This is a genomic window from Rhodococcus sp. NPDC058639 (genome assembly GCF_042717545.1).
Classification (GTDB): Bacteria; Actinomycetota; Actinomycetes; order Mycobacteriales; family Mycobacteriaceae; genus Rhodococcus.
In genome coordinates, this window is record NZ_JBHXRF010000001.1 from 1 (window position 1) to 115,343 (window position 115,343).

The 115,343-nt window shown below is 67.1% G+C and carries 96 protein-coding genes, 3 tRNA genes and 1 pseudogene (1 of these 100 running past the window's edge); 44 read left to right on the forward strand and 56 right to left on the reverse strand.

Annotated elements, in window-relative coordinates; genetic code table 11:
- Positions 1-618: 618 nt before the first annotated feature.
- From ACFWU2_RS00005 to ACFWU2_RS00015, 3 genes are read left to right on the forward strand one after another with little or no spacing between them, the layout of a single operon-like run.
- A complete protein-coding gene (locus ACFWU2_RS00005) occupies positions 619-1,764 on the forward strand; it encodes a DNA cytosine methyltransferase (protein ID WP_378600120.1) in 1,146 nt (381 codons plus the stop codon).
- A gap of 9 nt (positions 1,765-1,773) precedes the next feature.
- A complete protein-coding gene (locus ACFWU2_RS00010) occupies positions 1,774-2,265 on the forward strand; it encodes a very short patch repair endonuclease (protein WP_378598412.1) in 492 nt (163 codons plus the stop codon).
- Between the two features lie 48 nt (positions 2,266-2,313).
- On the forward strand, positions 2,314-2,448 hold the full coding sequence (locus ACFWU2_RS00015; protein WP_378598415.1) for a hypothetical protein: 135 nt from the start codon (positions 2,314-2,316) through the stop codon (positions 2,446-2,448).
- Between the two features lie 24 nt (positions 2,449-2,472).
- On the opposite strand, the gene ACFWU2_RS00020 is transcribed toward ACFWU2_RS00015, so the two are convergent.
- Positions 2,473-3,621 carry an acyl-CoA dehydrogenase family protein gene (locus ACFWU2_RS00020; protein WP_378598419.1) on the reverse strand — a complete coding sequence of 383 codons (1,149 nt, stop codon included), beginning with the start codon at positions 3,619-3,621 and terminating at the stop codon, positions 2,473-2,475.
- The gene (locus ACFWU2_RS00025; protein WP_378598422.1) at positions 3,621-4,853 is read right to left on the reverse strand and encodes an acyl-CoA dehydrogenase family protein; all 1,233 of its coding nucleotides are present in this window, start codon (positions 4,851-4,853) and stop codon (positions 3,621-3,623) included. Before ACFWU2_RS00025 ends, ACFWU2_RS00020 begins: the two co-directional genes overlap by 1 nt.
- A gap of 356 nt (positions 4,854-5,209) precedes the next feature.
- Here ACFWU2_RS00025 and ACFWU2_RS00030 point away from each other — a divergent pair, with 356 nt between their 5' ends.
- Complete coding sequence (locus ACFWU2_RS00030; RefSeq protein ID WP_378598425.1) at positions 5,210-6,103, forward strand: TIGR03619 family F420-dependent LLM class oxidoreductase; 894 nt, start codon at positions 5,210-5,212, stop codon at positions 6,101-6,103.
- Between the two features lie 57 nt (positions 6,104-6,160).
- Here the strand turns inward: ACFWU2_RS00030 and ACFWU2_RS00035 are convergent.
- From ACFWU2_RS00035 to ACFWU2_RS00045, 3 genes are all read right to left on the reverse strand, one after another.
- Positions 6,161-6,233 (reverse strand) — tRNA-Arg (locus ACFWU2_RS00035).
- 36 nt (positions 6,234-6,269) lie between these two features.
- Positions 6,270-6,361 (reverse strand) — tRNA-Ser (locus ACFWU2_RS00040).
- A 74-nt stretch (positions 6,362-6,435) separates the two neighbouring features.
- A complete protein-coding gene (locus tag ACFWU2_RS00045) occupies positions 6,436-7,146 on the reverse strand; it encodes a dienelactone hydrolase family protein (protein WP_378598429.1) in 711 nt (236 codons plus the stop codon).
- A 62-nt stretch (positions 7,147-7,208) separates the two neighbouring features.
- Here ACFWU2_RS00045 and hisC point away from each other — a divergent pair, with 62 nt between their 5' ends.
- Positions 7,209-8,288, forward strand: a complete 1,080-nt coding sequence (gene hisC, locus ACFWU2_RS00050; RefSeq protein WP_378598432.1) for a histidinol-phosphate transaminase — start codon at positions 7,209-7,211, stop codon at positions 8,286-8,288.
- 98 nt (positions 8,289-8,386) lie between these two features.
- Positions 8,387-10,072 (forward strand): bifunctional metallophosphatase/5'-nucleotidase, encoded by a 1,686-nt coding sequence (locus ACFWU2_RS00055; protein WP_378598435.1) that lies wholly within the window; start codon positions 8,387-8,389, stop codon positions 10,070-10,072.
- 8 nt (positions 10,073-10,080) lie between these two features.
- Here ACFWU2_RS00055 and ACFWU2_RS00060 read toward each other — a convergent pair whose 3' ends face one another.
- Complete coding sequence (locus ACFWU2_RS00060; RefSeq protein ID WP_378598439.1) at positions 10,081-11,049, reverse strand: alpha/beta hydrolase; 969 nt, start codon at positions 11,047-11,049, stop codon at positions 10,081-10,083.
- Between the two features lie 190 nt (positions 11,050-11,239).
- Here ACFWU2_RS00060 and ACFWU2_RS00065 point away from each other — a divergent pair, with 190 nt between their 5' ends.
- From ACFWU2_RS00065 to ACFWU2_RS00080, 4 genes are all read left to right on the forward strand, one after another.
- A complete protein-coding gene (locus ACFWU2_RS00065; RefSeq protein WP_378598442.1) occupies positions 11,240-11,653 on the forward strand; it encodes a flavodoxin domain-containing protein in 414 nt (137 codons plus the stop codon).
- Positions 11,654-12,003: 350 nt separating this feature from the next.
- Positions 12,004-12,237 carry an AbrB/MazE/SpoVT family DNA-binding domain-containing protein gene (locus ACFWU2_RS00070; protein ID WP_378598445.1) on the forward strand — a complete coding sequence of 78 codons (234 nt, stop codon included), beginning with the start codon at positions 12,004-12,006 and terminating at the stop codon, positions 12,235-12,237.
- Entirely contained in the window at positions 12,237-13,151 is a 915-nt protein-coding gene (locus tag ACFWU2_RS00075; protein WP_378598448.1) for an ABC transporter ATP-binding protein, read from the forward strand. The genes ACFWU2_RS00070 and ACFWU2_RS00075 overlap by 1 nt, the downstream gene beginning before the upstream one ends.
- Before the next feature lies 1 nt (position 13,152).
- Entirely contained in the window at positions 13,153-13,899 is a 747-nt protein-coding gene (locus tag ACFWU2_RS00080) for an ABC transporter permease (protein WP_378598451.1), read from the forward strand.
- A gap of 347 nt (positions 13,900-14,246) precedes the next feature.
- On the opposite strand, the gene ACFWU2_RS00085 is transcribed toward ACFWU2_RS00080, so the two are convergent.
- Both ACFWU2_RS00085 and ACFWU2_RS00090 read right to left on the reverse strand, forming a co-directional pair.
- Positions 14,247-14,331 (reverse strand) — tRNA-Ser (locus tag ACFWU2_RS00085).
- Positions 14,332-14,358: 27 nt separating this feature from the next.
- Positions 14,359-14,826 (reverse strand): MarR family winged helix-turn-helix transcriptional regulator, encoded by a 468-nt coding sequence (locus ACFWU2_RS00090; protein ID WP_378598454.1) that lies wholly within the window; start codon positions 14,824-14,826, stop codon positions 14,359-14,361.
- Between the two features lie 110 nt (positions 14,827-14,936).
- Between ACFWU2_RS00090 and ACFWU2_RS00095 the strand changes: the two genes are divergently transcribed.
- Entirely contained in the window at positions 14,937-15,923 is a 987-nt protein-coding gene (locus tag ACFWU2_RS00095) for an NAD(P)H-quinone oxidoreductase (RefSeq protein WP_378598457.1), read from the forward strand.
- 4 nt (positions 15,924-15,927) lie between these two features.
- On the opposite strand, the gene ACFWU2_RS00100 is transcribed toward ACFWU2_RS00095, so the two are convergent.
- Entirely contained in the window at positions 15,928-17,127 is a 1,200-nt protein-coding gene (locus ACFWU2_RS00100; RefSeq protein WP_378598460.1) for a cysteine desulfurase-like protein, read from the reverse strand.
- Positions 17,128-17,302: 175 nt separating this feature from the next.
- Between ACFWU2_RS00100 and ACFWU2_RS00105 the strand changes: the two genes are divergently transcribed.
- Genes ACFWU2_RS00105 through ACFWU2_RS00115 form a run of 3 tightly spaced genes read left to right on the forward strand, consistent with a single transcriptional unit; the run spans position 17,303 to position 19,678 of the window.
- On the forward strand, positions 17,303-17,890 hold the full coding sequence (locus tag ACFWU2_RS00105; RefSeq protein WP_378598463.1) for a bacterial proteasome activator family protein: 588 nt from the start codon (positions 17,303-17,305) through the stop codon (positions 17,888-17,890).
- Positions 17,891-17,934: 44 nt separating this feature from the next.
- Positions 17,935-18,795 carry an ABC transporter ATP-binding protein gene (locus ACFWU2_RS00110; RefSeq protein ID WP_378600125.1) on the forward strand — a complete coding sequence of 287 codons (861 nt, stop codon included), beginning with the start codon at positions 17,935-17,937 and terminating at the stop codon, positions 18,793-18,795.
- On the forward strand, positions 18,788-19,678 hold the full coding sequence (locus ACFWU2_RS00115) for a glycosyltransferase (protein ID WP_378598466.1): 891 nt from the start codon (positions 18,788-18,790) through the stop codon (positions 19,676-19,678). The genes ACFWU2_RS00110 and ACFWU2_RS00115 overlap by 8 nt, the downstream gene beginning before the upstream one ends.
- A gap of 86 nt (positions 19,679-19,764) precedes the next feature.
- On the opposite strand, the gene ACFWU2_RS00120 is transcribed toward ACFWU2_RS00115, so the two are convergent.
- Positions 19,765-20,184, reverse strand: coding sequence for a hypothetical protein (locus tag ACFWU2_RS00120; protein ID WP_378598469.1), 420 nt, complete (start codon positions 20,182-20,184; stop codon positions 19,765-19,767).
- Between the two features lie 551 nt (positions 20,185-20,735).
- Between ACFWU2_RS00120 and ACFWU2_RS00125 the strand changes: the two genes are divergently transcribed.
- The gene (locus ACFWU2_RS00125; RefSeq protein ID WP_378598472.1) at positions 20,736-22,517 is read left to right on the forward strand and encodes an AMP-dependent synthetase/ligase; all 1,782 of its coding nucleotides are present in this window, start codon (positions 20,736-20,738) and stop codon (positions 22,515-22,517) included.
- Positions 22,518-22,610: 93 nt separating this feature from the next.
- Here ACFWU2_RS00125 and ACFWU2_RS00130 read toward each other — a convergent pair whose 3' ends face one another.
- Positions 22,611-23,189: a hypothetical protein gene (locus ACFWU2_RS00130; protein WP_378598475.1), complete on the reverse strand. Its 579-nt coding sequence runs from the start codon at positions 23,187-23,189 to the stop codon at positions 22,611-22,613.
- Between the two features lie 151 nt (positions 23,190-23,340).
- Here ACFWU2_RS00130 and ACFWU2_RS00135 point away from each other — a divergent pair, with 151 nt between their 5' ends.
- Entirely contained in the window at positions 23,341-24,186 is an 846-nt protein-coding gene (locus tag ACFWU2_RS00135; RefSeq protein WP_378598478.1) for an ABC transporter permease, read from the forward strand.
- On the opposite strand, the gene ACFWU2_RS00140 is transcribed toward ACFWU2_RS00135, so the two are convergent.
- The 3 genes from ACFWU2_RS00140 to rfbB form a co-directional block, all read right to left on the reverse strand.
- Entirely contained in the window at positions 24,174-25,700 is a 1,527-nt protein-coding gene (locus ACFWU2_RS00140) for a glycosyltransferase family 39 protein (RefSeq protein ID WP_378598481.1), read from the reverse strand. The genes ACFWU2_RS00135 and ACFWU2_RS00140 overlap by 13 nt on opposite strands.
- A 3-nt stretch (positions 25,701-25,703) precedes the next feature.
- Entirely contained in the window at positions 25,704-27,608 is a 1,905-nt protein-coding gene (locus ACFWU2_RS00145; RefSeq protein WP_378598483.1) for a glycosyltransferase, read from the reverse strand.
- Between the two features lie 142 nt (positions 27,609-27,750).
- Positions 27,751-28,758, reverse strand: a complete 1,008-nt coding sequence (gene rfbB / locus ACFWU2_RS00150; RefSeq protein WP_378598485.1) for a dTDP-glucose 4,6-dehydratase — start codon at positions 28,756-28,758, stop codon at positions 27,751-27,753.
- A 59-nt stretch (positions 28,759-28,817) separates the two neighbouring features.
- On the opposite strand from rfbB, the gene rfbA reads away from it, so the two are divergent.
- From rfbA to ACFWU2_RS00165, 3 genes are all read left to right on the forward strand, one after another.
- Positions 28,818-29,693 carry a glucose-1-phosphate thymidylyltransferase RfbA gene (gene rfbA / locus ACFWU2_RS00155; RefSeq protein WP_378598487.1) on the forward strand — a complete coding sequence of 292 codons (876 nt, stop codon included), beginning with the start codon at positions 28,818-28,820 and terminating at the stop codon, positions 29,691-29,693.
- 3 nt (positions 29,694-29,696) lie between these two features.
- Entirely contained in the window at positions 29,697-30,278 is a 582-nt protein-coding gene (gene rfbC, locus ACFWU2_RS00160; protein ID WP_378598491.1) for a dTDP-4-dehydrorhamnose 3,5-epimerase, read from the forward strand.
- A gap of 94 nt (positions 30,279-30,372) precedes the next feature.
- Complete coding sequence (locus ACFWU2_RS00165) at positions 30,373-31,248, forward strand: DUF559 domain-containing protein (protein ID WP_378598494.1); 876 nt, start codon at positions 30,373-30,375, stop codon at positions 31,246-31,248.
- Between the two features lie 48 nt (positions 31,249-31,296).
- Here the strand turns inward: ACFWU2_RS00165 and ACFWU2_RS00170 are convergent, their stop codons facing one another.
- Entirely contained in the window at positions 31,297-31,776 is a 480-nt protein-coding gene (locus ACFWU2_RS00170; RefSeq protein ID WP_378598497.1) for a GtrA family protein, read from the reverse strand.
- 73 nt (positions 31,777-31,849) lie between these two features.
- Here ACFWU2_RS00170 and ACFWU2_RS00175 point away from each other — a divergent pair, with 73 nt between their 5' ends.
- From ACFWU2_RS00175 to ACFWU2_RS00190, 4 genes are all read left to right on the forward strand, one after another.
- On the forward strand, positions 31,850-32,227 hold the full coding sequence (locus tag ACFWU2_RS00175) for a VOC family protein (RefSeq protein ID WP_378598500.1): 378 nt from the start codon (positions 31,850-31,852) through the stop codon (positions 32,225-32,227).
- 47 nt (positions 32,228-32,274) lie between these two features.
- Complete coding sequence (locus ACFWU2_RS00180; RefSeq protein WP_378598503.1) at positions 32,275-33,699, forward strand: FAD-binding protein; 1,425 nt, start codon at positions 32,275-32,277, stop codon at positions 33,697-33,699.
- The gene (locus ACFWU2_RS00185; RefSeq protein WP_378598507.1) at positions 33,699-34,460 is read left to right on the forward strand and encodes a decaprenylphospho-beta-D-erythro-pentofuranosid-2-ulose 2-reductase; all 762 of its coding nucleotides are present in this window, start codon (positions 33,699-33,701) and stop codon (positions 34,458-34,460) included. Before ACFWU2_RS00180 ends, ACFWU2_RS00185 begins: the two co-directional genes overlap by 1 nt.
- Positions 34,461-34,605: 145 nt before the next feature.
- Entirely contained in the window at positions 34,606-36,486 is a 1,881-nt protein-coding gene (locus tag ACFWU2_RS00190) for a galactan 5-O-arabinofuranosyltransferase (RefSeq protein ID WP_378600129.1), read from the forward strand.
- Here ACFWU2_RS00190 and ACFWU2_RS00195 read toward each other — a convergent pair.
- Positions 36,464-36,661 (reverse strand): annotated as a pseudogene (locus ACFWU2_RS00195) (DoxX family protein); the annotation flags it as partial. The gene ACFWU2_RS00190 and the pseudogene ACFWU2_RS00195 sit on opposite strands and share 23 nt — an antisense overlap.
- The gene (locus tag ACFWU2_RS00200; protein ID WP_378598512.1) at positions 36,625-39,435 is read right to left on the reverse strand and encodes an FAD-binding and (Fe-S)-binding domain-containing protein; all 2,811 of its coding nucleotides are present in this window, start codon (positions 39,433-39,435) and stop codon (positions 36,625-36,627) included. The gene ACFWU2_RS00200 and the pseudogene ACFWU2_RS00195, both read right to left, overlap by 37 nt.
- A gap of 121 nt (positions 39,436-39,556) precedes the next feature.
- On the opposite strand from ACFWU2_RS00200, the gene ACFWU2_RS00205 reads away from it, so the two are divergent.
- From ACFWU2_RS00205 to ACFWU2_RS00215, 3 genes are all read left to right on the forward strand, one after another.
- Entirely contained in the window at positions 39,557-42,844 is a 3,288-nt protein-coding gene (locus ACFWU2_RS00205; protein ID WP_378598515.1) for an arabinosyltransferase domain-containing protein, read from the forward strand.
- A gap of 44 nt (positions 42,845-42,888) precedes the next feature.
- A complete protein-coding gene (locus ACFWU2_RS00210) occupies positions 42,889-46,197 on the forward strand; it encodes an arabinosyltransferase domain-containing protein (protein WP_378598519.1) in 3,309 nt (1,102 codons plus the stop codon).
- A 138-nt stretch (positions 46,198-46,335) separates the two neighbouring features.
- Positions 46,336-46,977, forward strand: coding sequence for a TetR/AcrR family transcriptional regulator (locus tag ACFWU2_RS00215; protein ID WP_378598523.1), 642 nt, complete (start codon positions 46,336-46,338; stop codon positions 46,975-46,977).
- Between the two features lie 77 nt (positions 46,978-47,054).
- On the opposite strand, the gene ACFWU2_RS00220 is transcribed toward ACFWU2_RS00215, so the two are convergent.
- The 14 genes from ACFWU2_RS00220 to ACFWU2_RS00285 form a co-directional block, all read right to left on the reverse strand.
- The gene (locus ACFWU2_RS00220) at positions 47,055-48,599 is read right to left on the reverse strand and encodes an acyl-CoA carboxylase subunit beta (RefSeq protein WP_378598526.1); all 1,545 of its coding nucleotides are present in this window, start codon (positions 48,597-48,599) and stop codon (positions 47,055-47,057) included.
- 7 nt (positions 48,600-48,606) lie between these two features.
- Entirely contained in the window at positions 48,607-53,553 is a 4,947-nt protein-coding gene (gene pks13 / locus ACFWU2_RS00225; protein ID WP_378600133.1) for a polyketide synthase Pks13, read from the reverse strand.
- Positions 53,554-53,604: 51 nt separating this feature from the next.
- A complete protein-coding gene (gene fadD32, locus ACFWU2_RS00230; protein ID WP_378598529.1) occupies positions 53,605-55,494 on the reverse strand; it encodes a long-chain-fatty-acid--AMP ligase FadD32 in 1,890 nt (629 codons plus the stop codon).
- 659 nt (positions 55,495-56,153) lie between these two features.
- On the reverse strand, positions 56,154-57,113 hold the full coding sequence (locus tag ACFWU2_RS00235) for a cutinase family protein (RefSeq protein ID WP_378598532.1): 960 nt from the start codon (positions 57,111-57,113) through the stop codon (positions 56,154-56,156).
- 14 nt (positions 57,114-57,127) lie between these two features.
- Entirely contained in the window at positions 57,128-57,673 is a 546-nt protein-coding gene (locus ACFWU2_RS00240; RefSeq protein WP_378598535.1) for a DUF732 domain-containing protein, read from the reverse strand.
- A gap of 135 nt (positions 57,674-57,808) precedes the next feature.
- Positions 57,809-59,737, reverse strand: coding sequence for an alpha/beta hydrolase-fold protein (locus ACFWU2_RS00245; RefSeq protein WP_378598538.1), 1,929 nt, complete (start codon positions 59,735-59,737; stop codon positions 57,809-57,811).
- A gap of 216 nt (positions 59,738-59,953) precedes the next feature.
- Positions 59,954-60,964 carry an alpha/beta hydrolase gene (locus ACFWU2_RS00250; RefSeq protein WP_378598541.1) on the reverse strand — a complete coding sequence of 337 codons (1,011 nt, stop codon included), beginning with the start codon at positions 60,962-60,964 and terminating at the stop codon, positions 59,954-59,956.
- A gap of 255 nt (positions 60,965-61,219) precedes the next feature.
- Entirely contained in the window at positions 61,220-63,064 is a 1,845-nt protein-coding gene (zomB, locus tag ACFWU2_RS00255; protein ID WP_378600137.1) for a flagellar motor control protein ZomB, read from the reverse strand.
- A 118-nt stretch (positions 63,065-63,182) separates the two neighbouring features.
- A complete protein-coding gene (locus tag ACFWU2_RS00260; RefSeq protein ID WP_378598546.1) occupies positions 63,183-64,088 on the reverse strand; it encodes a decaprenyl-phosphate phosphoribosyltransferase in 906 nt (301 codons plus the stop codon).
- Positions 64,085-64,582 (reverse strand): phosphatase PAP2 family protein, encoded by a 498-nt coding sequence (locus ACFWU2_RS00265; protein WP_378600141.1) that lies wholly within the window; start codon positions 64,580-64,582, stop codon positions 64,085-64,087. The genes ACFWU2_RS00260 and ACFWU2_RS00265 overlap by 4 nt, the downstream gene beginning before the upstream one ends.
- A gap of 58 nt (positions 64,583-64,640) precedes the next feature.
- Positions 64,641-66,530, reverse strand: a complete 1,890-nt coding sequence (locus ACFWU2_RS00270; protein WP_378598549.1) for a glycosyltransferase — start codon at positions 66,528-66,530, stop codon at positions 64,641-64,643.
- On the reverse strand, positions 66,527-67,750 hold the full coding sequence (gene glf / locus ACFWU2_RS00275; RefSeq protein ID WP_378598552.1) for a UDP-galactopyranose mutase: 1,224 nt from the start codon (positions 67,748-67,750) through the stop codon (positions 66,527-66,529). The genes ACFWU2_RS00270 and glf overlap by 4 nt, the downstream gene beginning before the upstream one ends.
- A gap of 73 nt (positions 67,751-67,823) precedes the next feature.
- Entirely contained in the window at positions 67,824-68,579 is a 756-nt protein-coding gene (locus ACFWU2_RS00280) for a MerR family transcriptional regulator (RefSeq protein WP_378598556.1), read from the reverse strand.
- Between the two features lie 125 nt (positions 68,580-68,704).
- The gene (locus ACFWU2_RS00285) at positions 68,705-70,264 is read right to left on the reverse strand and encodes a SpoIID/LytB domain-containing protein (protein WP_378598559.1); all 1,560 of its coding nucleotides are present in this window, start codon (positions 70,262-70,264) and stop codon (positions 68,705-68,707) included.
- A 291-nt stretch (positions 70,265-70,555) separates the two neighbouring features.
- Between ACFWU2_RS00285 and ACFWU2_RS00290 the strand changes: the two genes are divergently transcribed.
- Positions 70,556-72,589, forward strand: a complete 2,034-nt coding sequence (locus ACFWU2_RS00290) for an N-acetylmuramoyl-L-alanine amidase (RefSeq protein WP_378598562.1) — start codon at positions 70,556-70,558, stop codon at positions 72,587-72,589.
- Positions 72,590-72,616: 27 nt separating this feature from the next.
- On the opposite strand, the gene ACFWU2_RS00295 is transcribed toward ACFWU2_RS00290, so the two are convergent.
- Both ACFWU2_RS00295 and ACFWU2_RS00300 read right to left on the reverse strand, forming a co-directional pair.
- Positions 72,617-73,438, reverse strand: a complete 822-nt coding sequence (locus ACFWU2_RS00295) for an HAD family hydrolase (RefSeq protein WP_378598565.1) — start codon at positions 73,436-73,438, stop codon at positions 72,617-72,619.
- 4 nt (positions 73,439-73,442) lie between these two features.
- The gene (locus ACFWU2_RS00300; RefSeq protein ID WP_378598568.1) at positions 73,443-74,237 is read right to left on the reverse strand and encodes a lysophospholipid acyltransferase family protein; all 795 of its coding nucleotides are present in this window, start codon (positions 74,235-74,237) and stop codon (positions 73,443-73,445) included.
- A gap of 125 nt (positions 74,238-74,362) precedes the next feature.
- Here ACFWU2_RS00300 and ACFWU2_RS00305 point away from each other — a divergent pair, with 125 nt between their 5' ends.
- On the forward strand, positions 74,363-75,946 hold the full coding sequence (locus ACFWU2_RS00305; protein ID WP_378598571.1) for a Rieske 2Fe-2S domain-containing protein: 1,584 nt from the start codon (positions 74,363-74,365) through the stop codon (positions 75,944-75,946).
- A gap of 19 nt (positions 75,947-75,965) precedes the next feature.
- Here ACFWU2_RS00305 and ACFWU2_RS00310 read toward each other — a convergent pair whose 3' ends face one another.
- Complete coding sequence (locus tag ACFWU2_RS00310) at positions 75,966-76,979, reverse strand: hypothetical protein (protein ID WP_378598574.1); 1,014 nt, start codon at positions 76,977-76,979, stop codon at positions 75,966-75,968.
- A 23-nt stretch (positions 76,980-77,002) separates the two neighbouring features.
- A complete protein-coding gene (locus tag ACFWU2_RS00315) occupies positions 77,003-78,181 on the reverse strand; it encodes an MFS transporter (RefSeq protein ID WP_378598577.1) in 1,179 nt (392 codons plus the stop codon).
- Between the two features lie 230 nt (positions 78,182-78,411).
- Here ACFWU2_RS00315 and ACFWU2_RS00320 point away from each other — a divergent pair, with 230 nt between their 5' ends.
- Positions 78,412-78,831, forward strand: a complete 420-nt coding sequence (locus ACFWU2_RS00320) for a PaaI family thioesterase (RefSeq protein WP_378600146.1) — start codon at positions 78,412-78,414, stop codon at positions 78,829-78,831.
- A gap of 58 nt (positions 78,832-78,889) precedes the next feature.
- Here ACFWU2_RS00320 and ACFWU2_RS00325 read toward each other — a convergent pair whose 3' ends face one another.
- The 4 genes from ACFWU2_RS00325 to ACFWU2_RS00340 all read right to left on the reverse strand — a co-directional run bounded on the left by ACFWU2_RS00325 (position 78,890) and on the right by ACFWU2_RS00340 (position 83,541).
- Positions 78,890-80,263, reverse strand: a complete 1,374-nt coding sequence (locus tag ACFWU2_RS00325) for a glutamate-1-semialdehyde 2,1-aminomutase (RefSeq protein WP_378598580.1) — start codon at positions 80,261-80,263, stop codon at positions 78,890-78,892.
- Positions 80,214-81,548 carry a GNAT family N-acetyltransferase gene (locus ACFWU2_RS00330; RefSeq protein WP_378598584.1) on the reverse strand — a complete coding sequence of 445 codons (1,335 nt, stop codon included), beginning with the start codon at positions 81,546-81,548 and terminating at the stop codon, positions 80,214-80,216. The genes ACFWU2_RS00325 and ACFWU2_RS00330 overlap by 50 nt, the downstream gene beginning before the upstream one ends.
- 89 nt (positions 81,549-81,637) lie before the next feature.
- On the reverse strand, positions 81,638-83,251 hold the full coding sequence (locus ACFWU2_RS00335; RefSeq protein WP_378598587.1) for an oligosaccharide flippase family protein: 1,614 nt from the start codon (positions 83,249-83,251) through the stop codon (positions 81,638-81,640).
- Positions 83,248-83,541, reverse strand: a complete 294-nt coding sequence (locus ACFWU2_RS00340) for a hypothetical protein (RefSeq protein ID WP_378598590.1) — start codon at positions 83,539-83,541, stop codon at positions 83,248-83,250. The genes ACFWU2_RS00335 and ACFWU2_RS00340 overlap by 4 nt, the downstream gene beginning before the upstream one ends.
- A 165-nt stretch (positions 83,542-83,706) precedes the next feature.
- Between ACFWU2_RS00340 and ACFWU2_RS00345 the strand changes: the two genes are divergently transcribed.
- From ACFWU2_RS00345 to ACFWU2_RS00360, 4 genes are read left to right on the forward strand one after another with little or no spacing between them, the layout of a single operon-like run.
- Positions 83,707-85,239, forward strand: coding sequence for a hypothetical protein (locus ACFWU2_RS00345; RefSeq protein WP_378598593.1), 1,533 nt, complete (start codon positions 83,707-83,709; stop codon positions 85,237-85,239).
- Positions 85,236-86,603, forward strand: coding sequence for an O-antigen ligase family protein (locus ACFWU2_RS00350; RefSeq protein WP_378598596.1), 1,368 nt, complete (start codon positions 85,236-85,238; stop codon positions 86,601-86,603). Before ACFWU2_RS00345 ends, ACFWU2_RS00350 begins: the two co-directional genes overlap by 4 nt.
- Positions 86,600-87,694: a glycosyltransferase family 4 protein gene (locus ACFWU2_RS00355; RefSeq protein WP_378598599.1), complete on the forward strand. Its 1,095-nt coding sequence runs from the start codon at positions 86,600-86,602 to the stop codon at positions 87,692-87,694. Before ACFWU2_RS00350 ends, ACFWU2_RS00355 begins: the two co-directional genes overlap by 4 nt.
- Complete coding sequence (locus ACFWU2_RS00360) at positions 87,667-89,931, forward strand: glycosyltransferase (protein ID WP_378598602.1); 2,265 nt, start codon at positions 87,667-87,669, stop codon at positions 89,929-89,931. Before ACFWU2_RS00355 ends, ACFWU2_RS00360 begins: the two co-directional genes overlap by 28 nt.
- A gap of 7 nt (positions 89,932-89,938) precedes the next feature.
- Here ACFWU2_RS00360 and ACFWU2_RS00365 read toward each other — a convergent pair whose 3' ends face one another.
- Together ACFWU2_RS00365 and ACFWU2_RS00370 are read right to left on the reverse strand one after the other, a co-directional pair.
- The gene (locus ACFWU2_RS00365; RefSeq protein WP_378598605.1) at positions 89,939-91,363 is read right to left on the reverse strand and encodes a putative glycoside hydrolase; all 1,425 of its coding nucleotides are present in this window, start codon (positions 91,361-91,363) and stop codon (positions 89,939-89,941) included.
- On the reverse strand, positions 91,360-92,703 hold the full coding sequence (locus ACFWU2_RS00370; protein ID WP_378598608.1) for a phenylacetate--CoA ligase family protein: 1,344 nt from the start codon (positions 92,701-92,703) through the stop codon (positions 91,360-91,362). Before ACFWU2_RS00370 ends, ACFWU2_RS00365 begins: the two co-directional genes overlap by 4 nt.
- Positions 92,704-92,861: 158 nt before the next feature.
- On the opposite strand from ACFWU2_RS00370, the gene ACFWU2_RS00375 reads away from it, so the two are divergent.
- Both ACFWU2_RS00375 and ACFWU2_RS00380 read left to right on the forward strand, forming a co-directional pair.
- Positions 92,862-95,027 carry a heparinase II/III family protein gene (locus ACFWU2_RS00375; protein WP_378598611.1) on the forward strand — a complete coding sequence of 722 codons (2,166 nt, stop codon included), beginning with the start codon at positions 92,862-92,864 and terminating at the stop codon, positions 95,025-95,027.
- A 5-nt stretch (positions 95,028-95,032) separates the two neighbouring features.
- The gene (locus ACFWU2_RS00380; RefSeq protein WP_378598614.1) at positions 95,033-96,064 is read left to right on the forward strand and encodes a glycosyltransferase family A protein; all 1,032 of its coding nucleotides are present in this window, start codon (positions 95,033-95,035) and stop codon (positions 96,062-96,064) included.
- On the opposite strand, the gene ACFWU2_RS00385 is transcribed toward ACFWU2_RS00380, so the two are convergent.
- Positions 96,052-96,405, reverse strand: a complete 354-nt coding sequence (locus ACFWU2_RS00385; protein ID WP_378598617.1) for a glyoxalase superfamily protein — start codon at positions 96,403-96,405, stop codon at positions 96,052-96,054. The two genes, ACFWU2_RS00380 and ACFWU2_RS00385, sit on opposite strands and share 13 nt — an antisense overlap.
- 31 nt (positions 96,406-96,436) lie before the next feature.
- The gene (locus ACFWU2_RS00390) at positions 96,437-97,579 is read right to left on the reverse strand and encodes a transferase (RefSeq protein ID WP_378598620.1); all 1,143 of its coding nucleotides are present in this window, start codon (positions 97,577-97,579) and stop codon (positions 96,437-96,439) included.
- Between the two features lie 62 nt (positions 97,580-97,641).
- Between ACFWU2_RS00390 and ACFWU2_RS00395 the strand changes: the two genes are divergently transcribed.
- Complete coding sequence (locus tag ACFWU2_RS00395; RefSeq protein WP_378598623.1) at positions 97,642-98,208, forward strand: dTDP-4-dehydrorhamnose 3,5-epimerase family protein; 567 nt, start codon at positions 97,642-97,644, stop codon at positions 98,206-98,208.
- Positions 98,209-98,233: 25 nt separating this feature from the next.
- Here ACFWU2_RS00395 and ACFWU2_RS00400 read toward each other — a convergent pair whose 3' ends face one another.
- From ACFWU2_RS00400 to ACFWU2_RS00415, 4 genes are read right to left on the reverse strand one after another with little or no spacing between them, the layout of a single operon-like run.
- Complete coding sequence (locus ACFWU2_RS00400; protein WP_378598626.1) at positions 98,234-99,283, reverse strand: NAD-dependent epimerase/dehydratase family protein; 1,050 nt, start codon at positions 99,281-99,283, stop codon at positions 98,234-98,236.
- Position 99,284: 1 nt separating this feature from the next.
- A complete protein-coding gene (locus ACFWU2_RS00405) occupies positions 99,285-99,935 on the reverse strand; it encodes a PIG-L deacetylase family protein (RefSeq protein ID WP_378598629.1) in 651 nt (216 codons plus the stop codon).
- A complete protein-coding gene (locus tag ACFWU2_RS00410) occupies positions 99,932-100,726 on the reverse strand; it encodes a glucose-1-phosphate cytidylyltransferase (protein WP_378598631.1) in 795 nt (264 codons plus the stop codon). The genes ACFWU2_RS00405 and ACFWU2_RS00410 overlap by 4 nt, the downstream gene beginning before the upstream one ends.
- Positions 100,723-102,000 (reverse strand): methyltransferase domain-containing protein, encoded by a 1,278-nt coding sequence (locus tag ACFWU2_RS00415; protein WP_378598634.1) that lies wholly within the window; start codon positions 101,998-102,000, stop codon positions 100,723-100,725. The genes ACFWU2_RS00410 and ACFWU2_RS00415 overlap by 4 nt, the downstream gene beginning before the upstream one ends.
- Positions 102,001-102,247: 247 nt before the next feature.
- Between ACFWU2_RS00415 and ACFWU2_RS00420 the strand changes: the two genes are divergently transcribed.
- The 3 genes from ACFWU2_RS00420 to wecC are packed head-to-tail and all read left to right on the forward strand — an operon-like array spanning position 102,248 to position 105,540.
- Positions 102,248-103,483: a hypothetical protein gene (locus ACFWU2_RS00420; RefSeq protein WP_378598637.1), complete on the forward strand. Its 1,236-nt coding sequence runs from the start codon at positions 102,248-102,250 to the stop codon at positions 103,481-103,483.
- Entirely contained in the window at positions 103,476-104,294 is an 819-nt protein-coding gene (locus ACFWU2_RS00425) for a WecB/TagA/CpsF family glycosyltransferase (RefSeq protein ID WP_378598640.1), read from the forward strand. The genes ACFWU2_RS00420 and ACFWU2_RS00425 overlap by 8 nt, the downstream gene beginning before the upstream one ends.
- Positions 104,287-105,540, forward strand: coding sequence for a UDP-N-acetyl-D-mannosamine dehydrogenase (gene wecC / locus ACFWU2_RS00430; protein WP_378598643.1), 1,254 nt, complete (start codon positions 104,287-104,289; stop codon positions 105,538-105,540). Before ACFWU2_RS00425 ends, wecC begins: the two co-directional genes overlap by 8 nt.
- 32 nt (positions 105,541-105,572) lie before the next feature.
- Here the strand turns inward: wecC and wecB are convergent, their stop codons facing one another.
- The 3 genes from wecB to ACFWU2_RS00445 form a co-directional block, all read right to left on the reverse strand.
- The gene (gene wecB, locus ACFWU2_RS00435; protein WP_378598646.1) at positions 105,573-106,736 is read right to left on the reverse strand and encodes a non-hydrolyzing UDP-N-acetylglucosamine 2-epimerase; all 1,164 of its coding nucleotides are present in this window, start codon (positions 106,734-106,736) and stop codon (positions 105,573-105,575) included.
- A 93-nt stretch (positions 106,737-106,829) separates the two neighbouring features.
- Positions 106,830-108,089, reverse strand: a complete 1,260-nt coding sequence (gene serS / locus ACFWU2_RS00440) for a serine--tRNA ligase (protein ID WP_169620791.1) — start codon at positions 108,087-108,089, stop codon at positions 106,830-106,832.
- Between the two features lie 10 nt (positions 108,090-108,099).
- Entirely contained in the window at positions 108,100-108,492 is a 393-nt protein-coding gene (locus ACFWU2_RS00445; protein ID WP_378598650.1) for an ankyrin repeat domain-containing protein, read from the reverse strand.
- A gap of 46 nt (positions 108,493-108,538) precedes the next feature.
- On the opposite strand from ACFWU2_RS00445, the gene ACFWU2_RS00450 reads away from it, so the two are divergent.
- Positions 108,539-109,588 (forward strand): septum formation family protein, encoded by a 1,050-nt coding sequence (locus ACFWU2_RS00450; RefSeq protein WP_378598653.1) that lies wholly within the window; start codon positions 108,539-108,541, stop codon positions 109,586-109,588.
- Between the two features lie 11 nt (positions 109,589-109,599).
- The gene (locus ACFWU2_RS00455; protein ID WP_378598656.1) at positions 109,600-109,938 is read left to right on the forward strand and encodes a metallopeptidase family protein; all 339 of its coding nucleotides are present in this window, start codon (positions 109,600-109,602) and stop codon (positions 109,936-109,938) included.
- A gap of 28 nt (positions 109,939-109,966) precedes the next feature.
- On the opposite strand, the gene ACFWU2_RS00460 is transcribed toward ACFWU2_RS00455, so the two are convergent.
- Complete coding sequence (locus ACFWU2_RS00460; protein WP_169620795.1) at positions 109,967-110,128, reverse strand: hypothetical protein; 162 nt, start codon at positions 110,126-110,128, stop codon at positions 109,967-109,969.
- A 198-nt stretch (positions 110,129-110,326) separates the two neighbouring features.
- On the opposite strand from ACFWU2_RS00460, the gene ACFWU2_RS00465 reads away from it, so the two are divergent.
- Positions 110,327-110,728: a nuclear transport factor 2 family protein gene (locus ACFWU2_RS00465; RefSeq protein WP_378598659.1), complete on the forward strand. Its 402-nt coding sequence runs from the start codon at positions 110,327-110,329 to the stop codon at positions 110,726-110,728.
- A 26-nt stretch (positions 110,729-110,754) separates the two neighbouring features.
- On the forward strand, positions 110,755-111,726 hold the full coding sequence (locus ACFWU2_RS00470; protein WP_378598662.1) for an NAD(P)H-dependent flavin oxidoreductase: 972 nt from the start codon (positions 110,755-110,757) through the stop codon (positions 111,724-111,726).
- Between the two features lie 79 nt (positions 111,727-111,805).
- Here ACFWU2_RS00470 and ACFWU2_RS00475 read toward each other — a convergent pair whose 3' ends face one another.
- The 3 genes from ACFWU2_RS00475 to ACFWU2_RS00485 form a co-directional block, all read right to left on the reverse strand.
- Complete coding sequence (locus ACFWU2_RS00475) at positions 111,806-112,093, reverse strand: putative quinol monooxygenase (protein WP_169620798.1); 288 nt, start codon at positions 112,091-112,093, stop codon at positions 111,806-111,808.
- Between the two features lie 120 nt (positions 112,094-112,213).
- Positions 112,214-112,624: an NUDIX domain-containing protein gene (locus tag ACFWU2_RS00480; protein ID WP_378598667.1), complete on the reverse strand. Its 411-nt coding sequence runs from the start codon at positions 112,622-112,624 to the stop codon at positions 112,214-112,216.
- 267 nt (positions 112,625-112,891) lie between these two features.
- Positions 112,892-113,290, reverse strand: a complete 399-nt coding sequence (locus ACFWU2_RS00485) for a hypothetical protein (RefSeq protein WP_378598670.1) — start codon at positions 113,288-113,290, stop codon at positions 112,892-112,894.
- Positions 113,291-113,644: 354 nt separating this feature from the next.
- Here ACFWU2_RS00485 and ACFWU2_RS00490 point away from each other — a divergent pair, with 354 nt between their 5' ends.
- Positions 113,645-114,505, forward strand: a complete 861-nt coding sequence (locus ACFWU2_RS00490; RefSeq protein ID WP_378598673.1) for an alpha/beta fold hydrolase — start codon at positions 113,645-113,647, stop codon at positions 114,503-114,505.
- Here ACFWU2_RS00490 and ACFWU2_RS00495 read toward each other — a convergent pair.
- Together ACFWU2_RS00495 and ACFWU2_RS00500 are read right to left on the reverse strand one after the other, a co-directional pair.
- Positions 114,491-114,892 (reverse strand): TIGR03668 family PPOX class F420-dependent oxidoreductase, encoded by a 402-nt coding sequence (locus ACFWU2_RS00495; protein WP_378598676.1) that lies wholly within the window; start codon positions 114,890-114,892, stop codon positions 114,491-114,493. The genes ACFWU2_RS00490 and ACFWU2_RS00495 overlap by 15 nt on opposite strands.
- A 65-nt stretch (positions 114,893-114,957) precedes the next feature.
- On the reverse strand, positions 114,958-115,343 hold the 3' portion of the coding sequence (locus tag ACFWU2_RS00500) for an SDR family NAD(P)-dependent oxidoreductase (RefSeq protein WP_378598679.1). It continues 373 nt past the right edge of the window; the window shows 386 of its 759 coding nt (coding positions 374-759); the start codon falls outside the window, past its right edge; the stop codon is at positions 114,958-114,960.

The window sequence follows — 115,343 nt, forward strand, 5'->3', positions numbered from 1 at the left end:
GACCATCCACCAAAAGCGGATGATCGCACCAAAATAATTGGCACTGACATTCATCGGCACACTGTTGAGTTCTCAAAGAACACGCACACACCATCACTCACGAATTTCACAACTCGCTCGTTCCGGGGCAACTGTTCCAGCCTAGATCCATCACCACACAGACGCAAATCCGTGCCGCTTCCGAACCCAGGGGCAGTACGAAACCTTACCAGAAGATTTCGAACCAGATATTCAGGCGCTCTCGTCCAACCTCGTTTTCCCAGTCCCTGTCGGTCCGGGTCGGTGTCCGTGTCGCTCTGACCTGGATTAAGTTACGCGAGCACCCCCGCAAACACCAAATCGCCAGGTCAACGCCGATTTCAGAGGAAGGACCGGCAAGTCGGTGGGGACGGCGGGCCGGCCACGCCGCCACGGGCCCCTATAGAGAGGCCGATCTGTAGAGAAGGTGTCTATCTATAGGGAGACAGGTACAGCGCCTCCCCCGGATTCCGGGATACAGGGAGCAAGATGCCGAACTCCGGGGCGTGATCCTGCGTCGGGTCACGGATGCCCTTACTACTCGAGTAACGTTCTCGCTTGAGTTGAGCGAGGAAGGGTGCCGTGACGTCGTCGGGGAACATGGTGGGGCTGTTCGCCGGAATCGGCGGCCTCGAGCTGGGGCTCGGGGAGAACGGGTGGAATACCGAACTCCTGTGTGAGGTCGACCCCGGCGCGCAAGCGGTGCTGCGTGCCCGCTTCCCCGATGTTCCCCTCCATCCGGATGTCACCCAACTGCGTTCCTTGCCGCAGGGGACCGAACTGGTCGCGGCGGGCTTTCCCTGCCAGGACCTGTCCCAGGCCGGCCGCACCGCCGGGATCACCGGAACCAAGTCGAGCCTCGTGGACGAGGTGTTCCGTCTCGTCCGGCGCAAGAACGGGCCGCGCTGGCTCGTCATCGAGAATGTTCCGTTCATGCTCCAACTCAGCCGCGGTGCTGCGATGCGCCACATCACCGATGCGCTCGAAGACCTCGGGTACACGTGGGCCTACCGGGTCGTGGACGCTCGAGCCTTCGGCCTTCCCCAGCGCCGGCAGCGCGTGCTCATGGTGGCCTCGCGCACGGACGATCCACGCGCCGTCCTGTTCGGGCAGGATGCCGGCATGCCCGTCGACGGGAACCCCGACCTGTTCCCGTGCGGCTTCTACTGGACGGAAGGTGTGCGCGGTTTGGGTTGGGCGGTCAATGCCGTGCCCACCCTCAAGGGCGGTTCGACTCTCGGTATCGCGAGCCCACCGGCCGTGCGGTTGCCCTCCGGCGAGATCGTGACCCCGGGGTTGACCGATGCCGAACGACTCCAAGGATTCGACCCCGACTGGACCGCACCTGCCACTCAGGCGGTGGGCGTCCGGACCGGGCACCGCTGGCGCCTCGTCGGCAACGCCGTCAGTGTCCGGATGGCGACCTGGGTGGGTCATCGCGTGAACAATCAGATCGACTACACCGCCGATCACGAAACTCCCCTCGAACCCGGCGATCCGTGGCCCACCGCGGCGTGGGGTGCTCACCGCAAGGCGTTCCGCGTGCACGAATCGCAGTGGCCCGTCCACGACCCCTACGAGGACCTCGGCGGTTTCCTCGACGATTCGCGGTTGTTGTCCGCCCGCGCGACCGCCGGATTCCTCCGCCGGGCGCGATCGGGCAGCCTCCGCTTTCTCCCCGGCTTTCTCGACGACGTCGAGAACCACCTCGACCGCATGGGCGGCTTCCCGCAGGCCGCCGCGTAGGAGGTCGCGATGCCTCCGTCCGATGAACTCCGGCCTGCGCGACCGCAGACGGACGCGCGTACCAGCGCACGGATGAGCCGGCAACGTCGGCGGGACACCGCTCCGGAAGTGGCGTTGCGACGCGAACTGCATCGCCGCGGGCTGCGCTTCTACGTGGACAGGGCGCCATTGCCCGGCGTGCGACGGCGCGCCGACGTGGTGTTTCCCCGCCGCCGCGTCGCGGTGTACGTCGACGGCTGCTTCTGGCATCGGTGCCCGCTGCACGCGACCGATCCGAAGAACAACGCCGAGTGGTGGGCCGACAAACTCGCAGGCAACGTCAAGCGCGACCGCGACACGGATTCTCGCCTGATCGCTGCGGGGTGGACGGTGATCCGGGTGTGGGAGCACGAAGACCCGATGACGGCGGCCACGCGGGTCACGGATGCGCTCCGGCCCCCGGCCGCACCCCCACCGGAGTCACCTGCCGATTCTCCGCTGGACGATTCCGATACAGATTGAGTAATTCTTCCGATGCGCGCGCCGGCACGACCGCGCTTCACTGGAGTCATGGTCGAGCAGAAACAACGGACCCAGCGAGGTACCCGGCCGCTGTTCAACGATTCGATGACCGGCAAGTCGGACCTCGTTCTCGTCACCGCCTTCGCTGCGCTCGCTGCAACGACGTGGTGGCTCCTGTTCTGAAGTCGTGCGCCGGCGTCGTCCGCGTCAGGCCTTGGTGAGTTCCGCGTACCGCGCGATGTGGTGGTCCGCGGTACCGAACTCGTACTCGATCGCCGTCAGACGCTTGAAGTAGTGCCCGACCGCAAGTTCCTCGGTCATGCCCATTCCCCCGTGCAACTGGACGGCGTTCTGCCCGATAAAGCGCGCCGCACGGCTGATGGTCGCCTTCGCCGCCGAGATGGACCGTGCGCGGGCGAGATCGTCGGCCTCGAGGTGCATGACGGCCAGGTACACGGCCGATATCGCCTGCTCGAGTTCCATGTACATGTCGACCATGCGGTGCTGCAACGCCTGGAAGCTACCGATCGGGTGACCGAACTGCCGGCGTTGTTTCGTGTACTCAACCGTGTCGGCCAGGACCTTCCGCATGAGGCCCACCGCTTCTGCCGCCACCGCGGTGGTGGCCTCGTCGACCCCGCGGGACACGGACGGCCACGCGCCGCCCTCGTCACCGAGCAGGGCGTCCGCAGGGACACGCAAACCGGAGAAGACGAGATCCGAGGCACGGCGATCGTCGATGGTCCGATACGAGTGCATCTCCACTCCGGCCGGAGGGTTCGCGGGATCGAACTCGACGAGGAAGAGCGACACCCCCGCGGTGTCGCGGCGGTCACCGGCCGTACGGGCGGTCACGAGCAGGTGTGTTGCCAGCGGAGCGCTCGTGACGACAATCTTGGCACCGTCGATCACCCACTCGCCGCCGTCCCGGCGCGCGGTGGTCGTCACGTCGTGGAAGACGTAGCCGCTCGTCGGTTCCGTTGCCGCGAACGCGGTGACCGCCTCCCCCGACGCGATCGCTTCGAGTACCGCGTGTGCCCGAGGTCCACCGGCGCGATGGAGCATCCCGCCCCCGAGCACGACGGTGTCCACATAGGGCTCGACGACGAGGGCATGCCCCAGAGCTTCGGCCACGACCATCAATTCCACCGGGCCGCCGTTCATTCCTCCGACGTCTTCCGGAAGTGTGGCGCCGAGGATGCCGAGTTCTTCGGACAGGGCGCGCCACACGTCGGGCTGCCACCCCGCGCCGGTGGTCGCTGCCTTTCGGCTCCGGGCCAGGTCGTACCGGTGTGCAAGAAACCCGGTGACCGAATCGCGGAGTAGTTCTTGCTCTTTGCTCAAACCGAAGTCCATCAGAGCCCCAATGCTGCTTTGGCGAGGATATTTCGCTGAATTTCGTTGCTACCGGCGTAGATCGAGCCTGCGCGGTCGTTGAAATAGCGCAGCGGCGCTACCGCTTGCCAGTCTTCGCCACTGACGTAACAGTCGGCGGGCGGTGCGTAGTCGGCGATCGGGCCACCAGGCGCAGTGACGTGCGGTTGGTACACGCGCCCCCGTGGTCCAGCGGCCTCGAGAGCCAATTGCGTCAGCGTCTGGCTGAGTTCGGTGCCGAGCACTTTGAGCATGGACGACGCCGGGCCCGGGTCCTTGCCCGCGGACAGCGCTGCGAGCGTGCGGTATTCGAGGATCTCCAGTACGTCGGTACGAATACGGGCGTCGGCGAGTTTGGCAGCGAATGCGGGATCGTCGACGAGCGCGCGACCGGCGGGGCCGGGTTGCCCGGCTGCCGCGACCGCGATGCGCTCTGCGAGGACCTGGAGTGCGGGCGCCGCAGCTGCTCCACCTCGCTCGAACACCAGCAGGTACTTCGCGACGGACCAGCCGTGGTCGATCTCGCCCAGCACGTTCTTCTTGGGGACCCGCACGCCGTCGAAGAACACCTGGTTCTGGACCTCTTCGCCGGAAGTCATCACCAGGGGCCGGATCTCGATGCCCGGGGAGGTCATGTCGATGAGCAGGAACGTGATGCCCTGCTGCTTTCGTTCGGTTCTGGTGGTTCGCACGAGCGCGAACATCCAGTTCGCCTCCGTCGCGTGGGTCGTCCAGATCTTGCTTCCGGTCACGACGAGATCGTCACCGTCGTGCACAGCCGCCATGTTCAGGGAGGCGAGGTCGGAACCGGCTTCGGGTTCCGAGTAGCCCTGGCAGAAGAAGACGTCACCGGTGAGGATTCCGGGCAGGAAGAACTCCTTCTGTGCCTGTGTGCCGTACGCGATGATCGCATGGGCAACCATCCGGATGCCCATCGGAGACAAGGACGGCGCACCGGCGAGGATCGATTCGCGACCGAAGATGTAGTGCTGCGTCTGCGTCCAGTCGCATCCTCCGTACTCCACCGGCCAGGCCGGCGCGGCCCATCCCCGCTCGTGGAGGATGCGCTGCCACTCCATGCTCGCCTCGTGGTCGGAGTACACGCTGGTGGCCAGCCTGCCGGCACGTCTCAGGTCGGGCGTGAGCTTCTCGTCGAGAAAGGCGCGGACCTCGTCTCGGAAGGCGGCGTCGGCGTCGGACCACGCAAGTTCCATGTCTTCTCCTCCGCAGAGCGCGACCGCCAGACGTCGGCTGATCGTGCGAATCGTCGTTAACTTCTCGGCACCGTCCCGGAATCTACTGTCGTTCGCACAACCTCGTCAACACATCCTTTTCTCCCGGTACCGGCGTCGTTCCGCTCTCCCGTCGAGCCCGACCAGCCTCGAGCAGGCGGCCGCCCCGGGGTGAGAGGCCGGATTCACTCGCGGGTCGGTCGGCGCCGCACCGCAGCTGGCCAGTGGTGACTGTCGTCACAACATCGGGTAGAACAGTCTTCTGACAATGGAATAATTGCACTCTCCGATTGGATCATCATGACTCTTGAAGAGTGCCGGCGCACGGAGGTAGTCCGTTGAAGTTCTGGACCGGGACCGCATTCATGAAAACGACGGAAATGCCGGCGGTGGCGACCATGCTCGACCAGGCAGGCTTCCACGGCGTGCTCGTCTCGGACCACCTGATCTATCCGAAAGAGATGAAGACCGTCTATCCGGGACACGAGAGCGGAAAGATGTTCTGGCACCCGGAGACGGACTGGCCGGACGCGTGGGTCCTCATCGGAGCCATGGCAGCCGTCACCGAGAACCTGCACTTCGGCAACAACGTCTACATCGCGCCGTCGCGCCCCCTTCTCGAGGTCGTGAAACAGGTGGGCACCGCAGCGGCGATCTCACACGGCCGCGTGTCCATCGGCCTCTCCGCCGGTTGGATGCGCGAGGAATTCGAGTTGCTGGGCCAGGACTTCGACAACCGCGGCCCGCGCCTCAACGAGATGATCGAGGCGCTGCGCGCACTATGGAAGGGCGGATGGGTGTCCTTCAAGGGCGAGTACTACGACATCCCCGAGATGACGATCGAGCCGCACCCGCCCGCTCCCGTACCGATTCTGTGCGGTGGAGAATCCACAGCCGCACTCAAGCGAGCCGCCCGCTACTGCGACGGCTGGGTCGGCACGGCGTACACCATCGACGACGCCGAGAAGTGGATCGAGCGGATCAACGGTTACCGACGCGAATTCGGACGTGAGAACGAACCGTTCGACATCATCCTCGGTCTGCGCGACCAGCCGTCCACCGAGCTGTACAAGCGGGCCGAGAAGATCGGGATCACGGGCGTGATGTGCTCGCCGTGGGCCAACTGGGAAGCCACCCATTCCGGCGACCACGATCACCTCCTCGGGACTGCGGAGCGCTACCGCGAGCCCATCGAGCGGTTCGCGGAGGAGATCATCACGAAGCTGGTGTGACACGACCCGCAATGCAAGAACACCCCGCCGGCAATGCCGGCGGGGTGTTCTTGTGCGTGCGCCCGAAGGGATTCGAACCCCTAACCTTCTGATCCGTAGTCAGATGCTCTATCCGTTGAGCTACGGGCGCATGTTATTCAATTGTCGTCAGTGACGGTACACCAACTGGCGGAGGCGAGAGGATTTGAACCTCCGGTCCCCGGTAAGGGGGACAACTCATTAGCAGTGAGTCCCATTCGGCCGCTCTGGCACGCCTCCTCGGGGATTCGAAGCTCTCGAACCGCCGGGACGAAAGATTACACATGCACCGCACCGAAACGCAAAACGGCTGGTCAACGCAGGTGAGTGTCGAACCAATCGTAGATGCGGCGTCGCGCGTCGACGATCGCCGCTTCCGCATGGTCGGTCGCGGGATCGGCCGACTCGTGCACGACCGGCGGTTCATCCGGCCGATGGGCGAGCCCGTCGTAACTGACCACAAGCGCCGGTGCATCCGACCGGCCCGCAGCCTCACGCAACGCGGCGACCTCCGACGGCGGGGTCTTCGGGTCGTCGTCGCCGTACAGGCCGAGCCATGGCGCCCGGAGCGACCCGACGATGTCGACGAGCGACCGCGCACCGTGCTGCGTGGCCTGCACGATGCCGGGCGAGGCAACGCTCACGACGGCACCGACGACCCGCTCCGCGGCAACATAGAGCGCGGCGGTGCCCGCATCGTCGAACCCGAGCACCCCGATCATGTCGGGGCTGATCCCTTGCCCGGCGATCCACCGGAAGGTCGCGTCCACGTTCGCGTAGAACTCGTCCCCGAATTGTTCGGCGTTTTCCGGACCACGAGCATCCTGTGTGGGCTCGGGCGCGACGACGAGCCACCGATCGGCGGCGAGCGTCTCGATGAAGTCGCGGAGGGCCGGCGAGAGTCCGTGGGAGCGGCGTAACACCACGATGCTCCCGCGCGGCCTCGAATCCGGACGAACCACTGTCAGCGGTACGTCCCCGGTACCACCGATCCGTGGCGCAGCATCATTGCTGGTTTCCGGCATGGTGTCCACGATGACACGCCCACCGGGTACCCGCACGGAATCGTCGGGAGCATAATCGGCTGGTGACCCCTCGGACCCGACCCGACCTCGCCTCGATCCCGGCCTACGTTCCCGGGCGCACGTTTCCCGGCGCTGTGAAGCTCGCCAGCAACGAGACGACCGCCGGCCCGTTGCCCTCCGTGCGCAAGGCCATTCTCGAAGCCGCCGCCGACGTGAACCGGTATCCGGACAACGGTGCCACGGCGTTGCTCGCAGCGCTGTCGGAGCGGCTGCAGGTCCCCGTCGAGAACATCGCGGTCGGCTGCGGATCGGTGAGCCTGTGCCAGGAACTCGTGCAGGTCACCTGCGAGCCCGGCGACGAGGTGATCTTCCCGTGGCGATCGTTCGAGGCGTACCCGGTGGTCGTGGCCGTCGCCGCCGCAACCGCGGTACCCGTGGCGAACACCCCGGAGCACGGCCACGAGCTGAAGGCGATGCTCGCGGCGATCACCGACCGGACCCGCCTGATCTTCATCTGCAATCCCAACAATCCGACCGGCTCACTCCTCGGGAAGAAGGACCTCGAGCAGTTCCTCGACGAAGTCCCGTCCGACGTCGTCGTCGCGCTCGACGAGGCGTACTTCGAATATGTGCGGCCCACCTCGGATGACGACTTCGCAGACGGTCTCGACCTGGCGAAGAACCGCCACAACGTGGTCGTGCTGCGGACGTTCTCCAAGGCGTACGGACTTGCGGGCCTGCGGGTCGGGTACGCGGTCGCCGCTCCCGAACTCACCGCGGCCATGAGCAAGGTGCACACCCCGTTCTCGGTCAACGCGATCGCGCAGAAGGCGGCCATCGCGTCGCTCGAGGCCGCCGACGAACTGCTCGCGCGCACCGAGCATGTCGTCGCCGAGCGACGCCGCGTGCGCGACGCGCTGCTCGAAGCCGGCTACGACGTGCCCGAGAGCGGTGCGAATTTCCTCTGGCTGCCTCTCGGCGACCGGTCTGCGGCCTTCGCCGAGGCGGCGGCAGAGGCAGGCGTGATCCTGCGGAACTTCACCGGCGACGGCACGCGCGTGACGATCGGCGACCCGCACGAGAACGATCGGTTCCTCGCCTTCGCGACAGGTCAGGGCCGGGCACTCGCAGGACTCGCCTGACCTGTGACGAGACCCAACCGTTATCCCTAGGTATCGGTGACGTGACCCTGCGCTGACACACTCGGGCGGTTGATACGGATCCGACTCGGAGGCGCTGCATGGATGGAGGCAAGGCACGCCGTGCCCTGTCCGCCTGTGCACTCGCCGCGGTCGTGTGTGCAGGCACCGGTGTCGCACCCGCTGCTGCGGAGCCCCCGAACGTGGTGCCGGTGCGCCTGATCGCCTTCGGTGATCTCCACGGCAACCTCCTGCCGCCGCAGGGACCGCGCAGCGAAGTTGTCAGGTCCGACGGCACCTCCGTCGCCGCAGGTGGGGTGGCACATCTCGCGGCCTACGTGCGTCAGCTCCGTGCACAAGCAGACCATTCGATGTTGTACGCGGTAGGCGACACGTGGGGGTCGTCCCCGCTCGAATCGGCGATGTTCCACGACGAGCCCACCGTCGAGTTGCTGAACGATCTCGACGTCACGGCCGCCGCACTGGGCAACCACGAACTCGACCAGGGATACGCGGAGCTGACCCGTCTGCGCGACGGAGGATGTCACCCCGAGGACGGGTGTCGTTACGGCGAGACGTTCGAGGGTGCTCGCTTCCCCTTGCTCGCCGCGAATCTCACGACCGAGGACGGGACGCCCGCCGCGCTGCCCTTCAGCATCAGTTATGTCGACGGAATCCCGGTAGGCACCATCGGTGTGCTTCCCAGCAACACGCCGGACTTCATCCGGTCCGACTCCATCGCGGGCCTTCGGTTCGGCGACGAGATCGAGGCGGTAAACCGAACCGCCGACCTACTCGATTCGCTGGGGGTCCGCGCCGTCGTCCTTCTCTACAAGGGCGATATCGGCACCGGCGGGGAGAACGACCCCTGCCATCCCGTCGACGGTCCGGCGAACTTCGTCGCCACTGCCGTGTCCCCGAAAGTCGATCTGATCGTCACATCGGACGGTGACAAGCACTTCAACTGCACGTATCCCGATCCGCTGGGCCGGCCACGTACCGTCGTGCAGGGCGCCTCGCACGGGCGCATCATCTCCGTGGCAGATCTGATGATCGACCGCGAAACCCGCGACGTATTGCGGGATCACACGCTGGCTTTCACCCAAGTCATCACCCATGACATCGAACCCGACCCACAGACCCAGCAGTTCGTCGAGCGCGCGGTCGAAATGTCCGACGCGGTCGCCGGTCGTCGCGTGGGTTCCGCCTCGGCGGACATCACCCGCGAAGCGGGTCCCAGCGGCGAATCCGCGCTCGGCAACCTCGTTGCCGATGCCCAGCTCGCAGCAGCCCGATCGGTGGGAGCACAAGTGGCACTGACGAATCCAGGTGGCCTTCGCAGCGACCTCATCTGCGGAGAAAACGGAATGGTCACGTACGGGCAAACATACGCGGCGCAGCCTTTCGGCAATCGCCTCCAGGTGCTCGAACTCACCGGCGCCCAACTCGACGAACTTCTCGAGCAACAATTCCAGAAGACGGCGAACGGCAACGCGCTCGAATGGATTCTCGCGCCGTCACACAACTTTCGATACACGCTCGACCGGATCGCTCCCCCGGGCGATCGAATCCGGGATCTCACGATCGACGGGGAGTCGGTGGATCCCGAACAGAACTACCGCGTGGTGGTCAACGACTTCCTCGCGGAAGGTGGTGACGGCTTCGACGTCTTCACCCACGCCCGGCACCGAACCGGCGCCGGAGAGGAACTCGACGCTCTCAACTCCTATTTCGCGGCCCACGATCCCGTCGTCCCGCCCACAACAGACCGCATCCACATGCACTAGCCGCGAACCTACAGTTGGAGAGCAGCTTTCAGCGTCGGCCACGCGGTCTTGATGTCGTCCTGCCAGTACGCCCACGAGTGGGTACCCCACGGCCGGTATACGACCCGCGCCGGAATATCCAGTTGCCGCAGGCGACGGTCGAAGGTCACCGTGCACGCCAGCGTGCCGAGTTCGAGCGGCGTACCGCCGGTCAACACTTCTTCGCCCGAACCGAAGTCGTAGGGGCCCACGAGACCGTTGCCCGTACTGAGGAAGATCTCCTTGCCGCGCAGCCGCTCGGCGAGCAGGTACGAATCGTGTTCCTCCCAGACCGGGTCACCCGGAGGTCCCCACATATTGTCCGGATTCCCGCCCTTGTAGGCGACGGTTCCGCGCACCGAGTCGCGGGACGACTCACGCGAGGTATCGAAGCATCCGCTCAGCGCCGCAACGCCTCGATACAGATCGGGGTGCCGCGTGATGAGGCCCATCGCCCCGGTCGCCCCCATCGACAATCCGGCGACCGCGTTGACCCCGTTGCCGTGGAACCGTGCGTCGATGAGCTGCGGCAGTTCCTGCGTCAGGAAGGTTTCCCATTTGTTGACGCCGAGTACGGGGTCGGGGTTCCGCCAATCCGTGTAGTAACTCGCCGTGCCGCCGATCGGGAGCACGACGTTGACGTTCTTGTCGGCGACGAATTCCTCGATGTCGGTGCGCTGAGTCCACGTGCTCTCGCGGAACTCGGACTCCTCGCCCGCACTGACCCCGTCGAGCAGGTACAACGTCGGTCGTGGGCCGTCACCGGCGGGATGGAGCACCTGTACCCGGAGCACGCGCTGCATCGCGGGCGAGAACACCTCGACGTCCGTCCGCTGTTCGGTGACCGTTACCGTGCGCTCGATCGCCGCGACAGGCGCCGGCTGGGCGTGCGAGAGCGACGGAATTCCCACTATCGACATCACAACCACGCTGAGCGCGGTGATGAACCTTTTCGGCATCGAGCTCCCCGTCCCCCGACGACATGGATCATGATCCCAACTCGGCCGCGCGTGCGCGGTCAAGCTCACTGGTAGCGGCCCTAGTCCCCTTCACCGAGATCGTGACCGGTCCTGGGCAGCGCGCAGCACCGGCGGCGCCGGCTGGTACATCCATGTTTCCCCGGATCGCGTGCGGGGAAACCCCTGGAACATGACCGTACTCGTCGTAGCCGGGAGCAACCGAGGAGTGACTCACCAGGTCGCGCAAGTGATCGCAGAGTCCCTCGGAACACGCGATATCGAGGTCACGTTGGGCGAGAGCAGCGATCTCGACCGCGTGGCGGAGTTCGAGGCGATCATCATCGGCAGCGAAGCCGAGAGCGGGAAATGGCCCGCTGCCACCGGAGACCTGTGCCGCCGTTACGCGGACGCCTTGATTCAGCAGCAGGTGTGGTTGTTCTCCGCACCCGTGGAGGAGAACAGCGCCATCCGCGGTGAGGTCGAAGTGCCCGAACTCCTCGCGGCTCTCGCCGCGCGCGACCACAAATATTTTCCGACTTCCGACCCCGACGAAGTCATGACGTGGACGTCGCTCATCGCGGACGAACTCGAAGGAAACAGCTGACACGTCCCCGGGACGACAAGTCCTTCGCCGGGTCGGAGAAGTACCGGCGGACATGCCTGTTCGACGCCTGTGTCGCCGCCGTCGAGGCCGGTCATGTGACGTAGATGGTTGCCACGACCAACGATCTGGCGCGCCAAACTCACCGAAAGGCCGGGATCCGGAGCATTACCTGGTGACGGCGTCCGCTCGCGTCGGCGGCCACGGACTGCGCGGCCAGGACGAGATCCTCGACTTCTGGCTCGGTGGTTCTCGACTACCTCGGCGTCACCCCCTGAAAGTGCTCGTGTGGGGCTCTCTCAGCGCTCCGCGAGTTATACTTTTCCTACTAGTTAGACTTTTAGGAGAAGTTTATGGGAAGCGCACCGCGGACTCCGCCGGCACAGTACGCCGCGACACTCACAATCGGACCGAAGGGCCAGATCGTCATCCCCAAGGGGGCACGTGACCTCTTCGGCTACAAGCCAGGCGACCAGGTCCTACTGCTCGCCGACGTCGAACGCGGCATCGCGATCATGCCCGCCAGCGCACTCGCCGACCTCATGGGAGGGGTCCCGTTGCCCTCGGATCCGCCAGAGGTGGATTGATGCCCGCCATCATCTGTCACGAGGTCCGCAGGGATTTCGGGGACGTGCACGCCGTCGACGGAGTGAACCTCACGATCGACGAACATCAGATCTTCGGCCTACTCGGACCGAACGGCTCCGGGAAGACCACCCTGCTCAACCTGTTGCAGGGGATCGATCGGCCGACCGCCGGTGAGGTCAGCGTCCTCGGACTGGATCCCATCCGGGACTGGAGTCTGCTCGCGCCGCGCATGGGAACCCAACTGCAGGAGGCGACGCTCATTCCGCGACTCACCGTGCGGGAGGCGCTGAGCACCTTCGCGTCCTTTTACCCGCACGCGCGGGACGTGGACGAGGTTCTCGGCGAACTGGGGTTGACGGACAAGGCGACCTCCCGCGTCGAGAAGCTCTCCGGAGGCCAGCGGCAGCGGGTGTTCATCGCCCTCGCCCTGCTCCACGATCCAGAGCTGCTCTTCTTCGACGAACTGACCTCGTCCGTGGATCCCCGCGCCCGCCACGCGATCTGGGACATCCTGCGGAACCTCGCACGCCAGGGGCGCACCATCGTGTTGACCACCCACTCGATGGAGGAGGCCCAGGCGCTCTGCGACCGGATCGCGATCATCGACGCAGGACGGATCATCGCGGAGGGGGCACCTTCCGACCTCATCGCTGAGCACGCCGGCGGCTCCCGGCTCCTGCTCCGTGCCGACGGCGTAGTGGACGAGGACGCTCTCCTCGATGTCGACGGGGTCAGCTCCGTCGGCCACGACCGCGACCACCTCGTCGTCACCGGAACGGGTCAGTTCGCCGCCCGGGTGATGGCCGACCTCTCCGCCCAAGGGGCGGTGGTCACAGACATGTCGATGCAGGAGGCGACTTTCGAGGACGTCTTTCTAGCACTGACCGGGCGAACGATGCGAGAAGGCGAGTGACATGCGTGGCTACGGCAATTTGACGACGGCGTTCTTCAAGTCCCAGCTCAGGGAACCGGTCGGGTTCTTCTTCCTCCTTGTCTTCTCTCCCGTGTTGTTGCTCATCCTCGGTCTCATCTTCGGCAACGAGCCCGCACCGGAATTCGGGATGCGCGGCTTCGTCGACAGCATGCTCCCCGGGATCGCGGTGATCTCGATTCTGATCGTCGGTGTCGTCTCCGTCCCCCAGAACCAGCTCATCCTCCGTGCTAGCGGAGCCTTGACGCGGCTACGCGTGACGCCGCTACGACCACGGACCTATGTCGCCGCCGATCTCACCGTCCACTTCGTCCTCGGCATCGTCGGTTCGCTGCTCACCCTGGTGATCGGTCTCGCGGTGTTCGGCGTCGACCCACCCGATCACCTGGTGATGGTGATACTGGCGCTGGTGCTCGGCCTGGTCGCGATGCTGGCGATCGGCTACACGCTCGCCTCGATCTACCCGAGCGTGGCGGCCGCGACGGGCGTCGGCAACGTACTCATGATCGTTCTCATGTTGAGTTCTGGCGCGTTGTTCCCCGCTGACGGGCTCAATGACGGGGTCCGCACCGTGATGACCTTTTCGCCGGTGTACCACCTAGCGGAACTCGTGAGGGCCTCGTGGACTGGGGAACCGTGGCCGTGGGTGTCCGTAGCGGTGCTTCTCGGTGTGGCCGTGGTGTTCGGCATTCTCAGCACCGTGCTTTTCCGCTGGGACAAGGGACGGTAGTTCGTCAGCTGGGGGCGGTACAGGTACTCGGCTTTATGGGGCAACAGGCGGGAACGGTGACTCCCTGGGGTCCAAGCTGGGGCCGAGAGCCTTCATCGGACCCATAGGCCTCCGGATCGGAGACCACGTACTGTTCGTGCCCGCCGAGGAAGCCTTGAAGGCAGAGATCGAGCACTTATGGACCTATTCGACAACGATCTCGAGGCCGTGGGCAACGCCCTCGATGAGGCACGATCCGCGGCGAATGTGCGCAATGTGTGGGCAAGAGCCGACTGATCACCACGACACGCGACCGCAAAAAGGCCCTGAACTGGCGGCTTACACCAGATCAGGGCCTTTCCCTACGGCGGAAGCGGAGGGATTTGAACCCCCGTTGGTTTTACCCAAGCTCGCTTTCAAGGCGAGTGCATTCGGCCGCTCTGCCACGCTTCCGTCGCAAATCCTAACCGCATCCGTGCCCTAGTGGTCGGCGAGGGCTTCGTCGATCCGGCCGAAGATCTGCGCGAGTGCTTTGACCTGGCTCTTGGAGAGCCGATCGATGAGGTTGCTGCGGACGTCGCGGACGTGGGTGGGCGCCGCTTCGGCGAGCCGTTGCCGTCCTTCGTCGGTCACCGACGCCAGAACCCCGCGACCGTCCTCGGGGCACGACCCGCGCACGACCAGCTTCTGCTCCTCCATGCGACGGATCTGATGGGTGAGACGGCTGCGCGACGAGAGGACACCGTCGGCGAGTTCACTCATACGCAGCGAGCCGTGTTCGGACTCGGACAGCAGCACCAGGATCCGGTACTCCGCCAACGACAATCCGTGTCGCTCCTGCAGATTTCGGTTGAGCACATCCATCAGGCGGGCGTTGCCGTCCATATAGTTGCGCCAAGCGGTCTGCTCTTCCGCGGTCAACCAGTTCGGCTCGTCCTGTTCGCTCATCACCCGGAAAGTCTAAGGCGGACTCGGGTGCGAAGGTTCTCCCGGCGAAGCGACATGCGCGCCGAGATGGGATAACCACACTGCGGGCCGCACACGCTAGCGTCGGGGTCATGCACGCAATCGTCGTTACCGAACCCGGTGGTCCCGAAGTTCTCCGGTGGGCAGAGTGTCCCGATCCCACAGTCGGCCCCGGACAGGTCCTCCTCGATGTCGCAGCGACCGCCGTCAACCGTGCGGACCTTCTGCAGCGCCGCGGGCTCTATCCCCCGCCGCCCGGCGCGAGTGAAATTCTCGGACTCGAATGTTCTGGCGTCATCGCCGAACTCGGTGAAGGCGTCAGCGGATGGAACATCGGCGATCGTGTGTGTGCGCTCCTGACCGGCGGTGGCTACGCCGAGCAGGTCGTAGTGCCCTCAGCCCAGTTGCTGCCTGTGCCGGTCGGAATCGACATCGCCGTGGCTGCGTCGCTCCCGGAGATCGCCTGCACGGTGTGGTCGAACGTGGTGATGACCGCGGGACTCGAACGCGGTGACGTGCTGCTCGTCCACGGTGGAGGCGGGGGTATCGGCACGCACGCGATCCAGGTGGGTAAGGCGCTCGGCGCCAAGGTCGCGGTCACCGCGTCGGCCGGCAAGCTCGATCGGTGCCGGGAACTCGGCGCCGATCTGGCAATCGACTACCGCAGCCAGGATTTCGTGGCCGAGGTGCGCAACGCGTTCGGTGGTGCCGACGTGGTGCTCGACAACATGGGTGCGGCGTATCTGTCCCGCAACATCGACGTGCTCGCACCCGACGGACGGCTCGTCGTCATCGGGATGCAGGGCGGCACCAAGGGCGAGATGAACTTCGGCAAGCTCCTCGCCAAGCGCGGACATGTCATCGCCACCGGTCTGCGCGGCCGTCCGGACACCGGCAAGTCGGGTAAGAGTGCAATCGTCGCCGCGGTGCGTGAACACCTGTGGCCGCTGATCGAGGAGGCAAAGGTGCAGCCGGTGGTGCACGCGGAGTTGCCCATCACGGAAGCTGCGCGGGCGCACGAGATGCTCGACAGTCCCGAGACTGTCGGCAAGGTGGTGCTGCGGGTCGATCGGACCTGACCGGTCAGAGGTTGCGTAGCTCGCGGACGAGCTGGTCGATGTCGAAGCTGGTGGTGTACGGCGCGAGACCGATGCTCACGGCACCGCCTTCGTCGCTCACCCCCAGGGAGTCGAGCAGCCGGCTCGTTCCGCGAGTACTCGCCACCGTTTCGATTCGCCGGTCGGCCAGGTGTGCCGCGACCTTCTCCGCCGGTATGCCTTCGACGGTGAAACTCAAGGTGGGCACCCGGCTGGGCGCCTTGCCCAGCACCATGACACCGGTGAGGCTGTCGAGCTGCCGGAGCAGCCGGTCGAACAAGCCGTCCTGATAGTCCTGCATCGAGCTGATCGACGTCTCCAGGCGGTTCCGGCGGCTGCCGGAGGCAGAGTCGTCCAGCGACGCGAGGAAGTCGATGGACGCGGGCAGACCGGCCAGCAGGCCGAACTGGTGTCCGCCGACCTCGAGCCGCTCGGGCCCGCGGGCATGAGGATCGAGCGACATCGCCGGCACGCGATCGAGGTGGGAGGGGTCGCGGAAGACGAGGGCACCGATTTGTGGTCCGCCCCATGCTGCGGCATCGATGCTGAGGATGTCGGCTCCGAGATCCTCCATGTCGATATGGGCGTACGGGGCCGCTGCGGCCGCGTCGACGACCATGAGCCCGCCGACATCGTGGACGAGGTCTGCGACGACTCGCACGTCCGGTGCCGAGCCGACGATCGACGACGCTGCGGTCAGTGCGACCAGCCGGGTCGTGGGCGTGATGAGTTCCTCGTATTGCCAGGTGGGCAGATCACAGGTGTCGATCTCGATCTCGGCCCAGCGCACCTGGGCGCCGTACCGGCTCGCGACGCGCAACCACGGTGCGATGTTGGCTTCGTCGTCGAGTCGGGAGAGCACCATTCCGGTGCCCAGGCCGAGCCGGGAACTGAGCGCTTCCGCGAGCCATGCCAAGAGCACCGAATGGCTCGGGCCCAGCACCACACCTGCGGGATCGCCACCCACGAGGTCGGCAACGGCCACGCGTGCGGCCTCGAGGATCGCGGCGCTGCGGCGGGACGACGAGTGCCGCCCGACAGCCGAGGACGACGCGTTCCGGAAGGCCGTCGACACCATGCGCGACACCGCGTCGGGGATCTGCATTCCCGCCCGCGGATCGAGGTGAACCCAGCCGTCGCCGAGCGAGGGGATGAGCCCCCGGATCCGGGCAACGTCGTAAGCCATGGCTGACACTCTAAAACCCTGTGTCAATTGTGGTCGCCGGCGCCGGGGTGTAGCGGACTCGCACGCCCGGAATCCTGCCCCGGCTCACCGATGTCCTCCCACGCGGCGGCGAACTTTCCCGCCGGGAAAGGGCGTGCCCGCGACGGTTGTCGGCGTGAGGGGACAGAATGGAGCCATGACGAATCCGGACAGCGACCAGGTTCTTGTGATCGGCCCCGACGGCCAGCCCGTCCGCGTCCCCCGGCGGGAAGCCGACCGGGTGGAGGCCGGCGCAGAGAAGGGCCGCGGGAACGATGCGGAAGGAAACGGCGAGAGCCTCGCCGACATGGTCGAACAACCGGCCAAGGTCATGCGGATCGGCACGATGATCAAGCAGCTTCTGGAAGAGGTCAGGGCCGCACCTCTCGACGACGCCAGCCGTACCCGGCTCAAGGAGATCCACCGGTCCTCGATCAGTGAGCTCGAACAGGGGCTCGCGCCGGAACTGCGCGACGAACTCGAGCGCCTCGCGTTGCCCTTCACCGAGGACTCGGTGCCCTCCGACGCCGAGCTCCGCATCGCCCAGGCCCAGCTGGTGGGCTGGCTGGAAGGGTTGTTCCACGGCATCCAGACGGCGCTGTTCGCCCAGCAGATGGCTGCCCGCGCACAACTCGAGCAGATGCGGCAGGGCGCGCTTCCGCCCGGGCTGGGCGGGGCGGTCTCCCGCGGCGGCGAGCAGCCGGGCCACGGCCCCGGACACCCCGGCACCGGGCAGTACCTGTAGGTGCGCGGGGTACCCTCGGTACCCGTGTCAGCCTCTGGAGCCGCATCGTGACCCGTGTCAGCATCGAAACGCGCGACGCGTGCGTCGACTTCCCGATCTTCGACGCCAAGACGCGGTCGCTGAAGAAGGCGTTCCTCGGTAAAGCGGGCGGTTCGATCGGCCGGAACAACTCGGACGTCGTGGTGGTCGAGGCCTTGCGCGACATCACGATGTCGCTGAAGGAAGGTGACCGCGTCGGACTCGTCGGCCACAACGGTGCCGGCAAGTCCACGCTGTTGCGCCTGCTGTCCGGCATCTACGAGCCGACCCGCGGATTCGCGCAGGTCAACGGCCGGGTGGCGCCCGTGTTCGACCTCGGTGTCGGGATGGACCCGGAGATCTCCGGCTACGAGAACATCATCATCCGCGGCATGTTCCTGGGCATGAGCCGCAAGAAGATGCTCCAGAAGGTCGACGAGATCGCCGACTTCACCGAGCTCGGCGACTACCTCAACATGCCGCTGCGCACGTACTCGACGGGTATGCGCGTGCGCGTCGCACTCGGCGTGGTCACCAGCATCGATCCGGAGATCCTGCTCCTCGACGAAGGCATCGGCGCGGTCGATGCGGAATTCATGAAGAAGGCCCGGGTCCGATTGCAGGACCTCGTCGCGCGGTCGGGCATCCTCGTCTTCGCGAGCCACTCGAACGAGTTCCTGGCGCAGCTGTGCGACCAGGCGATGTGGATCGATCACGGGCAGATCCGTGAGCGCGGCGACATCGAGCACGTCGTGCGGGCGTACGAAGGCGACGAGGCCGGCGACCACGTGCGCACGGTTCTGCACGACCTCGAACTCGAACGTCAACGCACCGCCCTGCGCAACGGCTCCGACGCGACGGCCACGTCAGGCACCACGAGTGTCTGACGAACGCATCATCGGGGTCGTCGTCACCCATCGGCGCCGGGAACTGCTTGCCGCGTCGCTGAAGGTTCTGTCCACCCAGACCCGCCCGCTCGACCATCTCGTCGTGGTCGACAACGCCGATGAGGACGCCGTGCGCGAACTCGTCGAAGGGGCCGACGTGCCCACGACCTACCTGGGCTCCCAGCACAACCTCGGCGGTGCGGGTGGTTTTGCGCTGGGCATTCTGTACGCACTGTCGCTCGGGGCCGACCGGGTGTGGCTTGCGGACGACGACGGTCGCCCCGAAGGGCCCGAGGTCCTCGCGACACTCCTCGAGTGCGCGCAACGCAACGGCCTGGCCGAGGTGTCGCCGGTGGTGTGCGACATCGCCGAACCCGATCGCCTGGCATTCCCGTTGCGTCGCGGGGTCGTATGGCGGCGCTGGCGTCACGAACTCGGCGACGAAGACCTGCTTCCCGGTATCGCGTCGCTGTTCAACGGTGCGCTGTTCACCGCCGCCGCGATCGACGCCGTGGGCGTACCCGATCTGCGGCTGTTCGTACGCGGCGACGAGGTGGAGGTGCATCGTCGCCTCGTCAGATCGGGGTTACCGTTCGGTACCTGCCTGCAGACCGCGTACCTGCATCCCGACGGCGCCGACGAATTCAAGCCGATCCTCGGCGGCCGCATGCACACCCAGTATCCCGACAACGAGACCAAGCGGTACTTCACGTATCGCAACAGGGGTTACCTGCTGTCACAGCCCGGGCTCCGGAAGCTGTTGCCCCAGGAGTGGATTCGTTTCGGTTGGTACTTCCTGGTGACGCGCCGCGACCCGGCCGGATTGCGCGAGTGGGTGCGGCTGCGCAAGCTCGGGCGCGAAGAGAAGTTCGAGCGCCCGTGACGACCGATCAATCGGTCGGCAGGGCGTGCGCTCGACCCGCCGATGAAACACGTAGGCACGGGCGGGCCGACTCGCCGCTTTTCGTTCTAGTTCTTGATGGCGACGATGATCGCATGGATGATCCACACCGGTAGCCACGCCCCGCACGTGACCAACGTGAGAATCAGATGCATGGTGTGCGGAAATGCCGATTGGTTCTGAACACTGTTATTGACGATGACCTGCTGAACAGGTGCGAATTGCTGGGGCGGCGGACCCGGATACATCTGACGATGCTGTTCAGCCATACGCTGCTGCTGGTAGAGCTGATGCTGCTGTTCCGCGAGCCTCCGCTGCTGCTCCTCCAGGGCCTGAGCCTGATGGTGCTCCTGCAGCTGTCGTTCGTGAGCTTCGCGCTGCTGGTGTTCCTGCCACGCTCGCAACCGGTTCAATTCTTCGAGCTCACCCGGCTCGAGAGCCCGCTGAAACTTTGCGGGCGGTTCCAAGTGGGGCGTCGGTTCGGTCATCGGTCATCCTTTGTGTCCCAGGGCGAAGCGACGCTGGCGCTCCCCTGCCTGATCGGGTGGTGCGAACGGAACTCCGCGCGGTCGGCATCTTCCGACTCACCGAAATCTCTGTGTTTCTTCGCGTGGGAGACGAGGGCCGATCCAGAACTCGGCCGAATCGAATTGCGTGGACCGGTGACAGAACTCCGCAGAATCACCGGAATGAACATGGTCCCAAGTAATGCGAATCCCAGTTACCGAATTCAGAGCGGCGCCGACAGCGCCGACCGCTGTCGTCACCGCGCTGCCCACAAGTGAGGCGATACGAGCATCGACGCAGTGAAGCGAAAAGTCGTCATCTATGTTTTCGGCCCTGTCCTGATTGCACGTTTCTCGCGAACTCATCAACTCAGGATCGACGAAATGCTCCGGGGTGTTACACCACACCGCTGCCGACCGTCGGCAGCAAGCGCATCTACGGCACCGCGCTCGTCCCGCAAACAATCAGGCAAATCCGCCCACAACGGGGTGCCCCGACCTACACTCACCCCCACCGTCTCTGGGAGCCTGCGATGACATCTCGTCTCGACTCACCGTCAACACTCTGTGCTGCTTTTCAATCCACTGCCGCCGCGTATCCCGACCACGTTGCGCTGCGAACTCCGGACGATTCCGTTCACTACACGTGGCGGGAGTATTCGGAGAAGGTTCGCGCCCTGGCCGCCGGTCTCGCCGGTCTCGGCGTCCGGCACGGCGACACCGTCGGCATCATGCTGACGAACCGCCCCGAATTCCATCTCGTCGACACCGCCGCCTTCCATCTCGGCGCGGTACCGTTCTCGATCTACAACTCGCTGACCGCCGAGCAGATCACTTACGTGCTCGGCAACGCCGGCAACCGGGTGATGATCTGCGAGGAGCAGTTCGTTCCCGTGCTGCAACAGGCGATCGGCGACACGCAGGTCGAGCACCTGGTGTGTATCGACGCGAAACCCGACGGCACCCTCTCGCTCGAGGACGTCGAGGCCGCCGCCGCCGAGTCGTTCGACTTCGAGGCCGCATGGAAGGCCGTTCAGCCCTCCGACCTGCTCACGCTCATCTACACGTCGGGCACCACCGGGCCCCCGAAGGGCGTGGAACTCACCCACGCCAACCTTCTCGCCGAACTCGCTGCGACCACGACTTTCCTCCCCACCGGACCCGACGACCGCATCGTGTCGTACCTGCCCGACGCGCACATCGCGAACCGCTGGGGCTCGCACTACTCGAGCATCTACAGCGGCATGCAGATCACCACGCTCGACGACCTGAAGAAGGCCATCGCGGTGCTGCCGAGCGTGCGGCCGACGCTGTTCGGTGCGGTCCCCCAGGTCTGGTACAAGGTCAAAGCAGCCATCGACAAGACCCTCGCCGAAGAATCCAGCCCGGTGAAGAAGAGGCTCGCGTTCTGGGCGATCGACGTGGGGCGGAAGGTCGCTCGATTGCAGTCCGGCGGCAAGCCCGTGCCGAAAGCCCTCGAGTTGCAGCACGCGCTCGCCGACAAACTGGTGCTGTCGGCCGTACGCAAGAAACTCGGTCTCGACCAGGTACGCGCTGCCGTGACGGGCGCCGCCGCGATCTCGCCCGAGGTACTCGAGTTCGTGCTGGCGCTCGGCATCCCGTGCTCCGAAGTGTGGGGCATGTCGGAGACATCCTGCGTGGTGACCATGAACCGGCCCGGAAAAATCCGGATCGGCACCGTCGGCCAAGCTGTCCCCGGCGTCGAGATCAAGACCGCCGACGACGGAGAGCTCCTTGTCCGCGGCCCGCTCATCATGCGTGGATACCGCAACGACCCGGTCAAGACCGCGGAAGCCGTCGATTCCGACGGCTGGCTGCACACCGGCGACATCGCGACGATCGACGAAGACGGTTACGTGACGCTCATCGACCGCAAGAAGGAACTCATCGTCAACGCAGCGGGCAAGAACATGTCCCCCACCAACATCGAAGGGGCGCTGCGGGCCGCGTGCCCGATGCTCGGCGGCGCCGTCGTCATCGGCAACGATCGTCCGTACATCGTCGCGCTGCTCGCCCTCGATCCCGACGCACTCCCCCTCTTCGCGGAGCAGCACGGGCTCAGCGGGTCGCACGAAGAACTCGCGCAGCACCCCGCCGTCCTCGCCGAAATCGAGCAGTCGGTGAAAGCGGCGAACACCAAACTGTCGCGTGTCGAGCAGATCAAGAAGTACACCGTGCTGTCGACGGTGTGGGAGCCGTCGGGCGACGAACTGACGCCCACGATGAAGCTCAAGCGCAAGCCGATCGACGCCAAGTATGCGGAGGAGATCGACGCGCTGTACGTGACCGCGTGACGTGAACGCCATGTGATCGGCGCGGCGAACGGGGATCGACGCGTGTAGTTTCGCGCGCTGATCCCCGTTCACCGCGTGGATGCCGCCCGGAGGTCAGACCGCGTCGTCGGCCGGAGCACTCGCGATGCGGTCGAGGGCGGCCCGCGCGAGCCACGTGTTGTGGTGCTCGTCCGTTTCCATCCCCTCGAGTTGGTCCGCCAGCCGGCGAATCGGGCGGCCGCTTGCGGAGAGTTCTTCGAATGCACCGAGAGACGAGTCGTCGAAGAGATCCACGACCACGACGACGGCGTCCGATGCGTCGGACTCATCGGGAAGGAAGCGCACGGCGGGAAGAGCCTTTTTCAAGGCGCCGAGCGACCTGCCTGCTTCATCCTCGAGCGCCGAGCGTGAGACGGCGACGGACGCGAGGCAGGTCACCGATCCGTCGGCGCCCCCTGTGGGTTTGTCGAGTCGGAGGACTTCGGTCGATCCGACAGCCAGCGAGAACAGCGGCGCGGCATCACCGGAACCGGGAAGACAACTGACCGTCCATCGCTCGACCTCCCCGGCTGCCGCATCCTCGAACGCTGTGTCCAGGTAATAGGCGAGCAGGTCGAGGGACATCTCGTACAGGTCCTCGTCGCGCCGAAGCTCCTCGAAGTTCTCTTCCGATGCTGCCGGGTTCGTTGCCATCATTCTCCTGCTCGTACGAAACGATCCGTGTCGAGCCTACGAGTTCCCCACGTCGTGAGGGACGGCACGCTCGTGCCGCATGGAGTCCGGGACGACGAATCCGGCCCACACGTGGTCGGGGCGGATTTCCGCGCGGGTAGGCTCGGGCCTTGTGTCTGCTCCCACCCATGTCGACGAACCGCTGGGAAAGTCCTCTCGGACGTTCCGGCGCGCGTTCCAGGATCTGCGCGATGGCTTCACCCATCGCGAGTTGTGGCTGCTGCTCGGCTGGCAGGACATCAAGCAGCGGTACCGGCGGTCCGTGCTCGGGCCGTTCTGGATCACCATCGCGACCGGCGTCTCGACGATCGCCATGGGTTTGCTGTACGGAACGCTGTTCAACCTCGACATCGCCGAGTTCCTGCCGTACGTCGCGCTCGGTTTCATCATCTGGAACCTGATCCAGGGATCGATCCTCGAAGGCGCAGACGTCTTCATGGCCAACGAAGGCCTGATCAAACAGCTACCGACACCACTGAGCGTGCACGTCTACCGCCTGGTGTGGCGTCAGATGATCTTGTTTGCCCACAACATCGTCATCTACATCGGCATCTTCATCGTCTTCCCGCAGCACCTGAGCTGGACTGCGCTCGCCGCGATCCCGGCCCTCGCACTGATCGCGATCAACGCGGTATGGATCTCGCTCGTGTTCGGCATCCTCTCCACCCGCTACCGCGACATCGCACCGCTGCTCGGCAGCCTCGTGCAGTTGCTGTTCTTCATGACGCCGATCATCTGGACGGAGAAATCCCTCGCGGGCACCGGCAACGAAGATCGGGCGCGGATCGCGGAGATCAATCCGCTGTACCACTTCCTCGACATCGTGCGGACGCCTCTCCTCGGCGGCGACCAGCAGCTCTACCACTGGGTGATCGTGCTGATCATCACGGTGCTCGGGTGGGGACTCGCTCTGGTCACCATGCGCAACTACCGGTCGCGCGTCGCCTACTGGGTCTGAGCCGGCTCGAGTTCGATGAGCTGCAACCGGTTGACGAATTCCTGGTCGGTGATCGTGAACCCGGCGTCGGCGAGCGCGCGGTACGTGTCGGTGTCGGTGAACCGGTAGCGGTCGAACCGCCACCACACGTCGTTGGGATGCCACACCGTGAACGCCGTGCCGCGGTCCCGGTCCGCGATCACCCACAACCTAGTGCACCGCGTGGCTGCCCGCTCGGCCAGCACCGGCGGCGGCACGTCGGTCGACCACAGCCTCGCGCGCTCGGCAGCGGTCTGATCCAGCCCCACGTCCACGAGGTGCTCGAGCGCATCGGGACGTGCGTCGGCTACCGCGCGCGGGGAGGTCGGCTGCCACGACACCTTCGGCTCGAACGCGACACAGTCGCCGGGCTGGGACACCTCCTTCAGCCGGTCCGCGACCACGCTGTAGTCCATCCCCCCGGCCTTGCCGAACGGCTGTCGTTGCGTCATGTAAGCGGGTGCCACCGCAAGTCCCACGGCGACGAGCACAGCGAGCAACGACCACCATCGCGTCGCGGCGCGGCTGACCGCCCACCCCAGGAACAACGTCACCGCGGGCACCGTGAAGGAGAGATACCGGTCCAGATACATGTTGCTCGCCAGTACCGAATACGCCAGCAACAACGCCATGGGCACGAGAAAGCCCGGTAGCGCGAGCCACAGCAATGTCCGCTCGTCCGGTTCGACGCCCCGCACTGCCGCACCGATCGTCCCCACCAGCGCGACGGTCCAGCACAGCAGCACCGCCCACGGCGCCTCCGGAAACCACTGCTCGACGAGGATCGTTCTGATCACCGTCTCGTCGAGCGCCGGGATCCACGACACCTGACGCACCTGTGAATAGGCCAGCACGAGGAAGGGCAGCAACAACGCGGTTCCGGCGGTGGCGGCGAGCACGAAACCGACCCGGTCCCGTCGACGGGATTCGAGGCCGCGGGTGACGGCCCACATCGTTACCGCGTGTGCGACCAGAAGAGTCGCGGTATAGACGAAGATCATCGTCGCGAGGGCCGCCACGATCGCGTACAGCACCCACCAGCGTGCCCGGTGGGTGCGCAGCGCCAGCACGAGGACCAGCGACAACACTGCCGCACATCCGACGGCGAACGCGTAGGAGCGGGCTTCGGTGGCTGCCCAGGTCACCCGCGGAAGGATCGCGAACAGCACCCCGGCCGCCACCGCGGCACGCCGTCCCGCCAGCATCTGCGCGGTCGCCGTGACGGCTGCGGCCCCGACACCGAGAGCGAGCACGCCGGGTACCCGCGCTGCGAATTCCCCGGTGCCCACGAGCGCGAACCAGCCGTGCAACAGGATGTAGTGCAGTCCGTGGACGGCGTCCCAATCGGCGAGCAACTCGAGCAGGTCACCGAAGGGCCGATCGGCGGCCGAGATCGTTGCTGCCTCGTCCCACCAGAACGACGGAACCCAGGAAAAAGCGGCGCCGACGAGCACGGTCACCCCCCCGATCAGCAGGGGAAGCGGCCACGCTTTCATCGGTCAGTCGTCGATGCCGTACAGCCGCGCCCAGTTCTCGCGGCTCGTGAGCTTCGGCATTGCTTCCTGCCACACCGTCTTCATCCGGGGAGCTTCCTTGCGAAGCTGCCAGCACACCTTCGCGGCACGCTTGGCGAGCTCGACGGCAGTGTCCTTGTCGCGACGACGCACCCGTACGGCGTTCTGCGAGGCATCGGTGACCACGGCGCCGTCGAACAGAGCGACGTGCCACCAGTCCGCGTAATCGGCGGGAACGGTGACGGGACGACGGTCCACCTTGCCCGCGAGTTGCTGCACCGCGCGCTTGAGGAGGACGAGCCCCTCACGCTTCTTGTCGGGCTCGAACTCCCACACCGACATCTGCGTATGCGGATCGGATTCCTTGCCCACCTGCGACGCGGGCAGCGGCTTGGTTTCCGGGTAGCGGTCGCGCAGTTCGCGCAGTTCCTTCAGGACCGACTGACCACCGTCGTACAGGAAATCGGGGCCGGCGAGGAAGTCCTCCGCCGCCTTGATGAACGTGGCGGCCAGACCGTACTGCATCGAAACGATGAGCTCACCGATCTTGCGGAACAGGTACTTGGAGATGTCGGGTCCGTCGAAACGCCCGTAGATCGCCGAGACGACGAGACCGTTGCGGATGCTGAAGTAGCGCGCCCAGTCGTCGTAGTCCTTGAGGTAGAAGTCGGCGTGCCACACGCCGGCGTTCGGCAGCGTGACCGTGGGGTGCCCGGCGAAACGCGCGCGGATGCCGTACTCGATGTCGTCCCACTGGAAGAACAGCGGAATCGGCAGCCCGCAGTCGGCGATGATCTCGGCGGGGAGCAGACACGTCCACCAGCCGTTCCAGCCGGCGTCGAACCGCGGATCCTGCTTCTTCTTGATCAGGTCGACGCCCATCTTGGCGCCCGGGGTCAGCTCACCGGCCTTGATCTCGTCGAGCACCTCCCGTTCGGCGCTGACGTGGAGGACCTGGGGGTTGCTCAGGGACAACATCTGGGCACCGACGATCGTCGGCTGCACCGTCATGTTCGCGAACGCGTTCAGGCGCAGCACCGACTCCGGCTCGCACAGGATGTCGTCGTCCATGACGATGACGTTGGCGTGCGCCGAGTTGGGTGACCCGGTGATCTCGTACATGCCCCGGGAGAAACCGCCGGCGCCGCCGAGATTGGGCTGGGTCAGGTAGATGAGCTTGTCGCCGAGTTTCTCGGCGACCTCACCGAACGCGGGACGCGACCGCACCTGGTCGGTGCCCTGGTCGACGATGCACACCGCGTCGATGTCTGCCATTGCCCCGTCGTCGGAGGCGAGAGTACCCACGGTGACGGTGCAGTCGTCCGCGCGATTGAACGTGCAGATCACGACCGCGGCCGGGCGCAGGTGCTCGGGTGCCGCAACCGTCCAGCGGGCGTCGGAGACGAGCAGTGAGCCGTTACTGGCCTCGGCGGAGAACCAGATCGCGCCGCCGTCGACGAAGCGCTCGATCGGCACCTCGAGGTCGAGTTCTCCCGATCCGGAGACCGTCTCGACCGAGACGATCCGTTCACGGCCCCGGGCGTCGGAGGCGTGGACGACGAATCGTGCGCTACCCGAGCAGCCGTACGTCAGTTGCAGGTTCACCGTTTTCACGTCGGTCCAGCGCTGCCAGAAGCTGGCGGGGAACCTGCCGAAATACGTGTTGGTGTGGGCTGTCGAGCCGTCGGCCAGTTGGAGACCGTAACGGTCGGCCGCGGCGTCACCCTTCGTGACGACGTACATCTTTCCGGGCACTCGAGGCGACAGCGACGCAAAGACGCCGCGCTGCGCAATCAGCCGATCCCGGCGTACGGGTTCGGTGAGGGCGCTGTCGAGCGCGTCCGCGTTGCTGTCGATCGCTGTCGTGTCGCCGGCAGTTGCCTGCTCCATCGAGCTACTCCCCGCTGTGGTCGATCCTGTTTCGGATGCGACAGTAGCAGCGCAAATAGCTGTCTCGACGGCACGCGGGCGGAGGGAGCGTGTTTCGTCGTGATCACACTGTTTGCCGGAATGTGCAAGAACCGCAGGTCGCTCAACCGCCGAGGATTCGTTCGCTCCGTCCGTACGCGGCTTCGGTGGCGGTTTTCTGTGGCATCCACCACGTCTCGTGGCTGCGGTACCACTCGATCGTCGCCGCCAGGCCCGAGCGGAAATCCCGGTACCGCGGCTCCCACCCCAACTCCGTGCGCAACCTCGTCGCATCGATCGCATAGCGCAGGTCGTGCCCCGGTCGGTCGGTGACGAAATCGAACGCCTCCGGGTCCATGCCGCACAGTTCGAGCACGGTCTCGACGACCGTGCGGTTGTCGGTTTCGCCGTCGGCCCCGATCAGATACGTCTCCCCGATCCGGCCCTTGTCGATGACGGTCCACACCGCGCTGTTGTGGTCGTCGACGTGAATCCAGTCGCGCACGTTGGCACCGGTGCCGTACAACTTCGGCCGCACCCCGGTCAGGACATTGGTGATCTGCCGCGGAATGAACTTCTCCACATGCTGATACGGCCCGTAGTTGTTCGAGCAGTTCGAGATCGTCGCCCGCAGGCCGAACGAGCGCACCCACGCGCGCACCAGCAGGTCGGAGCCTGCCTTGGTCGACGAATACGGGCTCGACGGGTTGTAGGGGGTTGCCTCGGTGAACTTCGCCGGGTCGTCGAGCGCGAGATCGCCGTAGACCTCGTCGGTGGAGATGTGGTGATAGCGCACGTCGTATCGGCGCACGGCTTCGAGCAGCGTGAACGTGCCGACGAGGTTGGTGTGCACGAACGGGGTCGGGTCGGCCAGCGAGTTGTCGTTGTGCGACTCGGCGGCGAAGTGCACCACCAGATCGGCGTTCGCGACGAGACGGTCGACAAGTTCGGGATCGGCGATATCGCCGTGCACGAAGGTGATCTTCCCGGCGACAGGGTCGAGTGACGCCCGGTTGCCGGCGTAGGTGAGTTTGTCCAGGACCGTCAGTTCGACGTCCGGGCGGTCGGCGACGGTCCGGTGGACGAAGTTCGCGCCGATGAATCCGGCGCCGCCGGTGACGAGCAGCCTCATGACGCCAAACCCTACCGACATCTGCCTGGTATCTCCGCGGACGTGGAACACTTGCCCGCATGCGCGGAATCATCCTGGCCGGCGGGACCGGTTCGCGACTGCATCCCATCACCTTGGGCATCAGCAAGCAGCTCACGCCCGTCTACGACAAGCCGATGATCTACTACCCCCTCTCGACGCTGATGCTGGCGGGCATCCGGGAGGTCCTCGTCATCACGACTCCGCACGACCTCGACCAGTTCCGGCGACTGCTCGGCGACGGGTCGCGGTTCGGGATCGAGTTGACCTACGCCGTGCAGGAACACCCCGACGGTCTGGCGCAGGCCTTCGTGCTCGGCGCCGATCACATCGGTACCGAATCGGTGGCATTGGTCCTGGGGGACAACATCTTCTACGGTCCCGGTCTGGGCAGCCAGCTCACCCGATTCGCCGACATCGACGGAGGCGCGGTGTTCGCCTACCGGGTGTCCGATCCCTCCGCCTACGGGGTGATCGAGTTCGATTCCGCGGGACGCGCGCTGTCGCTCGAGGAGAAACCCGTCGACCCGAAGTCGCCGTACGCGGTGCCGGGACTGTACTTCTACGACAACGACGTCGTCGAGATCGCGCGCGGCTTGAGACCGTCCGCGCGCGGGGAATACGAGATCACCGACGTCAACCGCATGTACCTCGAGGCCGGGAAGTTGCAGGTCGAGGTGTTACCGCGCGGCACGGCGTGGCTCGACACCGGCACGTTCGATTCGCTGCTCGACGCGTCGAACTACGTTCGCACGATCGAGCAACGGCAGGGTCTGAAGATCGGCGCTCCCGAAGAAGTGGCGTGGCGGCGCGGATTCCTCACCGACGACGAATTGCGTGCCCTGGCCCAGCCCTTGGCGAAATCCGGGTACGGGAGATATCTGCTCGACCTGCTGGAACAAGGAAGGGATTTCTAGGGGATGCAGTATCGCGAACTGAAGATCGCCGGGGCGTGGGAGATCACGCCGGCCACGTTCGGTGACGAACGGGGACTGTTCCTCGAATGGTTCAAGCAGTCCACCTTCCGTGAGGCGACCGGGCGGTCGCTGGAGTTGGCGCAGGCGAACTGCTCGGTCTCGGCGGCGGGGGTATTGCGGGGTATCCACTACGCGGATGTGCCACCGGGACAAGCGAAGTACGTCACGTGCGTGTCGGGTTCGGTGCTCGATGTCGTGGTGGACCTTCGTGTCGGGTCGCCGACGTTCGGGCAGTGGGATTCGGTACTGCTCGACACGACCGACCGTCGGGCGATCTTCCTGTCCGAGGGATTGGGGCACGGTTTTCTTGCCCTGGAAGACAACTCGACCGTGGTGTACCTGTGCTCGACGCCGTACACCCCGGAGCGGGAGCACGAGGTGCATCCGCTCGACCCGGAGATCGGTATCGACTGGCCGGCCGTGGGCAGGGACGGTGCCGCGCTCGAGTACGAGTTGTCGGCCAAGGATCGCGCCGCCCCCACGCTTGCCGACGCACGGTCGGCCGGCCTGCTCCCCGAGTTCTGAAAACCTCGGTGGGACAGTGCCCGCTAGCCGGGCACTGTCCCACCAAAGATGGGGGTGCGGGAACCTCCCACCGGCACGCCGCGTCGAACGAGACATGAACCGCACAGAGGTCCACGCCGTCATGGCCCAGCAGGACGGCGTGATCACCCGCACCCAGGCACTCCGATGCGGCATGAGTTCGACGGCGGTAAGCCGGACCGTCGGAACAGGTGAATGGGTCACCCTCGCACCCGGGGTCTACCTGCGTTCCGACCGCGAGCGCACCGCGGGAGTCGAACTGCGCGCGGCGGTGTACGGAGCCGGGGCCGAGGCGGTCGCGTGGGGTCCGAGCGCCGCCTGGTGGCACGGACTGCTCGATCGCCCACCGGCCCGCCACTACGTGACCGTGCCCCACCACCGGATACGGTCCTGCACCCGAACGACCCGCGTACGACGACGGGACCTGCACTGGAAGGACACCGTGGTGATCCGGAGCCTGCCGGTGACGGCGTTGCCGCTCACCGTGCTCGAAGCCGCAACCGAGATGCCGAGCGGGTCGGTGCTCATGGATCGCGCGTTGCAGCGGCACACGTCGCTCGACGTTCTCCAGCGGGCCCACCGCAGAAACTCCGGGCGGCACGGCGCTCGCGCCGCGTCACGCCTGCTGTGCTCGGCAGGCGACGGCGGGCATTCGGAAGCCGAACGCATCCTGCATCGGCTCCTGCGCGACGCGGGTCTGACGGGCTGGCGCGCGCACGCGTGGAGCTGTGGGTTCGAGATCGACGTGGTCTTCGAGGCGGGGCGCGTCGCCATCGAAGTGGACGGGTGGGCATGGCACCGCGACGCGCATCGTCAACGCCGGGATGCCGAGCGGCAGAACGTTCTGGTCAACGCCGGGTGGCACGTCCTGCGCTTCACCTGGCACACGCTGGTCGAGGATCCGGACGGGGTCCTCCGGCAGATACGGGCGGCTCTGGATCGCCGCCGTTGAAAGCTTGGTCGGAAAGTGCCCGCTCAGCGGGCAACAATTCACCCGAGTTCACCGGATGCGGAAGATCACCAGTCGCTGCACCACGAAGTTGATGACGGTCGCGGTGCCCTGCGCGACGACAAACGCGAACGGGGTGACCCACCACTGGTCACCCAGCGAGTCGTTGAGCACTCCGTTGATACCGACCTGCGCGGCGAACGTCACGGCGTACAGAGCCACGACCGCGGCGAAGCGCACCCTGCTCGGTTCGGCCTTGAACGTCCACCGTCGGTTGATGAGGTACGCGGTGGTGGTGCCGGCGACGAACGACAGCGCCTTCGCGCCGTCGCGGGTGACGCCGAGCGCCATGAGCAGCACATAGAGGCCGTAGTCGACGATCGCCGACAGACCGCCGGTCAGCACGAACCGCACGAGTTGCGTCTTGAGATCCAGCGCGTCGTCGGCCGTGGAATCGGTCAGCGGCAGTTCCGGAGCGAGCGGCGCGTGATGTTCCGGCAACGGCTGCACGTGGTCATGGGATTCGGGCACGCAGACGAGGGTAACGCCCCCGACCGAAGCGACTGTTGACCTCGAGTCCGCTCGAGGTTGCACCCTCGGGTGTATGAGCATCGCGCTGAACCACACCATCGTCCACGCGACCGACCCGAAGGGATCTGCCGTCTTGCTGTCGGAGATCCTCGGTGTCGGATCGCCGACCCCGTACGGACCGTTCTTCGTTGTGCAGGTGGACAACGACGTCTCCCTGGACTTCATGGCCGACGCACACCCCGTCCGATCGCAGCACTACGCCTTCCTTGTCGGGGAACAGGAGTTCGACGAGATCCTCGGCCGCATCCGGTCACGTGACCTGGAGTATTGGGCCGATCCCGCGCATCGACGGAGCGGGGAGATCAACACCCGCGACGGGGGCCGCGGCGTGTACTGGTCAGATCCCGACGGTCACAACCTGGAGATCCTCACAAAACCGTACGGAGGGTAACCCTGCTCTTGCAGTGCCGTGCGGTCACGCGGGTAGCCTTTGTCCTGATGTCCACGACAGCTGCAGAGCAGGCAAGTGAGCCTCTCCCCACCCAGACCCGCACCCTGACCGGCTGGGGGCGCACCGCGCCGACCACCGCAGAGGTGCTCACCACACCCGATGTCGAACTGATCGCGCAGGCAGTCGCGCGAGTCGCCGAAGACAACGAGTCCAAGCCGGCGCATCTGCGCCGTGGCGTCATCGCGCGCGGTCTCGGCCGCTCGTACGGCGACCCGGCCCAGAACGCGGGCGGGCTCGTCATCGACATGACGGCACTGAACAAGATCCACAGCATCGACCGCGAATCGCGGCGTGTCGTGGTGGACGGCGGTGTCGACCTCGATCAGCTGATGCGGGCGGCTCTGCCGTTCGGCCTGTGGGTACCGGTCCTGCCGGGAACGCGCCAGGTCACCGTCGGTGGGGCCATCGGCTCCGACATCCACGGCAAGAACCACCACAGCGCGGGCAGCTTCGGCAACCATGTGCGCTCCCTCGAGCTGCTCACCGCCGACGGGCAGATCCGCACCTGCACCCCCACCGGGCGCAACTCCAAGTTGTTCTGGGCGACCGTCGGTGGCATGGGCCTGACCGGCATCATCCTCCGCGCGACCATCGAGATGACGCCCACCGAGACGGCGTACTTCGTCGCCGACAGTGTGCGCACCGAGAGCCTCGACGAGACCATCGCGCTGCACAGCGACGGCTCCGAGGAGAACTACGACTACTCGAGCGCCTGGTTCGACGCGATCTCCGCGCCGCCCAAGCTCGGACGCGCCGCGGTGTCGCGCGGTTCCCTCGCCACGCTCGACCAGTTGCCGAAGAAATTGCAGAAGGATCCGCTGCGCTTCTCGGGGTCGACACTGCTGACGTTCCCCGACGTCTTCCCGAACGGGCTGGCGAACAAGTTCGACTTCTCGATCGTCGGCGAGCTGTACTACCGCAAGACCAAGAACGCGACCGGCCAGATCCAGAATCTGACGCAGTTCTATCACCCACTCGACCTGTTCGGTGAGTGGAACCGGGCCTACGGTCCCAAGGGATTCCTGCAGTACCAGTTCGTGGTGCCGCCCGAGGCCGTCGAGGAATTCAAGAAGATCATCCGCGACATCCAGCAGTCGGGGCACTACTCGTTCCTCAACGTGTTCAAGCTTTTCGGTGAGGGCAACAAGGCGCCGCTGAGTTTCCCCATGAAGGGGTGGAACGTCTGCGTGGACTTCCCGATCAAGGACGGCCTCAACGAGTTCGTTCGCGAACTCGACAAGCGAGTCCTCGAATTCGGCGGCCGCCTCTACACCGCGAAAGATTCGCGCACGTCTGCCGAGACGTTCCACGCGATGTACCCGCGTATCGACGAGTGGCTCAAGGTGCGCCGCTCGGTCGACCCCACCAATGTCTTCGCTTCCGATATGTCCAGAAGGTTGGAACTGCACTGATGATCAACGCCGTGGGTAACCCCCAGACCCTGCTGCTGCTCGGTGGCACCTCCGAGATCGGCCTGGCCATCGTCGAGGAGTACCTGCGCAAGGCTCCGGCCCGCGTGATCCTCGCGGCGCTGCCCGGTGACTCCCGCCGTGAGGACGCCGTCAGCCAGGCGAAGGCCGCCGGTGCCACATCGGTCGACCTCATCGATTTCGATGCGCTCGATACCGCGAGCCACCCCGCGGTCATCGACCGGGCATGGAGCGGCGGCGACGTCGACGTGGCGATCGTCGCGTTCGGCCTCGACGCGGATGCCGAGACGCTCTGGCAGGACCAGCGCAAAGCCGTGCAGGTCGTGGGTGTCAACTACACCGCCGCCGTCTCGGTGGGCGTGCTGCTCGGCCAGAAGATGAAGGCACAGGGCTTCGGGCGCATCATCGCGATGTCGTCGGTGGCCGGTGAACGCGTCAAGCGCGCGAACTTCGTCTACGGCTCCACGAAGGCCGGACTCGACGGCTTCTACCTCGGCCTCGGCGAAGCGCTGGCGAAGTTCGGACCCCGCGTCACGGTGGTGCGCCCCGGTCAGGTGCGCACCCAGTTCAGCGCCCACGTCGACGAGGCACCGCTGACCGTGAACAAGGAGGACGTCGCGAAGCTTGCGGTCGCCGCGTCCGACAAGGGCAAGGAGATCGTCTGGGCACCGGGCACCTTCCGGTTCGTGATGATGGTGCTGCGTCACGTCCCGCGCGCGATCTTCCGCAAGCTGCCGATCTAGGAGTTGTAGGAGAGCACCGGGACCTGCACCCGTCCGGTATGTACGAGCGGGTTCACTAAGCTCGACAATCGTGACCGACGCGCCCGTGAGCTCTCCAGCCCTTTCCGTCGCTCCGTTCCGTCGGATCGCGGCCACCGCCGGCGCAATGGTCGCCGCGGTGGTCGTGGCGGTGCTCGTGTCGTCCGTCGGGTTGTTCGCCTTCGGCCGGGTGCAGTGGCCGGCGTTCAACTCGTCGAACGTCACCCAGGCGGTGACGACCGTCATGCAGGTCGCGGCGCTGGCAGCACTGGGCCTGTCGATCTTCCTGCTGCGTCGCCGCAAGTTCGTGCGGGGCGCACGGGTCCTGTCCTGGGCCGCACTGTCCGGCCTGGTCACCGCGACCCTCGGCATGCCGCTCGCCGCGACCCGTCTCTATCTGCACGGCATCTCCGTCGATCAGGAGTTCCGTACCGAGTTCCTCACGCGCCTGACCGACAGTCCGGCCCTGCGCGACATGACGTATGCGGACCTGCCGCCGTTCTACCCCGCGGGGTGGTTCTGGATCGGTGGACGCGTGGCGAACGTTCTGGGGATGGACGGCTGGGAGGCGTTCAAGCCGTACGCGATCGCGTCGATCGCCGTCGCGGCGGTGCTCGCCCTGGTCCTGTGGTCCGAACTCGTCCGCTCCGACCTGGCCGTGCTCGCCGCGACGGCCACGACCGCCATCGTGCTGGCCTACGGATCTCCGGAGCCGTACGGCGCGGTGATCGCGCTGCTGCTCCCGCCCGCTCTCGTTCTCGCGTGGGGTGCCTTGTCGCCGGTACGCAGCCCCGGCGACACCGGACCCCGAAAAAACAGCCGGCAGGGATGGGGCGCGGCCATCGGAACGGGCGTGTTCCTCGGTGTCGCCGCCACGTTCTACACGCTCTATCTGGGGCTGGCGGCGTTCGCGGTGACGGTGATGGCGGTCGCCGCCGCAATCCTGGCGCGACGCTCCGGCGGGTCGTGGCGAGCCGCCCTCCCCGTGTTGACGAAGTTCGTCGTGATCGCCGCCATCGCGATGCTGATCGCGTTGATCGTGTGGGCACCGTTCCTCGCCGAGGTCCTCGGCGGCAACTCCCCATCCGGTTCCGGCACCGCGACGCACTATCTGCCCGAAGCCGGTGCGCGACTGCCGCTGCCGATGTTCCACGCCTCGCTGGTCGGATTGCTGTGCCTGCTGGGCACCGTGTGGCTGATCGGCAGGGCGACGTCGTCGCGTCGCGCGCAGGCGCTCGGGCTCGGCGTGATCGCCGTCTACCTCTGGTACCTCGCATCGATGGCCTTCACGGTTCTCGGCAATACGCTGCTGGCGTTCCGGCTCGAGGTGATCCTGCTGGTGCTGCTCGGAGCCGCCGGTGCGTTCGCGTTCGTCGACTTTTCCCGCTGGATCAGCTTGGCCACCAGTGACAATCCGCGGGTGCGGCGGGTTCTGGTCGCGGTGGGCGCGCTGGGAGCCCTCGCCTTCGCGCAGAACATCCCGCAGGTGCTGACGAACGAGATCAACCTCGCCTACAGCGACACCGACGGCAACGGCGAGCGTGCCGAACAACGCCCGCCGGGCGCGGCGTCGTACTTCGGGGAGGTCGACGAGGTGCTCACCTCCCAGCTCGGGCCGGACCGCAGCGACTGGGTCGTTCTCACCGCCGACACCTCGTTCCTCGCCTACTACCCGTATTTCGGGTTCCAGGCTTTGACGTCGCACTACGCGAATCCGTTGGCGGACTTCGCCGCTCGTGCGGACGCGATCGAGAGCTGGGCCGAGCTCGAGTCCGCCGACGAACTGATCGCCGCCTGGGACGAGTTGCCGTGGCGAGCCCCCGACGCCATCGTGTTCCGGCAGAGCGCCGAGGGCTACACGCTGCGTCTGGCCGAGGACGTGTATCCGAACGACCCGAACGTGCGTCGCTACACGGTGACCTTCCCCGAGGAACTGTTCGACGACCCGCGCTTCACGGTCACCGAGGTCGGTCCGTTCGTGGTGGTCACGCGCGCCGCAGGGGCATGACGGCCAGGACACCGGCGTCGCGCGGGTACAGGCCTCCCCAGACGAAGATTCCGACGTAGATCGGGAACAGGGTCGTGCTGAGGATCGGCTGTTCCGTGAGCATATTGGTCGCGACCGCGCCGCCGAGGTACCCGGTGATCAGCACTGCCCCGAGGGGCGACGTGACCGGCACGACGGCAGACGCGACGCCAGAAGTTCTGCGAGATGAGTGCCGCGGCGTGAGGTGAGATCGCCGATCTGGGTGCGACACGAGTATCCGTCGGCGAGGACGACGGTGTCGTCCGACGCGGCCTCGACGGCCGGGAGAAGTTGAGCACCCGCCACCGCGACGGAGACGTCGTAGTGCCCACGTTCGACGCCGAAGTTCCCTGCGAGGCCGCAGCACCCGCCGAGCCGCTGCACGTGCGCGCCTGCGGTCCGCAGCAGTGCGGCGTCGGCGCCCCACCCCATGACCGCATGATGGTGGCAGTGCGGCTGGGCGACGACCGTGGTGCCGTCGAGCGACGGCGGCGTCCACTCCCCCAGGAATTCGGCGAGCGTGGAGGTACTGTCGGCGACGATCCGGGCAGGTTCGGAGCCGAGCATCTCGACCGCGTCCGAACGCAACACCGCGGTGCACGACGGTTCGATCCCGACGATCGGCGTTCCGATACGGAACAACTCGGAGATGGTGCGCCCCAATATTTTTCGAGCAGTTCCGAGCTGACCTGTGGTGATCCACGTCAGGGCGCAGCACTGCTGCTCCTCGGTGATCATCACGCGGTGCCCGGCAGCTTCGAGTACCCGCACCGCGGCTACCCCGACTTCGGGGGTGAAGTACTCGGTGAAGGTGTCGACGAACAACACCACCGGGCGCCCGCTCCGGGACCGCTGCGCAGCGGTGTCGGCGAACCAGCGCCGAAACGTGCGGGGCGCGAGGGCGGGGACGGTGCGGCGCCGGTCCATGCCCGCGAGCGTGAGTCCCGTCGCGGCGACTCCCGGTACCCGCGTCAGGTTGTTGACCAACCGGGGTGCGCGGGACGCGAGGGCGGCCCAGCGCGGTAGCCGGCCGAGACTGTAGTGCGCGACAGGACGGAGCCTGCCCCGGTAGGTCTGATGCAGCACTTCGGATTTCCACGTGGCCATGTCCACGCCGGTGGGACAGTCCGACAGACAGCCCTTGCACGACAGGCACAGATCGAGCGCGTCGTGCACTTCCTTCGACCGCCACGAATCGGTGACGAGCGTGCCGTTGAGCATCTCCTGTAGCGCCCTGGCCCGTCCGCGGGTGGAATCCTTCTCCTCTCGGGTTGCCTGGTAGGACGGGCACATCACCCCGCCGACACCGGTGGTGTCGGCACGGCACTTGCCGACACCGGTACAGCGGTGGACCGCCTGCGTGAAGTTCCCGCCGTCCCCCGAATACCGGAAACCCAAGTCGACGTCCACTTTTCGCGCGACAGGCACTCGCAGATCGAGGTCGACGGGATGCGGATCGACGAGCACCCCGGGATTGAGGACGTTGTCGGGGTCGAACACCGACTTCACGGCGCCGAACAATCGAATCGCAGCCGGGGAGTACATCAACGGGAGCAGTTCGCTGCGGGCCCGGCCGTCACCGTGCTCGCCCGACATCGACCCGCCGTAGTCGGCGACGAGGCTGCCCGCCGCGAAGAGGAACTCGCGGAACAGACCGGGAACCTCGAGCGGCACATCGAGGCGGATGTGGATGCACCCGTCGGCGAAATGCCCGTAGGGATAACCGGTGATGCCGTAACTGTCCGTCAGTTCCTGGAAGTCGCGCAGATAACCCCCGATGCGCTCCGGCGGCACGGCGGCGTCCTCCCACCCCGCGTGCGCGGGCAGACCCTGCGGGCTCCGCGCGGACAACCCCGATCCGTCCTCACGGATCCGCCACAGCGCGTCCGCCCGCACCTGATCGTCGACCTGCAGCGTGTCCACCGCCCCCGATGCCGTCGCGAGCCCCCGCGCGCGCTCGCGGACCTCGTCGGGATCGTCGCCCGCCAACTCGACGAACAACCATGCCGCACCGCGCGGCAACGGCGGCACCGCCTGCGGTCCACGACGGGAACGGACGACATCGACAATTCGCGAGTCGAGTCCTTCGCACGCCGTCGGGCGGAAACACAGCAACGTGTGGGCCGCATTACCAGCCGCAACGATGTCCGGATAGCCGAGCACCACCATCGTGCGCACCGGAGGATCCTCGACGAGGCGAATTGTCGCCTCGGTGGTGATGCCGAGCGTGCCCTCGCTGCCGATCAGCAGTCCGCGCACGTCGAACCGATTCTCGGGCAGCAGGCATTCGAGCGCATAGCCAGACACCTGGCGGCCGAATCGGCCGAACTCGGTGCGGACCGTGGCGAGGTCACGGGCGACGATCTCGCGCAGCGGTTCGAGGATCCCGTCGGTGCCGGGCAGCGACAGCGGGTGCCCGGTTCCGGTGAGCACCTCGAGCGCCACCACGTTGTCGGAGGTTCGGCCGTACCCGAGTGCCCGGGCACCACACGCGTTGTTGCCGATCATCCCGCCGACGGTGCATCGGTTGTGGGTGGACGGATCGGGACCGAACCGGAGTCCGTACGGCGCGCCGGCCCGTTGCACGTCGGTCTGCACGACACCCGGTTGCACGCGGGCGGTACGCGCGTCGGGATCGACCTCGAGCACCCGGCCGAGATGGCGGGAGAAATCGAGCACCACACCCGGCCCGACGGCGTTGCCCGCGAGCGAGGTGCCGGCACCGCGCGAGGTGAGGGGCACGCCCTCCCGGCGGCAGACGTCGAGAACGGCCGCGACCTCGTCGACCGATCGTGGACGGACGACGGCCTGCGGCGGCACGCGGTACAGCGAGGCATCGGACGAGTACATGGCTCGTGCGGCGGTGTCGTCACAGACCTCGGCGATCCCGGCCGTCCGCAGCGCGCGTCCGATCGGCGTCGCTGTATCCATGGTGTCCGATGCTAGTGGGGGTCGATGGTGCACCGGACGGGGTCGGAAGAACCCGCCACGCCGAACGCACAGACCGGTGTAGCGGCGAACACAGCGGCACCCTCGCATAGCATCGGGCCTTGTGCCTGCCGATACTCGAGCGCCCGAAAACGCCCCTTCACCCGATCCGACGTCGCAGTTCCGCACCGCGCGCGTAGTCGCGATCGTGACGGGTCTGCTCGCTTTCGTCCTGGCTCTGAGTGTCCCGTTCCTCCCGGTCCGGCAGGAAGCGACCACGCTCGCGTGGCCGCAGAACAACTCGCTCGACAACATCGAGGCGCCGCTGGTCTCGTACACGCCGCTGTCGCTGCGTGTCAGTGTTCCGTGTTCGGCAGCAGAGTTGCTCGGGGAAGACGGCGGGACGCTCGTGTCGACCGTTCCCCCCGGCGCACCCGACGCGACCGACACCGCGCTCGTCATCAGGGCCGTCCCGGGTACGGACGGCAACCCCGGTGCGATCGAGGCCGTGCTGCGCAACTCGGTGCTGGTGTCCACTCCCCTCGACGCACCGTGCACCGCTGTCACGGTCGCATCGAACGCGGAACTGACCGTCGCCGAGATCGTGGGCGCGGACCCGCGGCTCACCGTCGAGGTGGAGGGCGATTCCCGCCCCCAGATGGTCGGGGTGTTCAGCGACCTGAACGGATCTGCCGCGGCACTGACCACCGGCGAGGACGCCGCGAGGCTGTCGGTGCGCGCCGACCTCGACACCCGGTTCACATCGACACCCACGCTGATCAAGTTGGCCGCGATGATCCTGTGCGCGCTCTCGACGGTGATCTCTCTCGTCGCGCTGCATCGCCTCGACGGCGTGGATCGGCGGCGCGCCCGCCGCTTCCTCCCCTCCCACTGGTGGCGGTTCACGATCGCCGACGGCGTAGTCGTCGGGACGCTGCTCCTGTGGCACGTCATCGGCGCCAACACCTCGGACGACGGCTACATCCTCAACATGGCCCGGGTGTCGGGCGACGCCGGTTACATGTCGAACTATTTCCGGTGGTTCGGTGTCCCCGAAGCGCCCTTCGGGTGGTTCTACGACGTCCTGGTGCTGATGTCGCAGGTCTCGACGGCCAGTATGTGGATGCGGCTACCCGCGCTCGTCGCGGCGATCCTGTGCTGGATGGTCATCAGCCGGGAGGTCATCCCCCGGCTCGGCACCGCGGTCCGGCACAGCAAGGTGGCGCTGTGGACCGCCGGACTGGTGTTTCTCGCCTTCTGGCTCCCGTACAACAACGGCCTGCGGCCCGAACCGATCATCGCGGTCGGTGCACTGCTGACGTGGTGCTCCATCGAACGCGCGATCGCGACCGGCCGCATGCTCCCTGCTGCGATCGCGGTCCTCATCGCGGCATTCTCACTCGCAGCCGGGCCCACCGGCGTGATCTGCGTCGCGGCACTCATCGCGGGCGCACGCCCCCTCGTGAAGGCCCTCGTGGCGCGCCGCCCCCTGGTGGGATGGGCACCGCTGGCACCGATCCTCGCGTCGGGCACCGTCGTACTCGTCGTGGTGTTCGCCGACCAGACTCTCGCGTCGGTGCTCGAAGCCACCCGCGTGCGCTCCGCGGTCGGGCCGAACGTGCCCTGGTTCGACGAACGGCTGCGCTGGGACGCGCTGCTGACGGTGTCGCCGGACGGCTCGGTCGCCCGCCGATTCGGCGTGTTCGTGATGCTGCTGTGCCTGGTCGTGTGCGTCATGCTGATTCTCCGCAAGGGCCGCATTCCCGGGACCGCGATCGGGCCCTCCCGGCGCATCCTCGGCATCGTCTTCGCGTCCCTGCTCCTGATGATGCTCACCCCGACCAAGTGGACGCATCACTTCGGCGTCTACGCCGGGCTCGCGGGGTCGATCGCCGCGCTCGCGGCGGTGGGTGTCGGGGCAGTGGGTATCCGATCCGCCCGCAACCGTGCCCTCTTCACCGCGGGCGTGCTGTTCGTCCTCGCGATGGCCTTCACCGGATCCAACGGCTGGTGGTACGTCTCCAGCTTCGGCGTTCCCTGGTGGGACAAGCCGCCGTCGATCTCCGGGTATGCGTTCTCCACCGCACTACTCGGCCTCACCGTGGTCGCACTGATCGTGGCCGCATGGTTCCACCTGCGTGAACCTTTCGTCGCGCCACGACCCGAACGCAACGGAAGAATGAAGGCACTCGCCTCCGCGCCGCTCACTCTCGTGGCCGCAGGAGTGGTGCTGTTCGAGGTCCTGTCGTTGATCAAGGGCGCGGTGGCGCAGTACCCGGCGTACTCGATCGCCCAGTCCAACCTGTCCGCCCTGCGCGGCGACAGTTGCGCCCTGGCCAACGAGGTTCTCGTCGAGTCCGACCCGAACGCGACGATGCTCTCGCCCCTCGACGGGTCGGTCGCCGACGCGCTCGGTGCCGGGACCTCGACAGGATTCACACCCGACGGCGTCGCTTTCGACCTCACCGCCGACGCCGAGACCTCCACGACAGGCGGAGCGAACACCGTCGACTCCGAAGTCGGTGGCACCACCACCTCGACGGGTGCGGGTACCGGCGGTGGACGCACCGGCAACGAGGGCGTCAACGGCAGCACCGTCCGCCTGCCGTTCGGACTCGATCCGGCCACCACGCCGATCCTGGGCAGTTACCGGACCGGGGTGCAGCAGGCCGCCGCGCTCGAGTCCGGCTGGTACGTCCTTCCCGAACGCACCGAGGACACCCCGCTGCTCGTCGTCACGGCCGCCGGCCGAGTCCACTACGTCGACCCCGACGGCGTCATCACCCCCGGACAGGACGTGCAACTCGAGTTCGGTGTCACGTCGGGTAGCGAGGTGACGCCGGTCGGCCGGATCTCCCCCATCGACATCGGCCCGTCGCCGTCGTGGCGCAACCTGCGTGTGCCGACCGACGCCATCCCTGCCGACGCGGACGCCGTCCGGATCGTCGTCGACGACGGCAACCTGGCGCCGGACCAGTGGGTCGCGGTCACGCCGCCGCGCATGCCGCGGCTCGACACGCTGAACGAGGTCGTCGGTTCGCAGGCTCCTGTCCTCGTCGACTGGTCGGTGGGCTTGGCCTTCCCGTGCCAGCGGCCCTTCGGTCACCGCAACGGCATCGCCGAGGTCCCCGAGTTCCGCATCCTCCCCGACCGGGTGGGTGCCGATGCGACGAACGGCTGGCAGGACGACATCGGCGGCGGCCCCCTCGGCTGGATACCGCAGCTCCTGGCCGCCGAGACCATCCCCACCTACCTGAACCACGACTGGGATCGCGACTGGGGTTCGCTCGAGCGGTACCGCCGGATCGATCCCGATGCGACCGGTGCGGTGATCGATACCGAGGTGGTCACGCGGTCCGGATTGTGGAATCCGGGGCGTGTCCGTGACGGGGTGCCTGTCCTGCTGGAATGAGGGCGTGTGCCGTCACACGTGGGCTGCCGATACCATCGGAACCCGTGCCCGACGACGTGACGACCGCCCCCGCTCCCAGCGAGACCCCGCTCAGGTCCGTCGGCGAGGATCTTCGTACGCAGTACCGGACCGCACGGCTCGTCGCCGCTGTCGCGGGACTGCTCGGCATCGTCCTTGCCGTAGCGACGCCGTTCCTGCCGGTGCGCGTCACGGAAGCGACCGTGACGTGGCCCCAGAACGGCTCGGTCACCGACATCGAACTGCCGTTGATGTCGCAGGTACCGCTCAGTTTCGAAGCGACGATCCCGTGCGTTGCGGTCGGTGAACTTCCCGACTCGGGCGGGATGCTGCTCGCGACCGCACCGGCGAACGGGCAGGACGCCGCGCTCAACGCGATGTTCGTGCGTGTCGGTGAGGAAAACGTCGATGTGCTCGACCGCAACGTCGTGGTGGCGACGGCACCGCGAAGCGAGGTGGAGTCGAGCGCGTGCACCGAGATCCGGCTCTTCTCGGACGCCGACCGGACGACCGCCGAATTCGTCGGGCTCTCCGACGAGAACGGCCTCCCGCGTGCCGGGGAACTCGGCGGTGACCTGCGGCCGCTGGTCGTGGGCGTCTTCAGCGACCTGACCACCGCGGTGCCCGGCCTCGAGGTGACCGTGGACGTGGATTCGCGCTTCACGTCGTCACCCACCCTCGTCAAATCGCTGGCCATGATTCTCGCGGTCCTGTCGACCGCACTCGCGCTCGCCGCGCTGGCGAAGCTGGACGGCACCGACGGACGCGGGCACCGCCGTTTCCTGCCCGCACGCTGGTGGAAGTTCAGCGGCGTCGACATCGTCGTGATCGGCACGCTCATCGGCTGGCACTTCTTCGGCGCGAACACCTCCGACGACGGCTACCTCCTGTCGATGGCCCGGGCGTCGGAGCACTCCGGCTACATGGCGAACTACTTCCGGTGGTTCGGCGTACCCGAGGCGCCGTTCGGCTGGTACTACGACGTGCTGGCGGCGTTCGCGAAGATCTCAACGGCGAGCCCGTGGATGCGACTGCCGGCACTGCTCGCCGCCATCGTCTGCTGGATGGTCATCAGCCGGGAGGTGGTGCCCCGGCTCGGGCGCGCCGTCCGTGAGAACCGGATCGCCCTGTGGACCGGCGGACTGGTGTTCCTCGCCTTCTGGCTCCCCTACAACAACGGGCTGCGTCCCGAACCGATCGTCGCCCTCGGCGCATTGCTGACGTGGTGCTCGATCGAGCGCGCGATCGCCACCGGCCGACTGTTGCCGGCCGCGACAGCCGTCATCATCGGCGCCTTCACGCTGGCGGCCGCCCCGACCGGCCTGATGTGTATCGCCGCGCTGATCGCGGGCCTGCGGCCCATGACGCGCATCGTGGTTCGCCGCCACCGTGAGGTCGGCACGCTGCCGTTGCTCGCTCCGATCGGCGCAGCCGGTGTGCTCGTCCTCGTGGTGGTCTTCTCGGACCAGACCCTCGCGGCGGTCCTCGAGGCCACCCGTGTGCGCACGATCATCGGCCCCAACGAGGAGTGGTGGAACGACTTCCTCCGCTACTACTACCTGATGGTGCAGACCGTCGACGGGTCGCTGGCGCGCCGTTTCGCGTTCCTGGTCATGCTGCTGTGCCTGTTCACGACGATGCTCGTGCTGCTGCGTCGCCGGAAGATCCCCGGCATCGCCATGAGCCCCTCGTGGCGCCTGCTCGGCATCGTCTTCGGAACGATGTTCTTCATGATGTTCAACCCCACGAAGTGGACCCACCACTTCGGGGCCTACGCGGGCATCGCCGGATCGCTCGCCGCACTGACCGCCGTGCTCGTCTCCGCCAGTGCTCTGCGGTCGCGGCGAAACCGCACGATCTTCCTGGCAGGTCTGCTCTTCGTCCTCGCGGTGTCGTTCGCCGGCATCAACGGCTGGTGGTACGTCTCGAGCTACGGCGTTCCGTGGTTCGACAAGACCGTCTCGTTGCAGGGCACCCAGTCGAGCTCGGTGTTCCTCATCCTCTTCGGTGCGGCGCTCCTCCTCGTCGCGTGGCAGTACCTGCGCGAAGGCTATGCAGCGCCACCGGAGAAACCGATGACGCGCAAGGGCCGCCGTATCCGGACCTTCGCGGCCGCGCCGCTCACCGTCGTCGCCGCCGTCATGGTTCTGTTCGAGGTGCTCTCACTCCTCAAGGGCGCTGTGGCGCAATATCCCGCCTACTCGCTCGCCCGGTCCAACATCGGTGCCCTCGCCGGTGACACCTGCGGCCTCGCGAACGACGTGCTCGTCGAGATCGACCCCAACCAGGGACGCCTCGAACCGATCACCGACCCCGCAAATCCGCCGGCCGACGGGGATCCGCTCGCCGGAACGTCTCCGCGTGGATTCAGCCCGGACGGCGTTCCGTCCGACCTCACCGCCGACTACGTCGAGGTCAAACCCGGACAGGGCAACACCGACAACCAGAGTGTCGGCCCCACGTTCGAGACCGGCTCGGGCGGCGGCACCACTGGTGGACGAGGTGCGCAGACCGTCAACGGCAGTACCGCGCGCCTGCCGTTCGGACTCGACCCGGCGGTCACCCCGGTCCTCGGTAGCTACCAGCAAGGCGTGCAGGAACCCGCAAGCCTCACCTCGAGCTGGTACCAGCTGCCCGAGCGTGCCGACGAGTCGCCGCTGATCGTCCTCTCGGCCGCCGGTCGCGTTTGGTCCTACGACGACACCGGTGCCCTGAACTACGGACAGTCGCTGCTCGTCGAGTACGGCACACGACGGCCCGACGGAACCGTCGAGGCGAAGGGCACCTACCTGCCGCGGGACATCGGTCCGGCACCGTCGTGGCGGAACCTGCGCGTGCCGATCGCGGATCTGCCGGAGGACACCGACGCGGTGCGGATCGTCGCGAACGATCCCAACCTCACCGGAGATCAGTGGCTCGCGTTCACCCCGCCGCGGGTGCCCGTCCTCGACACCCTCGACAGCGTGATCGGCTCGGAGCAGCCCGTCCTGCTGGACTGGGCCGTGGGTCTGCAGTTCCCGTGCCAGCGGCCGTTCGACCACTGGGCCGGTGTCGCCGAGATGCCGAACTACCGCATCCTCCCCGACCGTCCGCTCGCGGTGTCGTCGACCGACACGTGGCAGTCGGCGGACAACGGTGGCCCGCTCGGATTCACCGAGGTCCTCGCCCGTGCCGAACAGATTCCGACGTACCTGAAGCACGACTGGGCCCGTGACTGGGGCTCGCTGGAGCGGTACGTCCCGAACTACCCGGACGCGGTTCCCGCGGACATCGTGACCACCGAGGTGAACCGCTCAGGCCTGTGGAAGCCTGCGCCGATGCGCGTGTACGAGTAGCGTCTGGGGCTGTCACGCCCACAGCCACGTCCGGTTCGACCGAACGTGGTTGTGGGCCATCCGGTCACGGAACGTAGGGGATCACATGCTCGGACGGGGTCGTCGGGTAACCATGTCGCGTATCCCTAGAATGCGGGAGTGACCATCGAGAACACCGCGGACGCCTCGTCGCTCTCCCCGCGAGCCACCCAAGCGGTCAGGCGAAGCCTGACCCCGCGGCAGGAGGCTGCGAGTCGCGATGTGGACCGGCTCATCCGCGCCGGTCGAGAACTGCTGACGCAGGGTGCTCCCGCACGCGTCGCGGACATCGTCACCGCTGCCGGATTGTCGAACGACGCGTTCTACCGGTACTTCCGGAGCAAGAGCGACTTCGTCGACGCCGTGGTCGAGGAGGGCAGCCAGCGACTTTTGAGCTACCTGCGCCGGAAGATGGACGCGGCAGGAAGCCCCGAGGACGCTCTTCGGGCGGGCGTCGCCGCAGTCCTCAGCCAAGCGGTGGACCCCGGCATCGGAGCCGCGACCCGCAATGTCGTCGCGGCGGGAGGCGGTCGTCCTCATGCGCCGAAGGTGCGCGAGGATCTCGAGTTCGCGCTCGCGGAGGTGCTCGCCGGACCGATCCGCGAGCTGGGCTCGACCGACCCCGAACGGGATTCGCGCGCAACGTCGATCCTGTTGCTCGCATCGATGGAACACCTGCTCTGGCGCGACACCACCAGCTTCGATGCCGACGCCGAGGTCGAGCACATCGTCGGCTACGTGCGCCGCGCCCTGGCCGTCTAGCCGGCACAGACGAATGCCGTAGCGGGCTGCACAGTGCGGGTGCAGTCCACTACGGCATCGTTTTCACACAGTGACCGTCAGAGCGGCAACAGGTGGTGCTTGCGCGGGTTCTTGAACACCGTCTTGTCGCGCAGCAGATTCAGAGCGCGCCGAATCTCGAGCCGCGTCGAAGCCGGGTCGATGACCGCGTCGATGTAGCCGCGCTCGGCAGCGATGTACGGCGTCGCCACATGCTCGTTGTAGAAGTTGATGAGCTGCTGCCGCACCGCGGGAGCGTTGTCTCCGGCGTCGGCAATCTGCTTGCGACCGATGACCGCAACCGCGGACTCGGCACCCATCACGGCGATGCGGGCCGTCGGCCACGCGAAGTTGATGTCGGCGCCGAGCTGCTTGGAACCCATCACCGCGTAACCGCCGCCGTACGACTTGCGCACCACCACGGTCACCTTCGGCACCGACGCCTCGACGTACGAGAACAGGAACCTGCCGCCACGCTTGATGACGCCGATCTTCTCCTGCTCCACACCGGGCAGGAAGCCCGGAGTGTCGACGACGAAGACCAGCGGGATGCTGTAGGCGTCGCAGACCCGGACGAAGTGCGCGGCCTTGTCGGCGGCGGCCGCGTCGAGTGCACCGGACAGATGGAGCGGCTGGTTCGCGACGACACCCACCGGGCGGCCGTCGACGCGGGCGTATCCGGTGATGATGTTGTGCGCGGTCTGCGAACGAACCTCGAAGAAGTCGCCGTCGTCGAAAATCTTCAGCAGGATGTCGTGCATGTCGTAGCCGGAGTTGTCGGCGTCCGGCATGAACGAATCGAGTTCGAGGTCGTCGGGCGTGATTTCCGGTTCCAGACCGGGATTGACGACCGGCGGCTTCTCCTGCGCATTCGACGGCATGTAGCTCAGGTACTGACGCACCCAGTCGAACGCCGCCTTCTCGTCGGGCGCGACGTGGTGCACGTTGCCGTATTCGGCTTGCTTACGCGCGCTTCCCAGTTCGTGAAGGCTGACGTCCTCACCGGTGACGGCCTTGATGACGTCCGGGCCGGTGACGAACATGTGCGCGTCTTCGGTCGCGACCACGACATCGGTGTTGATCGGGGCGTACACGGCACCGCCGGCACACTTGCCGACGATGACCGAGATCTGCGGGCACAGCCCCGACAGCGGCTCGGTGCGCTTACCGATCTCGCCGTACCAGGCGAGCGACGTGACGGCGTCCTGCACGCGCGCGCCACCGGAATCGTTGATGCCCACGACCGGGCAGCCGATTTTGAGGGCGTAGTCCAGGACCGCGGAAACCTTGCGGCCGAACATCTCTCCGACGCTGCCGCCGAGAACCGTCTGGTCGTGCGAGAAGACCGCGATCGGCCTGCCCTCGACCGTGCCGTGCCCGACGACGACGGCGTCGCCGTAGAAGGCGTCCTCGCGGCCGGGCGTCTTCATCAACGCACCGATCTCGACGAAGCTCCCCTTGTCGACGAGCATGTCGATGCGCTCACGCGCACTCGGAATGCCCTTCTTCGCGCGCTTGGCGACTGCGATCTCGCCCGCAGGTTCCTGCGCGATCTCCAGTTTCTGGCGCAGCTCGGCCAGCTTTTCTGCCGTGGTGGTGGTCACTACTCGTTCAGCTCCTCGAGGCCTCGATGGCGGCCAGCTTACGGGTCAGGTCTGCCCCCACCTTGGCGATGTACGGCTCGTCGACGATCTGCAGGTGATCGCCACCCACGGACACGACTTCCAGATTCGCGACGACGTCTCCCCAGCCACCGTCGGGCTGCCGGGTACCGAACGCCGGCTCCAGGTCGATCGCGTCGTCGTGGTAGCGATCCGCCATGTAGAGAACGACATCGCCGTCGTAGGTTTCGAGTTCGGCGGTCTGGATCGCCCGGTTGTCGAGCCACGACGTGCGCTGGTGCTCGATGATGCCGCCGGGGATCTCGACGCCGCTCATTTCGAGCAGGCCCATGAGGATTCCGATCTGGTCCTCGTCGGACTCGGCCTCGGCCAGAAGGTCGTACGGCAGCGGTGCGTCGATGCCGTAGGTCTTCTTCGCGAAACGCGCGTAGCGCTGCCAGCGCTTCCTGATCTCCTCGGGCGTGTTCTCGACCTTCTCGCCCGCCATGACGGTGTCGATCAGCCCGACGACACGCACGTCCTTGCCTCGCTCACGCAACAGGCGCGCCACCGCGTAGGCGAGCACACCTCCGAGCGACCAGCCGTAGAGCACGTACGGGCCGTCGCCCTGGATCTCCTCGATGAGCGGCAGATATACCGCGGCGCGCTCGTCGATCGGTCCCTCGGTGCGTTCGAAGCCGTACATCGGCGTATCCGCGGGAAGACGCTTGAGCAGTGGTTCGTACGCCACGGTCGAGCCACCCGCCGGGTGGAAGACGAACACCGGCACCGCATCCGAGCCCTCGGGCCGCGGGCGCAGGGCGCGCACCAATCCGTCGATCCGGTCGGAGGATTCGAGGTAGCCGCGGACGACATCCGCGAGTTTCTCGATCGTCGCAGCACCCCGCACATCCTCGACGGTGATGCTGCCGCCGGAACGCTCCGTCAGCCGGGCCGCGAGCTTCTCGGCCTTCTCGTCGTCCAGCGTGGGAAGCGTGTTGAAGATGCTCTTCGCCGACCGCCCGGTGACCACCGCCCACGACGCGAACGTCAGCCGTTCGGCAGCGTCGCGCGGGGGCACGTCGACGCCACCGTCATCGGTGGTGTCCAACGACGCGGTCTCGGCCGGAGCGGTCTCCGGCTCGGCAGGCACCGCATCCTCCAGGATCTGCTCGGCTTCGGCGACGACCGTCGTGTCCTCCACCGAGGTCGGTGCCGGCTCGTCGGCCGCTGCGTCTTCTGCGGCGTCCGCCGCGCGCTCGGCAGCCTTGTCCGCGGCCTGCTGCTCGGCGAGCGCCGCGACTTCTTCGCGGTTCTCGACGGCGTACCGCAGGTACTTCGCGACGTCGCGCAGGCTCGCATCCTTCACCGCGGAGATCTGGAGTTGCGGAATGTCGAACTCGTACTCCACCCGGTTCTTGATCCGCACAGCCATGAGCGAATCGAGGCCCAGTTCGATCAGCGGAATCTCGACCGGCAGGTCCTCGGGGGCGTATCCCATCGACTCCGCCACGATCAGCGCGAGCCGATCCTCGAGAGTCTGCGAGCCGGCCGGATCCCAGCGGTCGCCGGCACTGTCGGCGACCTCGGCGGTGTCCTCGTCCGTACGGGTCGACGCCCCGGTGGCAGCAACAGGTGCGGACAGCACCTCACCGGAGGTGACGACACACTCGTGGACGAGCGTGAATCCACCGTCGTCGAGGGCATGCACCTGGAGCGACGCGCCACCGGGATGACGGGTGAGCGTGGTGGTGAGTGTCCCGGCTGCGGGAACCGGTGCGTGCGGCATCGACGCGGTGAGCGTCACGTCCGCGAGCACCTGCGAGGCCGCGGCCACGAGCAGTACGGCGGGATCGGTGACGGCCGAAGCCTGCACCTCCCACACGTGCCGGCCGTCGGGCAGCGCGACGTGCGCGCCGGGAACCCGGCTGTTGCCCGCGGAGCCGATGCGGGCCTCGACCCAGTACGGCTTCCGCAGGAACGCGGTCCGCGGGATCTCGGCGTAGCCGCCCTCGGGAAGAAGGCTGCCCAAGTCCACGGGATGCCCGTGCACATACAGCTGCGCGAGGGCGAGGAGCACGCCGAGCGACTCGTCTTCCTTGCGCTTGAGCGTCTGGATGAACTGTCCGTCCTGCACGCCCGCGTCGAAAGCGGTCGACGCGACCGACATGAGCGTCGCGGGGTTCGCGTTGAGCTCCACGAAGGTGGTGTGGCCGTCGGACAGCGCCTGGCGCACGGCCTGGGTGAAGTACACGCTGTGGCGCATGCCCTTGGTCCAGTACTCGACCCCGTGAATGCCCTCGTGTCCCGTCCGGTACAGGGTCTCCTGGTCCACCGACGAGTACAGGGCGACCTTCAGTGTGTGCGGTTCGATACCCGCGAGTTCGGCAGCGAGCTCACCGAGAATCGGGTCGACCTGCGAGGTGTGGCTCGCGCCCTTCGTCTGCAGGACCCGAGCGAACTTCTCCTCGGCCTCGGCCCGGGCGACGATCGCGTTGACCTCGCCCTGCGGGCCACCGATGACCGTGTGGGTGGGCGCGGCATAGACGCACACCTCGAGGTGCGGGAAGTCCGGGAGCACCGAGGTGATCTCGTCGGCGCTGTATTCGACGAGCGCCATCAGACGGATGTCGTCGCCCTCGAGCTGGCCTTCCGCTTCACCCATCAGCCGCGAGCGGGCGCAGATGACGCGCACGGCATCCTCGAGCGCGAGTCCACCGGAGATGTACGCGCCGGCAGCCTCACCCATCGAGTGCCCGACGATCGCGGCGGGCTCGGCTCCGTGATGGCGCAATACCGCGGCGAGACCGATCTGGATCGTGAAGATCCCGACCTGCGCGGTCTCGACGTCGTAGTCCTGGCTGTCGTCGAGGAACTTCTCTTTCATCGAGTAACCGGACTCGTCGACGATCAGCTCGTCGACCTCGTCCACGGCCCGCGCGAACACCGGGTTCTCGAGATACAACTGCTTGGCCATCTTCCGGTGCTGGGCACCGAAACCGGACAGCACCCACACCGGTCCCGCGGAGGCGGGCGAGTCGGCGGTGAAGACACCCTGGGCCGGCTTGCCGGCGGCGACAGCGCGCAGCCCGGCGATGGCTTCGGCACGGTCGGCGGCGACCACGACCGCGCGGGAGCGACCGTGATTGCGACGCGCGAGCGTGCGGGCGACGTCGGCGAGCGGCGTCGTGCTGCCCTGCTCGGTCTCGAGCCAGTCGGCGAGGTCGGCGGCAGCGCGGCGACGGCGGGACGGCATCGGAGCGGACACCGCGAGCACGACCGGCAGCTCACGAGCCGGTTCCGCAGGGGTCTCGGCGACCTCGGAGACGGCGTCGGAAACGATCTCGACCTCGGCCTCGGCTGCTTCCTGCCCTTCGGGACCGGTGTATTCGTGCACCACGACGTGCGCGTTGGTGCCGCCGAATCCGAAACCGGAAATGCCCGCGACCGCGCGTCCCGTGTAACGGGGCCACTTCGCACCCTCGGGGATGACCTGCAGATGCGCCTTGTCGAACGGAATGTACGGGTTGGGCGCGGTGTAGTTCAGCGTCGGGGGAAGCGCGTCCTCCTGCATCGCGAGCACGACCTTGATCAGGCCCGCAGCACCGGCAGCCGACTCGAGGTGACCGAAGTTGGTCTTCGCCGAACCGAGGAGCACCGGCTTGTCGGCCTCACGACCGCGACCGACGACCCGCCCGAGCGCGTCGGCTTCGATCGGGTCACCGAGCACCGTGCCGGTGCCGTGTGCCTCGATGTAGTCGACACCCGACGGCAGGATCTGCGCGTCCCGGTACGCCCGGCGCAGCACGTCGACCTGTGCTTCCGGGTTCGGGGCAGCCAGACCGTTCGAACGGCCGTCCTGGTTGACGGCCGTGCCGGCGATGACCGCGAGAATGTTGTCGCCGTCGCGCTCGGCGTCCTCGAGGCGCTTGAGCACGACGAGACCGCCGCCCTCGGCACGGATCATGCCGTCGGCGTCGGCCGAGAAAGCTTTGATGCGGCCGTCGGGAGCCATCACACCGAGTTCGTCGAAACCGAGGGTTCCGGCCGGCGCGAGCAGCATGTTGACGCCACCGGCCAGCGCGACATCGGCCTCACCGCCGCGCAGCGCACGAACCGCCTGATGGACCGCGACGAGCGACGACGAGCACGCCGTGTCGAGGGTGACCGAGGGTCCGTGGAAGTCGTAGAAGTAGGAGACGCGGTTGGCGATGACCGCGGACGACGTACCCGTCAGCGCGTACGGGTGCGCAACGGACGGGTCGACCGAGGCCAGCAGCATGTAGTCGCTCGCCGAACTGCCGATGAAGACACCGACCGAACCGCCCTTGAGGTCGCTCGGGGGAATGTGCGCGTGCTCGAGCGCCTCCCAGGTCAGTTCGAGCGCGAGACGCTGCTGCGGGTCGACCATTTCGACCTCACGCGGCGACATCGCGAAGAACTCGGCGTCGAAACCCTTGACGTCGTCGAGATAGCCACCGCGGGTGTTGGCCTTGCGGATCGACTCGCGGACGGCCGGGTCGCCTTCGAACTCCGACCAGCGACCCTCGGGAAGATCGCCGATAGCGTCCCGCCCGGAGGAGAGCAGGTCCCACATCTGCTCCGGCGTCTCGATATGACCCGGGAAGCGCGTCGACACACCGACGATCGCGACGTCCTTGGACGCCCCTGAGGGTCGCGCCGCATAGAGGGACGCGTCGTCGTCGTCCTCGGGACGTTCCGGCTCACCCTCGATGATGCGCGTTGCCAGCGACGCGATGGTCGGATGCTGGTACGCGATCGTCGCGTTCAGGGTGACGTCGAGGAGATCCTCGATCTCACCGCTCAAGGCCACGGCGTCGCGGGAGGACAGACCGAACTCCTCGAGCGGACGATCATCCGTGATCTGCGAGACCGGCTGGCCGGTCGTGTTTGCGATCCAGTTCCGCAGCCAGTCACGCAGTTCCGCAACGGTCATTTCCATGTCAGCCATCAACTCACCACGCTACCCGGGAACAAGAACATTTCTTCACACGCTGTCGGGGAACGCCTGCTGCTGGTGACCACCGCGCAGCGTTCCCTCGATGTAGGCGGCCTTGCAGGCGCGCCGTGCGATCTTTCCGCTGGAAGTACGCGGGATGGAACCGGCAGGAACGAGCAGCACGTCGCGCGCGGTCACGCCGTGGCGTGCCGAGATCGCGGCGCGCACGGCATCCGCGACCGGCTGCGGGTCGACCTTGCCCGCACCCGGTGCACGCTCGGCGACGACGACGAGTTGCTCGGACGAATCGTCCGCATCGAACTCGAGGCCCGAGGCGGCGTTCTCGAACACCACCTGCGGGAGCTGGTTGGCCGGAACCGCGAACGCGGCCACGAACCCGGGGCGCAGCGCGGGGCTGGCCTCCTGAGCCGAGTACTCGAGGTCCTGCGGGTAGTGATTGCGGCCGTCGACGATGACGAGGTCCTTGACGCGACCGGTGATGTACAGCTCGCCGTCGATGTACACGCCGTAGTCGCCCGTGCGGAGCCACTTGGCGTCGTCGGGAGTGCCCTCGGCGTGGCTGCCCTCGGGAAGCCGCTGCGTGATCTTGTTGTGGAAGGTCTCGTCGGTTTCCTTCTTGCGACCCCAGTAACCGATGCCGACGTTGTCGCCGCGCAGCCAGATTTCGCCGACATGCTCGTCCGGAACTTCGGCGCCGGTCTCGGCGTCGACGATCGCGGCCCACTGGCTGATCGACACGAACCCACAGGACACCTGCGGGATCGCGTTCTCGGCGTCGCGGTCGACGCGCACGATCCGGCCGCGGTTGAGTTCGTCGCGGTCGACGTGGATGACCTTCGCTTCGTCGCTGTGCTTGGTGGACGAGACGAACAGCGTCGCCTCGGCCATCCCGTACGACGGTTTGATCGCGGTCTTGGGCAGGCCGTACGGCGCGAACGCCTCGTTGAACTTCCGCATCGACGACGTGGTCACCGGCTCACTGCCGTTGATCAGCCCGATGACGTTGCTCAGGTCGAGTTTCTCGCCGTCCTTCGGCAGCCCACGGGCGGCGGCGTGCTCGAACGCGAAGTTGGGGGCGGCGGCGAACGTGCCGGCACCGTCGGACACCGCAGCGAGCTCGCGGATCCAGCGGCCGGGCCGCGCGACGAACGCGCGCGGGCTCATGATCGTGATGTACTTTCCGCCGATCGCGGGCAGGATCACCGTCAGCAGGCCCATGTCGTGGAACAGCGGCAGCCAGGTCACGCCGCGCGAGGTCTCGTTGAGCTCGATCGAATCGGCCATCTGGATGACGTTGGTCAGCACCGAGCGGTGGGTGATCTCCACGCCGGCGGGAACGCGCGTCGAGCCCGACGTGTACTGCAGGTACGCGATGTCGTCGGTGGAAACCGCGGGACTGGTCCACGAGTCCGCGAGCGTGTCGGGGATCGCGTCGACGGCGATCACCCGGGGGCGCTGCGCGGCGGGGAGCGGGCGGAAGAACTGCCGGACGCCCGCGGCAGACGAGGTGGCGGTGAGGATGGCGCTCGGAGTGCAGTCGCCCAGAACGGCGTGCAGCCGGTCCGTGTGGCCTGGCTCGTCCGGATCGAACAGCGGCACGGCGATGACGCCCGCGTAGATCGCGGCGAAGAAGGAGACCACGTAGTCGAGGCCCTGAGGGGCGAGGATCGCTACCCGGTCGCCCGGATCGGTGACCTGCTGCAATCGCGCGGCGATGGCCTTGAGCCGGACGCCGAATTGGTTCCACGTCAGTTCGTGGACCTCACCGTCCCGTTCCCGCGAGTAGTCGATGTAGCGGTAAGCCGTCTCGTCACCGTTGGACGCCACGTTCTGCTCGAGGTGATCGAGCAGCGTGTTTCCCTCCGGCAATCTGATCCGGCCGTTTTCATCGATGAACTCTTCGAACCCGACGCTCAATTCCTTCTCCCTGTCGAAGCGATCCCACAACCACTCGACATGGTTGCGCCCCTAACTCTTTCTTGCGCTGCCAGATCATCTCCTCGAACACCGCGAACAGCATCTGCGTACGACTCACCGAAGGTGTTCATCGGTCCGAGGTCACGGATATGTTACAGATCGGCATCGCTTACCCACCCCACGAATACCGGAATCGACGGGACCGGCACTTCCGTCCCCTTCGGGAAGCCACCAACATACGACATCGCCGACCCGCTGTGCACATTCGGCGCCCTTTCCGCAGGGGTCCCGGGCCCGGTATGCGTGCCGGTGTCATCCACCGACCTGCGCAGTACCCGCCTCGGCCCGCCCGAAACGTGCGCCCGGCGCGCCGGACCGATATCGACGCGCAGACGCGCGGACGACGTGGTGGTGACGTGGATCATCGGAACCCGGGGGAGGCCGAGGTCGCCGGTGCGGGTACGCCCCATCGCCGGGCGGGTATTCGCCGCTCCGTCGCTGGCACCCATCGGACCTCTTCTCCTGTGGCAGTCATCGCGAACCGCGCGTCCCGGACCGGCCGGGCGTGCTGGCCGAGGGATGAGTCTAGAGGCCGACGGTCGCACCGTTGCACTCGGTGGTGACGACCGACACTACTGGCGAGTAACCCTCGAGGAAGCTCACTCCTCGGCAGGGTGCGGGGCGGATTCGATCAAATCGGTCGCCCAGGACGTGATCCACTGCGGCGCGGTGGTCCCGTTCTCGTCGACGACATACGAGTTGTACTGCGCATGGATCGGGTTGTTCACGTATTCGAGGATGCGCGGCGCCGCAGTCGCCCAGTTCGACGGATTGAACGCGTTCGCAGGGGCGTCGCAGATGCTGTCGGTCGGCGCGCAGATCTGCACCGTGCGGTCGTCGAGCGCACCGAAACCGCCCGGACGTTCGCCCGTCATGGTGATGCCCGGCAGTCGCAGGCCGGCGAGCGACAGTTCCGCGCCCACTCCCGCGACGGGGGCTCCGATGTCGGTTCCCGACACGCCGTCGCGCCGGCCGTCCGCGATCAGCGAGACCCCGAGGACACGATCGGCCGGAACCGGACCGTTGCCGGCACCGATCTGCGCCGCTACGTCACCCACGATCACCGCGCCCTGCGAAAAGCCGGTGAGCACATAGCTCGTGAGCGGGCATTCGGCGAAGCGCTGCGACAGGAACTCGGTGGTCGCCGCCGTACCCGCGCCGCGACTGTTGTTGTAGGACTGCTGACCGTCCGGGGGAATGGCGATCGGGTTCGAGAACTGAGCGACGTACGGGACGGTGTACACGTCCGCACGCTGAGGATCGAACCGCTCTTGGAGCGGGCGCGTCACGTTGAGCATCAACGACATGGGGTTTGCGGTCGGGTTGTAGGGATCGTCCCCGATCGCCGACTCCCACGTCCCCGGCACGCTGACAACCTGCACATCCGGGCACGATGCCGGCTGCGACTGCGTGTCGTCGGGACCCGGCGGTGGAGTCGGGCCCGGCGGATCGAGCCGTCCCGCAAGCAGGTACCAGAGCACCAGCACGACGGCCAGGAGGAGCAGCGCCCCCAGAACCACGATTTTGCGCCCGCTACGGCGCTGCTTCGTCCTGACCATCGTGCCGACCCTTCCTAGCTGCAGTACGTGTCGCCCGCGACGGCGATGTAGGTATCCGCCGTGGCAGCGGCCTGTTCCTCGGTGATCTCGCCGCCGGAGGTGACCGACTCGCTGCCGACCAGGGCGGTGACGAACGTCTTCACCTCGGACGGGGAGCCACCCTGCGCCTGAGCGCTGCAGATGTAGTCCGCGATGCTGATCGCGCCGGCCTCGTCGGACGGCTCGACACCCTCGGCGCGCAGCGCGGCGAGGAACTCGTCGCCTTCCGCGGTGGGAGCGGGCACTCCGCCGGGCGCCCCGCCGCCGGGTGCCGGCGTCGCGGCGGGCGGTGCGGACTCGTCACCACTCGCAGTGGTGCTCGAGGTCTCGCCCGCGCTGGTCTCGTCCGCCTCGTCGGTCGGGGACACCGTGCTGGTCGATGTCGTCACACTCGTCGTCGTGGGTGTGCTCGTGGCGGTGGAGTCGTCGCTTCCGCAGGCGGACAGAACTGCGGTGGCGGCGATTGCCGCGGCGAGTGCGCCGAAGACGCGGGTGGAGCGCGAGCGGGTCCGTGCAGGCATGTGGTGGTGTCCTCACATCCGGTATCGAGCAGAACTGGAACAGGGTGTGCCCCAGGCTACATAGCGCACGCGCGGCCGTACGGAGCGCCTCGCTCCGTACGGCCGCGCGTGCGGGAGTAGTAGTCCCCCGGCGGGTTACGGGTGCAGCGTGACCGCGTCACCGTCGACGGTGACGAAGCCGTTCTGGAAGTTCTGCTGGACACCGCGTCCACCCTCGGCCGGGAACTCGTCGCCGACGGGATAACCCAGGCGGCCGTTCTCGGCACCCTCTGTGACCCACGCCTCGAGGACCTTGCCGCGCACGGGCCACGCTCCGGTGGGCTGGCTCCAGTAGATGCGGCCGTTCTCGAAGTCGGCGACGCGACCGTTGTCCTTGACGACCTGCTCGCTCGAGGTCGGGTACCCGAGCGCTCCGCCCTCGTATCCGAGCTGACCGTACTTGTCCATGATCATGCCCTGGACCGCGTGCGCGCCGGTTTGCTCCGACCAATACATCGCCCCGATCTCGAAGCCCTGCACGACACCGCGGCCGTCGGGGGTTCGCGCCTCGTCGAGGACCGGGTAACCGAGGGGGCCACCTTCCCAGCCCTGGCGCTTCCACTCTTCGAGGATCGCGCCGCGCACCGGACGCGCGCCGTGTTCGGGAGTCCAGTAGATCGCGCCGTTGCGGAAGTGGTTGAACCGTCCGCGACCGTCCGCGGTGCCGCGTTCCTCGGTGGTCGGGTAACCGAGCGCTCCCGCCGGTCCGCCGTTGCCCTGGTAGACACCGCCGATCGCGCCGGCGACCGGGACGGTGACGCCGTCGGACGAGAAGACCCGCCCGAAGCGGAAGTCCTGCACGGTGCCACCGGCAACCGGGTATTCGGCGGTGAGGCAGTCGCCCAGCCACGGGCCGGCACCGGCAACGTCTGCGATGGCTCCGGCGGGCGCGCATGCCGGCTTCTCCACCTCGACACCGAGTGTGTTCGCGAGTTGCGGCCACAACTGGTGCAGCTCGAATTCCCAGTACTTCCACGTGTGAGTGCCCGAGGGCCGGTACACGATCTGCGCCGGGATACCGGTCTTCTTCAGCTTCGTCGCGAAGGCCTGGGACGTCAGACGCGACAAGATCTCGAGGCCCATGCCCGCGTAATTGGTACTGACGCCGGGAACGCTCGCCGGGTCGTCGTACGGACCGGCAGTGCCGCTTCCGCTCGACACGTACAGGCTCACGCCTCGCAGCTTGTCGGCGAGGAGATACGGGTCGTGCGCCTCCCAGCCCTCGCCGCCGGGTTCACCCCACATCGCCTCCGAGTCGAAGCCGCCCGCATCCTGCATCGCGTAGTGGATGGCCTCGGGCATGCCGAGGGTCGTGGTGGTGAGGATGCCCGAAAGCGATGCGGCGAACTGCGCGAAACCGGGGTTACGTGCGGGGAGGAACATCGCGGCAGTACCGCCCATCGAGAGGCCGACGACACCGCGCTTGTCCGTGGCGCGCCAGTCCTTCTCGAGGATCGGTGGGAGTTCCTTCGTCAGGAACGTCTCCCACTTGTAGTTCTGGCCGTTGTTCTGGTCCACCCAGTCCGAGTAGAAGCTGGACTGGCCGCCGACCGGAAGGACGACGTTGACGTTCTTGTCGGCGAAGAACGCCTCCGCGTCGGTTTCGAGGGTCCAGCCGCTCTGGTCGTCGCGGGCGCGCATGCCGTCGAGCATGAAGACGGACGGAAAGCGCTTCTCCGGCGCGATGTTCCAGTCGCGGGCGAGGAGCATCTGCACCTGGATGGGTGTTCCCATCGACGGGGAGTCGATCCACAGCGCCACGCGGCGGTCCGTGAGCCAGTCGACCGCACGCACCGTCGCACCCGCCGGGTTCTGGCCGACAGGGTCGGCTTGGGTCGCGAGAGGTTCCGCGGAGGCGACCGACACCGTGGTCATCCCAGCTGCGAGCGGTGCCACGAGCGCGGCCGCGAGCAGGCCGAGTGCACGCCGCTTCCCACGTCCCGCGGAACGTGTGCCGCCGCTCTCGGGTCGTGCGCTGCCGCTCGATCTGCTCCGGTGACCGCCAAGCTGGGTTCGCATCTGCATCGCTCGCTTCCTGCGTTACCGGGCGCCCACACACGGGCGCTGCTGTGCCGGATGTCCCCCGTCCCGAACCTTGTTTGTACACGTAAGCGCGTCGGTCGCGCGGGTGCCGCGCTGTGACTGATGGGAAAATTGTTACAGAAAACGCAGCGCCGCCCACCACCGAACGGTGGTGAGCGGCGCTGTGAGGAGCAGTGCTACCGGATCTCTACGGGGAGATCAGAAGGCGTTGAGCGCCTCGAGGATCTGCGGGCGAGCCTTCCACAGCTCGTCTTCCCAGTACTTCCACGCATGGGTGCCGCGTGCCGGGAACTCGAAGGTGGCCGGGATACCGAGGGCAGCCAGCTTGACCTGGAAGGCGCGGGTCTGGACCAGCGACAGAGCCTCGAGGCCCATGGCGTTCGCCGTGTTGTAGAAGCCGACGAAGCCTTCCGGGTTGTCGTGCTGGCCGGGCAGGCCGCTCGCCGCCGAGATGTAGAGAGACAGGCCCTCGAGCTTCGGGGCGAACACGAACGGGTCGTTGCGCAGCCAGGACGGGCTCCACGGCGGGCCCCACATCGCGTCGACGTTGAAGCGTCCGGCGTCGAGCATCGCGACGCGGATGGCCTCACGCATGCCGGGAGCCGACAGGTTCAGGTAACCCGAGAGCGACGACGCGAACTTGAACTGGTCGCGGTGGTAGGCAGCCAGCGTCAGAGCAGCGGAGCCGCCCATCGAGAGGCCGAGGATGCCGTTGTTGCTGCGCGAGACGCCACGGGTGGCGAGGTAGTCGGGCAGCTGCTGGGTCAGGAACGTCTCCCACTTGTAGGTGATGTCCTGGCTGTTCAGATTGCTGGGCGAGTACCAGTCGGTGTAGAAGCTCGCCTGGCCGCCGACCGGCATGACCAAGCTGACGTTGTCGTTGCCGAACTGCTGGAGAGCATTCGTCTCGAACGTCCACGCGTTGGCGTCGTCGCGGGCGCGCAATCCGTCGAGCATGTAGAGAGCCGCATCACCGCCACGGGCTGCCCACTGGATCTGAACCTTGATCGGGCCCATGTCGGAATCGACGAAAACCTCTTCGAATCCGCCGGCCGGCGCACGGTGCGAGACCGGGGCGCTCTGGGCCGGTGCGGCGACAGCCGCGGAGGTTCCGGCTACACCGGCGGCAACGGGCAATACCAGCGCCACGGCGGCGGTGCCGAGCAGGCGCCGACGAAGGCCCTGCGACAACCTGGGGACAAAACGCATGAACAATGCTCACTTTCTCGATCAGCGGCGTCCGCGTTCGCGTCCCCCGTGAATACCCGGCGTTCGACGACCGGCGGGCGGTCGCCACAAGTCACACTGCGGTCAAGACTGTAAAGGACGGCGTGATCTCTGACAAACCCCGATTTCTGAGGTCCTGGGCTTGCGTAGACCGACGTGCCGTGGCGACCGTTCTCGCCGTTATCCGACCGTAATATGCCGTGATACTAGCGAGACCTGAAGTTCAAGCCAACTCGGTCATCCACCTGCGGACGGCATCGGCAAGTCGCACCGCTGGATTTCGTACTCCGGCACCCGCTCGATCCGGTACCCCGCGTACTCGAACGCGTTCCGCAGATTCCGCTTGAACAGCGGCCAGGTCAGCTCGGCACCGGACGAATCCAGCAACTCCCGCGTCTCGGGGCAGGTGAGCGCGAGCTTGGCCATCGCCACCCACTCCTCGTCGAGATAACCGGGCAGCCAGGGATACACGTCGACCATCCCCGACTCGGCGACGACCCAGTCCGGATACAGGATCTTGTCGTGCCCGATCCGGCCGTCCTCGAGGCGCTCGGTGTGCGCGGCGAGCGGATAGGCCAGGCCCATCTGATCGACGACCCGGACGTCGAGCCCGACATTCATGCTCGTCATGCCCAGGTTGAGGAAAAAGACCGTGTGCCCCGCTCCGCCCGGCGGAATGGGTTCCGGGGGCGGGACGACGTCCCACGCGTCGTACGACGGTGTGGGCAGCAGCAGGCCACCGTTCGGCGTATCCGCGATCGTCGAGACCATCGCGCGCATCCTCGGGTAGTCGAGGTAGTCCTCGGCCCGGATCGGGTGGAGATGCCCGGTGTTGAGGGAGTAGAACGCCCGCTCGTCGACGATGCCGGATCGGCCGACCACCGCGCCCTCCGGCATGCCCGTCGTGTTCGACGCGAACAACGCCCAGACCACCGTGCCGACCCAGAGCACCGCGACCGCGCCGGCCACGCGGGTCCGGCGGTTGTTTCCGAGTTCGGACCGGTCGGGGACCCGGAGCGGGATCACCGCTACGGGCAGCAGCAGGCAGAACAGGGGCGGGAGCAGCACACGGCCGTGCATGAAGTCGCCGCCCACGCGCAGCGAATACAGCAGGAGCAGGACACCGGACACGACCACCAGCACGACCACGGCCGTGGGCGTGCGCAGTGCTCGTTGTCCCGTCGTGAGCAGGGTCCGCACGTCGGTTCCCTTCGCCGGGAACCTCTCACGGTTACCGGCAACGCGGATTCCGGTACCGCGACGGGTGGACAGCATCACCACGACGGTCACCGCGACGAGGAACAACAGCGGCAGCCAGAGCAGGTACGGCACGACCAGGTTGGCGAGGTAGTCGAAGCCCTGTGTCCACTTCGCACCGCCCGCGTCCTTGGACACCGCGGTGTTCGGGTACGGCAGGCCGTAGTAGCCCATTCGCCAGATCTGGTAGACCACCGGCACCAGACCCGCGACCGCGACCATCGCAGCGCGGATCCGCCAGGTCAGGCCGTCCGCGAGGAAGAGCAGAGCGAGAGTCAGACCCGCGACGATCGCCAATTCGGGGCGTACCAGCGGACCGAGGCCGGCGACGAACGCCGTTCCCAGGTTCCCCACGGTCCCCGGCAGAGCCCGCTTCCCGGCGGGATCGGGGGTTGCCCACCGGACCATGAGCAACCACACCAGCGCGAGCCAGCAGATCACCAGGCAGGTTTCGAGCCCGGATGTCGCGAAGTCCCGGGCCGGAGGCACCGCGATGTAGACGAGCACACCGGCAGGCAACAGCAGAACCGTGCCCGTCGCGGCACGCATGCGCCACCGGTACAACCGCGCCGCGCCGAGCATCGCCAGGACGACCGCAGTCGTCGAGAGCACCAGCGCGAGGCCGAGCACGACGTACTCGAGGCGGATGCCGGTGAGCCATCCGGCGCCGTAGACGATGTACGTCCACGCCGTGGAGGTGTTCGCCTCGACGCGTTCCCCGGCGTTGAACACCGGTCCGTATCCGGCAAGCAGGTTGCGCACCGTACGCAGGACGATCAGGCCGTCGTCGGCGATCCACCGGCGGTCCCACGCGCCCCAGAACATCAGGAGTGCCGAGAGGGCCACTCCCCCGGCGAACACTCCCCGTGCGACACCGCGAGGCAGGCCGGGTCGGTGGATGCCCGCTCGGCCTGCCGCGTTGTCGTCGACGTCGTTCACGACGTCAGAAGAGGTAGACAGCACCGCCGACCACCAGGATCCAGGCAACCGCGAGGAACTGCAGCACACGGTCCTTCAGGGCGATCTCTTCCGGCTCCCCGGCTTCGCCACCGTCCACGTCCACCGCGTACCGGAGGATCGCGACGACGAACGGCACCATCGAGATGGCGTACCAGTTCGAGTCCGCGCGGTTGTCCTGCTCGAACGCCCACAGGCCGTAGCAGATCACGACGGCGGTCGCGGCCACTGTCCACACGAACCGCAGGTAGGTCTCGGTGTAGTACTCGAGCGACTTGCGGATCTTGGCGCCGGTGCGGGTCGCGAGCCGGAGCTCGGCGTAGCGCTTACCTGCCGCCATGAACAGCGATCCGAACGCCATGATCAGCAGGAACCACTGCGACAGCGGGATCTCCGCCGCGACACCGCCCGCGATCGCCCGGATCAGGAATCCCGACGAGACGATGCAGATGTCGAGTACGGCCTGATGCTTCAGCCCGAAGCAGTACGCGAGCTGGATGCCGATGTAGACGACCATGACCACCGCGAGCTGCCAGTTCGCAAGGAACGACAGCAGGATCGACGCGACCAGAAGGCCCACCGCGATCATGTAGGCGAGTCGTATCGGCAGGATGCCGGCGGCGATCGGCCGGAAACGCTTCGTGGGGTGCGCACGGTCGGCTTCGACGTCGAGCGCGTCGTTGACCAGATAGATACCCGACGCTGCCATGCAGAACACGACGAACGCGAGCGCGACCGGCAACAGCACATCCAGCTGCGTGACCGATCCCGCAGCCATCGGTGCCGCGAGCACCAGGACGTTCTTCACCCACTGCCGCGGACGCATCGCTTTGACGATCCCCGCGGGCAGGGTCTTCGGGGCCTCCTTGACGGGGGCCGGTTCCTCGCTCATCGCTCTCCAAACTTCTTCTCTGCCCGCACCACGACGGCGGCGGACGCCGCACCCAGTGCCGCGCCGGCCAGGACGTCCGTCGGATAGTGCACGCCGAGAACGAGGCGCGACAGCAGCATGGGCGGCACGAGCACCGCGGGAAAGGGTAGCCCGGTGACCCGGGCGAGCAGCACGGCAGCCGCGGTCGTGGAGGTCGCGTGTGACGACGGGAAACTCAGCCTGCTCGGCGTCGATACGTTGACCTGCACCGACGGGTCGGACGGACGACGGCGGCGCACCACCCGCTTGATGACGATCGAGGCGGCGTGCGCACCGACGGCACCGACGGCGACGCTCGCCCACTGGCGGCGGCGCTTGCGGTCGACCACGGCTCCGAGTCCGCCGACGGCGACCCAGCCGAGCGCGTGCTCACCGAAGTGCGACAGACCGCGCGCGGCGGAGATGGCGCCCGGGGTGCTGCCGACGGCAGCCTGCACGGTCTGCAGGATCCGTATCTCGGTGTCGGTGCTCTTCCAACGACCTGTGCGAGCGCACTCGGCCGGATTCGTTTCGCTAGTTACCGGCGCCGAAGACACGCTCCCACTCCTCCTTGCTGGTCAGGGCGGGAACCGCGTCCCGGTACCGCTTCTTCATTTCGGGGAACCGGCGCGCAAGTTCACGGCGCAGGCGAAGCGCCTCGCTCAGCAGGGCCTGGGCCTGGGCTCGGTCGCGCTTACGGTAGACGACGCCCCGGCCGTCCGCGGTGGTGACGGTCACACCGTCGACCTGGGACAGCAGGAACCAGCGCGCGTCGATCGTCGGCACGTTGAGCTGGGGACGGTTGTGATGCTCGGCGTTCTCCGGACGGAAATTGTGCAGCACACCCTTGGCGAGACGCTTGACCTTCGCGGCCGCGCCTTCGGGGATTCCGACCGCGCCGACCTCGGCTCCCGACGCCATCGGCAATTCTGTCGACGACGGCAGCACCACTGCGTCGGAGAAGTTCTTCCGCAGCGCGTGCACCTCGCCGAGGGCGCGGGGCAGCAGGCCGAACAGTTGCTCCGGGCCTGCCAGGAAGTCTTCGATCGCCTTGTTCTGGATCGCGACCGTCGAGTACTCGAGGCACACCAGGTGCTTGACCGTGGCCTTGACCGTGTCCAGCACGAGGGCCTTGGCGTCACCGTCCATGTGCATCGCGGCGACGACCAGCCGGTTTCGCAGGTGGAAGTACGCCTGCCAGTCGATGGCGTCGTCCTTGTCGCTCCATGCCATGTGCCAGATCGCGGCACCCGGCATGGTGACCGTCGGATAGCCGGCGGCGCGGGCGCGCAGCCCGTACTCGGCGTCGTCCCACTTGATGAACAAGGGCAGCGGCTGCCCGATGTCCTCCGCGACGACCCGCGGGATCATGCACATCCACCAGCCGTTGAAGTCGACGTCGATGCGCCGGTGCAGCAGCTTCGAGTTCTCGCGGTCGTGCAACGGCTTGGTGGCGAAGTCGTGGTCGTATTCCACGTTCGGAGCGGCACTCCACATGAAGTTCGCCCGGTTGATGACCTCGCCCATCGTGTGCAGGTGGCTACGTTCCTGCAGGTTGAGCATCTGGCCGCCGACGAGCATGGGCTTCTTCGCGAAGCGCGACAATGCCAGCGCGCGCAGCACCGAGTCCGGTTCGATCTCGATATCGTCGTCCATGAACAGAATGAACGGCGAGTCGGTGGTCTTCAGCGCCTCGTACATGATGCGGCTGTAACCACCGGAACCACCGAGGTTTCCCTGGTCGTGGATGACGAGCCGGTCGCCGAAGGGCGCGGCTGCCTCGGCGAAATCCGGTTCGTCACGAACCTTGCGGGTGCCCTGGTCCGGAATGATCACGGCGTCGACGACATCCATGACCAGCGGGTCGGACGCGAGCGCCCGCAGTGCCTTCACACAGTCGGCGGGCCGGTTGAACGTCGGGATCCCGACAGCGACGGACGCGCGGCCTTCGGCCTCCACCGGCGAGTACCAGCCCGCGGAGTGCAGCGTGACCTCGGTGTCGGTGGTGATGTCGAACCAGATCCAGCCGCCGTCCTCGAACGGACCGAGATCGGTCTCGAGTTCGACGACGACCTTGTCGCCGGAGAACTCACTGCCGGTGACGTGGATGCGACTCGCGTCGGCCTTGCTGCGGTAGATGTCGATACGGCCGTGGCCGGTCAGCTCGAGGCGCAGCACCACCGCCGGCAGTGTGCTCCAGCGCCGCCAGTAGCTTGCCGGGAACGCGTTGAAATAGGTGCACAGAGACACCTCCGACTCGGCGCCGACGGTCAGCGTCGTGCGGGTCGTGGCGTGGGCACGACGGGCGTTCGTCGGCGACTCCTCGAGGTACAGGGTGCGCACGTCGAGGGGTTCACCCGGCCGGGGCAGGATGATCCGCTGAAGAAGGGTTTTACCGAGCAGGCCCGGTTCGCTCACGCTCATGACGCGTCACCGGCGATCGGGGCACCCGACTCGAAGTGCGGCGCGAGGACATTGTCGAACATCGACAGCGCGCTGGCGATCGCCATGTGCATGTCGAGGTACTGGTAGGTCCCCAGCCGGCCACCGAACAACACGTTGTTCTCGGCTGCTTCCTTCTTCGCGAGTTCGCGGTAGGCGGTGAGCTTCGCGCGGTCCTCGGAGGTGTTGATCGGGTAGTACGGCTCGTCGTCGTCACCCGCGAAGCGCGAGAACTCGCGCATGATGACCGTCTTGTCGGCCGGGTACGTCTCGCGCTCGGGATGGAAGTGCCGGAACTCGTGGATGCGGGTGTACGGAACGTCGGCGTCGTTGTAGTTCATCACCGGGGTGCCCTGGAAGTCACCGCAGTCGCGCAGGACCTCGGTTTCGAAGTCGAGGGTGCGCCACCCGAGCTTGCCTTCGACGTCGTCGAAGTAGCGGTCCAGCGGGCCGGTGTAGACGACGGGCGCGTCCGGGCTCGCGGCCCGGATCTGGTCGCGAACCTCGAACCAGTCGGTGTCGAGCCGCACCTCGATGCGGTCGTCCTTCGCCATGTTTTCGAGCCACGCGGTGTAGCCGTCGACCGGCAGACCTTCGTAGGTGTCGTTGAAGTAGCGGTTGTCGAAGGTGTACCGGACCGGGAGCCGGGCGATGTTGCCCGCCGGCAGTTCCTTCGGGTCGGTCTGCCACTGCTTGGCGGTGTAGTCGCGCACGAACGCTTCGTACAGCGGACGGCCGATCAGGGAGATCGCCTTCTCCTCGAGGTTCTTCGCCTCGGAGGAGTCGATCTCCGACGCCTGCTCCTTGATCAGGGCGCGCGCCTCGTCCGGCGTGAAGTAGCGGCCGAAGAACTGGGAGACGAGGCCGAGCCCCATCGGGAACTGGTAGGCCTGACCCTTGTGCATCGCGTACACGCGGTGCTGGTAGCCCGTGAAGTCGGTGAACTGGTTGACGTAGTCCCACACACGCTTGTTCGACGTGTGGAACAAATGGGCACCGTACTTGTGGATTTCGATGCCTGTCTCGGGCTCGGGTTCGGAGTACGCATTGCCGCCGAGATGGTAGCGGCGCTCGACGACGAGAACTCGCTTGCCGAGCTGCGTGGCGGCCCGCTCTGCGATCGTCAGTCCGAAGAATCCGGAGCCGACGACGATCAGGTCGTACTCACCGGTGGAGGGCTGGGGCGCTGATGCAGCAGTCACGGAGAACCAGGGTAAGCGACCGGGGTACGAACGCGCCGGTTCGGTCCGTCACCGGACCGACCGGACGCTCCGTTCACACGTATCGATGCAGCGTGTCGCGCACGAATTCGGCACCGGCGGGCCCGCCGTAGTTCGCGGCGAACCGTTCGTCGGCTACGTACATGTCGGCGAGACCGAGCACGTACTCCCGGCTGATGCCCTCCGGGGTGCCGTATCCGGGAGTGCCGGGGATCGAGGACAGCCACTCGACGTGACGGCGAGCGAGTTCCCGGGCTTCCGGGCCGGCCGGGTCCACGCCGGCCTCTGCCGCTGCGGTCCAGTCGGCGGACAGTTGCGCGGCGCGAGTCTTCCAGTCGCCGCGTTCGTCCTCGCCCATTCCGCGCCACCAGCGGTCACTGTTGTCGTACGCGTCCTTGCCCCATCGGTGGATCACCTCGTCGCGGTACTGCGTGTGGTCGAAACCGTCGAACACTTCGTCTGCCATGAGCTCTTCTCCTTTTTCCGTCTTCGCGAGGGTGCTGCGCACCGCTTCGATGCGCCTGCCGAGTTGCCGCCGCTCGTGTTCGAGCAGTTCGAGGTGCGTCCGCAGCGCTGCCGTCGTGTCGTCGTGCCCGTCGAGGACCTCCCGGATCGCCGGGAGACCCAGACCCAGGTCACGCAGCAGGAGGATGCGCTGCAACCGGACGAGTGCGTCGGCGTCGTAGAACCGCATCCCGTTGCTGCCGGTACGACAGGGGACGAGCACTCCGACATCGCCGTAGTGCCGCAACGTGCGGCTGGTGACACCGGCGCTCCGGGCCAGTTCCTGGATCGACCATTCGCGAGGCATCTCCGCCCTCCTTTCGGCTCTTTTCAGGGTGCGTCTTGACGTTGCGTCAATGTCAACCCCTCCCGCAGACATACAAGAAGGGGACGGACCTGGTCAGGTCCGTCCCCTTCGGCGTTCGCGTCCGGCTACTCGGTACTACCCGTGCCCGGCAGCCAGTCCTTCAGGAAACTCGCATCGATCACCTGCGCGCCGAGTTCCGGTGTCCAGACGACCGCACCCCCGGTGAAGATCCGGAACTTGCCCAGTTCGTCGGGCAGCATCAACTCCGGACCGACAGGAGTGCCCAGGACGCCCTCCACACCGCCGAGTTCGAAGAACTTCGCTTCGATGGGCGACGCGCCGTTCCCGCTTCCGAACGGATCGATACCGACTTCGGGTCCGGGCTCCGCGGCCGGGGTGGTCGGCGGGGCCGGCAGATCTGCACCTTCGGCGATCGTGAACCAGTCCGAACGCAGACCCAGTTTGGCGCGGGCCTCGGCGCCGGTCGTCTCGATGGTGCGGTCGCTGCCGACCACGCGAACGCGGGTGACGCGCCCGCCGTCTGCACCGAGGTTGTTGCGAGCGAGCACCTCGAACGCCTGGAGTTCACCCACGCCGAAGGCGGAGCCGATCTCACCCGCCGTGAGGGTCTTCGCCCACGCCCGGTTGGGTGCCACCTTGTCGCCCGCATCCTCGACGGGCGGGAACGTGCCACCGGCGCTGTACCCGCCGGTCGACGCGGAGAACTCGCTCCGCACGACCGCGCCGTCCTTCATCAGCACCGTGCCGCGCGTGGTGCGGACACCGTCGTCGGTGCGGGGGTCTTCAGCGGCCGACCCGGTGTACACCTGGCAGTCGGTGGTGTCGCAGGTCTGCCACAGTTCGTTCCGCTTCTCGGCGAGGGCGTAGGAGCGTGCCGCGATCGCTTGCGCCCGGAGCGCCTCTGCGCCACCGCTGTCGGCCCAGCCGGGAAGCGTCTCCGCCGGGACGACGCTGCGGAGATAGTCCTCGACGTGCAGGCGGTTCACCGTCCGCGCCGCCGCTCCGTCGAGCACCACGCCGAGGGCTCCGCGGTACGGGGTGTCGCTCCCGCACAACTTGAGGTGCTCGCCGGCGGGACGGTCTTCACCGAGATCGATCGGATCGACCCACGGAACGTCGGTTGAGCTCTGCCACAGGACTTCTCCGCTGCAGCCGGTCGTGACGACGACGTTCGCACCGCCACCCGGAGTGGGAGTGAGGTGGGCAGCCTCGCCGGGTGCCAACTGTTGCCCCGCGACACGCAGACCTGCCTCGGAGTACACGTCGAGTGAGCGGTCGTCCTGCCCGGTGAGCCGCACCGCGATCATCGAGTCGTCGATCGTGCCGAGCGTCGTTCCGCCGTAGTAGTGGCCGATGATGCGTTCGGCCGTCCAGCCTTCCTGGGCGTATCCGTAGGCTCCCCACTGGCCCATGCCGCGACCGTGACCGTGACCGAAACCGGAGAAGGTGTACGGCGTGTCGGCCGACACCGCCTCCACGACGCCGAGCGAATCGGAGCGGTTCTGCACGAGCGCGCCCACACCCGTACCGACCACCAGCGCCGGCGCGAGTCCGATCACCGCGAGACGAGCCACGGAGGGCTGCCACCCGTTCCGCAGTGGTCGTCCGATGACGAATCGTCTCCGGCGGATCTTTCCTCTGCGGCCGATGGATTGTGGTGCCATGGCGTTCCGCTCCCTCGTTCTCGATTTCCGGGACGATGCACGGACTCGTAGATCGCCGGATCGGACATTTACGACCGATCCTCAAGCTCAGGTTGAGGCTTAAGGTTGCCTGGGTCTAGTGTGACAAGAGTGACGGACCAACGCAACACAAGTCACAACTGAAACAACAGCATCACAAGTTGCAACCATTCGCGGCCATTTCGCTCTCTCGAAGCGGTCCGCGATGGAGGATTTCGACCTATCGGACCCCCTCCTCAGACCGCAGATCTACACGAACAGGGAGTGCAAACAGTGCCGCATCGCCGCCCTAAGCCGTCGATCGTCCTGGGTGCCGTCGCCGCCCTGGCCGTCGCCACACCCTTTGCCGTGTCCGGGTTCACCACCGGCCCGACGGAAGTTCGCGCCACCAGCGACTCCGTCGAATCCATCAGCCCCGACATTGCGGAAGTGGTGCTCGCGTCCGTACCGGACCTGATCATCCCGCTCGAGGAACTGACCGGGCTCAACCTGCCCGACATCGGTCTCGCGGAAATCATCGACGGATTACCGCAGATCACCACCGCCCCGGATCCCGACGGCGGTCCCATCGCCCGTGTCGGCGCCACGGTCAAGGAACTCACCCGTGAGACGCCGTTCAGCCTCGTCGCACTCGCCGCGGACGACATCGCCGCCACCGACGCGCTGATCCGGGCACAGAACGGCGACGGTTCGTGGGGTCCGTGGGCGGCCACCGAACCGCTCGAGTCGAGCCGCAACGACACCGCCGGCGACGCGCGTCGTGGCACCGAACCGATCTTCGTGGGCGTCACCCGCGCGGTGCAGGTTCTCCTCACTCCTCGCCCCGGCCCCGAACCCGCGCTCGCCGGTGCGGAAGCACCGCCGGCCGAGACACCCGAAGCACCGGCACCCGACGCACCGGCACCCGACGCGCCCGCCCCGGTCGACGAAGGGCCGGTCCCGGTCGCCGAAACAGGCGGCGCGGCACCGGAACTCGGCTACATTCCCGCCTCCTCGTCGAAGCCGTTGCGCAGCCAGGAACCCGTGCTCGCGGCTGCGGAAGGCGTCAGCGCGGTCCTGATCGATCCGGGTACCGGCGAGGCCGACGGCCGGCTCGACGACATCGCGGCACCGCTCGGCACCTCGGGCCTGAAAGTCATCGGCAGGTCGCAGTGGGGTGCCGACGAATCGCTGCGCTGCCAGAGCGCGACGTACGACGACTCCCTCGGTGGCGCCACCGTGCACCACACCGCGGGCAGCAACAACTACTCGAAGGCGGAATCCGCGGGCATCGTCCGCGCCATCTACGCGTACCACGCGCAGACACTCGGGTGGTGTGACATCGGGTACAACGTGCTCGTCGACAAATACGGACAGATCTTCGAAGGACGTGCGGGCGGTCTGGAACGCAACGTGCAGGGCGCCCACGCGGGCGGCTTCAACGAGAACACCGTCGGCATCGCGATGATGGGCGACTTCTCCACGGCCGCACCGCCGGACGTGACCGTGCAGAACGTGGGCAACTACCTCGGCTGGCGGCTCGCCGCAGCCGGTCTGGACCCCAAGGGCCGCACCACCATGTACTCGGAGGGCACGTCGTTCACGCCGCACCCGCGGGGTGCAGCGGTGGATCTGCCGATCATCTTCGCGCACCGCGACGTCGGCAACACCAGTTGCCCGGGCGACGGCGGCTACGCGCAGATGAACAAGATCCGCGACATCGCCGCGGCCGCCGCGAAGGGCGCGCCGAGCGCGCCGCCGATCGTCGTGACCGATCCTCCGCGGGATGCGGGTCCCGGACCGGGCACCGGCGCGCTGCCGGCCGGTTCGGCCGACACCGGCGCGAACGTGCAGGATCTGGTCGCCGAACTGATGCGACTCGCCGAAAACAACCCGCTCGCCCGGAAATGGATCGCGGAAGGCGGCGAAACCGGCCGTCTCGGCACGGCCGTGTCGCCGATCGCCCCCGCCAAGGGCGGCTTCGAGCACGCCCGGTTCGTCAACGGCGCCCTCTACTCGTCCCCCGGTGGCGAGGTGTGGGCGGTGCTCGGCGAGATCTACAAGGCGTGGCAGGAATACGGACTCGACACTGGTGAGCTGGGGTTGCCCACCAGTGACGAGTACCGGGTGCCGGACGGCTGGCGTTCGGACTTCGAGTTCGGTTCGCTGATCTTCAACGAGGCCACCGGGGTCGTCACCAAGGTGCTGCGCGCCTACAACGACGCCTACGAGCAGTCGATGCAGGATCAGCCGACCGACATCGCGGTACCCGCACCCGAGGGTGCGCCCGCGCCGGAACCGGCAACCGAACCGGTGCCTGTGGGCTGAGGCCCACCGTTCACCGGTAGCTACGAATCACTGCCACCAGCGTTCGAGGATCCGCGCAACACCGTCCTCGTCGTTGGTGGCAGTGATTTCGTCTGCCACCGACTTGGCGTCGGGATGAGCGTTCTCCATGGCGACACCGTGGCGGGCCATCGACAGCATCGGTACGTCGTTGGGCATGTCCCCGAATGCCACGATGCGGTCGTCCGATACGTCGAGGTGACGGGCGAGCTCACGTAGCCCCGACGCCTTCGTCACACCGGCTGCGGAGATCTCCACCAGACCGTTGGTCGTCGAATAGGTGACGTCGACCAGTCCGTGCAACTTCGGCGCGATCGCTTCGGCCATCTCACGGCTCGTCGCTCCGGCGAGCCGGATCAGCAGCTTGACCGCCGGTTCGGCGATCACTTCGTGCTCGGCGAGTTCGGTGTTGTCGGGGTTGAGCCAGGCATGTTCGTAACCCGGGGCACTGACGAACTGCGGAGTGGCGGCGTCGTGCGCGCTCTCCCCCACGCGCTCGGCGGCAAGGCCGCAACCGGGAAGCACCGCAGCGGCCACCTCGGCGACCCACGCGAGCTCGTCGGCCCGGAGCACCGCAGCGCTGAGCACCCGATCGGTCGCACTGTCATAGAGGACGGCGCCGTTCGCACACACCGCGAGGGGAGCAAACCCGAGCTGCTCGACGACGGGCGCGATCCACCGTGGTGGACGTCCCGTGGCCAGAACGAAGGGCGTACCGGAGTCGACGACCGCATGCACGGCAGCCCGAGTGCGGTCGGACACCTGCTCGGACTTGTCGATCAGGGTGCCGTCGACATCGGTGGCGACAAGGCTCGGGCGCTGTGAACTCACTCCGTCATTGTGCCGAAACGCCGCGGTCGCCGCCGTCCGGCCCTTCGCGTTCGGTCCGCTCGCGTTCCTTGCGAGCCCGGCGTTCCGCCGCGACACGCTCGTCCTCGGCTGTTGCTTCTTCGAGTGTGGGCGCCGATCCACCGAGGCGGCGCGGCACCCAGTAGGCGCCGGGCTCGTGGTGATACGAGTCCTGCACTTCGTGGAGCATCTGCTCCATCGTCGCGTGTAACTGTTCGGTCATGGCCGACGCCGGCAGATAGGGCGGAATCGGGGCGCCGACCTTGATCGTGATGGGCGTATTGGTGCGGCCCAGACGCTTGGGGTGACCCTTGGTCCACACCCGCTGCGACCCCCAGATGATCATGGGGATGACGGGCACACCTGCCTCTTCGGCCATCCGCGCCGCGCCCGTCTTGAACTTCTTCAACTCGAAGCTGCGGCTGATGGTCTCCTCGGGGAACACTCCCACCAGTTCTCCCGCACGCAGCGCTTCGACTGCAAGGCGGTAGGAGTCGCCGGCGTCACCACGGTCGACAGGGATGTGCTTCATCGCGCGCATCATCGGCCCGGAGATCTTGTTGTCGAAGACCTCTTTCTTCGCCATGAAGCGCACGTAGCGCTTCGCGGGACGGGCGGGCAGACCCGCGTAGGTGAAGTCCATGTAGCCGGTGTGGTTGATCGCGATGACCGCACCTCCGGTCGCGGGGATGTGCTCCTCCCCGGTGACGGAGAATTTCAGTCCCTGGCCTGCGAACAGAGTGCGCGCGACGCCGATGATCGTCCGGTAGAAGGGTTCCACGTCGGCCAGCGTAGCCGGGTGGCCGATGCGGTGGCGCACCCGTGGCCCCGGCGGGCTGCCGCGTGTCTCCACGGCCTCTCCACTTACCCTGGAGGTACATAGGTCAGCACGTCAGGAGGCAACGAGTGCAGATCACCAGCGTGGGCCACGCCGGGTTCCACATCCGGACCGAGGCAGGCTCCATTCTCTGCGATCCGTGGGTCAATCCCGCTTACTTCGCGTCGTGGGTACCGTTCCCCGACAACACGAGCCTCGACTGGGATGCCCTCGGCGACGTCGACTACCTCTACGTCTCGCATCTCCACAAGGACCATTTCGATCCCGGGACGCTCAGTGAGCACGTCCGCAAGGACGCCACCGTGCTGCTGCCCGATTACCCGGTGCCGGATCTGCGCCGCGAACTCGAGGCGCTCGGTTTCACGAAGTTCTACGAGACCACCGATTCGGTCAAGCACCGGATCAGCAAGGAAGGCATCCGGGACGCGCCCGACGCTCCCCTCGCACCCGGCGAACTCGACATCATGATCATTGCGATGCGAGCGCCCGCGGACGGCCCGATCGGCGACTCCGGGCTCGTCGTCTCGGACGGCGAGACCACCGTGTTCAACATGAACGACGCGCGGCCCATCGACATGGACCCGATGCACGACGCGTTCGGTCACATCGACATCCATCTGCTGCAGTACTCGGGCGCCATCTGGTATCCGATGGTCTACGACATCCCGAAGAAGACGAAAGCCAACTTCGGCAAGCAGAAGCGCCAGCGCGGCATGGACCGCTGCCGCAGCTACATCGAACAGGTCGGCGCGACCTGGATCGTCCCGTCCGCCGGTCCGCCGGTCTTCCTCGACGACGAACTGCGCCACCTCAACGACGACCACGGCGACGAGGGCAACATCTTCCCCGACCAGAAGGTGTTCCTCGAACAGTTGCGCATCAACGGGCGCGACGGCGGCCTGCTGATGATCCCGGGCTCGGTCGTGGACCTCGCCGGGAGCGAGAAGATGACACTGGCGCACCCGATCCCCGAGGACGAGGTCGAGGCGATCTTCACGAACAAGGCCGCCTACATCGAGGACATGGCTCAGCGCTTCGCGCCGGTCATCGCCGCGGAGAAGGCCACGTGGGCGCCTGCCGACGGTGAGCCGCTGTTGCCGGCACTCAGGGCGAAGTTCGAGCCGATCATGGCGCAGTCCGATCTCATCTGCGACGGCATCGGCTACCCCGTCGGCCTCGTGATGGGCGACGAGACCGTGGTGCTCGACTTCCCCAAGCGCATCGTCCGCGAGCCCGTCGAGGGAGAAGGCAAGTACCGCTACGGGTTCCGCATCGCGCCGGAGATCGTGCGCACGGTGCTACGCGACGACGAGCCGGACTGGGTCAACACGATCTTCCTCTCGACACGCTTCACCACGTGGCGGGTCGGCGGGTACAACGAGTTCCTGTACACGTTCTTCAAATGCCTCACCGACGAGCGCATCGCGTACGCGGACGGCTGGTTCGCGGAGGCGCACGACGACTCGGCGTCGATCGAGCTGGGCGGTTACGAGATCCAGCGGCGCTGCCCGCACCTCAAGGCCGACCTGTCGAAGTTCGGGGTGGTGGACGGCACCACGCTCACCTGCAACCTGCACGGCTGGCAGTGGGATCTCGAATCGGGGCGGTGCAAGACCTCCAAGGGCCACGAACTGCGCAGCAGCAAGGCCTGACGGGCACCGCCCCGCCCGATTACTCCGCCGCTCGCCGCTGTCCGACCCGAGCTGCCGGCCGTACACCGGCCGGCAGCAGGGCCGCCGCGGCGAGTGCGAGAGCTCCCGCGGCGATCAGGGCGTACGGCCACCATTGCCGTGCCGCGACGCCGGCCTCGTCAGCACCGGCGGCAACCTGTTCCGACGTTCCGTCGGAGGTCGCCGAGGACGACCGCGCGGGCAGCACTCCGGTGGCCTCACGCACGTTCTCCGAAATCCCCTTTACGACATTGCCGACCGGCTCGACACCGCCCACGAGCTGCCCCGTGCCGTCGACGAGCTGACGGCCACCGTCGTCGAGCTGCATCAGCCCGTCGCGCAGCTGCCGGGACCCGTCGGCGGCCTGAGTCATTCCCGCGACGAATTGTGCGTCGGGCGAGGTCAATTCGTAGGACAGCTGCCGAGCGCCGTCGCGCAGTTGCCCGAGTTGGTCGAGTGTGTCCGGTCCGAGACCCTGGGTGTTCAGCATGTCGACGAGGGAACGCAGTTCATCGGCGGTACCCGCCGAGACCGGATCGCCGCTCATGGCGAGTGTGTCGGCGACGACGGAGAGCCGCGCCGTCACCGATCCCTGCATCTCACCGAACCCGCTGAGCCGGGTGACCACCTCGTCGACCCCCGACGAGATCTGCGACGCGCCGTCTCCGAGCTGCCCCACGCCGCCTTCGAGCTGACCGAGTCCGTCCGCGAGCTGCTTACCACCCTCGTGCGCCTGCGTGAGTCCGTCGGCGAGTTGTTGTGCGCCGACGTCGAGTTGGCGACTTCCGTCCGCGAGTTGCCCAACTCCGCCGTTGAGCAGGGCCAGCGGAAGACTCGCCTGCTGCAGGGTGTCCCGGGCGGCGGCGACCGCGGCGGCATCCGGTGTGTCGCCGCCGTCCGCGGTCTCGGCGACGACCGTCACCTGCGGGTCGTCGGTGTAGGCGAACACGGAGCCGGTGCCGACCAGGACGGCACCGGTGGCGATGAGGGAAATAGGGAGAAATCGGGCATACATGCCCCGTAATCTAGGCGGACGAGTTAAGGGCTTCCTGAGGGCTCCCCCTCGCCGGCGGGAGGAAGCATCCGGCCGGCCACCGCTCCCAGGACGAACAGTGGCATTGTCGCTGCCGCGACGAGGATCGCGACGGGCAACCACACCGAGCCGAGGGCGAACGCGGCGAATATCGCCACCGACGCCATCTCGCTCGTGACGCCCACGACGGACGACACCGTGGCGCGAGCGCGCCCCGACATCGTCTCCTGGAGCCGGGCCTCGGCCACGATCGCGGTGTGGTGCAGGGCGCCGTAGCCGAGACCGATGGCCACGAAGCCCGCGACACCCCCTGCGAGAGCGCCCAGCGCCAGGGCCAGCGCGCCGAGCGCCACGATCACACCCATCACCCGGCCACGCATCCGCGCGCTGTGTCCCGCCGTTGCCGCGCCGACGACCTGCCCGACCACGGTGATCGCGACGAGAACGGGCACGAATTCTGTGGACGCACCGTCCTCCCGTGCGAGCAAACCGAAGTACTCGTCGAAGGCGAGACACGCGAGCAGCGCAGCGGTGAGGACAACGGCGCGACGCACGGCGGAAACGGTGCGGACCTCGTTCGTGCCGTCGCGCAGGCTTGCGAGGTACCGCGCGGCAAGGGTGTCGCCGGGGCCGTCGATCTCGTCGGCCTCCGTCGATTTCGGCGCCGCCGGGAGTGTGAACACCAGCAGCGTGCCGGCGACGGTGATCGCCACGGACGTCCATCCGACGAGCGCGTAACCGCCCAGGCTGAACAGTGGGGCCGCAGACAGCGTCGCGGCGAACACGCACACCATCTCCCCGGCGGCGGCACAGCCCATCACCGCTGTGTACCGGTGTTCGCCGCCGCGTGCGGCCAGTTCGTCGTAGACCAGTGCTTCGAAGGTGCCGGATTTCAGCGACTCACTGATGCCCCACAGCGCGAAACCGGCGGCGAATCCCCAGTACGTCGGCCACACGAGCCAGATCGTGAAGGCCGCGGTGAGCAGTACGCCGCTTCCGGCGAGGAGTGCTCGTCGCGACACCGTGTCCGCCCAGGCACCCGAGGGCACCTCGGAGACGAAGGCGACCACCGACCAGAGGACGAACAGGGACGAGATGCTGCCGGCGCTGAGTCCGTGATCTTCGAACAACAGGACGTACAGGCCGTAGAACGGCACGAACTCCCGGATCGAGGCATACGCCACTGCGCGGATGCATACTGCGCGGACGGAAATCGCCCGGCAGGACCTGGGATCGTGCGGTTCGGATCAACGTCGTCGGCGCATGATCCCAGGGTGCCACGCGGCCCCGGTGCCTGTCACTCACCTTTTCGGGCATCGGATACGGTCGGACGGTGACCGAGGAGAATGCACCCGAGCGCTCGCGCACCTACACCTGGGACGATCCGGCGCCCACCTCTGCCGCCAATCGCGAGATGCACGGCCTCGACTTCCTGCGCGGCATGATCGACGGTTCCATCCCGCAGCATCCGACGTCGCGGACCCTCGGTTTCGCCGTCACCGACGCCCGCGAGGGGTTCGTCGAGGTGTGCATCGAGCCTCAGGAGTTCCACGCCAACGCCGTCGGCAGCGTGCACGGCGGCGTGCTCGCGGCGATGTTCGACACCGCCATGGGACTGAGCGTGTCGAGCACCCTCGAGGCCGGAGTGGGCTACACGACGTTGGACCTGCAGGTCCGGTACGTCCGTCCCGTTCAGCCCGGTCGGTCCGTCGTCCGGGTGCACGGTTTCTGCGAATACACGGGCCGCCGCACCGCGACCGCGCGGGGCGAGGCGCGCGATGCCGACGGACGACTGCTCGCCACGGGTTCGTCCACCTGCCTGATCCTGCGCTGAGGGCTTCTCCCTGTTCCGAGACCTCCGGCCGCACCGGGACGTCGGAGACACTGGGAGGTCAGGTGTCGAGTTGCCTCGGTTCGGCGCGCCTCCGTAGCGCAGGCGCTACCGGACGCCCGCGCAGCAGTCCGTCGACAGTCCCCGCGTCGAGCGCCCGGCGGTAGACGTCGAGCGCACCCTCGACCGCCTCGGCGGTGCGGGCGATGTCGTCGTCGGTGTGCGCTGCCGACACGACGAACGACTGAGCAAGAACCCCACGGTCGAGTAGTTCCTGCAAGAACAACGTGCGGTAGGCCTGCGAGGGACGACCGTCCGGGTCGCAGGTCGCGAACACCAGGCACGACGGCCTGCCGTGCGCGCGGACGAAATCCCCGACCCCGGAGTCCGCGGCGGACGCGTTCACCGACTCGGCGAGAGCCCCACCCGCCGCCTCCATCCGCCCGATCGGGTCCTCGGTCCGGTAGGCCTGCACCACGGCCCGGAACGCTGCCAGGGATCCGGTCTCCGGACCGTGCGTGGTGGACAGGAGGAAGACCCGGTCCGATCCGGTTCGGAGCCCGCCGAGTTCCATGTACTCACGCTTTCCCGCCAGCGCCGAGATCGGGAACCCGTTGCCCATGGCCTTGCCCCAGCACGACAGGTCGGGGCGAACACCGTAGAGATGCTGCGCGCCGTGCTCGGACCAGCGGAACCCGGTGATCATCTCGTCGAGGATCATCAGCGCGCCGTAGCGGTCGCACAGCGCGCGCACCCCCTCGAGGAACCCGGGAGGAGGTTCCGCAGTGGCGGTCGCGGCCTCGAGAACCACACCCGCGACGGGCCGTTCGGCCAGCACCTCTTCGAGCGAGGACAGGTCACCGTATCGGAACCTGCCTGTGAGGTGCGCTGTGGCAGCGGGAATCCCCGCGTTCATCGCGGTACCGCCGATGAACCAGTCGTCGACGGAGAAGAACGGGTGGTCGCACACCGCGATGTGGTCGCGTCCGGTGACCGCCCGGGCGAGGCGCACCGCCGCGGTCGTCGCGTCCGATCCGTTCTTCGCGAACTTCACCATGTCCGCGCCGGGAACGAGGTCGAGGAAGTCTTCGGCAGCTGACAATTCGAGTTCGGTGGGGCGGCTGAAGTTGGTGCCCCGGCGGATCGTGTCGGCCACCGCCTCGACGACCGGCGGGTAGCCGTGCCCCAGGGTCACCGACCGCAACCCCATCCCGTACTCGACATACTCGTTGCCGTCCACGTCCCAGACGTGCGCACCGGATCCGTGCGTGAGGATCGGGGTCATGAACTCCGGATATTGGTCGGGTCCGCGCGCGTAGGTGTGCGCACCCCCGGGGACCATGTCGTGCAGGCGGGCCTGCATCTCGGCCGAGCGCTCGAAAATTTTACCCCCGGAGATGATCTCGACCTCTGGTGACGCCGGACTTCCCGTCATCACACGACCCTTCCGTAGTACCGGTGCCGTACGGCGTCGGCAGAATGTCCTGCGCTTTCACGTCCCCGGGCTCCGCCCCGGCCGTGTGCGTCACTGCCGCGGGCGCCGCGGTGTCCGCCACCGCCGCCCACAGTTCCCGTACCCCGAACGATCCGGTCTCCGTCCTGATGCCGGACATCCGCCCTTCGAACTCCAGGCCGGCGGCGGCAGCGAACGATGTCGCGAGCGGATCGTCGGGATCGATCTCCGTCTGAATTCTGCGCAGACCCAGATCACGGAATCCGTGCAGCATCAGCGTCGTCGTCGCCGAGACGAGGGCGGTGTGCGGTTCGTACGTCTCGGATTCGACGCGGAGGACGGCATTGCCCCGCACCGCATCGAGGCCTTCGAGCGCGACGTGACCCAGCGCGATCCCGCCGCTGACGACCCGGAACGCCAGTGCACGGCCCGCGCGGAGGTCGGCAGGCTGTAAGCCGTTGCCGCACCCCCGCCGCGCCAGAGAGCGCCCGCGCGGGGACAACTGTCCGTTCCGGTGGTGCTGAGCCTCCCGCGGGGACAACGGCGTCAGGACGAAGGTGGAGTCGTCGTCGAGACGACCGGCGACGGACTCTTGCCTGCCGGAGGAAAGATGCGAAAGAACCCGCCCCTTCACCGAACCGGCGAAAAAACGCGCGGTCGTGACGATCGCGACGACCGAGGGCAAGCGGTCACTCACCGGCCGTGGCCGCCCCCGCGGTGGCATGCCGGGTATCGACAAGGTGACCACGAAACCACCGGGCGGAGCAGTATCTGCGGTAACGGCCCACAGGGCGTGGTCCTTGGGACAGCCACCCACGTCGAAGTACGCACGCATCGTCGCTTCGTGGACGAGGCCGGCCCGGCGTACCGCCCTCGCCGCGGGTTCGTTGTCACAACTGATCGGCGCGGTGATGCGGTGCAACCCGAGCGCCCCGAAGGCATGGTCGGCGACCATCGCCAGGGCCAGGGAACCGACCCTCATGCCCCCGAGGGCGGAATCCATCCAGATTCCCATTTCTGCCGAGCGCGCGTCAGGGTCGAGGTCGGTCAGCGTGCACTGTCCCGAGAACAACCCGTCCACCTCGATGGCGAATCCGAGACTGTGGCTTGCGCGTCGCAGGTGCAGGCACTCACGGATCCACCATTCTTCGGTGTGCCGCTGCTCCCACGGGACCGGGCTCGAAGCCCAGAACCGCTCGATGAACTCACGGTCGCGCAGGCGGATACGGCGCCACCGCTGGAAGTCCGAGAACCGGGGAGGCCTCAAGTGGACCACTGGCCCCGCCCGCGACACTGCGGTCAGCGCCGGACAGCCGGGGCCATTTTCCGGGCGTACTCCTCTGTGTGAGCGCATCTTCACTCCTCGGGATGTCGGAACGGGGCAGTGACACTCGGCGAGGGGACGGCGTCGGCCCGCTGCCGGGAGCGGACGATGCGCAGCAAAAGGTTTGCCGCGTCGGACACCACGGGCCGCGCGAACAACGTCAGCAGAAGCACGTAGATGATTCCGAAAACCACAACGCCCACGACGAGAAATGCCACCGCCACCAGGACTGGACGTGAATCTGTGTGCATGACACCGGTTTCGAGCATCCACACAGCGAGCGTGGCCAGAGCGGCAGCAGGCAGCGGCGGAAGGACGGCTCCGCAGATCGCCCGGGCCGAAACCGGGATCACCCGCATCGTCAACGCGAGGACGACGATCCCGACGACTATCGAGGTGAGAGACACCGACAGGGCGGCGCCCACCATACCGAAGGGACCGACGAGCAACAGCAACAAACCGAGTCCCAGGCCGACCTCGCTGACGGTGTACCAGTTCAGCAGACCGGTGCGGCCCCTCCCCTTGATGATCTCCTCGCTCACGCAGATGCACGCGCGGCCCAGGCTCAGGCCCGCCAACGCGACCACCACTGGGCCGACACCGCGCCACGGTTCACCGAGAACGACGACGACGGCCGATGGACCGAGGGCGATCATCAGACCAGAGCACGCCGCGGCGAGAACGATCGCCCATTGCAGTGCTCTCAAATACGCGGGGACAAGCCTGTCGAGATGGCTGGCGATGCGCGAGAAAGCGGGAAACAATGCGACGGAACCGACTTCGATGATCGCCATGGTGGGTATCCGCGCGATGCGCTGCCCGTACCGGAAGAGGCCCAGGTCGGTTGTGCTCAATCCGCGGCCCAGCACGACCGCTTCCGTTGCGTTCTGCACCCGCGATCCGACCATCCAGAACACGAGGGGTGCCCCGTAGCGTGCGAGCGCCCGCCACATCGCGATGGAAGCCCGTCCGGAACCCGGACGCCAGCTGGTAATCAGCCACACCGAGACGACGAGGGCGAGGTACGACGCGTAGGTGCCCGCCACCATGCTCCACACTCCCCAGCCCCGTGCGGCGAGTCCCACCGCAACCACCGCATAGGTCACAGCGACGAGGGGGCCGACGACGAGACGGCGGCGCACACTGAACTCACGTTGCAGCATCGCCTCGGGCACGTTGCTCAACGCCTGGAGCAGGAGGAGCCCCGATGTCGCCGCAGCCACGAGTCCGGCGGTTCTGCTGTCGAAGACCGAGGCGATGAGCGGCGCGGCTGCTAGCGACCCGAAGCTCATCGCGATGCCCGCGATCAGAGTTACACGAAACACCGTCTCGGCTGCGTCGGCTACGTCGTGCTCGCGCTGGATGAGTCCGGATCGCAACCCGCCTTCGACGAAGGTACCGAGCAACGTGGTGAGTACGGTGCCGGCGACGAAGACGCCGATTTCCGCCGGGCTGAGCAAGCGCGCCAGCGCGACGGTCTGGGCCAGCGACACCATCTCGCCGAAGACCAGCGCGAGCGCGGAGGCGCCGGCAACTCTGCCGATCGATGCGAGCAGGGACCGGCCACCCGAGGTGTTTTCGTGCGGGGACCCGCCCGTGTACTCCCCTCCCGCACCCGACTCGCCGGCGTTGTCCCCGCGCTTCACCGGTAACCGCCCCCTGTGGGTTCGCTCAGCGACGACATCCGTTCGAACATGTCTCTGCTGGAAGTGATCTGTGCTCGCGCCTGTGCTCGCAACGGTTCACGGACCTCGTCAGCGCGCACCCACACGGAGCGAATCACCCTCTCTGGCAGCGATTCGAGGATCGGCACCCGGTGTGTCCGGGTCGCGTCGGAGTCACCGTTGTTCCGCAGCCGATCCTTACTGCTCGCGATGACGATCCGGACGCTCTCGGTGACAGCCGGGTAGTCCGCGGACGAGTGACGCTCGGTCATGTGACCATCCGATCTTGGGCGCGACGACGGGATCGATCTGACGCACATTCTGGACCAATACTCCATCAAACGCGCGCTATAGCAAACTCTAAATCCTACATATCGTGTAGAAAGATACTCAAAGACTGTTTTGACCATCACGCCGAATAGAAGCGGATCCTCCGTATGGCACTCACGAACAACACCGCGACGCCGGAAAACGGGGACACCGTCGATACCGCGTCCACTGTGAAGATCCAGCTGCAGCGCATCCGGCGGTTCTGGCCCGTCGTGGCGACGATCGCGCTTGCGGCTGTGCTTGCCGGGGCGGTGTATTCCTTCACCGCCGCCCCGTCCTACACGGCACGGTTCATCCTCTTCGTTTCCTCCCCCGGCCGGGTCCCGGAGGAGGACGCGGTCATGGTCCTCGGTTACGTCGATCTGTTCAACGACCCCGCGTACCAGTCTCGGATGCGTGAATCCTCGGAGTTGGCCCCCGGCACGACCTTCGAGGCGCGTATGGCCGCAGCGAGCGCGCTGGTCTACGTGGAGGCGACGGCAGGCAGCGAGGGCGACGCAGTGGCCGCAGCGACCGCTCTGGCGACCAGTTTCCGTTGGGATGTCGACTCGGTCCGGCGCGCCGAGAGAGACGCCTCCATCGCGGCGCTCCGCACCCAGTTGGACGAAGCCCGCGAGATGCCCGACGGCGGGACACCGCCGGGGTACTCGATCCAGCGGATCTCCGAACTCGAGAATCAGATCAACCTGATGCAGGGCGACTCCACCAACCAGCTTCAGGTTCTGCAACCGAACGGCGGTGTGTCGGTCTCCGAACCCAGCCCGCTGCGGGACATTCCGATCGCGCTCGTGGGCGGGTTGATCCTGGGGTCGGTGGCGGCGGTGGTGACCTCGATGCTCTCCGGCAGGCTCGGCACAGCGCACGACGTGCGCGTCAAGACGGGGGTGAGGCCCCTCGTGGACCTTCCCCGCGGCGGATCCCGGCGTACCGATCGCCTGCGTGCCCGGCGGCTGACCCGGCTGGCGACGATCTTCGGGCCGGGGAACCCGGCCCGGCCGGGTGTCGTGGCGGTGGTCGCTCCCACCGCGACGCCCGCTACCGCAGAGATCGCCCGCGCGATCGCCGGGTACTGGGCAGCCGAAGGCGAACGCGTGGTTCTGCTCCGCGCCGACCTGCGGCGGCCCTCGCACGGCGACCAGACGGACGGTGCGCGTCCCGATCCGGCCGACGGCTCCGGTGCCACGGCAACGGTACGGGAGATACCCCTCGGATACCTGCTGGCGAACCCCGACGTTCCGTTGAATCGCGCCGGTTTCACGGCGGTTCTCGAGCGGGTGCGGGCCACGGCCGACCTCGTTGTGGTGCAGGCTCCGCCGCTCCTCGACGACCCCGGTATCCATTCGCTGTGTGCAGCCGCCGACGGCACGGTGCTCGTCCTCGATCGCGCACGCGCACGCGTCGCGTCGACGTGTGAGAGCGCGGAACTGCTCGAGCAAGCCGGCCTCGCGGGTGGCGTTCTGCTGGACCCGCCCCGACCCGGATCGCGTCCGTCACGCGGGCAGGCGCCCTTTCCTGCCTTCTACGGACCGGTGCGTTTCGAGCGGGTACGGCGCCTGGACGCAGTTCCCGCACGCAACGGCCATCACCGGAACCAGGATGCGGGCCGTCTCGTCCCCGGCCGTCCCGGACCCAACCCGTGATCTCGCTTCTCGTCCCTGCCGCGCTGGGACTCGCAGTGCTGCTCGCGGCGGCGAGTCACCCGGTGACCGCAGTACTCGTGCTGCTGGTCGCCATGTTCCTGCGGGTCCCCACGCCCGAGATTCCGATGCTTCCGGTAGATCTGTTCGTACTCTTCTTCCTCGTCGCCGTCGGTTCCGCCGCGATGTGGGTCTCTGTGCGCATGCATCGCCTCCGCCGACTCGGCGCGCTGGAGATCGTGATGGGGATCTATGTCCTGTGGAACGTCTACTCGATGGTCTCGCCGCATCGGTTCTCCGCCGCTGCCCCGTTGAGCGGCGAAGAGATGTCCGTCATCCGATTCATCGTGATCGGGACCGTCATCCCGTTCACGGCCTTTCTCGTGGCGCGCCTCGCGTTCGACACCGAACGTGCGGTGCGGGCGCTGCTGTGGACCGTCGTCGCGCTCGGTGCGTACTCGGCGTTGGTCAGCATCCTCCAGTTCCGTGCGCCCGCACTGGTGTGGCCCCGCTACATCCTCGAGAACGAGACCTGGCCGGGACGTGCGGTAGGAGTGACGAACCAGCCCATCGGCAACGGCACGATCCTCATGCTCGCCTTCGTCTGCGCACTCGTCCTCGCCGCCCGCGGGACGCAACTCCGGCAGGGGCGGTGGCTGTTGTTCGTGGTCGCCGGGGCCTGCGCGTACGGCGTGTTCCTCACGTACACCCGTGCCGTCTGGCTCGCCTTCGGCATCGTCATCGTCGCCGGCATGATTCTCGCGCGCGGCTTCCGCACCGGATTCGTCGTCACCGCCACGGCCGCCGCGGCCGGCATCGCCACCTCGTGGTCGACTTTCACGAGTTCGGACCGCAGGGCCGGTGGGGTGGGCTCCACAAGCGAGATCCACGACCGGTTCAACACATTCTCCACAGCATCGTGGGCTATTCGCGAAGAGCCGTGGACCGGTTGGGGTATCGGACGATTCACGTCGGTGAACACCTACTTCCACAGGACACTCGCGCCCGAGATCCCGTGGGAGGGCGGATTCGCGATCGACGCGCACTTCACCGAGATGGGCATCGCGGCCGAACTCGGGCTGATCGGTCTCGCTTTGTGGCTCACCATTCTGGTCCTTTTGATCCGGCTTCTCGTCCGCGCGTACCGCACGCTTCCGGCGGGCAACGTGCTCGGTCAGCCGCTCGCCATCGCCGCGCTTCTCGCCGTGTTGTGCATGCTCGTCACCGGAGTCACCGCCGATCTGCGGAATCTCGACGTCACCAACGCCCTCGTGATGACGATCGCGGGCGCCGCGATCGGGTGCGCCGGGAGATACGGCACGCCCGACCGTTCACCGGAACTGCGCCGCGAGGAGGTACCCGCATGAAAGAACAAAGAGCCGTGTGGGTTTCGACGAGTACCACCACCCACGGTGGTGTCGCCTCCTTCGTCCGCACCATGCAGGGCACTCGACTGTGGTCCGACTGGAACATCGAGCACATCAGTACACACCGCAACGGGTCGGCAGCCCTCCGGATCGCCGTGTGGTTGCAAGGCTCGGCCGCATTCGCCGCCACGCTGATACGCAGGCGTCCCGAGGTGGTCCACCTGCACACGGCGTCGTACGGCAGCTTCGTTCGCAAAGCCCTGCTCGCCGGATGGGCACGTGCGCTCGGCGTGCCGGTCGTGATGCACGTCCACGGCGCCGAGTTCCATCGCTTCCACTCGCGTAGCCCCGCGCCGCTGCGCCACCTGATCCGGCACACCCTGTCCGCAGCCGCGACGGTCGTCGCTCTCGGCGACAGCTGGGCACAGCGTCTCACCGAAATCGCACCCGAGGCCCGGATCATCGTCGTACCCAATGCGGTACGACCCCGTTCCCCGAACTCGCACGACAGCCATCACGGACCCGTCGAGGTCCTCTTCCTCGGTGAGATCGGCGAGCGCAAGGGCACGTTCTGCCTGCTCGACGCCTGGGCACGGCTGCGCGGCGACGGCGCCGTCACCGGGCGGGCGCACCTGACGATCGCGGGTGACGGCGCGGTGGCAGCGGCGCGTCGCCGTGTGGCCGATCACGGACTAGGCGACAGCGTGTCCGTCGCCGGCTGGGTCGACCCGGCCGAGGTACCCGGCCTTCTCCGCGGGAGCCACGTTCTGGTCCTCCCGTCGCGCAACGAGGGCCAGCCCATGGCCGTCCTCGAGGCGATGGCGCACGGCGTGTGCATCGTCGCCGGCGCAGTCGGTGGCATCCCCGATCTCGTCGACGAGACCTCGGGGATCCTCGTCCCTCCCGATGACGTCGCTGCCCTGGCCGACGCCCTCCGCCTGGTGGTCTGCGACCACGACCTGCGAGCGCGACTGGGTGCCGGGGCGTGGCAGCGGGTCGCGACCCGCTTCGATGTCGATGTCGTCTCGAGGCGTTTCGACGCCCTCTACCGCGAGGTGTCCTCATGGAAAGCCCCCACCCCCTCCGCGTGATGTACGTGGTCCCCGATCTCGAGGTCGGAGGCGCCGAACGCCACGTCACCACGCTGCTTCCCCGCCTCGACCGGACCCGCTTCGCCGCGACCGCGGTGTGCATCGGTGGGCCGGGTGCGCTTTTCCCCGTGCTCGCAGAGCACGACATACCGGCGGTCGCGCTCGGCACCACCCGAAGGCAGGCACCGCGTGCCCTGGTCATGCTCATCCGGGAGATGCGCCGGTTCCGGCCGGACATCGTGATCACACGCGGATACAACGCCGAATTGCTCGGCAGGCTGGCTGCATTCGCCGCCCGGACACCCCGCTCGATCGTGTGGATCCATCACTGCGGCGACACCGAACCGATCTCCACGGTGCGCCGATGGATCGACCGGCTCCTCGACCCGATCACAGATGCCTACTTCGGAGTCGCGGAGGCGCAGAGACCGTTCATGGTGGGAGAACTCGGTTTTCCCGACGACAAGATCACCATCGTCCACAACGGGGTCGATCCCGGCCCGTTCACTCCGCCCGCATCACGTGCCCCCGATCGGGCACCCACGGTGGGGATCCTCGCCGCTCTGAGGCCCGAGAAGGATCACGCGACCTTCCTGCGCGCCGCAGCCCGGGTGGCCGCCGCGCGCCCGGAGATCCGTTTCCTCATCGTCGGGGACGGTCCCTGCCGCAACGAAATCGAGGCTCTGATCACCGAACTGGGACTCGACGACCACGTTCTCCTCACCGGTTCGCGCCCGGACGTCGCACACCTGCTCCACAGCATGGACGTCGTCGCCCTCAGTTCCCATACCGTCGAATGCTTTCCGATGGCGTTGCTCGAAGCGATGGCCGCGGCCCGTCCCGCCGTGTGTACGGCGGTCGGCGGCATTCCGGAAATGCTCGTCGACGGTGTCACGGGTCTGCTCGTCCCTCCCCGAGACCCGCAGGCCCTTGCCGACGGCCTGCTCGACGTCCTGTCCGATCCCGAGCGGGCACGGAAGATGGGGCGGGCGGGTCGCGAACGCGTGGAATCCGAATTCACTCTCGACCGCAGCGTGCGTGCGACGCAGCATGCCCTGGACACCGTCGTCCGCACCTCGTCCCGGGTACGGCCGTCCGGTCCGCTCCGCTTGACACTGGTGCTGGATCAGACGTTCGTCGGGGGCGTCGAGGTACTCATGCTCGACGTCTTCCGGCACTTCGATCCCGCGGTGATCCGGCCGAGGGTGCTGTGCCTACGGGAAGAGGGCCCGCTGGCCGACGAATACCGCGCGGCGGGCTTCGAGGTGGAGGTCGTGCAGCGGTCGAGTCGCTACGACCCGCGGCGGCTGACGCGGCTGGTCCGGAACCTGCGGCGCGATCGCACGGACGCGGTGCTGGTGACCCACCACCACCGTGCCGCCCTGGGGCTCGGACGGATCGCTGCCCGGATCGCACGGGTCCCGGTGAATCTGGTTGCCGCTCACGATATGGATCTGACGTCGGTCGGCGGCCGCTGCCTTCCCCGCTGGGCCACGGCCACGTTGTTCCTGTCGGATGCACTCGTGCTGCTCGGGCGGCGGCAGGGCGAGTATCTCCATCGGGAAGAAGGTGTGGGTCGCCGGCCGTGGTCCCGGACCCGGGAGGTGGTGATCACCAACGGTATCCGGGTGGGACCTGTACCCACGACCGCCGAGCGGGAACGGGCGCGACGCGAATTGGGATTGTCCCCGGGCGAATTCGCGGTCGGGATCGTCGCGCGGCTGAGCCCTCAGAAGGCCCACGACGTGCTGTTCGACGCGGTGGCACGCGTCGCTCGCACCCACCCCGCGACGAAGCTGGTGGTGATCGGCGACGGACCTCGCGGACCGGAACTCCGGGAACTGGCGCATCGCCTCCGCATCGCGCACCGTGTCGTGTTCACCGGGACCCGGCGCGACGTTCCGAGCTTGCTGGCCGGACTCGATGTGGCGTGCCTGTCCTCGGTGCACGAGGGAGCGCCCATCTCGGTGATGGAAGCGATGGCCGCAGGTCTCCCCGTGGTCGCCACCTCGTGTGGATGCATCCCCGACATGGTGACCGACGGGGTCGAGGGTTACGTGGTGCCGGTCGGCGATTCGGCCGCACTGGCAGAGCGTCTCGTCTCCCTCGCCTCGAACCCCGGGCGTGTGGCGGAGATGGGTGCGGCGGCACGCCGCCGGGCCGAATCGGAGTACCGGATCTCCCGGACCGCGCGTGCATTCGAGGCTCTGCTGGCCGACCTGGCGACGGTGAGGTGACGGTCCCTCACGAGCCCGGGTGGACGAGCACGATCCCGTCGAAGGGAGCGAGTTCCACCTCCTCGACGACCTCCCCGTTGTTCGTGATCGGGTCCTGGACTCCCTGCAGTTTCCGGTACGGCCTCTCGAGCGCGATGCGTTCGGTGGTCTCGCCCGCGTTGACGAGCACGATTCCGTGGTCGAAATCGCGTCGATAGACGCCTGGTTCGGTCGGACGGCCGCCGGCTCCGGGGGTGGGATTTCCCGACGGGGCGGCCTCGGGCAGGGGCCGGCCGAGGTAGCCGCGACCGGAATCGCCGCCGAGTTCGTCGTAATAGCCGGTCGTGCCGTAGTCGAGGCCCATCGGAGCCCAGAACCCGTCGCCCAGCAACGTCGCGGTCGCGAAGAAACGCGCTCGTCGGCGATGTTCCTCGGTGCTCGGACCCAGGCGCTTCCGGTTGATGGTCAGCCACACTCCCGGATCCCGGTGCCCGGGTCCGGATGTCGCGGCGAGGTAGCGGCCGAGGTCGACGCGGGGGTCGCGCTCGGCGTAGGGATCGGCGAAGCTTTCCCACGCTCGTCCGTCGAGCGCGTCTCCCTCCAGGGTGCGGTCACCGTTGGCGACCAGGATCGCGTCGCGGGGTAGTTGCGCCCGGATCAGGGCCTCGGCGTGCGCGACTCCGCGTGCCCACGGACTGCCGGGACCGTAGATCTGCGAATCGGTTTCGTCCACCCCGTCGCGGTCGATGTCCCAGCGGTCACTGTCCGCGGAGTAGATTCGGTCACCCCAGACGTCGAGAAGGATGCCGTCCCAGATCCCGGCGGACCACACCCGGTCGACCACCCACTCCGCCGCGTACTCGGCGTAACTCGCCCCACCGACCCGCGGGCCCTCGTCCGTGAGGTTCACCATCGTCGTGCCCGGCCATTCGCTGACCGTGGTTCCGGATGCGGTCGTCGCGAGCCACTCCTGCGGGAACGAACTCGTCTCGCTGTCGGAGAATTGCCACAGGTCGTACCTTCCGGCCCAGTACTGCGGGCTGCCGAGACCACCCGGGTGGTCGACGACATTGACGTAGGCGAGCAGCCGCATCCGCGGGTTCACCGCTTCCAGTTCGTCGAAGTACGTGCGCGGAACCCTGTGCGCCCATTCGTGATCGATGACGACCAGGTCGTAGCGTGCGAGGTCGCCCACGGGCGGCAGTCGGTCCTGGGAAAGATAGTAGGTCGCGGTCCGCGGAAAGGTCGGGGGCCACCCCACGTCCGGGGCGGCGTCCGGGTCGGCGGCCGCGTGCGCTCCCACCCGTGCGGTCGACCCGATCTGCATCGGCGTACTGCTCGGCGGCGAATCTCCGGGCATCACGGTCGAGCACGAGAGCGTCGAGACCGCCGCAACGAGCACGGCAAGCCACCGCCGGCGCCGTGCCCGCCTTCCTCCGCTCGCGGCCTTCACGACGAGGAGAGACCCATCGGTTCCCGGAGATCGTCTTCGACGACCGCCGTCCTCAGTTTTCCGGCGGCGGTGCGCGGTACCGCACCGACCGCCACGATCGTGAGGTCCTGTCCGGGCCCGAAGTAGCGGTCGACGTTGCGTCGGAGAGTGTTCTCGACGTGCGCCGCGTCGTACCCGGCGCCGGGCGCCACCCGTACCTCGAAGCGGCCCGGTGCGCGCTGGGCGATCTGTATCTCCCGCACTCCGGTCACGTCGTCGAGCACGATGGACGGCAACGGCAGTGGTCGCCCGTCGGCCGCGACGAATCGGTCTTCGACCCTGCCGTCGAGGCTCCCCCATCGCGGAAACGTACGTCCGCACTCACACGGTCCGGCCGGCGCCGGCCCCACCCGGTCCCCGGTGCGATAACGCAAAACCGGGAAGCCCCAGTTGTGGAGCGGAGTGCCGACGATCTCCCACCGATCGGGCACCCCCGGAACCGGGATCGTTTCGACGATTCCGTAGTCGGGAAAGAGGTGGTAGCTACCCTTTTCGCAGGTTGCGGCGAACGCCGCACGTTCCGTCTGTCCGTAGTGATCGACGATCGGTCCGCCGAATACGTGCCGCATGAGTGCGCGCTGGTCGTCACGCATCATCTCCGACGACGTGAGGATCGCGCGCAGCGGTAGCCGTTCGCCCCTGTCGTGCAGGAGCGCCGCTAAAACGGCGATACTGGACGGCCACCCGTCCACGACGTCGGGCCGGAAAGCGCGGACAGCACTCATGATCGTGGGCAGAGTGGTGGGCGTCAGGTGGTAGCTCGAAATCAGCAGTTGCCGTGCGCCTGGCACCGATTCGACAGGATCGTCCGGATGGTCAGCGGCGAAGTCGCTGTTGCCCAGCGTGATCCTGCGCATTCCCGCCGGAAGCCCGTACCAGCGGCGCTGCCGGTCGAGGGCACACGCTTCGTAGATCGACGACCCCGGCGTGCGGTAGACGGTGACGGCACGGCCGGACGTACCGCTCGAATGTGCTTGCCACATCAGGCGAGACGGATAGGCGCGGAATCGCTCCGGATGTGCGACGAGCGCGGATCGCTCGATCAGCGGAAGGCTACCGAGGTCGTCGAGCGTTCTGATCGCGCGCGGATCGACCCCGTTGCGGCGGAACCAGTCCCGGTAGAACGGTGAGGCCACCGCCGCCCACCGTACGAGCGCGCGCAACCGGCGTTCCTGGAACCCGGTGACGACATCCGCGTCCGCGGACTCGAGGTGCTGCATCGACATCGTCGTCGCGGCGCGCATCGGGTGCGCTCGGAGGATCGCCTGCTGCAGGGACGGGAAAACCCTCGGAGGTGCCATCTTGAATACCCTAGGTCTCTTTCAGTGCAATAAACATACCCTGAGCCCAGTTTACGAAGCATTTTCCAAACTGCTTGGTTATCATCGGCTAGAGCGGTGCGGGGGCGCGCTTTCCATGCCCGTCCGAATTCATGCCCGTCTGGTTCCGGAGGACCCCCGTGGGACGACTCGAGTGGTACACGCACCGACTTCTGGCCATGAGCCCCGGCGAGATCGCCTGGCGCATTCGCCGCGCGATCGACCAGCGATTACCCGCCCGACCGCTGTCGGACATCGACCTTCTCGGCGCGAACCCGGACTGGCACGCGGCACTCGAACGTTTCCGCGCCGGCGATCAGCGCCCAGTCCTGCTCGACCGCGACCGCGCGCGGGTCATCGCACAGACGGACGAGGCGGCCGTCGAGGCGATTGTCGCCGCAGCAGATCGGGTGCTCGACCACCGATTCACCTACTTCTCCTATCCGGAAGCTCGGCTGGACCGTCCGATCGACTGGAATCACGACCCCGCCGGCGGTGTCCACTGGCCGCCACTGCCGTCCCGTCGCATCGACCACCGTGTGTCGGCGGGCGACCCGAAGTGGATCTGGGAACTCAACAGGTTGCAGCATCTGCCGTGGCTCGCACAGGCGTGGCTGGTCACGGACTCACCGCGCTACGCAGCCGAGGCATTCGAGCAGCTCGACACCTGGATGGCCGGGAATCCTCCCGGCACGGGAATCGCGTGGCGCGGTGCCTTCGAAGCCGGGATCCGCGCCGTCTCGGTGGCGGTTGCGCTCCAGGGCCTGCGCGACAGTCCCGAGCTGACCGTCGAACGGTTCCGCAACATCGTGCGGATGCTCGCCGAGAGTGCGCGTCGCTGCTGGACCGAGCGGTCCCGGTACAGCTCGGCGAACAATCATCTGGTCGGCGAGCTCGCCGGGCTGGCCGTGGTGGCGGTCCTGTTCCCGGATCTGCGCGAGGCACCGCGGTGGGAACGTGACGCCCTCGAAGCCCTTCGTGCCGAGGCCGACCGGCAGATTCTGCCCGATGGGTCCGGCGCCGAACAGGCCGCGGCCTATCAGGTGTTCACAGCGGAATTGCTCCTCGTCGTCACCACCGCGATGCTGCGACGCGACGGCGACGCGCCCCCCGAACTCGTCGAGGCGATCACCCGAAGTGCACGTTTTCTCGCGGCGGTCGTCGGCGACAATGATCCGCAACCACGCTACGGCGACGACGACGAGGGCTTCGCGGTGCGCCTGGATGCCGCGCCTCTGCGGACGGTACGGGACCACCTCGGGACGGTCGGCGCGGTGCTGGGCGTCGAGGACGCAAGACGATGTCGACGCCTCACTCCCACCGCGCTCTGGCTGGCGGGCACCGTGGACGAGGCGACGCGCCCCTCCGGTGGTGTCCCCCCACCTCCCGCCGGCTTCTTCGCACCCGACGGCGGGTTGGTGGTGCTGCGTTCCGGGGGACGGCGCCTGACGATGGACGTCGGCTCGCTCGGATACCTCTCGCTCGCCGCGCACGGGCACGCCGACGCCCTCGCTGTGACACTCGCCGTCGACGGGCAGGACGTCATCGGTCACCCGGGCGCAGCAAGCTATTACGGGCATCCGTCCTGGCGGCAGGTGCATCGCGGGACGCGGGCGCATCCGACCGTGTCCGTCGACGACGCCGACCAGTCGGTCATCGGCGGTGCGTTCCTGTGGCGCGACCGGGCGCAGGTACAGGTACGGTCCGTCGATCTCGCGCGCGGAATCGTCGACGCCGAGCACGACGGGTACCAGCGACTCCCCGAGCCCGTCGTGCACCGCCGATGGCTCGTCGCGCCGCCGGGCGGAGCTACCGCCCTGGTCATCGATCTACTCGACGGACGCGGTCGCCACGACGTGCGCGCCACCTGGCCGCTGCACCCCTCGCTCGACGTCGAGGCCCGCGGATGCGGCCACCTCGTCACACGGGATGACGTACCGGTCCTGCACGTGGCCTATGCCGCCTCCCCGGCTCATCCTGTTCGCGAGGAGGTGCGCGGAGATCCGCACACCGGTCTGGGCTGGTGGTCGCACCGTCTCGAATCTCGCGTACCCGCATGGTGGATCGGCAGCAGGTGCACCGCGCACGTGCCGGTCGTGCTGGCCACGGCTCTGACAACGGCCGGTGACGACGGTGTCGGCGCGACCGGACTCACGGTGGAACTGAGTGAGACGGCGATCGACGTGCGGTGGTCCGACGCCGACGGCGCTCAGCGCCACGTGCTCTCGCTCGATACGGATCGTCTCGCGCCCGGCCGCGCGGAACCGGACGAGATCCGGCCCGTGGCCCCGGGAACAGGGAGGTAGCCGTCATGGATTCCGGCACCGATACGTCACCGGCCGCGTTCAGTTTCCTCACCACCGCATACCGCACCGAACGGTACATACCGGAGACGATCGAGTCCGTCCTGGCGCAGACCAGGGGCGACTGGGAACTCGTGGTGGTGGACAACGGCTTGTCCGACGAGATGGCTCGCGTCGTCGAACCGTACCTCGCCGATCCTCGAATCAGGCTGGTGCGTCAGGACAATCGCGGATATGCCGGAGGTATCGCCGCCGCAGTCGCCCGGGCTCGCGGGCGGTTTCTGTGTGTGCTCGACAGCGACGATCATCTGATGCCCGAGTTCTGCGCCCGCGTCGGAGCGGTTTTCGATGCGGTCCCCGGCGTCGCCGCGGTGGCCTGCGACGCCCAGTTGTTCACCGACGACGGCCCGCTGCCGGGCGGATACATGCGCTCGATCGGGACAGCGCGACGACGAGCGGGCGACGAACGCCTCACGGTACGAGACGTTCTCGGGGGCGAGGTGCCGTACTACACGGCGGCGATCCGGTGTGAGGCATGGGAGGCGGTGTCGGCGTACGCATCCGGACTCGAAGAGGTCGACGAATCGGTGATCGTCTGGTTGCGTCTCGCGTCGCGGTTCGACGTCCGCATCATTCCCGATCGGCTCGCCCGGTACCGGTTGCGCGGCGACTCCGACTCCCGCGACGAATCCACCGTCGAGAACTTCGAACGGCAACTCATCCGGTCGTTCGAGTCCGGAGCGGAGTGGGCGCAGACGCAGGAGGACTTCGAGGCACTCGACGCGACGCTGCGGCGCCTGCGCTATCACCAATCCTTGCGCCGGGCACGGTGGGCGTTCCGCGACGGCGACCTGCCCGACGCGCGAGCAGCAGCGAGGGCGGCATTTTCCCACCGACACACTGTCCGGGCGGCCGTGGCACTGAGTGCGGTGACCGTGGCCCCGGGACCGGTCCGGATGCTGTATCCCGCCAAGCAGCGGGTTGCCGCGGCCGTGAGTCGCGTGACCGCCGGCATCACGTCCCGCGTTCAGTCGCGGTGACGCACGATGTTGACGACGTTGCCGTCCGGTGCCCGGACCAGGAATCGGCGCACGCCCCACTCTTCCGTGGTCAGCGGGTGGACGATCTCGTAACCGAGCCGCCGGGCCTCGTCGTACGCGGCGTCGACGTCGTCCGTGTGCACGGACATCACCGAGTCCTCGGGTGCCGTGGCGTCGTGGGTGACCAGTTGGACGTGGGCACCCGTGTCGGGCGAGGTCAGACGCGCCACCCAGCCCATGTCGAACTCGTCGGTGCTCAGCCCCAGAAAGTCGCGATAGAAGCCCTTCGCCGACTCGACGTCGGGTACATGGAGATTGGTGGTGATACGCCTGGCATGCATGTGTCCTCCAGCGTGCAGCGGGTATCTCCGATCATGGGCGCATTACTCCGGGGTGTCGACCGTTCCGGACGGAGAGTGTGCCGAGCGGTTCGTTCCCGAGCAGCACCCACCGGCCCTCGAGTTCCGGAAACCGCTCCCGCAATTCCGGCAGCAGGTCGGGCAGGGTCAGCAGGACCACATCGGGGTCCGCGCCCAGCAGCGCCGGAGGATCGACGATCGGCACGTCCGTTCCGGGCATCCGTCGACCCTGCTTGAGCGGTGATGCGTCGGCGACGCCGGCGACGAGCCCGCTGTCGATCCCGGCACGGGCGAACAGCGCGACCGCCCGTGAGGCCGCACCGTATGCGTAGACCCGCGTGCCTGCGGAGGCCGCGGACTCGAGCGATCGCCGCAGCCCGCCCGTCTGCCGGTCCGCGGCATCGTGGAGTCGCCGCACGACCTGCGGGTCGCACACCCCCGCGGCACGCTCGTCTGCGAGGATCCGGGCGACGGTGGCGTCCTCCCGAGAGGGACGTTCGCGTCCGGCCGCGACGAGCACCGTGCCGCCGTAGAGATCGAACTGCCACGCGGCGTCGATGTGCAGTCCGGCGTCGGCCAGCAGGTACCGGAGTGCGGTCAGGGAGTAATAGGCGAAATGCCCGTGCCGCAGGGCATTCCACTGCTCACCGCCGAGAATGGCAAGCAGGGAATGGAATTGCAGCAGCAGCACACCGTCGTCGGCGACCGCCTCGGCGCGCCGGGCGAATGCGGCCCGCTGGTCCGGCTCGTGCATGATGCCGAAACAGTCGAGCACCACATCGGCGGGGCCGTCGACCACACTGTGGAGACCGTGCTCGTCGAGCATCGGGAGCCACGTTCCTCCGTGCGGGCTCCCGAATTCGAGAACGGTATCGCCTCGCAACCGGCCGGCATCCGCGACGGTGCGTACCGCGTCGGCAGCCTGGAGTTGCAGTGCCAGCGGTTCCACTCCCCGTGGTTCGTCGGGAACAGTGTCATCCTCGGCGAGTTGGGCGAGTCCACACGCCGGGCAGAGGTTCATCGCGAGAAGGTGCGGGGACTCCGGGACACCGGGCGGTGTACCGGCGGGTGGAAAGAAGTCGGCCTGCGGGAGCGCACCGAGGTCGACGACGCGCACCGCGCCCGGCCGGTCACAACCGCGGCACCGGTTCGTCATCTCGAATTCCCTTGCTGTGGTAGCGGTTGCGACTGTGCAGCTCGGTCCTGCAGGATGAGCGGGTGCGAATCGACACGACCGGCCTGACCGATGTTCTGTTGCTGCGGCCCGAACCTTTTCGCGACGAACGCGGGTTGTTCACGCGCACGTTCGATGCCGCACTGTTCGACCTCTACCTCGACGAGCAGCCCGGCTCCCCTGCAACCCGCGCCCGCGACTTCCTCCAGGATTCTCAGTCGCGGTCGCACCGCGGGGTGATCCGGGGCATGCACGGGCGCGCGGGGCGGGGTGAGGCCAAACTCGTGAGATGCGCTCGCGGCGCCGTGCACGACGTCGTGGTCGACATCCGGAGAGATTCTCCGACGTTCGGCCGGATGGAGTCTTTCCTGCTCGACGACGAGGATTTCGCGCATGTGTTCATCCCGCCGGGGTTTCTCCACGGATTCCAGGCCCTGACCGAAGCCGCCGACGTGTGTTACCGCATCGACCGGGCGCACGAACCGCTCGAAGACCTCGCGGTCGCGTACGACGATCCCGACCTCGGCATCGACTGGCCGCTGCCGGTCACCACGATCAGCCCGCGCGACGCGTCGGCGGGGTCCTGGCAGGATCTGCTCGACAAGCTCTGACTCCCGCCGCCTCCACTCGGTGCTGTCAGCCACCCGGCGTCACCGGTTGGGGGTCGCGCTGGACTCGCAAGGTGCCGTCCACGAGCCCGTGTTTCCGCAGCTTCTCGAGGTGGGCGAGGCGGGTGTACCGATGAGCGAACGCGTCGCCGGTCATTCCGTAGGCGAGATACGCGCTGTACAGTTCGGCGGCACCCTCCGGAACGGTCCATCGGACGGCATCGTCGCCGAATGCCGTTCGCATCGAGGAGAAGTCGACCCGATACGAGCGGGGATCGGGACCGCTCTCCCCCGTGATCACGACCTCGGATCCCGGCACCGCCTCCGCCACCGCATCGGCTATCTGTGCCACGGTGACGTTGTTCGTTTCGGTGCCCACGTTGTAGGCCGCGCAGTGCACCCGGTCGATCGGGGCGACCAGCGCGCGGCCGAACACTGCGGCGATGTCTCGAGCGTGTACCAGCGGACGCCACGGCGTCCCGTCGGACAGCACCCGTACCCGGCCGGTGAGCACCGCCGACGCCACGAGATTGTTGAGGACGATGTCGGCGCGCAGGCGAGGAGAGAAGCCGAAGGCGGTGGCGTTACGCAGGAATACCGGCGAGAAACCCGAGTCCGCGATCGCGGCCACGTCCGCTTCCACCCGGACCTTGCTCTCCGCGTACGGCGTCAGCGGCCGTAGCGGTGCTTGCTCCGTGACCAGGTCCGTCCCTGCCGATCCGTAGACCGAGCACGTGGATGCGTACAGGAAACGGCGCACCCCGGCGTCCTTCGCGAGACGGGCGAGACGCACGGACGCGCGGTGGTTGATCTCGTAGGTGATCTCCGGATCGAGTGCCCCGAGCGGATCGTTCGACAATGCGCCCAGGTGCACCACGGCGTCGAACCCCTCGAGGTGTGCGGTGGTCACGTCCCTGAGATCGACATCGATCGCGGGAGGCTCGACCGGTGCGGGTCCGAACAGGCACTCCGAGAACAGCCCGGAGTCCAGGCCCACCACCTCGTGGCCGGCTTCCTGGAGTACCGGAACCATGACCGAGCCGAGATACCCCTGGTGGCCGGTGACGAGTACTCGCATATCAGGAACCTCCGAATCGGACGATCGCCTTCTCCATCACGAATGCCTCCGCGTGCGGATGATGGCACTGCACGCCCCGCAACCGCGACAACCCGAGAAACGCCTCCTCGTCGAACCAGTCTCGATCGGCCTGCGACGGGTAGTGCTTCAGCAGAATGCGCGCCTTCTCCTCCGCCGTTTCCCGGCTGAGGGGGTGGTAGATCGCAGTGCGGGGAGTGTCGGCTTCCCACTTGAGGATTTCGTAGCCGAGCACGAGATGGTCCCGGAACACGGTCGGCGTCAGTTCCGCGACGAGACGGTGATCCTGGTGCGCGTCTGCGCGCTGGGGTGCAAACACGATGTCGGGTTCGCAGCGGTTGCCGAACGACTCGAGCGCGAGTTTGACGTACTCCCAATATCCGGGTGCCCGCCCGTCGGGAATGTCGAGCATGCTCAGTTCCAGGTCGGCCTGCGGGCACAGCGCCCGCAAGGCGTGGCTCTCCTCCATCTCGCGAGGAGTGTCGGCCCCGGACAGAACGAACGCTCGCACCCGCAGTCCCGGATGCCGTGCGGCGAGGGTCAGCAGCGTGCCTCCGACTCCCATCGCGATGTCGTCGCAGTGCGCTCCGAGGACCGCCACCTCCCGCACGGATGCCGGGGTGAGGCCGATCATGGAACCGGCACCGTGGTGTCGGTGTCCCACACCGTCCACGGGTGGACACCGCGGGCGTAGCCGTCGTCGAGTTCGGCGCGTTCCTTGAAGGTGTCGGCGGGTTTCCAGAATCCTTCGTGCCGGTAGCCGTACAACCTGCCCTCACCCGCCAGTGCCCCGCACACGTCCGCCACGAGATCCCCACCCGGTGGCAGATAGTCGAAGATCTCCTGACTCAGGACGAAATAGCCGCCGTTCTCCCACACGGGCAGCATGCTCACCGGTGTGATCTCCTTGATCTCACCGTTGTTCGCTACATCGACGCAGTGGAACGACGACTGAGGCGGGACCACCAGCATCGACGCTGCCGCGCCTGATTCGTGGAACTTCTCGATCACGTCGTCGAGCGGCGCGTCGGTGAGCACGTCGGCGTAGTTCGCGAGGAAATAGGGATCGCCGCCCAGGTGGTCGCGGACACGCCGCAACCGTTCGCCGATCGCGGATTCCCGTCCGGTGTCGACGAAGGAAATCGACCAGTCGCTGATGTCGTTGTCCAGCAGTTCGACCCGATTGCCCCGCAACACGAAGTCGTTGCAGTGGGCCGGCTGGTAGTCGAGAAAGTACTCCTTGATCTTCTGAGCGCCGTAGCCGAGACACAGAATGAATTCTTTGTGCCCGAAGTGCGCGTAGTACCGCATGACGTGCCATAACAGCGGTCGCGGCCCGACCATCTGCATGGGTTTCGGGATCGGATCGTCGAGTGCACTGCGCATCCGCATGCCGTATCCGCCGCAGAAAAGGACAACTTTCATGGCACGAGCCTCCTGAGGTCGGTGTCGGCGCCGGTCGCGATATCGGGTCCACCGAACGCGGTATGGAGTACGGGGAGGGGAAACACCAGTTGCCCGCCCCAGTCCGCGACGAATCGCAACTGCTCGGTCAATTCCCGCTCGAGATTCCACGGCAGCGCGACCACCACGTCGGGCCGGTCCTTCTCGATCTGCTTCGGATCGAGGATGGGGATGCGCGTGCCGGGAGTGAAGCGGCCGTGCTTGTAGGGATTGCGATCGACGGTGTATTCCATGAGGTCGGAACGGATTCCGCAGTAATTGAGCAACGTGTTGCCCTTACCCGGTGCGCCGTAGCCGACCACGCTCCGGCCCTGCGCCCGGCACTCGAGCAGAAACCGCAACAGCTCCTGTCGCGCGCTCCGTGTCCGCGACTCCAGATCGAGGTAGCCCGTGACGTCGTGCAACCCGGCCCGGCGTTCCGCTTCGAGCACCTCGGCTACACGGGGACCCGGTTCGCCGGCAGCGGACGCGGGACGTGCCCACACCCGGATCGAACCGCCGTGGGTGGGGAGCAGTTCGACGTCCACCACCGCGAGATCGGCGACGGCGAGAGCCCGTTGGGCGCTGAGCACCGTGTAGTACTGGAAGTGTTCGTGGTAGATCGTGTCGAACTGCCCGAGTTCCACCAGATTCAAGGCATGGTGCACCTCGATGCTGAGCCAGCCGTCGTCGGCGAGAAGCCCGCGCAGCGACCTCGTGAATCCTCGGAGGTCCGGGATGTGTGCGTAGACGTTGTTGGCGACGACCAGGTCGGCGGGCCCGTGGTCGCGCCGGATCGACCGCGCGAGTTCCTCGTCGAGGAAGGCGGTGACGGTCGGGACTCCGCGTTCCCGCGCCGCAGCACCGACGTTGATCGACGGTTCGATGCCCAGGCACGGAATGCCCTTCTCCACTACATGTTCGAGGAGGTAGCCGTCGTTGCTCGCGACTTCGACGACCAGTGAGGAGTCGTTCAGGCCCAGTTTCGCGGTGGCGTCCTCGACGAACGTCCGCGAGTGACGCACCCAGGATTCCGAGAACGACGAGAAGTACGCGTATTCGGTGAAGGTCTCCTCCGGCGTGATGAGAGCCGGTATCTGCAGCAGCAGGCACTCGTCGCACACGCGCAGATGGAGCGGGTACGTGGTCTCGGGCGCGTCGAGTTCGTCTGCGCGGAGGAATTTTTCGCACGGTGGTGTCGCGCCGAGGTCCACGACACTCGACAACCGGTCGGAGTCACACAGTCGACATCGCACGGGCTGCCGCCCTTTCTGTCCGGAGACCCTCAACTCCCGGCACCCCGGTGAAGGTCGCCGGAAGGGATTCACGGAGCCACGTTCGGTTCAGCTTCCCCCAACTAACCACATTCCAAGTTTGCAAACAACGGTTTAAACAAACTACAAGACTTTTTCTACGCTTTTGTTTACTCTTACATCAGGTTATTGACGGCCGAGTCGAGCCGGTACCTCTGAACCGAACGGCGTCATCGCACGAGGGGAACCCATGACGGACACAGCACCCGTGAGCAGCGTCCACCGGAACCGGGCCCCGGACCGCACCGGAGACCGTCGGTCCCGGATCGAGGCTGTCGACGTGGAGACCGCGTCCCGGGTCCGGCATCTCGGTGCACTCGCCCGGCGGGGACTCGCCGGCATGTATTCGGGCATCGACTTCCCACAGACCATGCGCGCTGTCCGCACGCCGTCCGGTACGGCGCTGCACCCCGAAGGCCACAGTCCGCGCTACACCGCGATCGCGGCGCTGGGAATCGGCCGTCTCCCCACCGACATCCAGCGGCACATCCTTCGCGGCGGCACCGCGGACGACCTCGTCACGAGCGTGCTCGCCACCGCGCACGACCACCACGACACGGGTGTGCTCGCGCTCGCCCTCTGGGCCGCGGGTGAGGTGCGCGGGTCCGCCGATCCGCAGGTGCTCGAGGAACTGCGACGGCGCTGCACGTCCGGTGAGCCGATGCTCACCGTGGACTGTGCGTGGGCGCTCACGGCTGCCGTGTCCGTCCGGGACCGTGCGGACACCGACGATCTGATCGTCCTGCTCACCGAACGGTTGCTGGCCGCACAAGGCCCCGGGGGGCTCTTCCCCCACTCCCTGTCGTCCGGGCCTCGTCACCGGATCCGCGACATGAAGCAGATCGGACGTCACCACGTCGGTTCGTTCGCAGATCAGGTCTACCCGCTCCAGGCCCTCGCCCGCACCGCGGATGCCGTCGGCGACACGGATGCTCTCGAAGCTGCCAACGCCACCGCGTCGAGGATTTGCGCCGTGCAGGGCTCCACCGGCCAATGGTGGTGGCATTACGATTCGCGGACCCGATCTGCCGCGCGATCCGTCGTCGAGCGCTATCCCGTCTACAGCGTCCATCAGCACGCGATGGCACCGATGGCGTTGTTCGACCTGCGCGAATGCGGAGGAGACGATCACATCGCCGCGGTCGAGTCGGGAGTGGACTGGCTCTTCACCCACCCCGAGTCGTCGGCGGATCTCGTCTGCGACGACCGGAACGTCGTGTGGCGCAAAGTCGGGCGTCGCGAACCGCGAAAAGCCGTTCGGTCCCTGTCCGCCGTCACGACTGCGGCGCGTCCCGGACTGGTCCTGCCGGGGCTCGACCGGGCGTTCCCACCGGGGCCCGTCGATAACGAATGCCGGCCCTACGAACTCGGCTGGCTGCTCTACGCCTGGCACCCCGGCTCCGACGCGGGAGAGTCCGATGCCTGAATCCCGCGCCGGCTCCACCACGGTGTTCGGCATGCCCGTGGACCCGGTCACCATGGACGACGCGGTGGCGCGGTGCCGGGAGGCGCTCGACTCCCGGACTCCGTTCACCGTCGGCGTCCTCAACGCCGCGAAAACGGTGAACCTCCGGAGAGACAGCGCACTTCGGGAATCGTTGCTCGGTTGCGACCTGCTCCTCGCGGACGGGCAAGCGGTCGTGTGGGCCGGCAACCTGCTCGGGTGTCCCCTCCCCGAACGGGTGACGGGCATCGACCTGTTCACCGCGCTGCTCGAGTGCGCCGACGCCGAGGGCAGATCCGTCTACCTCCTGGGAGCACGCCGGCAGGTGCTCGACACCCTCGTCCTCACCCTCACCGCGCAGTACCCCGGGCTGCGCGTCGCGGGACATCACCACGGCTACTTCGATGTTCTGGAGTGCGCCGACATCGTGCGCGACATCCGCGGATCGGGCGCGGACATGCTGTTCATCGGCATGCCCTCACCGCACAAGGAAAACTTCCTCCGGCGCTGGGAGGAAGAACTCGGTGTGCCGCTCCGTCACGGAGTGGGTGGGTCGTTCGACGTGCTGGCCGGTGTCACCAAGCGGGCGCCCGAACAGTGGCAGCGCATGGGGATGGAATGGGCATACCGGCTCCTCCAGGAACCCCGGCGCATGTGGCGTCGCTACCTCGATACCAACACCCGCTTCCTGGCCCTGACATTGGCCGAACTCGTCCGGCCCACCCCACCCTACGAGCGCACCGGACGCGGAGAACCGCGCGGCCGACCGACACTGAGGGAGCACCATGGCTGAGCTTTTCACCGGTAGCGTCGCCGTCGTCGGACTCGGTTACATCGGCCTGCCGACCGCGGTGATGCTCGCGACCCGCGGCATCGACGTGACGGGCGTCGATATCGATCCGCGGATCGTCGATGCGGTCGCGGAGGGCGAGGCCCCGTTCGCGGAGCCCGATCTGGCGGCGGCGCTGCGCGGTGCCGTGGCATCGAAGATGTTGCACACCAGCGCCACTGTGCCTCACGCCGACGCGTACATCATCGCGGTGCCTACGCCGTTCAACGCCGACCACACCGCAGACCTGTCGTATGTGCGGACAGCCGCCGAGCAGGTCGCGGAACAACTGCGCGGCGGGGAGATCGTGGTCCTCGAATCGACGTCACCTCCCGGTACCACCGAGCAGGTCAGCCGCTGGATCGCAGATCGACGACCCGACCTGCACCTTCCGCACGACGAAGGACTCGCGGACGTACACGTCGCGCATTGCCCCGAACGCGTCCTGCCGGGCCGGATCATGGTGGAGATGGTCACCAACGACCGTGTGGTCGGAGGGATCACGCCCACCAGTGCCGAGCGCGCCGCGGCGATCTACCGGGTCTTCTGCCAGGGCGAGATCTGCCTGACCGACGCGTCGAGTGCCGAGATGGCCAAGCTCGTCGAGAACGCCTACCGCGATGTGAATATCGCGTTCGCCAACGAATTGTCCTACATCTCGGACGAACTCGGCCTCGACGTGTGGGAGGTGATCCGTCTCGCCAATCGTCATCCCCGGGTGGACATCCTCAATCCGGGACCGGGCGTGGGTGGACATTGCATCGCGGTCGATCCGTGGTTCATCGTCGGTGCCTCACCCGACTCCGCGAAACTGATCCGGACGGCCCGCGAGATCAACGACTCCAAGCCCAATTATGTTGCCCAGCAGGCAATCGACAAATGCGCGCGGTTCCGGGAGCCGACGATCGCGTGCCTCGGATTGACGTTCAAGGCGAATGTGGACGATATCCGCGAAAGCCCCGCGCTGCAGGTCGTCGAACTCATCGCAAAAGCACTACCCGACGTCGAGATCCTGCTCGCCGACCCCTTCGTGACCGAGGTGCCCGACACCCTGCAGGGATACGAGCGCGTCCGCATGGAGCGGTGCCGGGATGCAATCGCGGCGGCCGACATCGTGATCGAATTGGTGGACCACGACCAGTTCCGGTCGCTGTCGCGCAGCCTGCTCGCCGGCAAGGTCGTCTACGACACCCGGGGTCTGTGGCGCTGACGCACCTGTTCCGGTGGATCGTGCCGGGTCCGTCAGACGGTATGGGCCACCGAGGCGGGGACGAATTCCTCAGGCCCCGAACCTGTTCCCAGGAAACTCTCGATGGCGACGACCGAGCGGGCGGCGGCACGGCCGTCGCCGTACGGGTTGACGGCCCGGGCCATCTCGTCGTACGCATCGTGATCGGTGAGCAGACGTGACACGGCGCGCACGATGCGATGCTCGTCGGTACCGACGAGTTCCACGGTGCCCGCGGCGACGGCTTCGGGTCGCTCGGTGGTCTCGCGCATCACGATGACCGGCTTCCCCAGGCTCGGTGCCTCCTCCTGCACTCCGCCGCTGTCGGTGAGTACCACAAGGGATCGATCCATGGCACGGGCGAAGTCGCTGTAGCACAGCGGTTCCGTGATCACGACATTCCGCAGGCCGATCAACGGGGGGAGCAGTATCTCCCGGACGGCAGGGTTGAGATGCGCCGGAAGCAGGAACGTCAGATGCGGGAAACGCGCGGCGAGGGTCGCGATCGCACGGGCGGAGTTCGCCATCGGCTCCCCCCATGATTCACGGCGATGGGCCGTGACGAGCACCAGCGGTTGCGACGCTCCGAGCACACGGGTGAGGTCGTCGTCCGTGGGCGGAAGGTCCTGGGAGATCACCTGGTGCAGCGCGTCGATCACCGTGTTGCCGGTGATGACGATGCTCTCCCGCGCAATGCCTTCGGCGACGAGATTGGCGCACGACGTCGGCGTCGGTGCCAGGTGCAGCGACGCCAGATGGGAGGTGAGCCTGCGGTTGATCTCCTCGGGGAACGGATTGGACGGATCTCCCGTGCGCAAGCCCGCTTCGAGGTGCACGAGCGGCACCCTGCCGTAGAACGCCGCCAGCGCCGCCGCGAAACAGGTCGTCGTGTCGCCCTGGACCAGCACGGCGGCCGGTTTCTCGGCGGCGATGACCTGGGAGACCCCGTCGAGTGCCCTCGAGGTGATGTCCTCGAGTCGTTGGCGCTGCGTCAGGATGTCGAGGTCGTGACGGGGTTCGATGCCGAACAGCGAGTTGACCTGGTCGAGCATCGCGCGGTGCTGGCCGGTGACGGCCACCACCGGTTCGACGACCGTGGATCGCTGCAGTTCGGAGACCACCGGAGCCATCTTGATCGCCTCGGGGCGAGTGCCGTACACGACCAACACCTTCTGCATTGACCGATACTAGGCGTTATTCAAGACCTATGGCTCGTTTATAGCCCAAAAACAAACTCTGTCCCCGTATTGATCTCGGACAGTCCGTTCCGCTCAGACGACGGGCTCGAGCACCTCACGCCCGACGAACGGAACCAGCGCCGCCGGAACCTTCACCGAGCCGTCGGCTTGCTGGTGGTTCTCGAGCAGCGCAACGAGCCAGCGCGTCGTCGCGAGCGTCCCGTTGAGGGTCGCCGCGATCTGCGGCTTGCCGTTCTCGTCGCGATACCGGACGTTGAGCCGGCGGCCCTGGAACGTCGTGCAGTTGGACGTCGACGTGAGCTCGCGGTAGCGCTCCTGGGTGGGCACCCAGGCTTCGCAGTCGAACTTCCGGGCCGCCGACGATCCGAGGTCGCCGCCGGCGATGTCGATGATCCGGTAGGGCACGTCGATCGAGGCGAGCATCTCGCGCTCCCACGACAGCAGACGCTGATGCTCGGCAGCGGCGTCCTCCGGCTTGCAGTAGACGAACATCTCGACCTTGTCGAACTGGTGCACGCGGATGATGCCGCGCGTGTCCTTGCCGTAACTGCCGGCCTCGCGGCGGAAGCACGAGGACCAGCCCGCGTACCGCTTCGGACCCTTCTCCAGGTCCAGGATTTCGCCCGAGTGGTAGCCCGCGAGCGGAACCTCGGACGTACCGACCAGGTACAGATCGTCCTCTTCGAGGTGGTACACCTCGTCGGCGTGCTGCCCGAGGAACCCGGTGCCCTGCATGACCTCGGGACGCACGAGCACCGGCGGGATCATCATCGTGAACCCGTTCGCGGTGGCCTTCTGTGCGGCGAGTTGCAGCAGACCGAGCTGCAGCAGCGCGCCGTAGCCGGTGAGGAAGTAGAAGCGCGCGCCCGACACCTTGGCTCCGCGTTCCATATCGATGAGCCCGAGCGACTCACCGAGCGCGAGGTGATCCTTGGGCTCGAAGTCGAAGGTGGGGAGCTCACCGACGGTCTCGAGGGTGATGAAATCGTCCTCGCCACCGGCGGGGGCGCCCTCGACGACGTTGGAAATCGCGAGGTGCGCGCGCTCCCGGGTCTGCTCGGCGGCGTTCTGCTCGACCTCGAGTTCCTTGACCTTGGCGGCCAGTTCCTTCGCTCCTTCGAGCAGCGCGGCCCGCTCCTCCGGGGCGGCCTGACCGACCTTCTTACCCAGAGCCTTCTGTTCGGCTCGCGCGTTGTCGCCGGCGAGGACAGCCGCACGGCGCGCCGCGTCGGCCTCGAGCAGGGTATCGACGAGGCCCGGGTCTTCGCCTCGGGTGCGCTGCGATTCACGCACGACGTCGGGATTCTCGCGGAGGAACTTGAGGTCGATCACGACTGGAAGCCTACCGCTGCCACAGTTCCAGGTAGTCCTCGCGCCCGAACATCTTGGCCGTATCGATTGCGGTGGGATGCCCGAGCCGCGGATCGGCACCGGCTTCGGACAGAACCCGCACGACGTCTTCGGCTCCCTTGAACACGGCGCCCGCCAGCGGCGACTGGCCCTTGTCGTTGAGGCGGTCGAGATCTGCACCCCGCTCGGCAAGCACCCGCACCGCATCCGCATGACCGTGGTACGCCGCGAGCATGACCAGCGTGTCGCCGGAACCGTTGGTGAGATTCGCGGGTACCCCCGCGTCGACATACTCGGCAAGGGTCGCGGCATCGCCGGCGCGCGCCGCGTCGAACATATGCTGGGCGATCTCGAGAATTCGCGGATCTATAGGCTCATCGGTCATGATCCGACGCTACCGCCGGCCGCACGAACGGGCATGATGGAACGTGATGGCCGAAGAATCTGAGCAGCAGCCCCACCGACGCCCGCCTTCCGCGAGGCTGACCCGCCGCGCGCTGATATTCGTCGCCGTGGGCGCTGTGCTCGCCGCGGTCGCGACGTTCGTCGTAGCGGGTTTCGAGGGTTCCACCGACGGAACCACCGACAGGGGCCGGAGCGTGGCGACCACGGGCGCCGTGGCGGGCGAAGCATTCGGCACTGCATCGACGGGCGACTGCCTCACCTGGACCGCTCTCGACGCCGGCGATCTCACCAAGGTCGACTGCGAGCAGACGCACCTGTTCGAGGTGGTCGCCGACATCGATCTGAGCACGTTCCCCGGTGCCGAGTGGGGGCCCGGCTCCCGATTCCCGTCGGTGATGCGGTTCACCGCCCTGCGCGACGAACTGTGTGTCCCGGCGGCGATGAACTACCTCGAGAGCCGATTCGATCCGGTCGGTAAATTCAGCGTCGGTCTGATCAATCCCGGTGAGGCCGGATGGGCCGCCGGAGAACGAACGCTGCGGTGCGGTCTGCAGTTCTCGTCGACGACGGGCAATCTCCTCCCCATCCAGGGACGGGTGGCGGAGCAGGACCAGTCGCGGGCGTGGGACACCGGAGTGTGCATCGGCATCAACAACGGCATCCCGGCCGACCCCGTCGACTGCGCGAAACCGCACGCGTTCGAGGTCGTCGCCACGGTCGATCTGTCGTCGCAGTTCCCCGAGGGTCTTCCGAGCATCGAAGATCAAGACCGGTACCTCGAGGAGACGTGCACGAGGCTGGTCGGCGAATATCTGGGCGACCCGCAGGCGCTCCGCAACAAGACGCTGACGTTGTTCTGGGACAACCTCGGGTACGACAGCTGGCTCGCGGGCAGCCGCAAGGTCAACTGCTCCATCGGTAAGCAGGTCGAAGGCGGAGGATTCGCGTCCATCACGGGATCGGCGAAGGGTGACATCCTCATCGACGGCCAGCCGCCGGTGGCGCCCGAACCGCTGCCCGAGGGCAGGTCGCTGCCGAGTCCGCTGCCCGGCGCCGTTCCTCTCCCGGGTCCGTGATGGGCGTACACATGAGCGACGAGCATTTCGAGGAGCTCGTCTCGGAGGCGCTCGACGAGATCCCGGCCGAACTGGCGCGCGCGATCGACAACGTCGTGGTGCTCGTCGAACCGCGCCATGACGAGGAACCGGATCTGCTGGGTCTGTATCAGGGGATCGCGCTCACCGAGCGCGACAGCCATTACGCGGGGTCGCTACCGGACACGATTTCGATCTACCGGGACGCCATTCTCGATATCTGCCAGACGGACGACGACGTCGTCCACGAAGTACTGGTGACGGTGGTCCACGAGATCGCGCACTATTTCGGCATCGAAGAAGAGCGCCTCCACCAGCTGGGCTGGGGGTAGGCGCTCTCCGGCCGGTCTGACGGGCTGGTTACTCGGCGCGATGTGCGTCGGCCTTGACCAGGCTCGGGTTCTTGGCCTTGCGCTGCATGAAATGCGGGTTGATCGTCGAGATCACGAGCAGGATCAGGGTGCCGACGGTCACGACAGCGATCGAAAGCACGACGACGATCATGCCGAAGAGTTCAAACATCCCGGTTACCTCCACTTTCGATGTCACGACGAGGCACGCGACACGCGCCGCCCCGTCGTACCTTAGCCTCTGCGACTGCACCGCCGGGGACCGGCACCCGCGTGCACCCCGCCCGGGGCGGAATCACGAACAGTCACTGTTGACCGTTTAATCGCCGGACTCTACGCTCGGACCCACCCCACCGAGAGGCGAACCCACGTGACGCATCCCGCCCGCCCGGCAGTGATCGACCGATGGCATCACCTGATCGAGACGAACGACCTCGACGCGCTCGACGCACTCGTCGCCGACGACGCCGTCTTCCTGTCACCGGCCGTGTTCACCCCGCAGGAAGGTAAGGCCAAGACCGTCGCGTACCTCCGGGCGGCGCTGACCGTGTTCGGCGGCGACACCGGGTTCCACTACGTCGGCGAGTGGTACGGCCCGAACTCCGCGGTGCTCGAATTCGTCGCCGATCTCGACGGCGTACACGTCAACGGCGTGGACCTGATCGAGTGGGACGACCGGGACCGGATCGTCGGATTCAAGGTCATGATCCGCCCCGTCAAGGGCCTGCAGGCGCTGATCCCCCGCATGGCGGCACAGCTAGAGCAAGTCTGACCACTCACCCACGAGGAGTTACGTATATGAGTCTGCCGCCGATTCTGAAGGATCGCCTGCGCCTGCCCGTCGTGGCGTCGCCGATGTTCATCGTGTCCAACCCCGATCTCGTGATCGCACAATGCATCTCGGGTGTCGTCGGGTCGTTCCCGTCCCTCAACGCCCGCCCGCACTCGCAACTGCGCGAGTGGCTCACCCGGATCACCGACGAACTCGCCCGGTACGACGCCGATAATCCCGAGACCCCGTCCGCGCCCTACGCGGTGAACCTCATCGTGCACCGGTCCAACGACCGTCTCGAAGAAGACCTCGCGACGATCGTCGAGTTCCAGGTGCCGTTGGTCATCACCTCGCTCGGGGCACGCGCCGACGTCAACGCCGCGATCCACTCGTACGGCGGCATCGTCCTGCACGACGTCATCGACAACCGGTACGCGAAGAAAGCCGTCGAGAAGGGCGCCGACGGCTTGATCGCGGTCGCCACCGGCGCCGGCGGACATGCGGGCACGCAGTCTCCGTTCGCTCTCGTCCAGGAGATCCGCAGCTGGTTCGACGGTCCGCTGCTGCTGTCGGGCGCGATCGCGCACGGCAATTCCATACTCGCTGCGCAAGCTGCCGGCGCGGATCTCGCCTACATCGGGTCGGCATTCATCGCGACGACGGAGGCACACGCCCAGGACGAGTACAAGCAGATGCTCGTCGACTCGTCGGCCTCCGACATCGTCTACACCAACCTGTTCAGCGGGGTGCACGCCAACTATCTCCGGGGCAGCATCAGCCGCGCGGGCATGGACCCCGACAACCTCGCCACCTCGGATCCGTCCGCGATGAACCTGGGTGACGACAAGACCGCACCCGACGGCACCGCGAAGGCGTGGCGCGACATCTGGGGTGCGGGTCAGGGCATCGCCGTCATCGACGAGATCGCTCCCACCGCTCGCGTCGTCGAGCGACTCGCCGACGAATACGCCGCAGCTCGCAAGCGTCTATCGCTCTGACGACCCTGCGGGTCGTCCGACACCGCAACAGCGTGGCATGCCGAGGCATGCCACGCTGTCGTCGTCTGTGGGGTGCGACTCAGAGGGTTGTGTACTGCGTGAGCTTCGGCGCTCCGGCCAGGAGCGGACCGAGATCGGTGATGGCGCCCTCGCCCGCGCGGAACTTGCGGTAGGCGGCATCGTGCTCGGCCGAACGCCACTTCTCCACGACGACCCAGCGTGCCTCGTTCGTCCGGTCCACCAGAATCTCGATTCCGTCGCAACCGTCGAACTCGCGGGTCTCGCCGAGCACCCGGCTCATCACCGCTTTCGCGTCGTCGAGTGCGTCGGCCTTGAATTCGAGTTCGAGCAGGGCGGTGAGCGCCATGAAGAATCCTTCCGTGCGAACGTGTGCAGTGTGGTACTGGTGCCGCTCACATTTCCCGATTCACGAGAACGACGCAATACCGTTCCGGAAATGGCACTTCCCTCCGGGGTGCGCAGCCTGTCAGCGCGCGATCGCCGGGAGGACGAAATGCTCGAGCAGGGGTGCGAGATCGCCGGGCAACGGGTGGAGTGCCGGGTCGAGCCATCGCATCTCCTCGATCTCCGCCGCGCTGCCCGTGATGCCGACGAAGGGGTGCTCGAACACCGTCCCCTCGATTTTCCAGCCCGGTTCGTTGGCCGCATCCGCCAAAAACACCCCGATCCGTCGCAACGACCCCGGGTCGAGCACCGCCCCGACCTCTTCTGCGCACTCACGCACCGCAGCCTCGGCTGCCGACTCTCCGGGTTCGGGCTTTCCGCCGGGAAGCATGAACCGGGACGTGTTGCGCTTGCGTACCGTCAGCACCTGCCCGTCGGCGTCGCGGAGCACGACCGCGCTGACACGGATGAGTTTTTCGGGGAAATCGGACACCCTCCCATCGTAGGACCGGGGCACAGAATGCAGCGGAGTCGGCCGAGTGGTCACGGCATGCTCCGGTGGTGCGTGTGGGGGTTGATGCACTCGAGGGCGCGAGGGACGTTTCGGGGCCGTTTTCAGGGCGTTTCAAACTGTTGTTCCGCAACACTTGTCGTAATCAAGTTGTCCCACGCGGGATTTGAGCGTGTTTGCGCGTCGAATCTCGGTCACCACGGTGACCTCGAGACCGAAGCCGCCGCGGCACGCGCACCGCGGTGGGAACTACCGGGCTGCGAGGACGGAACGGGCCCGGTCCAGCACGCTGTTCAGGGCGCGCTCGGCGGCGGCGCGGTCGGTGGGATCGACCGCCTTCCAGATCTCCGACGTGAGTTCTTCGATGCGCCGCTCGATCTTTGCCACGGTTGCTCGTCCAGACGCGCTGAGTCGGTCGGCGCGGACCAGACCGCGGGCTATCAAATAATCGACGACTGCCGCACCGTCCGGTGCGTAGGTGACGTCGTGGACCAGCACGGCGAGTTCCTGCGAGCCGTCCGAGCCCTCTGCGAGGCGCAGCGCGACCCACTGTGATTCGACCAGGTTCTCCTCGGCAAGAGCTACGGCGAGCAGAGCGTTGAGAGCCTTCTCGGTGCGGCCGATGAGCTGTGGCCCGAAAGCGATCACGGTTCCTCCAAGTGGGTGTGGGCAACTCGGTCGAGTCGCCGACGTCGACCGCGTGGTGGTGTGCCGACAGCACAGCACCTCGAGCCGACTCGAGGTCAACAAGCGCCGCCGAAGTGGGTCGGCCGATGAGATCGGGGAGTGGCTCCGGTCTGTCCGAGTAACGTCCGATCCACTCCCTGCTGTTGCGGGCCTTGCTTCCGGGGAGCGGACGCGCACGAAGCTCGATCGAGAGGGAGTCGAGATCATGGGATACACGCGGCAAAGTCATGAGGATCGTCGACGCCGAGATTGTCGAGGCTGCCCGCTGTTCGAAGACGGCGCCGGCTGCCGCCGCGTCGGAAAGCTGAGCGGCAGATGACCACTGTCGGTGCCAACGGGGTCGATCTGGGTGTCGAGTCCTTCGGTGACCCCGATGCGCCACTCGTCCTGCTCGTCGGCGGGACGACGATGCTCTCCTGGCCCGATGGACTGTGTGAGCACCTCGCCGCGGGCGGACGTCGCGTCGTGCGGTACGACCTGCGCGACAGCGGTGAGTCGACGACGGCGGACCCGGACACACCCAACTACACCCTGCGTGACCTCGCCGCCGACGCGGCGGCCCTCGCCGACGCGCTCGGCGGCGGGCCTGCGCACCTTGCGGGAATCGGGGTGGGTGGGATGGTCGCCCAGCTCGCTGTGCTCGAGCACCCCAGCGCGTTCCGGGCACTCACCTTGGTGGGCACCCGCGCGGTCGCGCCCGGCAAGTGCGACCCCGACCTCCCCGACCACGACCAGGCGACGATGAATCGACTGTTCGCGCTTCCGATGCCCGACTGGACCGACCGAAAGGCGGTAGCGGAGTTCGCCGCTGCCAGCGCGGAGATCCTCGGCGACGCCCCCGTCATCGCACGCGCGACCGCCGCGCGGATCTGGGACCGAACACCCGGCACAACAACCCCGATCCAGATGGCCAATCAGCTCGGAACCGTCTTTTCCAAGCTCGACTGCACACCCCGCTGGCGCGAGCGCCTTTCCCAGATCCATGTCCCCACGCTCGTCGTACACGGCCGGCGGGACCCGTTCTTTCCTGTCGGCAACGGCGAGGCCATCGCGCACGAGATTCCGGAAGCACGGTTGCTGGTGCTCGACGGAGCTTCCACAGCGATCCCCGAAGCGGCAGTCGAGGAGGTCGCCGAAGCGATGCTCTCGCTTACTTCGGACTCACGCCGACCATGATCGCCAGCGCAGCCGAGCGATGGTGATCACCGGTCCCGGTGGTCTTTTCGACCGGTACTGCGGGTATTTGCGCGCCAGCGCGTCGAGGCCGGTGGCGCCCGCATCGGTGTCCGCGGCGTGAACCGTGGCGATGCCGTCGATGCGAATCCACCACAGCTGTGACCAGTCGTCGCTGTAGTGGTCGACGAGCACACTCACGCGGGGGTTCGCCGCGATGTCTGCGAGGCGACGTAACCGCCGGGTGGTCTTCGGCTTGTCGTCGACGCAGGTGTACATCGCATCGCCGTCGAGGGCGAACACGATCGGGACCAGGTGCGGTTCGCCGGACCCGTCTGCGGTGGCCAGACGGGCCACCCGGGCTTCGGTGACGCGGCGGCGGACGTCCATGTGCCTCACCGTAGCCTTGTCGAGCCCGCGCCTCGTTCCTTCGATCGACTCGCCCGGGCCGCGGATCAGAACATGCTGTAGCCGCCGTCGATCACCGTCGCGCTTCCGGTCTGGAACGCCGATGCGTCGCTCGCGAGGTACACGGCAATACCCTCGAAATCTTCCGGCCGTCCCCACCGACCCAACGGCACGCGGGAGATGACGTTGCGGTTGAACACGTCCGAGTCCTGCAGCGGCCCGGTCATATCGGTCGCGATCCAGCCCGGCAGCACACTGTTGACCCGGATGCCGTAGCGCGCGAGTTCGACGGCGCACCCGTTGGCGAGCGCGAGCACCGCGGCCTTGCTCGCGCCGTACGCCTGGTTGCGTCCCGCACCCTGCAACGCCCCCAGGCTCGACGTCACGATCACCGACCCGCCGGTGCCTTGATCCACCAGCACCTTCGACGTCT

Excerpts from the sequence above, each read along its gene's own strand:
- ACFWU2_RS00005 (WP_378600120.1), top strand. The coding sequence starts at position 619 with ATGGTGGGGCTGTTCGCCGGAATCGGCGGCCTCGAGCTGGGGCTCGGG.
- ACFWU2_RS00010 (WP_378598412.1), top strand. The coding sequence starts at position 1,774 with ATGCCTCCGTCCGATGAACTCCGGCCTGCGCGACCGCAGACGGACGCG.
- ACFWU2_RS00015 (WP_378598415.1), top strand. The coding sequence starts at position 2,314 with ATGGTCGAGCAGAAACAACGGACCCAGCGAGGTACCCGGCCGCTGTTC.
- ACFWU2_RS00020 (WP_378598419.1), bottom strand. The coding sequence starts at position 3,621 with ATGGACTTCGGTTTGAGCAAAGAGCAAGAACTACTCCGCGATTCGGTC.
- ACFWU2_RS00025 (WP_378598422.1), bottom strand. The coding sequence starts at position 4,853 with ATGGAACTTGCGTGGTCCGACGCCGACGCCGCCTTCCGAGACGAGGTC.
- ACFWU2_RS00045 (WP_378598429.1), bottom strand. The coding sequence starts at position 7,146 with ATGCCGGAAACCAGCAATGATGCTGCGCCACGGATCGGTGGTACCGGG.
- ACFWU2_RS00055 (WP_378598435.1), top strand. The coding sequence starts at position 8,387 with ATGGATGGAGGCAAGGCACGCCGTGCCCTGTCCGCCTGTGCACTCGCC.
- ACFWU2_RS00060 (WP_378598439.1), bottom strand. The coding sequence starts at position 11,049 with ATGCCGAAAAGGTTCATCACCGCGCTCAGCGTGGTTGTGATGTCGATA.
- ACFWU2_RS00065 (WP_378598442.1), top strand. The coding sequence starts at position 11,240 with ATGACCGTACTCGTCGTAGCCGGGAGCAACCGAGGAGTGACTCACCAG.
- ACFWU2_RS00070 (WP_378598445.1), top strand. The coding sequence starts at position 12,004 with ATGGGAAGCGCACCGCGGACTCCGCCGGCACAGTACGCCGCGACACTC.
- ACFWU2_RS00075 (WP_378598448.1), top strand. The coding sequence starts at position 12,237 with ATGCCCGCCATCATCTGTCACGAGGTCCGCAGGGATTTCGGGGACGTG.
- ACFWU2_RS00080 (WP_378598451.1), top strand. The coding sequence starts at position 13,153 with ATGCGTGGCTACGGCAATTTGACGACGGCGTTCTTCAAGTCCCAGCTC.
- ACFWU2_RS00090 (WP_378598454.1), bottom strand. The coding sequence starts at position 14,826 with ATGAGCGAACAGGACGAGCCGAACTGGTTGACCGCGGAAGAGCAGACC.
- ACFWU2_RS00095 (WP_378598457.1), top strand. The coding sequence starts at position 14,937 with ATGCACGCAATCGTCGTTACCGAACCCGGTGGTCCCGAAGTTCTCCGG.
- ACFWU2_RS00100 (WP_378598460.1), bottom strand. The coding sequence starts at position 17,127 with ATGGCTTACGACGTTGCCCGGATCCGGGGGCTCATCCCCTCGCTCGGC.
- ACFWU2_RS00105 (WP_378598463.1), top strand. The coding sequence starts at position 17,303 with ATGACGAATCCGGACAGCGACCAGGTTCTTGTGATCGGCCCCGACGGC.
- ACFWU2_RS00120 (WP_378598469.1), bottom strand. The coding sequence starts at position 20,184 with ATGACCGAACCGACGCCCCACTTGGAACCGCCCGCAAAGTTTCAGCGG.
- ACFWU2_RS00125 (WP_378598472.1), top strand. The coding sequence starts at position 20,736 with ATGACATCTCGTCTCGACTCACCGTCAACACTCTGTGCTGCTTTTCAA.
- ACFWU2_RS00130 (WP_378598475.1), bottom strand. The coding sequence starts at position 23,189 with ATGGCAACGAACCCGGCAGCATCGGAAGAGAACTTCGAGGAGCTTCGG.
- ACFWU2_RS00140 (WP_378598481.1), bottom strand. The coding sequence starts at position 25,700 with ATGAAAGCGTGGCCGCTTCCCCTGCTGATCGGGGGGGTGACCGTGCTC.
- ACFWU2_RS00145 (WP_378598483.1), bottom strand. The coding sequence starts at position 27,608 with ATGGAGCAGGCAACTGCCGGCGACACGACAGCGATCGACAGCAACGCG.
- rfbB (WP_378598485.1), bottom strand. The coding sequence starts at position 28,758 with ATGAGGCTGCTCGTCACCGGCGGCGCCGGATTCATCGGCGCGAACTTC.
- rfbA (WP_378598487.1), top strand. The coding sequence starts at position 28,818 with ATGCGCGGAATCATCCTGGCCGGCGGGACCGGTTCGCGACTGCATCCC.
- rfbC (WP_378598491.1), top strand. The coding sequence starts at position 29,697 with ATGCAGTATCGCGAACTGAAGATCGCCGGGGCGTGGGAGATCACGCCG.
- ACFWU2_RS00165 (WP_378598494.1), top strand. The coding sequence starts at position 30,373 with ATGAACCGCACAGAGGTCCACGCCGTCATGGCCCAGCAGGACGGCGTG.
- ACFWU2_RS00175 (WP_378598500.1), top strand. The coding sequence starts at position 31,850 with ATGAGCATCGCGCTGAACCACACCATCGTCCACGCGACCGACCCGAAG.
- ACFWU2_RS00180 (WP_378598503.1), top strand. The coding sequence starts at position 32,275 with ATGTCCACGACAGCTGCAGAGCAGGCAAGTGAGCCTCTCCCCACCCAG.
- ACFWU2_RS00185 (WP_378598507.1), top strand. The coding sequence starts at position 33,699 with ATGATCAACGCCGTGGGTAACCCCCAGACCCTGCTGCTGCTCGGTGGC.
- ACFWU2_RS00190 (WP_378600129.1), top strand. The coding sequence starts at position 34,606 with ATGGTCGCCGCGGTGGTCGTGGCGGTGCTCGTGTCGTCCGTCGGGTTG.
- ACFWU2_RS00200 (WP_378598512.1), bottom strand. The coding sequence starts at position 39,435 with ATGGATACAGCGACGCCGATCGGACGCGCGCTGCGGACGGCCGGGATC.
- pks13 (WP_378600133.1), bottom strand. The coding sequence starts at position 53,553 with ATGACCGTTGCGGAACTGCGTGACTGGCTGCGGAACTGGATCGCAAAC.
- ACFWU2_RS00235 (WP_378598532.1), bottom strand. The coding sequence starts at position 57,113 with ATGGTCAGGACGAAGCAGCGCCGTAGCGGGCGCAAAATCGTGGTTCTG.
- ACFWU2_RS00240 (WP_378598535.1), bottom strand. The coding sequence starts at position 57,673 with ATGCCTGCACGGACCCGCTCGCGCTCCACCCGCGTCTTCGGCGCACTC.
- ACFWU2_RS00245 (WP_378598538.1), bottom strand. The coding sequence starts at position 59,737 with ATGCAGATGCGAACCCAGCTTGGCGGTCACCGGAGCAGATCGAGCGGC.
- ACFWU2_RS00250 (WP_378598541.1), bottom strand. The coding sequence starts at position 60,964 with ATGCGTTTTGTCCCCAGGTTGTCGCAGGGCCTTCGTCGGCGCCTGCTC.
- zomB (WP_378600137.1), bottom strand. The coding sequence starts at position 63,064 with ATGTTCTGGGGCGCGTGGGACCGCCGGTGGATCGCCGACGACGGCCTG.
- ACFWU2_RS00260 (WP_378598546.1), bottom strand. The coding sequence starts at position 64,088 with ATGAGCGAGGAACCGGCCCCCGTCAAGGAGGCCCCGAAGACCCTGCCC.
- ACFWU2_RS00270 (WP_378598549.1), bottom strand. The coding sequence starts at position 66,530 with ATGAGCGTGAGCGAACCGGGCCTGCTCGGTAAAACCCTTCTTCAGCGG.
- ACFWU2_RS00280 (WP_378598556.1), bottom strand. The coding sequence starts at position 68,579 with ATGCCTCGCGAATGGTCGATCCAGGAACTGGCCCGGAGCGCCGGTGTC.
- ACFWU2_RS00285 (WP_378598559.1), bottom strand. The coding sequence starts at position 70,264 with ATGGCACCACAATCCATCGGCCGCAGAGGAAAGATCCGCCGGAGACGA.
- ACFWU2_RS00310 (WP_378598574.1), bottom strand. The coding sequence starts at position 76,979 with ATGTATGCCCGATTTCTCCCTATTTCCCTCATCGCCACCGGTGCCGTC.
- ACFWU2_RS00320 (WP_378600146.1), top strand. The coding sequence starts at position 78,412 with ATGCACGGCCTCGACTTCCTGCGCGGCATGATCGACGGTTCCATCCCG.
- ACFWU2_RS00325 (WP_378598580.1), bottom strand. The coding sequence starts at position 80,263 with ATGACGGGAAGTCCGGCGTCACCAGAGGTCGAGATCATCTCCGGGGGT.
- ACFWU2_RS00340 (WP_378598590.1), bottom strand. The coding sequence starts at position 83,541 with ATGACCGAGCGTCACTCGTCCGCGGACTACCCGGCTGTCACCGAGAGC.
- ACFWU2_RS00345 (WP_378598593.1), top strand. The coding sequence starts at position 83,707 with ATGGCACTCACGAACAACACCGCGACGCCGGAAAACGGGGACACCGTC.
- ACFWU2_RS00355 (WP_378598599.1), top strand. The coding sequence starts at position 86,600 with ATGAAAGAACAAAGAGCCGTGTGGGTTTCGACGAGTACCACCACCCAC.
- ACFWU2_RS00360 (WP_378598602.1), top strand. The coding sequence starts at position 87,667 with ATGGAAAGCCCCCACCCCCTCCGCGTGATGTACGTGGTCCCCGATCTC.
- ACFWU2_RS00370 (WP_378598608.1), bottom strand. The coding sequence starts at position 92,703 with ATGGCACCTCCGAGGGTTTTCCCGTCCCTGCAGCAGGCGATCCTCCGA.
- ACFWU2_RS00380 (WP_378598614.1), top strand. The coding sequence starts at position 95,033 with ATGGATTCCGGCACCGATACGTCACCGGCCGCGTTCAGTTTCCTCACC.
- ACFWU2_RS00385 (WP_378598617.1), bottom strand. The coding sequence starts at position 96,405 with ATGCATGCCAGGCGTATCACCACCAATCTCCATGTACCCGACGTCGAG.
- ACFWU2_RS00390 (WP_378598620.1), bottom strand. The coding sequence starts at position 97,579 with ATGACGAACCGGTGCCGCGGTTGTGACCGGCCGGGCGCGGTGCGCGTC.
- ACFWU2_RS00400 (WP_378598626.1), bottom strand. The coding sequence starts at position 99,283 with ATGCGAGTACTCGTCACCGGCCACCAGGGGTATCTCGGCTCGGTCATG.
- ACFWU2_RS00405 (WP_378598629.1), bottom strand. The coding sequence starts at position 99,935 with ATGATCGGCCTCACCCCGGCATCCGTGCGGGAGGTGGCGGTCCTCGGA.
- ACFWU2_RS00410 (WP_378598631.1), bottom strand. The coding sequence starts at position 100,726 with ATGAAAGTTGTCCTTTTCTGCGGCGGATACGGCATGCGGATGCGCAGT.
- ACFWU2_RS00420 (WP_378598637.1), top strand. The coding sequence starts at position 102,248 with ATGACGGACACAGCACCCGTGAGCAGCGTCCACCGGAACCGGGCCCCG.
- ACFWU2_RS00425 (WP_378598640.1), top strand. The coding sequence starts at position 103,476 with ATGCCTGAATCCCGCGCCGGCTCCACCACGGTGTTCGGCATGCCCGTG.
- wecC (WP_378598643.1), top strand. The coding sequence starts at position 104,287 with ATGGCTGAGCTTTTCACCGGTAGCGTCGCCGTCGTCGGACTCGGTTAC.
- wecB (WP_378598646.1), bottom strand. The coding sequence starts at position 106,736 with ATGCAGAAGGTGTTGGTCGTGTACGGCACTCGCCCCGAGGCGATCAAG.
- ACFWU2_RS00445 (WP_378598650.1), bottom strand. The coding sequence starts at position 108,492 with ATGACCGATGAGCCTATAGATCCGCGAATTCTCGAGATCGCCCAGCAT.
- ACFWU2_RS00450 (WP_378598653.1), top strand. The coding sequence starts at position 108,539 with ATGGCCGAAGAATCTGAGCAGCAGCCCCACCGACGCCCGCCTTCCGCG.
- ACFWU2_RS00455 (WP_378598656.1), top strand. The coding sequence starts at position 109,600 with ATGAGCGACGAGCATTTCGAGGAGCTCGTCTCGGAGGCGCTCGACGAG.
- ACFWU2_RS00460 (WP_169620795.1), bottom strand. The coding sequence starts at position 110,128 with ATGTTTGAACTCTTCGGCATGATCGTCGTCGTGCTTTCGATCGCTGTC.
- ACFWU2_RS00470 (WP_378598662.1), top strand. The coding sequence starts at position 110,755 with ATGAGTCTGCCGCCGATTCTGAAGGATCGCCTGCGCCTGCCCGTCGTG.
- ACFWU2_RS00475 (WP_169620798.1), bottom strand. The coding sequence starts at position 112,093 with ATGGCGCTCACCGCCCTGCTCGAACTCGAATTCAAGGCCGACGCACTC.
- ACFWU2_RS00490 (WP_378598673.1), top strand. The coding sequence starts at position 113,645 with ATGACCACTGTCGGTGCCAACGGGGTCGATCTGGGTGTCGAGTCCTTC.
- ACFWU2_RS00495 (WP_378598676.1), bottom strand. The coding sequence starts at position 114,892 with ATGGACGTCCGCCGCCGCGTCACCGAAGCCCGGGTGGCCCGTCTGGCC.